Below are 115,343 nucleotides of genomic sequence, written 5' to 3'. Positions count from 1 at the left end.
AGCGTGTTTTTATCGCCAATGCCTGATAATTGCAACAGGTGAGGGGAGCCGATCGGCCCCGCACTTAAAATCACTTCGCGTTTAGCAAGCGCGGTTTGTACTTTGCCTTTAACTTTAAATTCAACGCCTTGTGCTTGTTTATTTTCAAGCAGTACGCGTTGAGCTTGCGCGCCAGTTATGATGGTTAAGTTGCTACGGCGTTTGATTGGGTCTAAGTAGGCTCGGCTCGCTGAGCAGCGACGGCCCCCTTTTACCGTCATATGCATGGGGCCAAAACCCTCTTGCTGAGCGGCATTATAGTCGTTGGTTTTGGTGTATCCGGCCTGTTGACCTGCTTCGATAAACGCGCGGTAGAGTGGGTTTTCCATCTCATTACCGTTGTTGACGCCTAGTGGGCCTTCAGAGCCACGATGTGCATTTTCACCCAAGTACCAAGATTCGGCTTTTTTGAAATACGGCAAGCACGACTGATAATCCCAACCTTGAGCACCATGTTGCTGCCACTCATCAAAGTCTTTTGCATGGCCACGCACATACACCATGCCATTGATAGACGACGAACCGCCTAACACTTTACCGCGCGGGCAATGCATTTTGCGATTATCAAGATATGGCTCAGGTTCGGTGTGAAACTGCCACGCGTACTTTTCGGTATTCATCGGAATAGATAACGCTGTAGGCATTTGAATAAAAATGCTTTTATCGCTGCCGCCTGTTTCTAACAGCAATACTTTATGTTGGCCGTTCTCAGTCAGTCGATTGGCCAACACGCAGCCTGCGGAGCCTGCACCGACGATGATGTAATCATATTTCTGTGTCATGCGTCCTCCAGTTAAAATGGGCTTTCAATTTTATTCATACCCACGTAAACCGACTTGGTTTGGGTGTATTGATCAAGCGTTTCAATGCCGTTTTCTCGACCAATACCTGAGTGCTTGTAACCGCCCACAGGCATTTCCGCAGGCGAGTTGCCATAAGCGTTGATCCAGCAAATGCCCGCTTGAATTTGGTGAATAACACGATGTGCACGTTGAATGTCTTTCGTGAATACGCCAGCAGCCAAACCAAGGTGGGTGTTGTTAGCTCGCTCTATAACTTCTTGCTCATCATCAAACACCAATACACTCATTACCGGACCAAAGATCTCTTCTTTGACTATGGTCATGTCGTCTGTGCAATCAACAAAAACGGTTGGTGCCACAAAGTAGCCATTAGGTGCTGATTCTGGGCTTAGTGCTTTACCGCCCGTTAATAATGTTGCGCCTTCGCTGATACCTTTATCGATGTAACCAAGCACCAGTTGCTGATGTGGTTTAGAGATAAGTGCCCCAAGGTTTACTTCAGGATCCATAGGGTCGCCAGCAATGATATTTTGCTCGGTGCGCGTTTTAAGTTCATTGATGAACTGCTCGTATACGTTGCGATGAACGTAGATGCGTGTGCAGTTTGTGCAAATTTCACCTTGAGTGTAAAAGTTGCCAAGCATCGCGGCGCTCACGGCTTCTGTGATATCAGCATCATCAAATACAATAAGTGGTGATTTACCACCTAATTCCATCGTGACTTCTTTTAACGTAGTGGCGGCACTGCTCATTACTTTTTTGCCAGTACCCACTTCACCCGTGAATGATACTTTCTCGATATCTGGGTGGCCTGTCAGCCATTGACCTACTTCTGCTGCGCCTTGTACCACGTTAAACACGCCTGCTGGTACACCTGCTTCAATAAATATTTCAGCCAGTTTGAGTGCGCCAAGCGGTGTTTCCTCAGAAGGCTTAAACAACAATACGTTGCCAGCTGCAAGGGCTGGGCCTGACTTCCAGCATGCAATTTGCAAAGGGTAGTTCCACGCGCCAATACCAGCACAAATACCCAGTGGCTCTTTGCGTGTGTAGTAAAAGTCACTGCCAACCATTTGTTGTTGGCCTACTTGTGCTGGCGCAAGACCTGCAAAGTACTCGATGACATCAGCACCGGTTTGCACATCAACGCATTCAGCTTCTTGCCACGGCTTACCTGTGTCGAGCACTTCAATTTTGGCCAGCTCATCGTTACGCGCTCTAAGTAGCTCAACGGCTTTTAATAAAATACGGCTACGCTCAATGGGTGTCATGGCTGACCAAGTGACAAAACCTTGCTTAGCGCTGTTGATTGCTGCTGTTTGAACGTGTTCATCAGCAACTTCAACGCGATAGATCACCTCATCCGTTGCTGGATTTTTCACTTCAAAACTTTCACCAGTTTGGTTTGGCATGTATTGGCCGTGAATAAAGTTTTGATAGACTGGGACGTTTTGCGTCATGGTTGTCATGTTAGGCTCCATACTGGCTGATCAATGTGTGAACATATGCTTTTGCTAGTTCTTCACTGTGTTTAAAATGGTCTTTATCCGATTGACTGAGTACGGCGCGCAGCCATAAACCATCAATCATAGCAGCACTGAGTTCGGCTGCACGTTTTGCGTCTTGCTTATGCATCAGTTGTCGGAATGAACTTGCAAGATTGCTATACAAACGTTTGCTATTTACATTCTGTAATCGGTGTAGCTCTGGGTCGTGCATTGACTGCGCCCAAAAGCTAAGCCATGTGCGGGTGGTATCTTTGCGTTGTTGTACCAAGGCAAAGTTGGCTTCTATGATGTACATCAGCCGTTGCTCGGGCGTTGTATTGGCATTGACCTTTGCTATCAGTTCAATTTTTAAATTCGATAAAAGATGTCGAACGGTCGCTTCAATTAAGCCTTGCTTACCACCAAAGTAATGGCTGATTATTCCCGAAGATAACCCCGCTTTTTTGCTAATGCTATTAATAGTTGTACCTTGTAAGCCAAGCTCGGCAACCGATTCTATGGTTGCTTTAATAAGTTGCTCGCGGCGAACAGGTTCCATTCCGACTTTAGGCATATTTTTATTAATTGAACGTTCAATAAAAATAAAGGTTAAAGAGTTAGAGAGGGGATTTCAATGTTGACATTTGCGTATGGCCCGTTCCCAACTGTATGTGGGTGTATTTAATTATTTGATTTATAATGTTTTATTTTAGTTTGAAAATAGTTGGAATATTTTTTGTGCAATCGGGCGTTGTGATGGGATTTTAGTCATGAATAGCTTAAATAAAGGACATAAAAAATTTTGAATGTTTTAAACCTTTTCAAAAAAGATTGCGACTAATGTTGTTTTTAAAACAATGAATAGTCTCAGGGAGCGTTATGCGCATTTTCATTTTTACCTCATTCATTTTCTCGGTATTACTTATGGGCCAAGCACAGGCGCAGCAGAGCAAAAAGGTACTTATTATTGCCTCTAATGTGCTGGATATGGGAGACCCTGAAGGGCATGATGCGAGAAATAACTTATGGGAAGTCGCACCGCCATATCATGTGTTTGTCAGCCATGGTTATGAGGTTGATTTTGCATCGCCTAAAGGGGGGCGGGTTGAGTTCATGATGGACCCGCTTGGGATCAGCAGTTACACCATAAAATATGAAGGCTTTTTGGATAAATCCAATCAGTCACTAAAGCCTGAGCAAATTAACCCAAGTGACTATTGGGCAATATATGTCGGCGGCGGTTACGGCCCTTTGTTTGATGTAGCCAGTTCAAAAGAACTACAAAATATCATTGCTAAAGTGTATCAAGCGGGTGGTGTTGTGGGCGGCAGCGGCCACGGACCGGGCGCATTTGCTAACGTAAAACTTAGTAATGGTCAGTATATGGTTGCAGGTAAACGCGTAGCGGGGTTCCCCAATTCTACCGAACGTGAAAAAAGCTGGGCAAAGCAAGGCACATTGCTACCATTTTTAGTGGAAGACCAACTCAACAAACGTGGTGCAAAAGCTCAAAACAAAGACACGTTACAAGACAAGCATGTTGTGGTGATTGAGGAGCGTATTGTCTCAACGATGTTTCTACCGTCTGCGGCAAATGTAGCTAAAGAAATGATTATCCTAAAACAGGCTGGTGAGGGGTAGTTCACTACACTGTGGAATATTGGCTATCGGAAATTTGGCAAGTGCCGCATTTTATGCGGCGCTTTTCTTAATGCAATTTCTGATTTTGTTTGCAATTGGCTTTTCAAAAAACTGATAAGACAAGTAAGCAACTAGGATACTTAGAAGTAAAGATAAAAGTAGCTTAAGCGCCGTTGAGAGTGGTAACTGATTAACCGCATTAATAATCGGCATATGCAGCAAATACAACGAGTAAGATATTTTACCAATAAAATCGCCTAATTTGTTCGCAAGGAAAATGTTGTTATCAGGTACCAAAAAAACCACACAGAAAAACACAGTACTCATCACTAGTAACACTTCATAACTCAACCACATTCTTTGTTTGGCGTCGGAGGTGATCGGGCTAAATTCAGGGTACAGCAAGGGGATTAAACATAAAACTAAGATAAACCCATGTTTTTTCATATAACTTGGGATAACCATGGATTTGTAATGCAGTCCAAAAATCACGCCAACAAAGAAGTACGGTAATGTTCTTAAGATGCTAAACAAGTTGTAGGGCACGCCATAAACATCGCCAAATATTTTTGGGAAATTGGTTAAAAACAACAGGATCATCGTGGCAACGATGGCAACATACACATAGCCAATACGGGTTTTAGCAAACGACCAAAAGAGTAGAAAAATAAAGTAAAACTGCACTTCGGGTGGGATGGACCACAGTACACTTTCGCCATACAAGAATAGTAAATGCCCTAATACGGCGTTGAAATCTTTTATACTGTATAAAATATCTAACTCAGCCAGCGTGGAGAGGTAAGAACCTAGCACAACAAGGAGATACAAAGGCAGCACTCGTCCAACCCTTGCTAGGATGTAGCGTTTTACGTTGTCACCGTTAAAAGACTCGCTCATGTAAAGGTGTGACATCAAAAAGCCGCTTAATAAAAAGAACAGCATAACGCCATAGGCACCTGAACCACCACCTAACGCGCCACCTAACCAGTTGGTGATATCACTAAAGTGAGTAAAAAAGACGATGAGTGCAGCCAGTGCTCTCAAGGTGTTGAGTTTTCTTATTTGCATAGCTTCTTTTACTTTAATTATTATTGGCTAATTGACTTAGTGCTGTGTAGTAACGTGATTTTTTTGGCCAGTTGTTTCACATCAACAATACAAGAGGCGCTATAATTGATTACAGAGAGTGAGTATCGTTGGCTGCCTTAACAAACTTTGCTGTTTGCTGCCAATGTTTGCCCACATAATCTGTCGTATTTTCGTTTCCTGTATTTATCCAAAACTTATCTCTGTTAAACATGTACTTAGGCTTATAACCTTGGGTTAATGATGTTAAAGGATAGTGTGTCCATGACTTATAAGCGCTTTTATCAGTGGCTTCGAGCAAGAACTGCCCTTGTTCGGTGATTGCAACAACCCAAGCATGCCCCGATGTCATGTGCTTACCGCCCACAACTCGAGCATCAATACCCTCTGATATTAACCAATCAGCGAGCAAAATAGCATGGTCTTCGCAATCTCCTCGCAAATTTACGTAGGCTTGGGCCGAGTTTTGCCAGATGTCCAATGCGCCATATTGTTCAGTGTCTGTTTGATAAACTTTTCTGTGTGCGAGAACATATAAAGGCAACCAGTTATTCTCAACTGCAAAAGGGCGAAATCCAACTAAGTAACTGTTTGCAAAATGGTGTTTATAGTCTCTACCCATAGCACTTAGAATATTTCTATTTTGATGTTCACTTGTTTTCGTCTTTTGTGCGCCCCAAAGTAGTAAGTAGGCAGCTCTGTCAGGGTTGGTAGCTTGTGAGCTTACTATGTCATTGATGTACTGCTCGCTTAGCATTTCATTCGATGGAAAAAGAACAGCGGTGCCCTTTTGCGTGGCATTGAGCATTAAATGGTGATCAACATTGTCAGCGGCTGTTTGCACTTTCAATGCTAAATCAGCATCTAGTGGACTAGGTTTCGACTGTTTTGGGTTAAAAATAGAAATAACTAAAACAGCTAAAAAAACCAGTAAAATAGAAAGTTTGTTCACTTAGGATTGAAGCCCAAAACAGATGATTAATGCGACAAAAATCATGATGGCAGAGCTAAAAATGGCAACCGCAATATTATTATTTTGTAGTTCTTTTTGAATGTCTACGTTCTTGAGTAGCTTTTTATCTATGACGATAAGAGCAAAAACAGCGACGAATAAAGAAATAACTGTATAGCTGAGGTTGATGAGTAAGTTGATAACACTCGCGTTAAGAAAGTTCCATTCCATATTAAATTACTTATTGATGATAATTTTCAAATGATAACTTGATTATCTGAAAATTTAAACAAAAGGTGCTGTGCTGGGGGGGGTTATTGGTGATGATTATGACCATCCAATTACTCTAGCAATTACTGAATAGTCATAATGCAGGTTATCTAATATTTCTTTAACAATACCCATAATTCGGATAAGAAGCTTCGATTATTAATGGCTTGTTCTTTTAATTTGGATAACTGTTCTTGCGTTAACCATATACCTCGCTTACTAACCGCATCGGGGTTTTTAAGTATAGATAAGTCGTCAGTTGGGTTCTGTTGTGTGAAAATGAAATCAGCAACGAGTCCTTTTTTTATTTGCCCTATTTTGTGGTCGAGTTTCATGGCTTTTGCGGGTGCATAGGTCGCGGCTTTTAAAACTTCAAAGTTGCTAAGTCCAGCCTGAGCTAATAATGCCATTTCTTGGTGTGTTGCGAGGCCATGTGGTGACCATAAAACACCCGCATCAGAGCCAACCAGCAGCTCAATGTCTAGCTCGTGCATTTGTTTTGTTATTTCAATCAGCTGATTGAGCGTTTTGCGATTATATGTTGCCATTTTGGGCGAAGCGTCTAACCACCTTTTTACTTGATCATTTTCTTCTGCATACGCCAATATGGGAGAAATGTAGTGTTTTGGTATGGTGTTTAAGAAGTCTGCTTTATCTTCACTAATTCTGGTGAGTTGCCAGAATATGTTTAAGGTAGGGGTGATAGGCACATTGAGTTGTTTCAATTCTAATAATACTTGGGTCAATTTTTGCTGATCAAATTGGTGATTGAGTGCACTTTGTAGTATTTCTTCCGTGTGCTCTAAAGATTGTAGGCCTTTTAAGTCACCCCAAGACATGTTGCCAGACAAGTTAGGCCCATGTTTAGCGACGGGCATATCGTACTCGTTGGCTGTGGCTATTAATGATGTAAGGGCTTTTTCATTTAAGCTGCCATAGGCTTTTATTAAGTCGTATCCTGCATTTTTTGCTTCAATAACATATAGGCGAGCTGCATTAGCACTTGCAGTAAAATGTGCAAGAGGGCCATTTTCAGAACCTGTCATAATTGGACTGCTCACAGTTGCGCTTGCACCTATCAACTTGCCCAAATTGACTTGGTCACGCCATATTAACTGCTCTGGTGCACCATTTAAAATGCGTACATGAGTTACGCCATGGGCTAAGTTACTCATCAAGGCGCTAGGATCATAAAAGTGGGTATGCATGTCAATGAGTCCTGGGGTAATGTATCCCCCTTGACCATCAATGACTTCGTAAGAGCTAGAGCTTGTACTTAACTCTCTGTCTATTAAGCTAATATTCCCATTTTTAACGAGAATATTCTGCTCCGTCAGAATAGACTCATGCACTGGGTCAACAATGTTCACATTCGTTAGGATAAAGTCGTTACTTTTTGGCGGTGCAAGTGGGGCATTACAGCCGTTGAGTAACAAAGCAAGTAAAATGCTCGCTAGGATCCAAAGTAGGTTAGCTGGGTTTAGGTTCGTCATATGTTCACTCAAATAAGTTGTTTGATTACCGCTTATTCTGAATTAACGAGCCTAGTTGGGCGTCCAAGTACAAGCATTTAGACGTACAAAATCATGTTTTTGATGAAGCTTTGAGCGTATTTTTGTACTCAGTTGGTGTCATACCTGTTTGTTTTTTAAAAGAATAATTAAATGAAGACTTTGCATTAAAGCCTGCCTCAATAGCAAGTGTAAGTAATGGCTCATTTGGCTTTTCTAACAGTGCATTCTTAATGTACTCAATGCGAAGCGAATTGATATAGTCATTAAAGCTTTGTTGTGTATTTAAATTGATTGCTCGAGAGATGTCACGTATCTGCAGGTTTGTAAGTTGAGCCAATTCAGCAATTGTTAGTCGGCTTTGCATATACCATGCGTTTTCCAGTACCTGTTTGTGTAAATGTTCAAAGATTGCTTGGAATGAGCCTGCCGTCTCTTTATTTTCCTCGTTGTGGGTTTGCGCCGCTATTGGTACCTGATTAAGCATACCGATCACAGCGTGATCTCGATTCAACTTTGCTGTTAGTAACATTAGCAGAAGTAAATTGATAGCTGTGCCAATACCTTGCCCAAGCACATTGAATTCGTGGGTTAAATAAGGCTGTGCATTAAGACGAACTAGATCCAGGGCATTATTAATTGACATAATGATGATAAGCCAGCCTAGCCAGCGTAGCGTAACTTCTTGAGCATCGGATCGATAATCTTGTAGTCGTCGGTTGAATTGATAAATATGATACAGCGCTAATCCAGCGTAAATAAAGCGCCATAATGTACCAACCAAAATAACTTGTTGAGTAAATTGAGTGAATGGCAACGCTAAAATCATAGGAGCAAGATGTAAGTACTCTACTTTATTAAGCTTACTTATCAGTGATTTAACCACCAAATACAGCATTGGGCCTAATCCAATCACAAAGATAGGGGTGACTAAATGGAGTGGCCGAGTGATATTAAGCTCTTCAAGTAAATTGAACGTTGCTGATGCGCAAATCAAGGCAAAAAAACCGCAAATAACTCGATAGCGAGGGTAGGCGCTTAAGATTAATATGCTCAAGGACGCAATGCCCAAACCAAAAGCTTGAAGTAAATTGACTGGGTTTGCTTCAAACATTTGGGTACCCTAATCGGTTCTTGATAATTAGAAGAATATCTAACATGGAATGCCTTTTTCATTAAAATAACTTTTTATTTCATCAAGGTGTGGCTTAAAGTTGCGCCATCGACCGATGGATTTACTATTGAGAGGTTCTCTGACTTGGACTTTACTGGCGGTTGAAACTGGAGCGCTATTTAAATGAAAGTCTAAGCAGGCTTGTTGCCAATTTAGGCCACAGTAGCTAAGTAAGTCTCTTACGTGGAGTTCTGGGTTGGCGACCAGAGATTCGTATTGAAGTAATTTAAAATGGTCACCGTGTAGTTTTTGCCAGTGCTGCATCAGTTTATAAAAACGGCCATAGAACTTGGCCGTGTCCATTAGATCAAGTGAGTAGCGGTAATAGGGGTTGTTGATAGTAAACAGTTGACGATAATTACCAACGCAAGTATCTAATGGGTTGCGTAACAAGCAGATGATTTTGGCATTTGGTAGGGCTTTGCGTATCAAATCAACATAAAAAAAGTTAAATGGTAATTTGTCTATAAAATGTGTGCGCTTACCCGTTACCACGCGAGTGGCATCAAGGTAGGCTTGTCCAAGTTGCTTGAAATCTAGTTGGTAGGCTGCATCAAGCGTTGGAAGGTCTAATACGTGTGGCGTATTCGTTTGCGTTAAGCGTTTAGTGCATATGCCCAAATCTTGTAATTCTCCTGCTGACATGACATCTGAATGGCTGGAGAGAATGCGTTCTACCAAGGTGGTGCCGGAGCGAGGCATGCCTAACACAAAAATAGGTTCGTTACTGTCGTGTCCAATGCTGAGCTGTGTGTGCTCTTCGCTCAGCTTTTTTATATGTTCAAACAGCTTAGTGGATGATTCATTATCGAAGCGGGCCTGTTTGAGTTTACTTTTCTTTGCTTTTTCCAACGCTTCAAAAGCTTGATCATATAGCTTTAAATCTTGGTATTCTTTTGCCAAAGCGTGACCAATGTGCAGTTGAGCATCTGGGTGTTCGATTTGTGAAAAGGCTTCACAGAGGCGCTCTATATGGTTGCTTTGTTGGGTCGCCTTGGTCAGATCCGACAATGCAAAATGTGCTTGGTGGTGTGTCGGGTTAATTTGTATCGCTTTTTCAAAGGCTTGAACAGCCTGAGTGAAGTCTCCTATAAATTTAGCGCACACACCGTAGTTGTAGTAAAACTGTGGGTTGGTTTGTGTGATTTCCAGTGCTTTTTTGTAAAAGCGCATGGCTTGTTCATGTAGACCAATATGGCTCATGGCAACACCTAGGGTATCAGCGCTAAGCGCGTTATCTACACGGGATATATCCACATTGATGGCAATGTTTTTTGCCTGTTCGAGTTGCCCATCCAGCGCATAACATTTTGCTAATTGTGCCAAGTATTCTACGTTGTGTGTCAATCCAAGCGCTTTTTCAATCAAGGCAATGGCTTTTTTGAGCTGCCCAACTTGTAGGTTGACCATGGCTAGCAAAAAATAGGCATCTGCATGGTGTGGATCAACTTGCACAATAGACACTAGGTATTGGTGTGCTTGTTGTATGTTGCCTTGGTTTAGTGCCTTGATGGCATGTTGATGTAGCTGGTTAATACTGAGCGTCATAAGTCATTATTCTTATTGAAAATAAAAAAGGCTCAAACTAGGTTTGAGCCTCTAGCGTAACGCTATCTTAGTTATAGTTCAAATTGGTAATCGAACTTCAGTCCAACGGTAAGTGGTCGGTTTAGATAGTGGCCATAGTTACGCTGGATCTCTTTCCCGTTTGCAGTGGTAATGTCAGCATTACTGCGTCTAACAGACGTAAATGCATATTTGTCGAACATATTATTGACGTATAAAGTGGCTGTCCATTGATCTGCGCTCAGCTTGGCAGAAATGTTACTGAGTGCGTAACCTGGTAGCGTTTCACCATTGTCATGAAGACCGACTTTTGAGATCACATCACTTTGTGCGGTTAATCCATAGTTGATGTCTAATAGTTTGTCTTCAAACACCTCTGTTTGGTAGTTTACCCCTAAGGAAAATTGCTGCTCTGGTGAACCGGGTAACCTATCGCCGTCCATTCCTCCATCTGTACCATCTGTGTTGAATAAGGTTGGCGCATCTTTGGTTAGCTCAACTTTGGTATAGGCGTAAGTAGCGTAGGCGGTTAAAGAATCAGTGAGCATAGCTCTAGTGGCAATTTCAATACCTTTCGCGTTTGCAGATCCTGCGTTGGTGGTGTACGGCAGCTGGCCTATTTCAGTTGCACCGCTTACCTGCGCATCTTCCCAGTCAACATTAAACAATGCAGCATTGAAGTGGAAACGGTTTTTAAGCCAAGTGCTCTTTAAACCTAATTCATAGTTGGTCGTGGTATCTGCTTTGTAAGTGCGCTCTTCGGGCTTTACGCAACCCGTTTGCTGATCTTCTGGAATTGGATCTGGGCATTCGGGGATCGCGTTGACCCCACCGATACGAAAGCCTTCACTCACTGTTGCGTAAGCCATGATGGTATCAGTGAACTGATAACTGGCATTAAATTTAAATAGGTTACCACTGTCGTCATCTGGTTTGCCTTTAAAATCAAATGATATGGCATCTTGCGCCGCACCATTGTATACGGTGTTGCTTAATGGAAAATCTACAGCAGATTGTGTGGTAATTTCATATTCGTAAAAACGAGCGCCCACAGTAACTGTGAGTTTGTCACTGACCTTGTAGCCCATTTCACCAAAGATGGCTTGTTCTGTAATTTCACTTCGGTCTATTGAGTAGTATTCCAAGCTGTCAGGGCGAACTTGCACACCACCAAAGTTTTCTACTGCAAACTGACTAAATCCGGGGGTGTATTCTTTACTGGATGCATCTGATTTTTGCTTATTATAAAAACCGCCCACAATCCAGTTCCAATCAGAATCGCCTTGTGATACTAAACGCAGCTCTTGGGTAAAGTTTTCTTCTTCTTCAATTTCACGGGTAAAAGAGGAGAACGAAGGAAACTCTTCATAGCCGTAATCAAGGCGGATCAATAAGTCAGTTTGGTCTCGTTGACCATCGGAATCAAATTCTGAATAGCCAGTTGCGGATACCAGTTCAGCAAAGCCTAAATCTGCTTTTACTTCTAAACTTAATAATGAGTCGGTTTTGTCTCTAGGCTCTTCGTAGCGGTATGCTGACTCGTATTTGCCAATTTGGGTATTTAAGCCATTGTTGGCGTTCAAAGCGCCATGATGCACAATAGAGCGGCCTTCGCTTTGTTGTTTTTGATAAAAATAGTTGATGGTGCCGTCAAGCCAGTCGTTAGGCATCCAGCGAAGTGAAATACGACCTGTTTTAGTGTATTCACCGTTGTTATCTTTTGCTTGACGTAAGTTCTTATCAACCTCGCTTTGATTTGACCAGTCTGGATCAGGCATTGAAACGCCGGCGTCACGTACAACATAGTTGTAATCAATAAATCCAGGATCTTTGTAAAGGTTAACGCTTGCACGTACTGCCAGCTCGTCTTCTATGATAGGGGTATTAAAAATAAAGCCAGATTCTCCGCCCAATGAGTCACTTTCACTGATCTGGAATACATCACCATAGACTTTACCTGTGGTTAGGTCTAATTCAGGGCTTTTAAGCATATAACGAATGGCACCACCTAAAGTACCTGCACCATATAGCGTGCCTTGTGGACCAATTAGCACTTCTACACGTTCAACGTCGGTTAAACGCATATCGATGGCAACGGGTATTTCGTTGATATAGGTTGCAACAGTACCTCCATCCGAAGAGGGACCTGATGAATTTGTATTCAACCCGCGCACTATGATGGGAGAGCCTGAGCGACCGCCTTGATCGGTGACGGTTAAACCGGGTACCCAACGTGCAACATCGGCCAACTCACCAATATTTTGATCTCGCATGATGTCACCATCCAGTGCTGTGATATTCAGCGGTGCCTCTTGCACCGAACCTGAGCGGCGCGTGGCTGTAATTTGTATGACTTCAAGCGACTTGTCTATTGCCTGTGTGTCATCTGCAAATGCTGATGTTGATGCGAATGACGCGCTTAGAGCGCTATAAACCGCCATAGAGAGTATGCTTGGCTTATACATTGTTTTAATCCCCGTTGTTTGTGTTGTTGCTTTTATGCTCAGTTAGAAAAGCATAAATCAGCATAGGCGACAAGCCTGTATAATATCTTTTATGAATATATATTCACATTATCAGAAAGGGTATGCATTCTAATCTGCGTTTTTTAAAAAATACAGCTAAATTTTGCATTTATATTTTTTCGAAAATATTTTTCGAGGTTGTTTGGATAAACAATGTTTTTGTTGGGTGAAAATACACGTTTTTTGCATTTTTTATCAAATTAAACCCGCTTTACAGGGTGGGCTTGCTGATTTTTTTGATGAGAAAATATAGAAAAGTAAAGCGAGTGCATTCGCTCACTTGTGTATTGATTGTGAGCCAAAGAAGGTGAACTTGCTGAGGGCACTGTGATGAGGTTGGACTACGGCCCTCATGCAGCTTTTATTATTATTGTCAGTGCGCAGCTATGAGTAAGGTCATATCCCAGCAAGTTCAAATAGGGGCCTAAGCCTTACAGTTGATGCTTTCCAACTTGCCATTGGTTATTAGCAAGGTATGTTTCGCCTGCATCAATCGCACCTGACTCTAATGTGGTCGCCATTGAATCATTCCAGCGATTTAGATAACCAAACAAGGAAATCACACCCAAGATCTCAACAATTTCGCCATCATTCCAATGTGCTTTTAGTTGTGCTTCGATATTAGCATCAACCGCATTTGGTACACTCGATGCGGCAAGCGCAAACTCAAAAGCGGCTTTTTCACCGTCGTTAAACAGGTCACTATCACGGAATTGCCAAATATGTTGCAGGCGTTCATCACTCCCACCATAACGCTTAGCGGCTAAAATAGTGTGGGCTTCACAGTAGCGACAACCCGTATTGGCACTCGTTATGTAACCAATTAAACGTTTAAGTTCACTAGTAACTCGGCCGTGATTTTCCATTACCGCTTTGTTGAGGTTAATAAATGCTTTAGCAATGTGAGGACGGATCTGCATTGTCAGTACGCTGTTTGGACAAAATCCGAGTGTTTCATTAAAAAATTTAGCTAACTCAGCGACTTCTGAGTTGGCATCTTGTGCTAGAGGGGTAACTAACGCCATAATGAGTTCCTGTTTAATTATTTTAGTGTTGCATCTGCAACATAATTTAAGCCGTTTTTTCCTGTGTGTCTACAAAAAATGAACATAATTATAAAAAAGGTGTGGTGATTATATGAGCAACAAAGCACGGCAAGCTGCGTTTAAACTTTCAGAGCATATGGATGAACCGTTTGATTTATATACTCATACTCCTTATCGCATTGCGGTGGCCAGTAACCTACTGGCACTTGATAGGGACGCGTATATTCGCAACTTAACAGGGCTTGAAACGCGTGAGATCCGAGTGCTGCTCAATGTTGGCTCATATGGTCCGATTAATGCTGCTGACATTGCTTATCAATCGCGCTTAGATCCCTATTCAGTGAATCGCGCAATTAATACATTACTCAAACTCAACCTTATCCACGCAGATCCAAGTAATGAAAAACAACGAAGTAAGCCTGTTGTACTAAGCGACGAGGGCAAACCTTTATATCAGCAGATCGTTGCGCATATGAAAAAGCGTGAGGCGCATGTGTTAGATGGGATCAGTGAAAAAGAAAAGGCACTATTGCTTGCGCTACTGGAAAAAATAGAGCTGCGCGCCGAAGCCGCTTTGGCAAAAAGTGCGGAAAACATCGAAGCGCAAGGTCAAAGTATTACGCGTGACCAAAAAGAGGTAATACGTTGGCACAAGCGCTCAAGTAAGTAATTTTAGATTTGGGCACGAGTGCTAAAACACAGTTTGCTGTAATTCGTTTACCCAAAGTTTGAGCGAATTGAGCTAGCGCATCGTGTCCATTCTATCTACAACAACAAGACGTTCTTTGATCAAACAAGTCTCTTGCGTATCTTCCAGCGTATCGATATATCGGCCGTTTATCAGCATAGTTGGCTTACTTTGATCGTTTTTATCACTCAGATATAGAACAAAGTGTGCCACGCTCGTCAGCGTATTATCAGTGTTTGGCGTGATTTGGCTGCTGGTAAGCATGTGTATGCTTTTTTTGGTTTTTAAAGCGTTTTCCACTCTTTTTGCAATTTGCTCGCTTGAACTCAATGCAATGTTTAACTTGGGTACTGAAAACGTAGCATCACGAGTGAACAGGGCTTGATAGTGTTCAACAGGACCTTTATCCCTCAGTTGAATATAGTCGTGCAATGTCTTATCACAACGTGCTATCGACTCAGCTGTGCTATGTGCAACTTGTGTCGAATTACAGGCGGTTAATGTAAACGCAGACAAAAGCAATAAAAAATAAGGTTTCATGATGGCTAGCTGTTAACGAAGTTTTACCTAGACTACTGTTCCTAAGTTGATAATTCAATTATATTTAGCGGCGAATAATTTGGTCGTGTATTTCAACACGACAAGAATGCAAGGACTAGAAAATGAAACAATTCGCACTGTTGCCACTGGCTTTATCATCAGTCATGTTGATGAACGGATGCCAATCTATCACTGAGCAAGCAACACAGGTTGATCAACCTCAACAAGCGATGCATGTAGCGGCGCCCATCGCTAAAAAGCTACCCCACACAACGCATATCCATGGCTATGAAATGATTGATAATTATCATTGGCTTAGAGATGACACACGCAGCAGTGCTCAAGTTCTAGCTCACTTAAACAAAGAAAATGCTTATGCAAAAGCGATGCTAGCCAATACCGAGCCTTTACAAGCGCAGCTGTTTGAAGAAATTAAGAGTAAAATTGCCAAGCAAGAGCGTTCGGTTCCGGTGCAAAAGGGTCGATACTATTACTATTCAAACATGGTGGGGGAGCAAGAATATCCTGCGCTTTATCGCAGCCTAGATGTGCAAGGTACTAATCCAGAGTTGCTGATTGACATGAATGTCAACGCGCAAGGTCACGATTACTATGCCATTAAAGAGACCCAGATCAGCCCTGACGATAATTTATTTGCTTATGCTGAAGACACCTTGAGTCGTCGTATTTATACCATCAAAGTTAAAAATCTGACCACAGGTAAATTGCTCGTTGATGAGATAGTGGGTGCAGAAGAGTATTTTGTGTGGGGGAACGACAATAAAACCATTTATTACGTTAAAAAAGATCCGGTTTCACTGCTAGGCACACAAGTATATCGTCATAGGCTAGGCACCCCTCAATCTGATGATGAACTGGTGTATGAGGAGAAAGACCACACCTATTACACTTATTTAGGTAAAAGCAAAGATGGAGAGGAAATTTTCATCCATCATTACAGTACTGAATCAAAAGGGGTTTCAGTGTTGTCGGCTAATGACAATAAATCAAAGCCAAAAAGACTCGTCACCCGTCAAAAAGGTTTAGAGTACTCAATTGCCAAGTTCAACAATTGGTATTACATCTATACCAACTTGAATGCAGTGAACTTCCAATTAATGAAGGCCAAAGTGTCAGAAGTCTCTGACATGAGTGCATGGCAAACGGTGATTGCTCATGACCCAAATGTAAAGTTGGAAGACTTCACTTTGTTTAATAAACACCTAGTCTACAAACGACGTGTACAGGGACAGTCAAAAATTACTATTCGTGCACTTGATACTCAGGCAGAACATGAGCTGACATTTAATGATGCGGGCTTTGAGGCAGAGCTAAAAGGCAACACTCAGCTTGATAAAGATAGTGTGCGCATTAGTTACACCAGCTTAACCACGCCAGAAACAGTGTATGAAGTTGATTTGAACAACTTCAACAAAGTCATCTTGAAGCAAGACAAGGTTTTGGGTGATTTTGATGCTGCTGATTATGCATCCGAGCGTATTTTTATCACAGCAAGAGACGGTAAAAAGGTGCCGGTATCTTTGGTTTATAAAAAATCAATGTTTAAAAAGGATGGCACTAACCCACTACTGCAATATGCGTATGGCTCGTATGGGGTGACAGTAGACCCTTATTTTTCAATTTCCCGTTTGAGTATGTTGGACAGAGGGTTTGTATTTGCTATCGCACATATCCGTGGTTCGCAAATGTTAGGCCGCCCATGGTATGAAGATGGGAAGAAACTTAATAAAAAGAATACCTTCAATGATTTTGTTGATGTAACTAAGGCGCTTGTTGCACAAGGTTATGGTGATGAAAAGCGCATTTATGCGCAAGGTGGCAGTGCCGGTGGGTTACTTATGGGGGCAGTCGTTAATCAGGCGCCAGAGCTATACCATGGTATCCATGCTGCTGTGCCGTTTGTCGACGTCATTAATACGATGTTAGATGAGTCATTGCCGCTCACCACAAATGAATATGACGAGTGGGGCAACCCAAACGATAAAACTTATTTTGATTATATGCGCTCGTATTCTCCGTATGAGCAAGTCAAAGCACAAGCTTATCCAAATATGTTGGTTACAACGGGGCTGCACGACTCTCAGGTACAGTATTTTGAACCAGCAAAATGGGTCGCCAAATTACGAGAGTTAAAAACCGATGATAATAAACTACTGTTTAAAGTAGATATGGAAGCCGGTCATGGCGGCGCATCGGGTCGATTTAACAAGATCAAAGATAGAGCTTTGAATTACGCTTTCTTTATTGAATTGGCCAACGGTCGTTTATAGGAATGATGCAAAAAAGCCCAGAAGTCTGGGCTTTTATCTAACTGACTTGAGTATGTTTTACTTTTTCTTCGGCTTTTTTGATTTTAGCATTCTAGATGCAAGTGCGCAGACGATGTAAATCAGCACAAGTGAATTACCTATCACTAACACCTCTTTATCCGTTGCAAACATCCAAAGCGCGGCCAAGACCACGAATGCAATCGTAAAATGCGACACTAAAGGATTAACTTTCTTACTTTTCATATTTACTACTTTGCCAAAGACATCGACCACGTTTTGTGCGATTATATCGTTCAAACTACAATCAAGCGAGAAAAGTTGTAGCAAACGCTAAAGGTGTAGGAAGAAGGTCGTGTTTTTGGTGCCCTGATCGAGCCTATTCAGCGGTTTTATACTTCTCGTTAGCCTTAAAAGCTTCGGCTTCATATGGCGACTGTGCATAACCATACTTTGCTAAATCAGCGATGTACTTTTTAGAAAACTCATAAAACGACGGTGCATTTTCAATTTGTTTAACGTGTACAAGCTCATGTGCCATTCTTGGTCTATCTAATTGATAGCCATGACGAACGTAAATAGAGTAACCAAAAACCTGCGCGTTATTAACAATGTTTTCTCCAATAAACCCTAAACGCTCACCCATTATTTTTAGTGCTTTATTTTCAAGAGGGTAAGGAACTTGGTCGGTATAAACCACCCTTACTTTTTCGGGGTGTGAAACACCGATTTCTTTAGCAAGTTGAAGCTCTTCTTGGCTGAGAGGTGCGCCTTTAGCTTGCCCTTTTTTATCAGTGTGCTCTGCCCATTGTGCATATTGGGGTAACAATTCCAAAAACTGGCTGACATCCGGTTGGTTTGCTGAAGCGGTGCAACTTAGACCCAGTACTGCAGCTAACAAGATACTTTTGTTAATCATAGGTTCCCTTATTTCTTATTTGAAACAGCAGTATATAGTATAAGCCCATAAATATTGAAAAAAAATCAATGAGAATGCCTTTACTTTGAGAGAAGTCTCCAACAGGTACAGCAATGGAGATTGGGGTAAAATGAAACAGTAGATAATCAGACTGAATAAAACGCACTGTTTGCAATAAAAAGTATCCTGCCATTGCTAAAAGAGCAAATCGGTTACGTCGCCACGTACCATATGCACCGTAAGCTGGTATCACAGAAAAAAGACAACCAAGTAACAATAGGTTTTGCACGTTAGAGTCAGCACTATTGGCCGTTAAAATAAACCCGATTACTGCGTAACACGCACATATAATACTTGCAATTTTATACTGCAAACCAGCTATTCCTCTATATGGCTTTTTGGGTCAATATTTTATGTCTGTTTGGGCTTATATCAAATTTTATTTTAGTTAATAAGATTAAAGTTTCAGAACATTCTGAAACTTTAATTGATCGGCGCTTGTTTTGAACATAAGATGTGCAGGGATCATATAAAAATAAAGAGAAAGGACGATGAATACATTAACAGCGGCACTTATCAGTATTACAGCCATGACGGCAACGGCATATGCAAACCAATCAGATCATCAACATGAATATCAATTTGTTGAAATTAATGGCAATAAGCTAGCCTATTCTTGTAAAGGCCAAGGAGATACCACAGCATTATTAATTGCGGGCATGGGACTCGACGCACACGAAACCTATAAAAACACTTTTCACCGAGCAGAACCAAAGGATTATCGTTTGTGTTTTTACGACAGGGCAGGCACAGGAAAAAGTAGTTTTGCTAAACCTCGCGTAAGGAACATTCTTGAGTTAACACAGGAGCTTGAAGCATTCACTAAAGCAACGAATATGGATCGTTTAGTATTAGTTCCTCATTCATTTGGCGGCTTTGTTGCAAGAGCGTATGCGCATCGCAACCCGACAAAAGTAAAAGGCATGGTGTTAATCGACATTGCTCATGAGTCTTGGTATCAAGATATGAAAAACAAGATGTCGAAGAAAGCTTGGGGTACCATGGAGTGGATCATCAATTGGGAGCGAGATACTCACTCATTGGAAGATTTTGAAGAAGCCTCTTCACATGCAGAATTATATAAAACGGATCGAGATATGCCCGTTACGGTATTGTCTCGTGGTATTCCTCATGTTGGAATAAGAACGACCGGTATGAGCTATGAAGACGTTGATATATATACACAAACATGGAATGACGCGCAGGGAAAAGTAAGGCAGATCAGCGATAATGTAACGCCCGTCACGATGAAGTATGCGTCTCATTTGTTCGATCAAACCGATCCATTTATTGCATTAAGTTACATTGATGAAATGGTCAAAAAAGTGCAGTAAAAGTAAAAAAGTAACGTATTGAAAAACCGCCATAATACCTGTTGGGTTGAATGGCGGTATTTGATGTTTGGTTTAATTTTTATCCGTACATCTAAAGTTTACGGTAACAACATATGGTGCACCCAGTGAATTCTGTGCTAAGGCGCCACCAATGGCAGCAACACCCGCAACGTCGTCAACGTAACCATCGCCTAATATCCACAACCATGTGCCAACTTCAGTAACGCCTTCTGCCGTATTTAGTTTACTCAGGTACTCTTGCTCTGGTTTTTCGCCTTGATAATCAACGTCTTCGTTGATGACATACATGTTCTTATCGCTTTGCTTACAGTAATCTTTTGCCTGATCTAACGCTTCTTTAATGCCAGAGCTACGATCAGTTGATTTGATAACGACATAATGCTGGTTATTTTCGCCAGGTCTTACATCATCATGATGTGCACAGGCGCATAATATGGCAGTGGTTGTCAGTGCAAGGAATAAATTTTTCATGGTGCTCTCTCAATTTGGTGACTTGGCTAAATTATTGCCATTTTGCTTTTTAGTTCCAGTAAGAAACTGTAAAAAACTGCACGCAGACACGTTACTTTTTTATACACACTGACGTTCGTTATTCCCTCAACTATGCTTAGAGCTACTCACGAATGAGTATCGACCGAAGTGAGGCATTGAGCAACAGCGGTGGTTGCTTAGCAGTTTCCCTTATGGGAATAACACATTGTAATTGAAAACTTTTTTACAGTAGTTATGCCTGTTTTGTTGAATCTAATGGTGTGAATAGTTAGGGTAGCAATGTTAGGGATGAGATTTTCTCGGTTGCAGCGTGTGACAATTTTAAAAAGTAATACGGATAGTTATGCATTTATCTTTTAGTCAGCTATATCATTTATCTAGTGGCAAACCGCGCTATCAATATGCGCTTGAGCACCTATACAAGCGGTTTTCGGCCAATCATTGTTTTATTGGTAAATTTGCTGATGATGGCCACTCGGTGAGCACATTGTCATATCTTAGAGATGGAATACTCATTCCCAATATTGTTTATCAGCTTGCGTGTACGCCATGTAAAGATGCAAAAAGCAAAGAAAGTGTTTGTGCTATAGAGGATAATTTGCAGGCTTTATATCCAGATGATGTTTTACTTACACAGCTAGGTGTAGTCAGTTATCTAGGTATCACTCTTCGAGCACCAGACAACCGGCCTGTTGGCATCATGGTTTGCATGTTTGAACAGCCAAGACAGATGGCTGATGAAGATAAAGCATGGTTCACCGAACTGAGTTATTTAGTGGCAATTGAGCTGAGTCATAATTTAGAAATGTCAGAAAAAGAGCATTTGCTGAAGCGCTTAGCCATGAGTGAACGTATCGCCAAAATTAGCTCATGGGTTTGGCATACTGATGAAGATCGACATTGGTTTAGTGATGAAATGGCTAGTTTACTCGGCATTGAGCTTACTTCACTGTCATTTGCAGGCTTTATTGCATGCTTAAAGCTAGAAGATGCACAGCAGCTTCAGCGTATGCTTGAAAATGTAAAAGCAGGTGATATGACGTCATTTAGCTTAAATGTGGCGCACAAATTTTGTGATTCGAATAAGGGGTTATTTCACATTATAGCCCGAGTGGAAAGCAGCCCAGAGAATCCAAAAAGCTTGGTTTTAAGAGCAACGGTTCAAGATGTGAGCTATGCGTCAGCCTTATTAAAGCAACTTGAACTTACGGATGTGGTTTTTAAAAACGCCTCAGAGGCCATTATGATAACCGATAGCCAAAATAGAGTGATGATGGTTAATCGGGCATTTGAACAACTTACAGGTTACTCAGGAGAAGAGTTACAAGGCGCTAACCCAAACGTTCTATCCTCTGGCAAGCAGGATAAACAGTTTTATAAACAGATGTGGCAGCAGTTGTTAGAGCAGGGGAGTTGGAAGGGTCAGATATACAACCGTAGGAAGAATGGTCAAATTTATCCAGAAGAGTTATCACTGAATGTTGTGCGAGATAAGCAAGGTAATATCTCTAACTTTGTGGCGATATTTCACGATATTAGTAAATGGAAACGTAATGAAGCTGAACTAACTTTTTATGCCAATCATGAAGTGCTTACAGGCTTGTTGAATCGCCGTAGCTTTATGATTGCTCTGGATAAAGAGTTAAATGACAAAATTAGTGGCTGTATTGGTAAGGCTTTGCTTTTTATTGGGCTAGACCGATTTAAAGAAGTGAATGATCTGTATGGCCCCGAAGCCGGAGACTATGTACTGGTTGAAGTGGCTGATCGTATTCAACGCGCTATAAAAGCGAAAGACATTGCATGCCGCTTTGGAGGGGACGAATTTGCGGTTCTAATGCATAATCAGGATGAAGAGCAGGCTTTAACGAGTGCAAGAGATATCAGTTCGCAATTAAGTGAGCCGTATGTATTTGATGAATTGACCATTGAGTTGACCGCGAGTGTTGGTGTAGCGTGTCTTGGCACTGACTCGATTAAACCTAGCGCTGACTGGGTGAGAGACGCGGCGCATGCAATGGGTAATGCCAAAAAATATAGGCAGGGTCATGTTGCACTTCACAGTGAGGTTTTGCAAAACGCACACCTGAATAAAATTAAACTCAGAGATAAGCTTAAAATGGCGCTGCGGGAGTCATCGCTTAAGGTGTATTATCAGCCGATCATTGATTTAAAAACCGGGCGTATCAAAAAGTTTGAAGCGCTCGTCAGATGGATTGATACGGACTTTGGTATGGTCTCCCCCTCTGCATTTATTCCTATTGCGGAAGAGTTTGGTCTAATAGACCTTATTGGTCAGCATGTGTTGGAAACCAGTTGTCGAGATCTCGCCTTATTACATGGTGCAGGGTTTGACCATATTAGCTTTTCCATTAATCGCTCGGTCAATGAGTTTAAACAATCAAATAGTCAGCTTACCTTGATCCCAGAAGCGATTGAGAAAGTGGGTTTACCTTTAGAAGCGGTAACAATCGAGGTGACCGAATCTGTCGCGGCAAATAAGTACACATGGCGTGTACTAGACCAGTTACGAATGAAAGGCGTACAAATTGCGCTTGATGACTTTTGTACCGGTTATTCATCACTCAGCAACTTAATTGAGAATCAGGTCGATTTTGTCAAAATAGACAAGTCGTTTGTGGATAGTTTAATTCACGAGCCCAACAAGCAAATACTCATAAAATGTTTGATTGATTTGAGCACCCAACTGGGCCTTGAAGTGATTGCTGAGGGGGTGGAGCATCTTGAGCAACTTAGCATGCTGGAGCAGTTTGGTTGTCACTTAATTCAAGGCTACTTGTACAGCTCTGCCAAACCGATAGATGAATGTTTAGCTATGCTCACGCAAGAGCAAACGAGCTTAATCAAAGCCGTTGATTTACTGAAGTGATAGCCTGAGTGAATAAGTATTAGTTTATTCAGTTGTACTAGCTCAACAACGCTGTTGGACGGCGCCTTGGGGTTAACCCACCTACTTTTGACGTAGGTCGGCATAAGTGGCGAAGCCACGCCATCCGACCATAATGATGAATTCACATAGGAACAGAATGATTTACAGGGTCAATTTTTCCGAGTGTAGCAATTTGTTATCTGTAACCAATCACATAACAAGCCTCGGAGCTCTGAATCTAGTCCTTCTTTCCAATTTCCTGCCGCATCCATCGCTACATAGACTACGCCGATAATATCGTTAGGGATCTCGATTGAGCCTTTAACGAGCGCAGCAACTCTTGAGCGAGCCAGTTTTGCTATAAGGTAGCTATCTGAACAGATTGAGCTGTTACTTAAGTAAGCCCAGCTCCAGCGTTTTTAAGATGGCTTGTGTTCTATCGCGTACTTGTAATTTACTGAGTATATTCGAGACGTGATTTCGCACGGTACCTTCGGCATTAAATACCGCAGAAGCGATTTCTTTGTTCGACTTTCCTGCTACCATTAGGGCTAAAATCTGCTTTTCTTTATCCGTTAAGTCAAACGGTTCGCTTTCAACAGGCTTTTGTTGTGCTTTTATTAGCTGTTGCGTTAACTCGCTTTGCAGCACAATTTCACCCGCATGTACGCGTTCAATGGATCTGACTAATTCTTCCAAAGACACGTCCTTGAGTAAGTAGCCGCGAGCGCCGGCTTCCATACCGCCTAGTAGCAAATCGTTTTCATCAAATGTGGTCAGGATCAGAAATTTAGCGTCACTGCTTTTGGCTTGCATTGCTTGTAGTACTTCAAGCCCTGAGCCATCGGGCATACGCATATCCAGCAAAATGACATCGGCATTAATTTGTGCGTCATTAAATTGCGCTAAAAAATGATTGCCACCCGTGGACTCGCCGGTGACACAAATATTATCCGTTAGGGTTAGCAAAGAGCGCATGCCTTGCCTGATCAGGCTTTGATCATCAACTAAATGTACATTTATTTTATTCATATGGAACTCGAATGGTCAGGGTTAATCCTTGCGGGGAGGGCGAAACAAGTAACGTCCCGCCTAATTGGTTGACTCGCTCTTGCATGCCAGTCAATCCGTTACCAAAGTTTAGTTTGTGGTTGAACATGCCATCATCGCTGATAACGAGTTCAAGTTGAGATTGCTCACGCTTTAGTGAAATAGTCACATTCTCAGCGGTATTTGCATGTTTAAGTGTATTGGTTATGGCTTCTTGGCAACATTTAAGTAAGCATTGTGCGGTATCTAATTGCACCTTGTCTAACTCATCGACGACATGTAAATGTACCTGAACGCGCGGAGTTTGCTGGGCAAGTTGTGTTAGGCACTCATTCAGATCAAAGCCCACACTTTCGCGCTTGTCGCTGACCACTTTACGAGTGGTTTGCAGCGCCGCTTTGGCTTGTTCATAGCAAGACTCTAACTGAGGTTGCTGCGCTTCAGTGCAGGTGCGCCGTGCGATATCTAGATTGATGATCAATGAGGTGAGGGCATGGCCCACCTCATCATGTAAATCTCTGGCAAGTCTTAAACGTTCACTTTGCGCGGAGGCTGTGCTCAGCAAGGTTTGCGTTGACTCTAATTTTGCGTTGGTCAGTGCCAATGCTTCTTTGGCTTCACGCTCGCTGACCATTCTTTGTGTAACAACGAGCGAGAAAAAGTGAAAAGCGATGAACATAGCGGCATCGCTAAACAACCAACCATGTTCCCAGTGGTTTGCTTGACTGAGTAAAAACAGACCGTGAATGGCAAAGATGTAGAGAAAACAAATATATTTCGGTACGTAAAACACCAGTATTGAGCACAGCATAACGCTATAAATGAGCGTGAGGCCCAGTGGAGAAACATAAAACAGAAGACCAACAATGCCAATGATACCGAGCAAAATGACATGACGAACCCGATAACCGTACGATTGGGATTCATTCACAACCAACAAAATCAGTCCGAGCAATAAAAAGTGCAGTAGGTACTCGCCATTGCTTGCCAATGGTGGGGTGATCCGCAACATGCTCGGTATTGCGACCGCAGCCCAGGTAATGAATACCGTGAGAAGCCAAGTTGGTTGATACTTAAACATTGATCCTGAAGCCTTTTTTCTTATCATCTTAACCAGCTTTCGTGGTGCTGAAAAGTACTAAATATGGGGTCATGACATTTGTCATGACAATAACGTGACAATCGTGACTGTGGCAATAATGCTTATTTTATTAATCTAAGGTCATTACTTTTGATTGAGGAAAGAGTCATGGAATATATTCATAAGTTTGCTGTGTATGCCCATATTATTTTAGGTTGTTTTTCGCTCGTGTTGTTTTGGGTCCCTGTAATGGTGAGTAAAGGGAGTAAGACACATAATCGGTTTGGACAGTATTACAACTGGTCTATGTACGGCGTGTCTATATTAGGCATCATCGCCTGTATACTGGTACTAATAGATCCAATGAGCGCCAAACCTAAAGAGTTCAGCGATGCAATTACTCAAGCAAGCTACATAAAACAAAGCCGTGTTTTCTCTTTGTTTTTATTAATGCTTTCTTTGTTGGTTTTAACTTCTATTTACCATGGCGAGCGCGTGCTTAAAGCGAAGGCTCGCAATGAGTTGCTAAGAACCCCGCTTCATTTAGGGTTACTTGCGTCATTAATAACCTCAGCCTTAATTGCTTTTGTGCTTGGTTTACAACACTCACAAACTTTGCTCATGGTTTTTGCCTGTGTATCAGTGTCTGTATCAATCAGTATGCTTCGCTATATTTTTAAATCTGAAGTAGCACCACGTGCATGGCTCATTGAGCATATGGGGGCAATGTTAGGGTCGGGCATTGGTGTTTATACGGCATTCTCAGCCGTGGGTGGAAGACATATCTTTAGCTATTTATTAGGTGAGCAAGCCATTTTTTTAAGCTGGATTATGCCTTCCGTGATTGGTGTAGTCGGCATATTGTGGTCAAAGCGTTACTTTAGCGACAAGTTTAAGGTTGAGGCAGCCTAAGAGTTAAAAATTGGCAGCGCGGACATTGTGCGCTGCCAGACGTTTTAGAGTAACGGTTTTAACACATCATATAATGCGTTGATGTGGTCATCTCTGGCATTTAAAGCAGCGATATAACGGTACTTTTCTCCACCAGCATGTTCAAAAATTTCGCGGTTTTCTACTTCTAACTCTTCCAGAGTTTCTAAGCAGTCGGCGCTAAACGCAGGGCTGATAATCGCAACATCTTTGATGCCCTGTGCCGGATAGCTTTCTAACGTGGCATCGGTGTACGGTTTTAACCACTCAGCTTTGCCGAAGCGACTTTGGAATGTTGTCTCAACCAATGAAGGATCTAATCCCAATTTTTCAACCACTAAGCGAGTTGTTTGTTGGCATAAGCAGTGATACGGATCACCATTGTCTAAAAACAGTTTTGGCATACCGTGATATGAAAACACCAGCTTTTGAGGCGTGCCATTGGCTTGCAAATCTTCGGCAATTGAATTTGCTAATGACTCAATGTACAAATCATTTTTGTGATAGCCGTTGATAAAGTGTAACTCTGGTACCCAACGCCACTTTTTAAGCACATCAGCTACGGCATCAAAGGTCGACCCTGTGGTTGGGCTAGAATATTGAGGGTATAAAGGCAGCACAATAATGCGTGTCAGCCCTTTGTCGCGTAGCGCTTCTAATCCAGCTTCAATTGATGGATTGCCATAGCGCATAGCCATCACAACCTCGGTGTTTTCGAAACCCTGTTTTTTAATCAGCGCGGCTAATTTATCGGTTTGTTGTTGCGAAATATCAACCAGTGGAGAACCTTGCTCTGTCCAAATGCTTTGATAAGCTTTAGCGGACTTTTTAGGTCGCACGCGCAAAATAATACCATGTAATATCATCAACCAAATTAGGCGCGGGATCTCAACAATACGAGGATCGGATAAGAATTCAGCGAGATATTTTCTCAGTGCTTTGGGGGTTGGGGCATCGGGGCTACCCAAATTGGTAACTAATATGCCAGTTTTTTGGTTAAATCGCCCATCATGGGGATTGTCGGTGATCGCTGAAAATCGTGACACACACGGCTCCTTTGATATCTGTTTGAATGCAAAGCATCTAGCTCTGGCCAATTTTACAAGATTATCAGTACGTTCGTCACGGTAAACTCGATCTGTTTGAAAGCCAATCTATAATTTAAATCACGTTACACTGATTAGAACGTTAATCATGGTGTGGTAATCGCATAGTGTGTTTCCAAAATGGGTTTGATGTGTATTGTTTTGACTCTTTTTTTGTGCAATTTAACAAAATATGATTGCATCAAGTGATCAGGAAGAGTAACGTTGCGGCCCATTTTTAACATTATGCGTCAAGTGCTTAAGAATCAAAAAAGGTATAAAGGTGTATGCGAGTTAACCAGCCAGTCACACTGCAGCAGAAACATTTTGCTCAAAATGTTAAGTTGATTTCTGTTACTGACCTACAAGGAAGAATCGTTGATTGCAATGATCATTTTGTTGCGATCAGTGGTTTCTCAAGAGAAGAGCTCATAGGGCAGCCACACAATATCGTGCGTCATCCAGATATGCCTGAACAAGCCTTTGCAACCATGTGGACACAACTAAAAGCGGGTAAACCGTGGATGGGGATTGTAAAAAACCGCTGTAAGAATGGCGATTTTTATTGGGTTGATGCTTATGTAACTCCCGTGACCGAAAAAGGCAAAGTGGTTGGCTATGAGTCAGTTAGACGTTGCCCTGATAAAGAAACCGTTGCACGTGCAGAGGCGCTTTATGGTCAGTTGAAAAATAACAAATCACACACTTTTAAGGTGCCTAAACTAAGAGTGATTTGGCCATTGGTGATGTTGTTTGTTGCCGTGCTACTTTGGGCATTTGTCTCGCAAATGGGTGCTTTTGTTTGGGTTATTTTGAATAGCATGGGAGTGTGTGCTTATAACTTGTGGCGTGATGGTGAGCAATTAAAGCGTTTAGAAAATAGTTTGTCTCATAGCTTTTGTGACGATGTAGCAAAACAAATTTACTCAACGTGGGATGGAACCATGGCGAGCATCCAAGTACGCCTTTTAAGTGAGCAAGCCCATCTTGATACGGTGATAACACGAATTGAACACTCAGCCAAGGATGTTACTTCAGGTGCGCATGAAGCATTAGAAAAAGCCGATGATAGCTATCAGCAGTTACAAAAACAGCAACTTGAAACCGAGCAAGTTGCCACCGCCATGAACGAAATGTCGACAACCATCAACGATGTATCTGGTAATGTTCAGGTGAGTGCAGAACATGCACAAAGTGCGTTGTCAATGGCCGATGAAAGTGCGCGTTTAGGTGAGCGAACTCGCCAAGCGATAGAGGCTCTAGGGCAGACAGTGCTAGAGATCCGAGATTCAGTTCTTGGTGTATCTAAGCAAACTTCACGAATTGCAGATGCAGCACAAATTATTGAGCAAATTGCAGAGCAAACCAATCTACTGGCTTTGAATGCGGCCATAGAAGCGGCTCGCGCAGGCGAGCAAGGGCGAGGCTTTGCAGTCGTTGCGGATGAAGTTCGCCATCTGGCTCAGCGCACACAGCAATCGACCCATGAAATCCACACGATTATTAGTGAGCTCAGTGATAGTACACAAAATGCTGTGAGCATTGCACAGCAAGGTGAGCAGGAGTCACTTTCTGGCATAGAGCAATTAGTACAAAGTACCGATATGCTGAATCAAATTCAGCAGGCGATAAGCCAAATTCATGATATGTCTATGCAAATTGCAGCTTCAGTGGAAGAACAAGCAGCGGTATCTGATGACATTAATCAACAGGTGGTGAATATCGCAAGCCTTGCCAATGACAGCTTAAACAGTGCAGATACGGTGAAGCAAGTGAGTGGCAACCTGACTTCTGTGGCAAGTGATATGTACGAACTAGTAGTGAGGTTCAAACGCTAAAGATGTTCTGATTGTTTTTAATCAAAAGCGCGTTTTTGATTAATTAATTAGCTCGCTTCTTAAATCTTGGTCGCTATTATTTAACCATGTGATTAAATAATAGCGACCTATATGACTTCCTCATCTACTAATAAAGTTGGCCGACCAACCAAGCATAACGACGAAGCTCGAAATGCGCTGATCAATGCAGCAAGATATAAATTCACCAAAAAGCCATACGATAAAGTCAGTATTCGCGAGCTTGCAGAGCACGCGGGCGTGAATTCTGCGCTGATCAAGTACTATTTCAATAATAAAGAAGGTTTGTATAAAGCAATGATCCTCGAAGTAACGGGGCAAGTGATGCGCAACATACAAATGCACTTGAATAGTAATGAGTTTACTTCTATCAGTGAGGTGTTTCGCAGCTTCACGAAAGTGATGAAATTGTCACCTGAGTTTCCGTTATTGATGCTCAAAGAAGTGATCCTAAACCAAGGCGTGTGTCGAGATTTTTTCTTAGAAAAATTAGGCCACTCTCATCTCAATGTGATCGATGCTGTGTATACACACTTCGCTAAGCAAGGAAAAATTAAACCCAATGTGGACCCCATTTTATTTCGTATCTCTTTGATGGGTATGATGATTTACCCTTGGTACATGAGAGAGCTGCTACACAAGATGGAAGGAGTAGAATTTGACGACGTGTTTTTAGAATCCTTGGTACAACATAATACGTTGTTGATGACTAATGGACTGTTTCAAGAAGCTCAGGAGAGCCATGATGATTGAGCGAATAGTCGATTGGTTTAAGGCAGGCCGAAAGCGAGGCTTAGTGCTACTCCCTGTATTGGGTGTGTTATTTCTTGTCGTTATGGTGAAACTAAAATCACCACCAGAAAAAAATAGCGCAGCTACTCAGGTGCCGCCTGTAAAAGTTGGCTTAGTGCAACAGCGCGAGTTACAGCATCAAGTGGTTGGCTATGGGCGCGCACAGGCCAAACAAACTTGGCGAGCTATTTCTGAGGTGGAAGGCCGTGTTATTTACAAACACCCCGATTTAGAAGTCGGGGCTATGCTCCCTGCTGGCACGGTGATGTTAAAAATTGACCCTGTTGATTATGAGCTTAAGCTCGCACAGGCGAAGTACGATTTGAACTCAGCGCAAGCGCAAGCAGATATGATCAAATTCAATCAAAAGAAAACCACGCAATCATTAGCGCTTGAATCGCAGCGTCTGAAAATCCTTGAGCAGGAGTTAAAGCGAAAAGTAGGCTTGCTTGGTAAAGGTTCTGTCTCCCAGTCTGCGGTTGACCAACAACGAAGCCAAGTATTTGCACAGCAGCAGAAAGTTCTGGAATTACAGACCAATGTGAATTTGATCCCATCAGATTTGGAAGTCGCGCAAGCGCGTGTTCAGGTACAATATGCACGCGTCCAAGAGGCGCAGCGACAGTTAGACAAAACCACCATTGTATTGCCACAAGATAGCCGTATTACGGCCGTTAATGTTGAAAATGAGCAAGTGATCACCATGCGTTCGACATTATTTGAGGCTCGCCACTTGGGGGACATGAAAGTAGACGCACAATTTAATTTGACGCAAGCTCGCGCGTTATTGCGTCAAGTTTGGGTGTCGCAAGATATTCATGATCAGGGTCTGCCTGATGTGAGGCGGTTGCCACTGAATGCTACATTACGTCACTACACCAGTGACACCTTAGAGCAGCCCGCACTCACTTGGCCTGCCAAAGTCACCCGTGTGTTACAAAACACTCAAGCCAGCAGCAACAGCCTACAGATGGTGCTTGAAACACATAATAAGTGGCAGGGTTTTAACCCCGTAGTGCAACCACCTTTGTTGGGGGATATGTTTGTTGAAGTCACGGTTCGAAGTCCTGCAAAAGCGTATTTGAGTGTGCCTCAAAATGCACTCAAAGATGGTTATGTGTTTATCGTAAGAGACAGCAAACTGGTTAAAAAACCTGTCAGTGTATTGTTTTCTGGCGATGGGTATGTCGCTTTAGATAGCGGTTTAGCAAATACCGTGTCTGAAGGGGATTGGGTGCTTGTTACAGAACTCATGCCGGCACTGGAAGGCATGTCAGTTCAGGTTATTGAGGGCAATGAATAATGATTGCTTTTTTTGCACGTCATCCTACAGCTGCTAACTTGTTGATGCTCATCATTTGTATTGCTGGCCTCACATCATTACCACAGTTGAAGCGCGAGACATTTCCCGAATTTAGCAGTGACAAAATTGCCGTTACCGTAGTTTACCCTGGTGCTGGACCGAGTGAAATAGAGCAAGCATTGTGTGTGGTGATGGAAGACGCAATTGATGGCTTAAATGGTATTGAAACGATGAGCTGTGAGTCGCGCGAGGGTGTGGCGACGATGACCATAGAAGCGCAAGAAAACTATGGTGTAGCGCTGTTACTGTCGGATGTTAAAACACAAATTGATGCAATCGATAATTTTCCACAACAGATTGAACCGCCCGTGGTAAAAGAGTTGGATAGAGATCAACATTTGATTTCTTTGGCGGTGTCAGCCGACTTGCCTGTACACGAATTGAAATTGTATGCAGAGCAGCTTAAAGCGCGTCTAAAACGCCAGCCTGGTATAGATATTGTTGATATTCAAGGTTTCTCTGATCAACAAGTCAAAATTGAGCTGTCGCTTTTTAAATTAAGAGAACATGGCTTAAGTGCCAACGATGTGGTTGCTTTGCTGCAAAAACAAAACGTAAAGCTACCTGCAGGCAACTTTAGTGATGGCAATAAGCTGATGCAGGTACGCTTTGATCAACAGCAACTCACGGCGAATAGCATTGCGATGCTGCCAATAAAAAGTTTAAGCAATGGTGAGCAAGTCTATCTAAAAGATATAGCGAGCGTTTCAGAAGGGTTTGAGTTAGATGAAGAGCAAGTTAACTTTGATGGTCAGCGAGTTGCCCTGCTAGATATTAAAAAAGCTAAGCGGCAAGATGCCATTAAACTGGTTGACCAAGTGACACAGTGGGTTGTAGAGGAACAACAAAAGGCCCCTCATGGCGTCACACTAACCTTAACGCAAGACACAGCCCAAATTGTCAGAGACCGCCTTAACATGCTACTTAATAACGGCTGGCAAGGTTTTGTTCTTGTCTTGTTGGTGATGTACTTATTCTTCTCATTTCGATATTCGTTTTGGGTATCGATGGGGCTACCTGTTTCATTCTTAGGCGCTTTTGCTCTCATGGCTTTGATGGGAGTCAGTATCAATATGATCTCCATGGTGGCGCTGTTAATGTCTATTGGTATTTTGATGGACGATGCCATAGTAATTGCCGAGAGTATCGCAGCTAAGGTAGAGCAAGGCGAAGATATTGATGGCGATGCGATAAAAGGGGTGTTAAAAGTTGCCCCCGGTGTATTTTCTTCCTTTTTGACCACCATAGTGGTGTTTATTGGTTTGGCATTTATCAGTGGTGATATTGGTAAAGTATTGAAGGATATACCTCTAGTGCTGATAGCAACGATTTTTGTCAGCGTGATAGAGGCTTTTTTCATTTTACCAAATCACTTGATCCATTCATTACATAAAGGGATTAAGGATGAGCAGTCACCATGGGCATTTAAGGCGCGTTTTACGCAAGCATTTGAGCACTTTCGCTCGCAGACATTAACAGCGTGGGTGTATTGGTGTGTAACAAAACGCTATTACTTTGTAGGTGGTGTGGTTGGGTTGTTTTTCATGTCAATTGCGTTGCTTGCAGGTGGCATTGTTAAATTCAAGGCTTTTCCTGTGCTAGAAGGAGATACCTTAGAAGTCAGGTTGTTATTGCCACCAAGTACCCCTTTTTCGATGACGAATGAGGTTGTTGAGCAGTACACTCAAGCATTAAACAAGGTGAATGCCCGTCTATCTGAGAATGAACATAGCTCTCTTGTTGAGCATGTTACAGTTCAGTACAACCGAAATTCAGATGCTTTTGAACAAGGTGAGCACTTGGCTACGGTTCGCGTTGATTTGTTAACTGCACAAAGTCGAAATACCAAAATGGCTGAACTGACTTCACAATGGCGAGACGAAGTTGGCGTGATCCCCGGTATTCAAGCAGTCTCTTTCAAAGAACCTGTTTTAGGGCCGGCAGGTCGGGCAATTGAAATTCGAGTGCATGGTAATGAACTTGATACTTTAATGCACGCGGCACATAAATTAAAAAGTGATTTATCCCGTTATGAAGGGGTATCTAACATCATGGATGATTTGCGGCTTGGTAAAAATGAATGGCGAGTACGTTTACAACCTGGTGCTTTAGCACAAGGGATTGACGGTTATGCATTAGCGAGCCAATTACGCAGCGCTCTTTTTGGTCAAATTGCTGGTGAAATTCAGCGTGATAACACCAGTATCGAGCTGTACGTAAAGCTGCACAAACAGGATAAAGACAGTTTTAGTAAGCTGCTTAACTACCCCGTTAAGTTAAACAATGGGACACAAGTACCGTTGGCCAGCATTGCTCAGCTGAGTGTTGAACAAAGTGTGACACGAATAAATCGTGTAGATGGCCTGCGTACCGTTACCATTACCGCAGATGTGGATGCGCTGAAGGCTAATACTAATGAGATCGTCAATGAAATAAAGGCGAACAGCATCTCACCGTTACTTACAGCGCATCCTAACTTGAGTGTTAGCTATGAAGGTGAAGTGAAAACCGGTGGCCAAACAGGTAAATCAATGGCGGGTAAATTTTTGCTAGGAATGGTTGGGATTTTTATTATCTTGAGTTTTCAGTTCCGCAGCTATTTTGAGCCAGTTATGGTGATGTTGGCAATCCCTCTTGCTTTAATTGGCGTTATTTGGGGGCATTTTATACTCGGCTATGACCTTTCCATGCCAAGCATGATTGGGTTTATTTCTCTTGCGGGCATTGTTGTCAATGACTCTATTTTATTGGTTGCTTTTATTAAATCTCGCGAATTAAATGAAGGATGTTTAGAGCGCTCTGCTGTGCTGGCAGCCAAAGCACGTTTTCGGGCTATCTTTATTACCTCAGCGACAACGATAGCGGGTACGCTACCATTGCTATTAGAAACGAGTTTGCAAGCACAGGTGGTTCAGCCTCTGGTGGTTAGTATGGTGTTTGGTATGGCATTGTCGACCATTCTTATAGTATTCGTGCTGCCTGCTATTTACGTGCTACTTGAGGACTTCAGCTTGACTTCGAAGCACCATTTGCGTGCGGATAAACCATTAACCTAAAAGGTGTTGGCTTGTTTTGCTCAAGTTGTTTTAGCTTGGCAATTGAGGCCGAGCTGAACACATGGCCTTTCGGTAATAACATAATGCCTTGATGGTTATGCACGGGTAACCCAAGCGTCATCCCTGGATTAAGTTGGTCGCAGTTCAAGATTTGCATTGAACCGGTCGCTTGGTGTTGTTTGCTTATCTTGTTGAAGCCTTTATCAAGCGCTGCCACGACATCTGGCGCATATAAATGGCCACTAAATGCTTTGATGTGAGATAGTGCGTCGAGTTGTTTTTGCTCTTCTGATTTGTTGCTCAAGTCAATGGATTGCCAAAAGTCACGCGCTACGCTCAATATTTGTGCGCAAATGGGAATCTCCTGCGCAGATAGACCCGTTGGTATACCCTCACCATTATATTTTTCAAATTGGTGATAAATACCTTCAGTTACTTCATTCAAATGTTGAGCGGGCATAAGCATTAACTGCGCGGTTGCTGGGTGGGTATAAAATAACTTTTTTTGCTGCTCGCTTAGTTGGTTTAAGGGCACGCTGTATAACTCAGGATCCATAGCCAGCAAGCCTACCTGTGCTAAAAATCCTGCCATCCCTGCGGTTTGTATTTGTTTTGCGTTAAGCGACATTTGCTTGGCGATGATACGGCATGTTTTAGCAATATTACTGGCTAATTTACCATCAAGATATGGGTTCGCATTAATAAAGTTATAAAGCAGTTCTACCGTGGCTTTGTGCTCACCTTGTTCATGTGCATGAGCTATTTCAAGCTTTTTAAGTACCTGGCGAATTTGTACAGTTCGCTTTTCTACCAGTTTTTCAAGAGAATGATTGAGCTCATTCAGTTCTTCATTTTGCTTCAATATGTGTGCTTGTAAAATAGTATTACGCCGTTTAAGGCGGTATTTTTCTATCGCAAGTGTAATGACATGAATAAGGTTGTCATTTTCCCAAGGCTTATTAACGTAAGCACATACGTGCGCATCGTTAATCGCACCAATGGCTGTTGTAGGGTCAACATAGGCGGTGAGTAATATCCGTTGTGAATCGGGCGCGAGCTTTTGTGCTTTAGTAAGAAACTCTAGGCCATTCATTTGTGGCATGCGCATATCGCTAATAATGACATCAAACTCGTTGTGTTCAAGTGCCTTTAAAGCCTCTTCACCCGTAGAGTAAGACTGAGTTTGAATATGGTGGTGCCGCAATAGACGAGTGAGTGAACGCAGTACACTGGGTTCATCATCTAAACACAGAACTTGATATGGCCGTGAATCTAACTTTTGTAACTCTACTATATCTTGCATAAAAAACAGTGTATTACCTAGGTGTATGTGAATAAATTTAGTCTACGCTATAAATATGCACAACCTTTAATGAGTAGCTTGACGACAATGGCATCACAGGATTTGATGATATTACTAATAGATGATGATGCCTTGATATTGAAGGCTTTATCGCGGTCTCTGCAACGTTTATATGCGCAGACGAATGTGGTGTGTTTGCAACAACCTGAACAGTTCGAGCAATGTATTAGAGAGCACGGGCAGCCGGACATCATTTTTTGTGATGTGCAAATGCCCACTATATCTGGGTTAAAAGTATTGGATAGTGCAAAAAATATTTGCCCATGCGCCACACGTTGTTTGTTAAGTGGTGATTATAATCGCGACTATCGCAGCCAAGTTGACAACACCATTCATTTTCATTTGGTAAAACCGTTTACGCAGGCGCACTTACAAGAAGTCGTATCCAACACATTAATCATAAAAAGCTTACCGTTAACAAATAAAGTTCATATCGAGCTCGGTCGGCTTGACGGTTTGCCTTGCTTGAGTTCAAGTGTGTCTCGACTAATGGAAATACTACATTCTAATTCTGCTGATATAGCTGAGTTAGCTACTTTGATTAGTCACGACGGTGTGTTGGCCAGCAAGCTTTTACAAATCGCTAATTCTGCATTCATGGGTTATCAAACTCATACACTTGATTTGAAAGAGGCCATAGTTCGGCTTGGGTTGGTTGAGTTAAAAGCTTTGGTAACTTGCTATGAACTTTCGCAACTATTTAACCATGCCGTCAGGCAAGAAGATATCGAAGCATTGATCACGAAGTCGCTAGATAAAGCAATGATGGCCAAATCGTTAACCAAGTACTTGAACTTAAAGACCGATTTTCAGCAAATACTTTTCGCTTGTTGTGTCTTAAGTGCGGTTGGCACGTTAACAAAATCCTGTATTGATACCAACGATACTATCTCGAGCTACACGCTTAGTGCATATTTGCTTGCGCTATGGGGGTTTGAATCGCGCCTTGTTCATGCACAGTTGATTGAGCATTTGGCAACAAGTGACGATGAACTTGTGCTGTTTCACGCTGTTATCGAACAGCTGAACTCTAGTGACTCATTCTCTTTGACATCGGAACTTGAACAAGCGCTGATGGAAACTGAGTATTATGAAAAGGTTTCTGACTGGTACAAAATCCAGTGGGAAGGTAAAGGAGAGTAAAATGAAAGGTATAATCTTTAGAGGTCTTGAAGAATTAGTAGTCAGTAACTATGGCATGCAAGCGTGGAATCATTTGCTTGCACAGCATGTTCCTGATAACCGTGTTTATGTCTCGGCTCAAAGCTACCCTGATGCTGAGCTGATCCATCTTGCTGAGCAAATATCGGTAGAGCTTGATATTCCAATGAATGAGTTACTAAAAGGGTTTGGTAAATTTTTATTTGGCTATTTAGGTCAATTTCATGGCGATTTAGTCAGCCAATTTGCTGACTTTAAAACCCTAATATTAGCCATTGATTCCGTTATTCATGTTGAGGTTGCTAAATTATATCACGAGCCTCATTTGCCCGTGATTGATTGCCGACAATTGTCAGAAAATCAGATCCTGATGAAATACAACTCTAAAAGGCAGTTGTGTATTTTTGCTGAAGGGTTGGCCTATGGCGCGGCTGGCCACTATGACGTTGATTTGAAGGTGACGCATCAGCATTGCGTGCACTCGGGCGACGCTGAGTGTGAGTTGCTGTTGGAATGGAGCTAGCTATGGACAAGTCGCAACAAGATTACATTCAGGCATATCAACGTGAGAGACAAGCTAGAGATGAGCTGGAAAAGCTCCTTGAAGAAAAAACCAGAGCACTATTTATCGCTAATCAAGAACTTGAAGAAAAAATAAAGTTACTACAAACACAGCAAGCGGTGTTAATGCAAACGGAGAAAATGGCCACTTTGGGGACGCTTTCTGCTGGAGTCGCTCATGAAATTAATAACCCGCTAGCCTATTCAACAAGCAATTTAGAAAGTTTAGCGTTTATTAAACCTATACTGAGTGAGTTACTAAGCGCGTCTAAAGCTTTTATTGATGGAGATATTAGCGCGGATGAGAGTCTAGAGATATTTAAAAGACTGAATCAACAGCAATCTTTCGAGTTTGTAGAGGCGGACATTGATGAGCTACTGGAAGATGCTCAGGAAGGTTTGAGGCGAATTGGTGCAACTGTGGCCAATTTATTGAGCTTTGCTCGACCAAAAAACAACCTCTTGGCGATGGGGGATATGGCAGAGTCAATCGAAAGCTCGTTGAAATTACTCAGCAATCAGTTGAAAAGTGTACACTTAATTTGCCACCTACAACCCATTCCACAAACTTACTGCAATGTAGCATCGTTAAATCAAGTGACGGTCAACTTGCTATTAAATGCCAAACAAGCGTGTGAAGGTTTAACGCGGCGTGCTGAAATTGTAATCGAACTCTATTCCAAGCATGATCAAATTATCTTAAGTATTGAAGATAATGGATGTGGCATGAATGATGACACGATCGCGCATATCTTCGAACCATTTTTTACTACCAAACCTGTTGGTCAAGGAACGGGAATGGGGATGGCGATGGTATATGGCATTGTCAATGAACATCAGGGACAGATCAAAATCAGCAGCTCACTGGGTAAGGGCACAAAAATCACTTGTGAGTTTCCTATCTCCACACCTGACAGTGAGCAATAAAGCTGCTCCTTCATAGGCAACCTCAGCTGCACATAAGCGAATTTGGTCAATAAAGCAATTTGGCTCTTACTAAGAGTGGGTTTCTTAACTTCAACTCATGTTTTGAATGGAGTTAATAATCTAAAATTTAACATCTAAGGTTGTGAGTAGCTATTTAACCTTACGTTTACGTAAACGTATCGTTTGTTTTATTTATACTAATTGAGAGCAAAAAAAAATAACATATATTTTTTAGGAATATATTGAATTTACCTGTTATAGGAATTAACGACCTTTAATTTGCTGTAAAGGATATTTTCCATGTGACAATTTGATTTCACAACTCCATGTTTTAAAAAATTAAATTTTTTATTTATTAATATCTTTATATGAATGCAATTCAACTTATTGCTGAAAATAATGAAATGAACTTGACTCAGTATAAAGGTTGTACCTATACGAACATATTACTACTTTTTGCTTGTGAGCCTGTTTGTGGTGTTTAAAAATTAAACGCATGACGATTGACGGCCAAAATTTATGTGTTAGCTTTAATGTTAATTTGTTAAACAAAGGTTACATGTAAAGGTTGGAGATAATTATGAGTTCACAAAAAATACTCAAGTCGGCGCTGAGATTAAGCGCCCTTAGTTTAGCTTTAATAGGTACGCAGTCTTTCGCTTATAACTGTGATGGTGTTCCTGAATGGAGTGCGGGAGGCACTTACACTGGCGGTACAAAAGTTCAACAAAACAAAGTTGCTTATGAGGCAAAGTGGTGGACGCAATCAGAACCAGAAAGCCATTCTGGTCCATGGCAAGAGTGGATTAAATTGGGTGATTGTGACAGCGTTGTCAGTAATAAGAATCCACAAATCAATCAATTAAGCCCTGTAGATAATTCTGAATTTAACGTAAATGACAGCGTTGCCATTGTTGCAAATGCAACGGATGAAGACGGTTCTGTGAGTAAAGTTGACTTTTACGTCAATGGCACTTTGTTAGCAACGGACACGTCAGGTACAGCGGATAACTTTGAGGCCGTTTGGCAAGCCGTTGAGGGTACACACACCATTTCTGTAGAAGCAACCGACAATGAAGGTGCGGTTTCGACCAAATTGAGCCATCAAGTCATTGTTAAGAGCGACACGCCAGTTAACAAAGCACCTGTTGCGGTGCTTAGTATTGTTTCAATGCCAGATCAGATCAAAGTGGGTTCAAGTGTTAAATTTGCACTGTCGGGTACTGATGAAGATGGTCAAGTTAATAAATTAAGTTTTGCGGTTAATGGTACTGAAGTTGTGGCAACAAACGGTAGTGCAACTGAGCATACATGGCAGGCGACTGAGCTTGGTCAGGTGGCCTTTACGTTGACTGTAACTGATAACGAGGGTGCGACTGGTCAAGTGAGTAAAACCGTCAGTGTTGTTGACCCAACCGCTGACCCTGATGCCTGTAAACCAGCAGGTCTATATCAAACACCGGGTGTAAATACACCTTACTGTACTATTTACGACGAAAATGGTCGTGAGTTAATGGGCCCAGATCATCCTCGCCGCGTAATAGGTTATTTCACAAGCTGGAGAAACGGTGCTAACGGTCAACCTAGCTATTTGGTTAATGACATTCCTTGGGACAAAATTACTCATATTAACTATGCGTTTGCACACGTTGATGCAAACAACAAGGTATCAATTGGTGATCCAAATGCTGCTGGTAACCCAGCAACAAACATGGAATGGCCGGGCGTTGTGGGGGCAGAGCTAGATCCAGCATTGCCGTACAAAGGCCACTTCAACCTTTTGAACAAATACAAGAAACAATATCCGGATGTTAAAACTCTGATTTCAGTCGGTGGCTGGGCTGAAACGGGTGGTTACTTTGGCTCAGACGGCAAACGCGTCAATAGCGGTGGTTTTTATACCATGACAACCAACGCGGATGGTTCTATCAACCATGCTGGTATTGATACTTTTGCCAAGAGTGCGGTTGAATTCATTAAGAAATATGGTTTTGACGGGGTCGATATCGATTACGAATACCCTTCTTCTATGGATGACAGTGGTCACCCAGATGATTTTCCAATTTCTAACGCTCGTCGTGCAGGCTTAAACGCTTCATACCAAGTACTGATGAAACGTTTGCGTGAAGAGTTAGACAAAGAAGGTGAAAAAGACGGCAAGCACTATATGTTGACCATTGCTTCTCCTTCATCGGGTTATTTATTACGTGGCATGGAAACATTCCAAGCAGCCAAGTACCTAGACTACGTGAATATTATGTCTTACGACTTACACGGTGCATGGAACTCACACGTTGGCCATAATGCTTCACTGTTTGATACGGGTGAAGACTCTGAATTAAAGGCTTGGAATGTGTATGGTACCAAAGAGTTTGAAGGCATAGGTTACCTAAATACTGATTGGGCCGTACGTTACTTTAGAGGTGCTGTATCGGCTGGGCGTATCAATATTGGTATTCCTTACTACACGCGTGGCTTCCAAAATGTACAAGGTGGTACAAATGGTCTTTGGGGACAAGCATCATTCCCAGACCAAACGAACTGTCCTCCTGGCACAGGTAAAGGTGAGAAGAACAAGTGTGGTAACGGTGCTGTAGGTATTGATAACTTATGGCATGACAAGAATGACGTTGGCTTAGAAGTGCCTGCCGGTTCAAACCCACTTTGGCATGCTAAGAACTTACAAAAAGGCGTTATGCCAAGTTATGCGCAAGCCTACGGTCTAGATCCAGAAAATGATCCTACGGACAAGTTAACAGGCACATATACTCGCCACTATGACTCAGTTGCTGTTGCACCGTGGCTGTGGAATAGCGAGAAAAAAGTATTCATCTCTATTGAGGATGAAGAGTCAATGGCAACCAAAGTTGATTACGTTATCAACAATGGACTTGGCGGTATTATGTTCTGGGAATTAGCGGGTGACTTTGACTATGACGCGGCGAAAGGTGAGTACTTTATGGGCTCTAGCTTAACGTCTTTGGCATACGACAAGTTCAATCAAAGTGGCGCACCGTACGATGTAAATCAGGGTAATAAAAACTTTGTATTACCTGCCTCTTCAGTAGATGTAAGTTTTGCTGCTAAAGACTTCCCATTGGGTGATGCAAACTATCCAATTAGCCCTACGTTCTCGTTTACCAACAACTCGCAAATTGATTTAACGGGAGCAAAAATCTCGTTTGATGTACCAGTATCGACTTCAGCCATTTTTAAGTCGAATTGGAATGCGCAAGAGAAGCTAGGTATGGCAGTTGACGTCAACGGCTCAAATGCCGCAGGTAATAACATTGGCGGGTTTGAAAATAACTTCCACCGCTTCTCCATTACACTTGTGAACTCGTGGGGTGGTACACCTAAGTCGTTTGCACCGGGTGAAACGGTTAATGCTCAAGTCATGTACTACATGCCTATTACAGGTCCTATCAACTTCATTGCTGAGAAAGACGGTCAGAAATATGCCTTTAAGTTTGAGTATCCAAAATTACCAGATGCGAAACCTGGTGATGGTGGTACAGATCCGGTTACTAAATGTAAAGGCGTTCCAATCGAGAACATCGTTGTCTACCCAACACTACCTCAAGGTACTCACGCGGCTGCGGGTGATTTAGTTCGCCAAGGTGACAAAATCTATGAAGCCAAATGGTGGACAAACAAAGCACCTGAAGGTAGCAGCGATTACCAAAAGGTGTGCACAGTTTCACAATAAGTCTAGGTAATTGATTGGGCAGTGCATGCTGCCCATGGCTAAGGATAGAGTTATGAATAATCAAAGATTAAAAACATCTTTATTAGTCGCGGGTGTGAGTGCCCTTGTCGCGAGCACGTTTAGTTTTAAAGCTTCTGCGCATGGTTTTATGGATTTTCCAAAAGCACGCCAGTCGATTTGTGAAGCGCAAGGTGGCTATTGGTGGCCTGAAGATGGCTCAAATATACCAAATCAAGCTTGTCGCGATGCCTTTTTAGAATCAGGGTATGTGCAGTTTATTCAAGAGCATGAATTTTCAGTTAATACTGCTAATTATAACGATCAAGCGGCTGTTGAGGCGAATGTACCGGATGGCAAGCTATGCTCAGCGGGTTCTAATGAAAAGCGTGGCATGAACTTACCTTCACCGCATTGGCAAAGCACCGAGGTGACGCCAAATGCACAAGATGAGTTGGCCATCCGTTTCAGAGCGACAACCCCTCACAACCCAAGCTTTTGGAAGTTCTATATTACAAAACCAAGCTTTGACCCAGCAGTTGATGAATTACGTTGGGAGGACCTTGAGTTAGTCACTGAACTTGGCAATGTGGACTTTGTTAAAGATCCCGATGGCAAACGTTACTATGACATGAAAATTTCAGTACCCCAAGACCGAGAAGGGCGTGCGATTTTATACACTCGTTGGCAGCGTATTGATGTGGTGGGTGAAGGTTTTTACAACTGTAGCGACATTACTGTAGTTCGTGATACTGGACCTATTACTTGGACCAGTGCAGGGTACTTTGTATCGCAAGGTCAACAAGCAAATGTAGGTGATACCGCTTGGGCACGAGTGTTTGATGCTACAGGTAAGGAACTAGTGAGTACCTCACTGAAAATCACTGACTTCAACCACGGAAATTGGGCAGAGCAACTTGCACAAATGCTAAACCTTGACCATGCAAGTACGGTTAAGATTGGTGTAAAACAAAGCGATGGTTCAATAGTATTTGATGCGCAGAACTTGCTATCAAATGAAGTTTTTGTAAGTAATGAAAATTACACTTACAACCTGACCATTCAACCAAAACCAGATAATACACCGCCGCAAATTCATCCGCCTGAGCCTTTAACCATGGATGAAGCGAGTACAGTAAGTTTACATGTACACGCGTTTGATGATGAACAGCAAGATCTTACATACCAATGGCAAGTGCCAAGTGAATTGGCATGGAGTGGAACGGGCGCAACCATCGAACTGAGAGCACCTGAAGTGTCTGAGGACAAGTTACTCAATATCCGTGTCACGGTCTCTGATGGCGAACTGAGCACGAGTGCCGACATTCCTGTGACGGTAAAAGATACAGATCAATCTAATTATCCCGCTTGGCAAGCAAGCGCGACCTATGTCGGTGGAAACAAAGTCTCTCATAAAGGTCAGGATTACGAAGCCAAATGGTGGACGCGCGGCGAAGAACCGGGCACCGCTCAAGTTTGGAAGAAATTATAAGTTCCTCATTATTCCGCTACGTTAAGCCGTAGTAGCGGTAACAATAATCATCCACCGTTATCGGCTGGATACAACATGTAAATAAGGTTGAGAAAGAAATGAAAATGAAGCATTTAACGGCTGCAATAAGCCTAGCAATGATCTCGGGTTCGGTTGTAGCTGCACCTTCTACACCAAGTTTAAGCTGGGAACCGCAGCAATACTCGTTCGTTGAAGTAAACCTAGATGGTAATGGCTCATACAAAGATTTAGTGAAAGCGAAAGAGCAAGTAAACATTAGCATCAAATGGAATGCTTGGAGCGGCACAGGTGGTGACGGTTACAAAGTGTACTTTGATGACATGATGGTTAATGAAGGAACACTACCTGCGGGCACTAAGAGTGGCACGATTGAGTTCCCTTATAGCAAATCTGGCCGTCATACTTTGTATGTTGAACTATGTGAAGGCCAAACATGTGCTCGCAGTGCAGGTAAAGCAATTGTTATCGCAGACACTGATGGCGGCCATTTAGAGCCTTTGGCGATGAATGTGAATCCAAACAACAAAGATTATGGTACTAATCCAAACTACGTAACAGGTGCTTATTTTGTGGAATGGGGGATTTATGGCCGTAATTTCGATGTCACTCAAATCCCTGCACAAAACTTATCACACTTGCTGTATGGCTTCATTCCAATTTGTGGTGCGAATGAGTCTTTAAAAGAAATTGAAAATGGCAACAGTTGGCGCGCACTACAAAAAGCGTGTGGCGGCTCTGCTGATTACGAAGTGGTGATCCATGACCCATGGGCTGCGATTCAAAAGGCGCTTCCAGGTGTGGATAGTAATGACCCAATTCGCGGTACCTATGCACAGTTAATGGCGTTGAAGCAACGTTACCCAGACTTGAAAATTTTACCTTCAGTAGGCGGTTGGACGCTATCAGACCCATTCCATGGTTTTACTACCAAAGCAAACCGTGACACATTTGTGGCGTCAATGAAGAAATTCCTAAAAACTTGGAAGTTCTACGATGGTGTTGATATTGATTGGGAATTCCCAGGTGGTGACGGCCCTAACGGTGACTTAGGCGACCCAGTAAACGATGGCCCAGCGTATGTTGCTTTGATGCAGGAGCTCCGCGCTATGCTAGATGAGCTTGAAGCAGAAACGGGTCGTACATACGAGCTGACTTCAGCAATTGGCTCTGGCTACGATAAAATTGAAGATGTTGATTACCAAGCGGCATCTCAATACATGGATTACATTTTTGCGATGACCTATGACTTCTATGGTGGTTGGAACAATGTAACAGGTCACCAAACTGCACTTTACTGTGGTTCTCATATCAGTACCGATGAATGTAATGGCACAGGTGTAGATGACAATGGTGAGCCGCGTAAGGGTCCAGCTTACAGTGCGCATAATGCAATTAAACTGTTGTTAGCTCAAGGTGTTGACTCTAAAAAGTTGGTCATGGGGGCGGCAATGTACGGTCGTGGTTGGGAAGGTGTTATGGAAGCTAACGCAACCATTCCTGGGAACCCAATGACAGCACCGGGTAACGGCAAATTTACTGGCACTAACGCACAAGGCGTTTGGGAGCCAGGCATCATGGACTATAAAGGCATTGTTGCTAACTTGTTAGGTCCAAACGGTACTGGTATCAACGGTTTTGAAGCCGGTTATGATGATCAAGCCGAAGCCGCATATGTTTGGAACCGCAGTAACGGTAAATTGCTCACTTATGATAACCCGCGTTCAGTGATGGCCAAGGGTGGCTATGTTAAAGCGAATGATCTCGGTGGTTTGTTTGCATGGGAAATTGATGCAGATAACGGTGATATTTTAAATGCAATACACGAAGGATTAGCCGGCTCTGTACCACCTAACCGCGCGCCAGTTGTCAGTGTGGATAGCCAAGTGTCAGTTTCAAACGGAGGTTCTACGACTGTAACTGCAACTGCAACTGATGCCGACCGTGATGCGTTGACGTATTCATGGACAGGCGATGCGGCGCTAACACTTGCGAATAGTAATAGTGCAAGTGTGAGCGTAACAGTGCCAACAGTCACAGCTGATACTAACTACACACTGACAGTAACGGTATCAGATGGCAAAGTGGACGTCTCTAAAGACGTCACAGTGAAGGTCACAACTGCAACAAATACAGCACCAGAGTTACAGCCGATTGCTGATGTGATGGTTGATGAAAATGCGCAAGTGAGCGTGAGTGCGGTTGCATCTGACGCTGATAATGACGCATTAACGTACACATGGAATGTACCTGCGGGGCTCACGCTTGTGGGTTCTGGTGCAAATGTAAGCTTGACAGCGGGTGAAGTATCACAAGATATGGCTTACACAGTATCTGTTTCTGTATCTGATGGTAAAGCATCTGTCTCTGAGTCTTTTAAAGTAACAGTGAAAGATGTCACTTCGCCAGTAGATGCATGGGACAGCAGTAAAGTATATTGGGGTGGCGACATCGTGTCACACCAAGGTAAACAATACCGTGCAAAATGGTGGACTCGTGGTGAAGAACCAGGAAAAGCACAGGTTTGGGAAGCGCTATAATTTTTTGTAGCTGCAACCTATGACTTGGTGACTCAAGGACGAGCCCAATAACAAATCAAAAAACGCCATCCAGTAGAACTGAATGGCGTTTTTTTCTTGTTGACTCGCAACGAGCATTTGACTTATTTGAGGTAAAGGTCACTTCTCGCAGGAGAATTGGCGTCATGGAAATGTATGAGCAGATATAATATGCTGACGGCAAATTTTATTATGCGGTTTGTATGTATTTATGCAGTCGATTAAGCAGCGCGTTGTTTATACATTTATTCTTTCTTTTGTTTTGTCTGTACTTATGACCTTATGGGTTACTTACCTGAACTTAGGGCTATCAAGCACATTCTTGTATTCATGGGGGAAAGCTTTTTTGTTGGCTTGGCCTGCTGCCGCATTGATCTCTTTTTTTGCAGCACCAATGGCGTTACAGCTCACTAATTATCTACTTTTAAGAGGAAAGTGAAGGTTCGTACTTTACTGAAAATCGCAATAAAATTGGTAATATTGAGGGATCACTCCATACTCTAATCAGAATATAAAATTTGAGATGTTGTACTAGTTTGTATTGCCGCATTTTATTTCTCCCTTTCATTTTTATAACATTCTTATCGCATGCTTGTGAGCGCACTTATAAAGTGGGTGTTGGAACAGCATGGCCGCCTTATGTTATGTATGAGGGTGAACACTATTTTGGACTGGATGTAGAAGCCACACAGCAAGTGTTTTCAGCTGCAGGTATGTGCATAAAGTATGTACGTTTGCCCTCTTCCGCGCGCGGCATTACAGAGTTGGAAAGAGGTTTTATCGACATATTGCCTTCTGCTAGTTATAACGACCAAAGGGCTGAAATTGCATTTTTTAGTGCAGTTTATCGCAATGAAAAAATGCGTTTGTTTACTCTTGATAAATTAGACTCAATTAATAGTTTGGCTCAGTTATTTGCGGCTGATTACCTATTTACTGCAAATCCGGGGGCATACTATGGGCAAGAGTTGTTAGAAATACTTCGTGTTGAAAAGTATCGCAATAACTACTTTGAAGTAGCTAGCTTGGAGCAACGTATGGAGTTGGTGCGTAGGGGACGGGTCGACTTTTTGATTGAGGATGAAGCCAGTGGGATTTACTACAAAAACCAGTTGGGCTATGAAACATTGCAAATACATCCATACGTTATTCATGATAACGGAATCCATTTTATGTTGAATAAAAACGCATTTAGCCTAGAGCAAGTGGCAAAAATAAACCAAGCTATTGCCCATACCTCCAACCTTGTTAAAAAAATTGAAGAAAAGTATTTGGGTAAGGCGGCACAAGACTAAATGAAGGGCAGCACCTTACCCTAATCGCGTTACCTCCAATTCTATTGCACCTCGGTTTAGTCCATAATCGCAAATAATATCGTTGGCAAACGGGGTAAACTCGCCATGTTGATTAATTTTGATATCTCCGCCGCCGTTAAGTGAAAAAGCGTGTTGGTCGTCGGCATTGATACAGCCAACTAACGAAAACCAAGGTCTGCCTGGCAAACGTTTGTAGGGCTCCATCATTTCCATCGGCAACTGCTTCACTCCAAGAGTTCTGTTGGCTCGCTGCCAACCACTGGCTGTCACTTTCTCTGCTTTGTCGTACCATACTTGATCGTCGATTGGGTTAATGCGATAGGTCGCGCCTTTTTCTAACCAGAGCCCTGTGTGATTGTATAGCTCGCAGGCAAATACTTTAACGCGTCGACGCTCACCCACTTGCAAAATATTGAGTTGTTGGGTGGGTAATTCTAAATGTGGGTTTAGACCTTTGCATAGTAAGGTTTCACCATTTGCGTACTCAAGTAGATGGTCTAGTCCCTTTAATGATTCTGGTCTGTAACTGCTGTTGTGATATATCCTTTTTGCAACACTGTGATGGATGACGGGCGGCTCATCACTTATTTGATTATCTTTCATCACGACACATAGGCGATTGGTTGCCTTGAAATTAATATTACTCCAAAAATAATCATGTTGGTGGCTAGGTGCAAGCGCATCCGGTGTAATAGCCAAGTCGTCTGCGTCAATGAGCAAAGCGCCATCATGTGGTAACAAGCTTGCGTAGCTAATTTGGTCGCGGGTAAGTAATTCAATGGAGATCGACAGAGTTTGCAGCCATTCGATTGCGTAACGAAGACAAATATCGGATAAACCACTACGGTAAAATCCGCCCCCGATATCTGAATGACTACCAGCAAACCACACTTCATGCACTTGTGGTGCTTGATTAAACAACGTAGCTTCAAACGCTCTGCGTTTGTCATCTAAACTGACACAATGTAGCGCTGCTTCTACATTATTCGCTACATCATGTTCTGAAAAAATAACATGCTCAGTGCCACAAGTCGCTTTGGTTATTTTACTAAAACCAATTGATGCTATGGTGTCGAATACACATAAATAAACACTGCTATTGATATGTTTTTCAAGGCATTTAGCAAATCTGCGCGCTAAAGCCGCACCGCGACTGAAACCAATTAACAGTACCTTATCATCTGCTTGGTAATGCGCTTCAAAGTCTTGCATAGCTTGTGACAAAATACTTCCCACATCACTACTTAGAGGTGCCAGTATTTGGTTTAAAACTTTTTTTACCGTACTGCCTTGGTTACCTATCCCGCTGTAGTAAAAACAGCGTTGATTGGCAAAGTGACTTTGTGCCTGAGGGTGAATGCGTCCGCCTAAAAACAAATGAAGTTTAAGCACATTACTTATTTCACAGTCTTCTTTAAATTGCTCGGCGCTGTATTGTTGTACATCCCTGGGTTCACTACCTGTGCCATCAAAGCTAAAAACCAAAAGTGACGATTCAGAAGGACTAGACATGGTTTTCTCCTTTTTGAGCAAGTAGGTAGTTGCTAATAACATATTTTTACTGCACGAATTGGGTTAATGCTAAACACAAAGTGTGATACTTTTAAGTCAAACATTCTTCCCATTGAGACCACACCATGGAGCATGGACAGCAGTTGCTAGAAAGCTTATCGCAACATTTTGGATTTGCCAGTTTTAGACCCGGACAAGCAGAAACTATTTCAGGACTTCTTGAAGGAAATTCATCACTGGCTATTTTCCCAACCGGATCGGGTAAGTCGTTGTGTTATCAATTAACTGCATTACATTTGCCTAATTTGACGCTGGTTGTTTCACCACTGTTGGCTTTGATGCAGGACCAAATCGCATTTTTGGCCGCTAAAGGTATCAATGCGGCGAGTTTAGATTCGAGCCAAACTCGAGAACAAAGCCAGGCCGTAATGCAAGGCGTAAGAAAAGGTGATGTGAAAATTCTAATGGTCTCGGTAGAGCGCTTTAAAAACGAACGTTTTAGAGAATTTATTAAGCAAGTACCGGTATCTATGCTGGTGGTTGATGAGGCGCATTGTATTTCTGAATGGGGCCATAACTTTAGGCCAGATTATTTAAAGTTACCGCAGTACCGACGTGAACTGAATATTCCACTGGCACTTTTGTTAACCGCGACTGCCACCAAAAAAGTCAAGATGGATATGGCTAAGCGATTTGACATTGAACAAAAAAACATAGTTCAAACTGGTTTCTACAGACCTAACTTAGACTTAGCCGTGTTAAGTGCACAAGAACAACAAAAGCTACCCATGCTTATTCAACAAATACGTTCTGATCAGGGAGCGGGTATAGTTTATGTGACCTTGCAACAACAGGCCGAACAGGTCGCAAAACAGTTACAAGCATCTGGGATCAAAGCTGCCGCTTATCATGCAGGGCTTGATGATGACCTACGTCGCCAGGTACAACAGCAGTTTATGAACAATCAATTGCAAGTAGTTGTGGCAACGATTGCATTTGGCATGGGCGTTGATAAGTCGGATATCCGCTTTGTTATTCACTATGATTTACCCAAATCCATAGAAAACTACAGTCAAGAAATAGGCCGAGCGGGGCGAGATGGTCAATATGCGCGATGTACAGTGCTTGCTAATCTAGACGGGGTGCCTACGGTCGAAAACTTTGTTTATGGTGATACGCCAGAGCGTGCCGGTATTGAAGCTGTTATTGTGCAGTGTTTGAGTGAACAAACAAACGGTAAGTGGGAAGTACAAGAGCTACCGTTATCTAAAAGCAGTAATATTCGTTTATTGGCTCTTAAAACCCTGTTAGTGCAGTTAGAGCTAGCAGGGGCACTGGAAGCTAAATATGCTTATTACGCAGACTTTAGATACAAGTTCATTACGGTACAAAACAAAGTGCTCAGCCAATTTGATGCGCAGAGACAGGCATTTTTACAGCAAGTGTTTGCGCATACACAATTTAAAAAGGTATGGGGCACTCTAGACATGCAGGCCCTTGTTAATTCAGGCTTTGAACGTGATCGTGTTGTTGCAGCACTGGACTATTTACATGAAAAAGGCCTGATCGAGCTGGAAAGTAAACGCATGGTACAAGTCTACGAAGTGAATGTCGCAAAGATGTCGCAAATAGGCTTGGTTGACACTCTTTATCACTATTTTAAAGAAAAAGAGCAAGCGGAGCTTAAGCGCATTGCTGCCATGATCCGTTTCTTTGAACTAGACCGCTGTTTAAGTGCTAATCTCGCCTTTTACTTTGACGATAAAAATGTGCCGAATGCGTGTGGTCATTGTAGTGTTTGCCGTGGTGATGTTGCTCAATTGTCAGTGAGTCAATCTATTGAAATTCCAGATGATGACACCTTACGCGACACTATTTTTGCTTTACAAAAACACCTTAGGCAAGGCAATGTTTCTGTAAGTAAAGATACTATAATTCGTTTTCTCACGGGGGTTACGACCCCATTCATCTCGCAATATAAACTAAAACAACTGCCAGGTTTTGGCTGTTGTGAAGGCGTGCGCTTTGCACAAGTGACTGACAAGGTAGAAAAACTGGGATTTTCTTAGCGTGCATGCTCATAGAAGGTTCAGGTGCGTGCCGCTATTTTGCTTCTTTTGTATTTAATGAGTGCTGATATGAAAAGATATTTTTCGTTTTTAATACTGTTTTTTAGTAGCCAATTGTTGGCGCAGCAAAATGTGTATACATTCGATGTGAGTGTTGCCAATGTACCACCCAACGCGTTTGAAAATGAAGCTCGACAATATCCAAAGTCGAGTGATTTTATATTGCAGGTTTATCACCCTATGAGTACTCAAGACGGTGAACGAGCCGCCTTGGTGACGGTAAAAAATATGGCCAGCGGTAAGCGTTTTTTTGAAGCGGATCATGTATTGGCGTTATTAGCCAATGGAGAGCGTGTCGCGCCGACGATGTTGAAACAAAAATATGCCTTAGACGGTGGAGAATCTTTGACGGTAACGCTCGAGTTTGGCAAACACGACTACCCCCTGATTAGTGTGTATACTTCTGAAAACTAAAAATAAGTGATAAACAGTGCATTCACATATAGCAAAATTAGCCAATAGTGCAGCAAAGAAAGAACGACTCATTATTGGCTTGATGAGCGGTACTTCATTGGACGGACTGGATGTTGCCTTATGCAGGATCTCAGGGAGTGGCCAGCAAACACAAGTGGATGTTTTGGCTTTTACGACTTGTGATTACCCGCAGAATATCAAGCACAAAATCTTAAACGTATTTGCTAAAGATAAGGTTGACCTAGAGTATCTCACCTTGCTAAACCCGTGGTTAGGCAACTATCACGGGCAGCTTATTAATCAGTGCTTAAAAGCATGGGAGGTGAACCCCGATGACGTTGATGTAATAGCCAGCCATGGGCAAACTATTTACCACTGCCCACATCATCAACATGCTTACAGCGAATTTGGTAATGGTACTTTGCAAATAGGTGATGCTGATCATATTGCCGTGACGACTGGGATCACAACGATAGCTGACTTTAGACAAAAGCATATTGCTGCTGGTGGAGAAGGTGCGCCGCTTGCTCGCTATGGTGATTATTATTACTTTGCAAGCAAGCATGAAAATCGTATTTTGCTAAATATGGGTGGTATTGCTAATTTCACTTATTTGCCCAAAAATTCAGAATTGGACGAGATTATTTGTTCCGATATTGGTCCTGGAAACACGATTATGGATGCGTACATGCGCAAACATTTTAATCAGCCTTTTGACAATGACGCGTTAGTTGCAAAAAAAGGCAATGTTAGTCAAGCACTCTTGGCTGCATTGCAAAGTGACCCATTTTTCGAAAGAGCTTTACCAAAAACAACCGGACCTGAGGTATTTAATTTATCTTTGCTAGAAGATGCGCAATTTAAATCAAAAACACGGTCATTAAGCCACGAAGATGTCATGGCAACGCTTAATGCTTTGTCGGCAAAGGAAATTGCTCATCATATAAATCAGTTAGCTGAGGGTGAAACTGTTGTGTATAGCAGTGGCGGTGGAGTGCATAACCCTTTGCTTATGACACAAGTGGCTAAGCTGCTAAATGACAATGTGACACTGCACAGTAGCGATACGCTTGGTATTCACCCCGATGCGAAAGAAGCGGTTTTGTTCGCTATGTTAGCCAATGAGTGCTTAAGTGGCACGGCAAGTAGTCGTCAAAGCTCACACGTGCCTCAAGTAACAATGGGGAAAGTAAGTTTTCCCGATTAGAAAATAGCAAGTAAAGACGCCATCAGGTTTGCGGTATGACGTTTAACGACAGATGCAATATGTGATGGCGATTCTTTAAGGTTGGGGAAATCATCATTTGCTTGAACACACTGAATGAAAGCATTGTATTCAACCGTATTTTTAACCATTCCATGACGACCCACTAGACTTAATTGCACAATATACTCGCCAGACTCACCTTCTCCTTGCATCAATAAGCTTGCATGGCCATTTTCAATCGTCTGCTTAGTCAAACTGACCTCGGCGTTGAAGCTGCTTGTGCGTCCAGTGACAGGTGTTGCGGATAAGGCAATGGTGTCACCGAGTTGTGCATCGAAAGGCAGTTCACATAAAAAAGGTGTACCTGTCGATGTGTGCTTTAGTTGTAAGGTATCGTACTGCAGCGCGTGTAAACAGGCCTGATCTTCGGCGTGTTCATCTAAAGCACGAGCTGAAAAACTGAGCAGTACTGGTGGTTGTGTCATTTTCAAATGGTTTGGTTAATTTTAAGTGGAGCGCATTATTAATGATCAAAATGACACTTTTATGACTTTGGAGAAATAAGCCACAAATTTGTAGCATTTTTTCATTGCTTGTTAATGATGTAGGGACTAAGTGGAGTCAAAACTCTATATTCATGTGTTGTGAATTTGGGTGTATACGAAATATTCAGTGAGCATCGTTGGAGATGTTGTGGCGCAATTAAAGATCCACCTGAATTTGTCCGTGCGCTTTTTGGGCATAGACTGTAAGCATGATTTGCATTAAGTTACCTCATTTGGATGTTGCTCGAGGTATTAAAATGAATATCACCTATTGCGAAGGGTCGATAGCAGACGTGCTGGACATTGATGCACAGGTGCCAGAATTTCACCAAAAGAATAATCTCGAAAAGATAACACAACGGCTTGCAGGTAAACGCTTTTTGGTTTTGGTGGCTTTTGACGGCGACAAAAAAGTGGGGTACAAACTAGGGTATCTAACTTCAGAATCAGAACTTTATAGTTGGTCTGGTGCAGTTCACCCTGACTATCGAGGTCAAGGCATTGCCAAAGCGCTCCTTAAACGTCAAGAAAAGTGGGCAGTTGATAACGATATTCATTCTATCAGTGTTAAGTCGATGAATCAGTTTCCAGCCATGCTACAACTGCTTATCTCCCAAGGTTATCAGATAGAAGGATATGAAGACAAAGGTACTCCTCAGCAAAGCAAAATATGCTTTGTGAAGCAACTAAACATTAGTCTTTGAAGCATTTATGAAGCAGCGAATGACCAAGATAAAACACTTAATCTTTGTATTTCTAAGCATCACTTCAACCTGCTCGGCCAGTGTGTTTGAGAAAATAGACTGTGAAGAACATAACCCATTACTCACGCCTTATAAAACTGAATTCAAAGGGAACGTTAGCAAAAAGACGCTAGATATTTCTCTTAAAGAGTTTTTTAACAAGCGTGAACAGGCTTATCCTGATACGCCAGCAATACACCGTCGTTGGATTTTGGAGGTTGTTGATAGAAGTACGGGCAAATTTAGCAAAACTCTACCCGTTCGCTCATATCAACAAGAAACCGACGAAGTTGTTATTGAAAAGCACATTATTCAACCTTCTTGGATTGTGACCTTAGGGGGCAATATTTTCATTGGCACAAATTTTGGTGAGTTTGGCGGAGAGTTGCTTAAAATTGACGAGCGTAACCATATAACTTTGTTAGACAACATGAATGTTGAAGACATTTATCAAATGCCATTTGGTGTTGTGGTTACGTCAGGTTTAGCGCATATGAGCTCCAATGAAGGGCGCGTTAGCTTGATTAATCCAAACGATAAAATTGAACCATTGTATGGTTTAATCGGAAAACCGCAGTCATCTTGGTTGTTGAGCAATGGTGACTTACTTATCAATAGTTATCCCAGTGGCTCGCAAGTTTTAACCAAACAAGGTCACCTAAAGCGTGTAGAGTGTATCGCCAATATACGTCGAAAACCCAATTAAGCGTATTTTTATAACGCGGTAAGTCGGGTTGTTTCTAGTCGGTTGGCGGCGCTGCGCGCCTTATGCCAATCTACGTCAAAAGGTCGATTTGTTAAGCCGAAGGCGCTACCCTATGGAGTGTAGATGCACGCGTTGAAGGCTCGTTTATGACATATATCCATCAGTCAGGTCTAAAAAGTCCTAATTAGCGACTCTGACAAATTAAGTTTATTCTATCACTCGCATTTTATATCAAGGACTAAAGATGTATCCCCCATTATTAAAAACAAGCAATGTCGTAATTCGAGCTTTTGAAGACAAGGATTTGCAGCGGTTCGCCGATTATCGCGCACAGGCCAGTGTGGCTAAATATCAGAACTGGAGTGACTATAGCTACCAAAATGCGCTAGAGCTGTTCGCGGGCATGGATTATTCTAGCTTTGGTACCGAAGGGCGTTGGTATCAATTAGCCATTGCGGATATTGAAACGGATAACTTAGTGGGGGATCTCGCTGTGCATTTTATTGATGATGCTCAAGTTGAAGTCGGTTTTACCGTTGACCCTGCATTTCAAGGCAAAGGCATTGCCACGCAAGCTATCCAGACCTTATTACACTACTTATTTTACGAACTTAAAAAGCACCGAGTTGTCGCGACTGCCGATGTGCGTAATGTAGCTTCTTATAAAACCTTGGAAAAATTAGACTTTCGCCGAGAAGCGCACTTTAAGAAAAATGTGTTTTTCAAAGGCGCTTGGGGTGATGAATACCAATACGCTTTATTATGCTCTGAATTTTGTAGATCTGAGTGTTAAAAGTTATAGAGTGAGACGAATAGCCTTTCAGTTTTTTACTGTCTGTTGCTAAATCAATATGAACATCATTACGTATAGTTAGCGGAAATTATTTATAAAGCATACGTTTGTCTATTTTAATTGTATAACTTATTCCTAATTGTTATATTGCGATCGCAGATTTATTTTTGGGTACAATCATTCGTTTTTTGTAACCGTAATTTATTTGCTCAGTAAAACTTAAGGATGAAGAAATGAAAAAACTACTTTTACCATTATTTATGGTCGCCGCCACCGCTTCTTTTAACAGCTCATCATCGGAGCAAGTGTCTGATTTTAGAATGCTAGATAAAAGCTCTCCGGTAAACCTTTATTTGGGAACGTCAAAGGTTAAGCTGGGGTTTAATTTACCATCAGGTCGCTTTGCGCCAATACTGGATACGCAAAACTTTACTCCAGAAGATGTATTAAGTTACAACGCAAGCACTGCAACTCATGTTTGCACACGAGATGGAAGTCAGCAGTTGTTGCAAATATACCTATTGCGAGTTGATAACCTAAAATGGGATGCATATTTTAGCCTAGATAATGAATTGGTGAATATTGAAGGGGGTGCACTGGGTGGCTCTGGCGTTACTAAAGCGTCTATTGAGTTTGATGCAAATGGGCAGTTTGTAAGGCAAATACCTTATCTATTAAATACCGTGATAACTTCACCTCAAAGACTTAAGCAAAAAATTGAATTTGACTTTTACAGTGGTGAAACAACCAGCTTTGATACGTACTTTGCTGTAAAAGAGTTAGGCGTTAACGGCTGTAGATAACATCTAGCCCTCTCATGAGTAGTCGTTGATGATGCACTCGTATTGTCACGATTACTCTTTAAACACTCGACCTTTGACCTCTCCCCTGTTCGGTGGTAGTTACCACAGTGCAATTTTAGCTATATTTCTATATTTTTTAATGTGCTGTTTGATCTAAACAAAAGACTTATGGTCTATTATGTTTGATTATGTATACTGTGCATAATCAAACATAATGGTGCATATCAGAGTGACACGTCATGAAAAAGATCAATTGGCATTTTCAACGTAAAGCGCTAGCAGAGTCATACTTACAAACGGTTTATCAAGGGGCTGTGAGCCGGATAGCTTTGCTCGATGTGCGCCGAACTGGAAAAACCACTTTTTTGCTTAAAGACTTGTACCCCATCGCAATCGATAATGGTTTTATTCCTGTTTACATCAACTTGTGGGGGGAGCCTGACAGCCCCACGTTAGCCATCACTCAGTCGCTGAGCAATACGCTCAGTGCATTAAATGAATCGGTTAAAGGGAGATTGAGTGATTTAGCGAAGAGTGAAATTAAAAAGCTCGAGGTGGGTAATAACGTATTTGGCAAGGCAACCATAGAATTTAGCGACAAAGATGCGCGCAAGCCCAGTGAGTCTGAGTTATTTAAAATTGGCCAATTGGTTGAAGCATTATTTAAAAAATGCGGTGACAAAGTCATTATTATTATTGATGAAATTCAGCACTTAGCGTCTTCAGACAAGTTTTTATCTGTGCAACATGCACTGCGTACCGCGTTAGATACATACAGTGATATTTGCGTGGTATTTGCTGGATCTAGCCGCTCTGGCGTCAATGCCATGTTTTCAGATAAAGACAAACCATTTTATGATTCAGCCTTTATGATCGATTTTCCTAGGCTCGACGAAGAGTTTATACGGCATTGTTGCAGAATATTGAAAAATCACTTCAATTTAGAGTATGACCCGTTGGCACTAAATGATTTTTATGAAGAAATTGACAAATCGCCTTTTTGGATGATGAAGCTCGTCACTTATCTTATGGCTAATCAGGCATCGCTCAAAGAAGGTACGGATTACATCAAAGCCTTGATGATCCAAGATGGAAATTTTGAAAATCTTAAAAAACGTCTCAGAGACATTGATATTGAAGTATTACGGCAAATAAAAAAAGGTAATAACGCGCTTTATAGTGCTCAGATGGTAGAGTATTTGGTCCAGTTAACAGGAAGGAAAGTTACGTCTTCCACGGTGCAAACTAGTGTAAAAAAACTGAAAACGATGACTGTGATCTCTCAGTATGGCGATAAATACTACATTGAATCTCCGGGTTTTATTAAATACATAGAAACTCAGATGATTGATTGAATGAGTACTTTGAAAACAAAAAAATAATTGCGTTAATTTCATTAAAAATTATTTGTAATGGGTACGGTGGTTTGTTATTTATGGTAAGTTGACTAACGAGCTTAGGCTCTCTTATTGATTGAACGTTATAGAAAAGCGGTAAATTTACAGTAAAACTGGATTTTGAGTGATGGATATAGATACACGTATAAAAAGGGCTGAGCGCGGGAATCGAAAACTATTTGGCGCAATGCATCACTTTGTTCTAGTTTTTGCATTTTTTACACTTGTGGTTGCTCTCATGGTATTTATTGATCCTATGATTGGCGTAGCGTGCTCGGGGTTTGTCGCATTCTTCCTGAATTACTACTACTCACAACACACATTTAAACAGCTCAATACGCGCATTAGTTTATTACAGAGAAAAGTTGAGCGCATGGGAAAATAAACGTTTGATTAAAACAACTCACTTTGGTTGTTTAAAATAAAATCAAACGTTTCCAACTCATATGGCGCTTCGCTTATGCCGACCTACCGGACTTAAAAACCACATTAAGCACATAAGTAAAAAACAACAAGGTGATTCACAGTGGCCATTTGCACCGAAAGTAGCTCAAACAAACCCAAATCAGTGACAGTTTATGTTGTGGATGCGTTTGTGCATCAAAGACAAGGCGGTAACCCAGCAGGCGTAGTGTTGGTGAGAGAACGAATAAGTGACCGTTCGATGCAAATGATTGCGCAGCAAATGGGGTTGTCGGAGACGGCCTTTGTATTCGATATAGATCATCAAGGTTACAGCGTTAGATTTTTTACGCCGACACAAGAGGTTGATTTTTGTGGTCATGCAACGCTTGCAGTAGCGCATCATTTGTATAGTACAAAACAGATCCAGGCTGGTACATACCTTCAACAAACTAAAGCTGGGACTGTGGCTGTCAAAGTTGAGTCGAGTGAGAAAATTACCATGCAGCAGAGAGCGCCGCAGTTTGGTCAAGAGTTTGTTGCCTGTGATGTTAGACCATTGTTTTTAACGCCAGATGTTGATTTTGTTGAGCAAAACTTGAAAATCCAAGTTGTTGATACCGGTTTGCCAGATCTACTACTGCCAGTGAAACGCGGTACATTGAACAACTTAACGATCAATCAACAAGCGATGTCCTCGTTTTGTCAGCAGCATGAGCTTGCGAGTATCCATGTCTTTGAACTGTGTGATGAACAAGACTGCCATGCTGCTCATACTAGAAATTTTGCGCCTCATTGGCAAATACCCGAAGAGAGTGCGACGGGCAGTGCCAGTGGCGCATTGGTCGCATATTTACATCGTTATACCAATTTAGTTCACGGCGAAGTTCAATTTTTACAAGGTGTGGCGATGGGCAGTCCCTCTTTGATTAGCGCTCATCTGCAGGATGATGAAAGCATGGGCCCATTAGTCGGCGGAATGGCAAAGCTAGTAAGCACTGAAAATATAACACTGGATTGTTAGTAACGCTTAGCTGCCATGATGCTGCTATACATCTTGAGCAGGGCAGCATCATGGTATTAAAACTTAGCTACTGGCTGGGGATGATTCATTGATGTCAGCTATTTCTGGTTCTTGAATATGTCCTTCAAGCCATCGATTCATCACAACACAAGCCGTCAGGTCGCCAGTAACGTTCAACACGGTTCTACACATATCTAAAATACGGTCTACGCCTAGGATCAGAGCAATGCCAGCAGCGGGTACCCCGAAGCTGGTTAAAATTGACGCTAATATCACAATGCCGACACCTGGCGTACTGGGAGAACCAATAGATGCACCAACAGTGGTTAAAATGAGTAAAACAATTTGGCTATCGGTGAGTGTGATCCCGAAAACCTGAGTGAGAAAAATAGCGGCTACGACTTGATAAAGGGCAGTCCCGTCCATGTTAATTGTGGCGCCCAATGGCACGATAAACTGAACAATAGGCTTCTTAACTTGAAGCTGATGTTCGGCGGTACGCATTGATAGCGGCATCACCGCAGCTGAGCTTGAAGTTGAAAATGCTAATAACTGAGCACTTTTAATTACTGATAGAAATCGTAACGGGTTGTGCTTGCCAATTAGCGTAGCCAGTAGCAGGTAGACGACGAGTAATAGTAACAGCCCTAAAATGACAGTCCCAACATAAGCGGATACGCCTACTAATGCATCAATACCAATACGAATGGTAATATCACATAACAAACCAAATACGGCAAAAGGGGCCAGCAACATTGCCCAGTTAACAACTTGTAATGATAACGACTGCGCTGCTTCAGTTAAATCAAGCAGTAGTACTTTTTGTTTAATGGTTAGGGCAGTCAGTGCAACACCAATGAACCCTGCATACATCACCACGGCGAACATATCTTTATTTAAAGTAGATTGGGTAATATTCTCGGGGATGATCGAAACAACTCTTTCGGGAATACTTTTAGGGGCAAGCTGTTGTGTAGCGACTTCTGTCGTTTGAGCATTTAGAGCAACTAACAATTGGCTATCAACGTAATTACCAGGCTTTATGAATGTTGCTACGACAAGGCCAATACAAACGGCGATAAATGTTGTTGTGACAAAGTAGGGAAAAATACGTAACCCCACTTTTTTTAAAAACTCGGTGTCTTTGTTACCAGCCACCCCTAAAATGATGGATGACATAACTAAAGGAATAACCACCATTTGAATAAGGGCAAGAAAAACCTTTCCTGGTAAGGCAACCCATTGAGCAATTTGGTTTGCACTACTTTCACTTATCAACGCTGCACCTTTAGGCGATAGCAACAGCCCGATAGAAACACCCAATATGAGGGCAATAACAATTTGCAGCCATAGCATCTTTTTTTGCAATAATTGGTGAACAGGGCTGGGAAGGTTCATGATTTTATCCTTACATGGTTTCGCGTAAATCATATCAATAACAAAATGTTAGTATCTTGACCAATATCAAAACTTCAGCGTTGGTGCTAAGTTTAGCGAACATCGCAGCCGATATATTTTCTTTTCGCACTTTACTCAAAAGTAAAATTTGCATTTACAGACTGTTAAATTAAAATTACCTTTCGAAGCTGTTCCTTAATTTTGTACAGTTGAGAATAAAAAGGATCATGGATGATTTTGTTTATTAAATCTGAGTATTCCAGACACTGTCATTCAGCCTTGCGTATTTATTTAAAAAACACATATCCATTCATTTAACTTTTAGGAGAATTTTCATGAAGTTTTGGGAAAAGGATTTTTTCCGAACATTTATAACTAGAGTGTTGTTTACAACCTTATTGAGTGCATGTGGTGGTAACAAAAGTTATACGGTCTCAGATGACCCTAAGCCAATTTTTAAGGGTAAAGATGCTATTGTTGTTGGTGCGGGGTTATCTGGATTAACCGCTGCTTATGAGCTTGAACAGCAAGGCTTTAGAGTCACAGTACTTGAAGCGCGTGATCGTATTGGTGGACGCGTTGCAACCTACGAAATGGGCAGTCAAACAGGTGAGGTTGGTGGGGAGTTTATTGATGGGGTTACTGTCCATAAAGAACTTCATCGCTACGCTAGTTTGTTTAATGTTGAACTTGCTGATACCGGATATTCAGGTGATATTGAAGCGGGGGCATACTACATTGACGGTCAGCTGGTGAGCTACAGTGATTTTGACAACAATTTTAATAGCGAAATTGTGACTGATGTGAACCGATTTTATGATGAGATGAGTCTCTTAGCTGCTGCTGTGTCAGATCCTGAACACCCAGCTAATTCAGAGTTAGCCAAACAGTATGACCAAATGAGTGTCAAAAGTTGGTTAGACGGATTACAACTTCACTCGCCAGCTTACCAACTGGCCGAGCAGTTTGTGCGTGGTGAATTTGACGAACCAAGTCAGTTATCACTGCTGCACTTGGCACAGTATGCCAAGGTTTATGAAAATGTCTCAGATGATGATATTGAATCGTTTCGTTTTTTGAAAGGCGGACGTGCAATGACCAAAGCTTTTGCTGATAACATTGATGGCGAGATTGTTTTAAACCAAGCTGTTACTGATATAACTCAGCAGGGGGGAAAAATTACTGTTACCACAATCACCATGCAACAATATACGTCTGATGTGATAGTAGTCACCGTCCCGCTTAAAGTCCTAGACAAAATCAATTTCTCTCCGGCTTTACCTGAAGTAATGACGGATGCTGCGGGTAAGATTAACTACGGAACTCACTCCAAGGTACTTCTTCGTTACAGCAAACGATTTTGGTTGGAGCAAAACCTAGGCGGGGATACCGTCGTTGCAAGCTTACCGACAGGCTGGACGTGGGAAACCACTGAGCGTCAAGGTGGTGAAGGTGGTATATTAATCGCTTATACTTCAGGTGATTTCAGCTCGATGCAAAAGCATTGGAGCGACCAGCAAATTATCGATACGCGTTTGGCTGAAATTGAGCTTATGTACCCAGGTTCGTCAGCCTACTTTGTCGAGGCAAAAGCACAAAACTGGCTTAATGAAGAATGGACGAAAGGTGGCTTTTTGGCTTATGGCACAGGCCAAGTTACAAAATATTGGGATTTGTTTAAGCAACCAACTGGGCGCATTTATTTTGCGGGTGAACATACCGACACGCTTTATTTAGGGTACATGGAAGGTGCTGTTAGAAGTGGTGTACGAGTTGCTCAACAGATCAGCGAGCTTGGTCTGTAAACTCAATTTTGGTAGGGTTTTCATTATTTAGGAAGCGCTACCATTTTACCAAGACTAAGATAAGCTTAAATGAGTTGCAGGAGAAACAGACTTAATTATGCGAAGAAGAAACCGCTTACTTGGTGTGTTGCTCATTATTCTACTTGGGCTCACGGTTGGCCTAATACTCTATCAAAATTCCCAAAAAGTGTGTTGTATTGATCAGACTCCTGTTGTTCGCCCACAAATGAATGTTGAGGTAAGTTCTGCGCTTGCGACAAGCAGAACAAACTATGTTCCCGCCCCCCATGAAGCAAGTCAGGTAAGTTGCCCGAAACTGAAACACGTCGAGCACTATCTGCAAAGATTGCAAGTAAGCTTTGTACAAGCCAAGGCCATAGGATGGTATTTTGACGGTACTGACAAAACCCAAATAGCTAGTACATTGGCTTCAATATATGGCTATAACAGAGCAATTGAGTGGGTAGAACAGGTCAATAGCCTGTCTCGTTATCACGAGTTGCATCATGAGCTTATTCGACAGTTGAATGCGCTGGAATATAATACTAAAAGAGAACCTGGCAAGATGTATCTACATAACCTAGCCAGTTATCGTGTCACGACTTACACACCTGACTTTGATGTACATAGTCAACTCAATTTATACCCGGACATCGAACAGGCGCTTTGGCAGGGGGAGTTTGAGCAAGCGTTGCAAAAAAGTGATGTTCAACGGGCGATGTTTGCAATTAGCCGGTTAAAAGAGCTGATTGACAACCCGATGTTTTTCCCACATCCACTTCGCAATTTGAACAATATGTTGTTAATTGGTGCACTGCCACCTGTGCAATCGGGTCAGCTATTGGCTGCTTTATTTGAATTAGCGCCTTTATATGTTGTGGGTGAAGTGTCTGTAAGTCCAATTGAACAGTCGTTGAAAGGGTTAGTCGCTGATAAAAGTGCACGTGAAGTAACGCGCGTCTATAAAACTCAGTTTAAACCCAATGCGCAAATTCAAGCACGCATTGAAAACATAAAAGCACAATACTTTGAGAAAAGTGATATACCACAGATGAGTGATTATTGTGATGATACACTCATCGATGACTCGCTGTTAATTAAAAAGGTTAAGTCATCTGAAGTTGATACAAAGCTCCCTTCAAATTGGTTAGCTATCAGTCGTTATTTATGTCCAGAGCGTGATTATATGTTTTCCCTTAATGCCCTCAATAGTGCGATGAGTAGGTATGGCGTGGAGCTAAACAGCTTAGAAAGCTATGACTCTATATGGCATCAAAAGGAAGCGCTAGCAAAGCTATTACCACACCTCGATGAGTATGAATCAACCATGCTTTACGAGCTTGTTTTTAGTCGTATTAAACCCAGCGTTGAACAAATACATGAGCTACAAACGCATGGACTTATCCCTGAAAATAGTGACTTTTACTCGCTGATATACCATCTGCCCCATGAGAAAAAGAAGCAACTTTTAAGCAAGTACTTGTACCAGTTAAAAAACACCAACGCTATGGGCTTTTCATTGATTGCACAGGTAATGGATAAAAGTTTACGAAGTGATGTTTATGATGATGAAACGATCCCATTTTTGATGTCTCAAGGGCTGGCGCTTAAAGGCCGTGATACAGATATTGACCCGCTTTGGTTTGCTTTATTTGTGATAAGTAATTATCGACAAGGGGATGCAATCCCAATCAATACCTTGAATAGTTTGATTGAGAATACACAGCTCAGCGATTTACACAGTAATATGCTATTTACGATAAAACGTAATGATAGGGTACTGTACGACAAGTTGATCAAACAATTACCCGCATTGACGTTACCAAAGCCAAGTCAGCTTATCGAAATAGAGTGCTTACGATAAGCTACCCTTTACAATTTGGGTTTATTTACACACTTCTTTTTCTTCAACTTCGTCTTTTGGTTGCTCGTTTTCTGCTTCATCTTCGATTTCGTCATTGAAAATATCAGTATTGATGATATGACCATCGACAATCAACATTTGTTCTTGCGCTGTTTTTTCTTCGATACGAGGGTCTAGCGTCGCTGCCAAGGGTGAGTTGGTAATATCTGAAGGGCTTGCCACGTAATCGCTGGGCTCTGGTTTTTCTGCTTTTTGTCTCGCATTGATATAAGTTAATAGCGAATACATGATGATGGTTAAAACCGCAAAAGAAGCATAAAGTGCGTGGTGGCCAAAAAAGGTCATTACTTGTGCTAAAAGCGCCGAACCAATACATGCACCCAACCCAAACGCTACGAGTAACGCTGAAGACACGCCCACTCTATGCTCATCGTCAACACGAGAATTAGCCAAGGCAGAAGACAGTGGATACAAGGTAAATGCAAAGAGCCCAAATATGAATGTCAGCACATAACTTAGCGGCGCTTGGGTTGGCAAGAAAAACAATGCCAGCGAAGTTAAGCCAATGATCACTGCATTTGAGCGCAGTAAAATACTACGGCGAATTTTGTCCGAAATAATCCCCATTGGCCATTGTGCAACGAGTCCGGCGAATATTGTTACAGACATATACATTGCAATTTCTGTCGCATCAAAGCCTGCTTTACTGGCAAATGTAGGAGCTAGACCATAAAAGCTGCCATTGATGATGCCTGCAAAATGCACTGCTGTGAGAGATTGAGGCACTTTTTTTACAAACTCAAACATACTCACTTGAATTGGCTTGAGAGGTTTAGGGTGGATCCGACGAGTTATTGAAATAGGCACTATGCCAATAGACACGGCAATACAAATGAGAAATAGTGGTGCATAGCCAAGCTCAGGAAAGTGAGAGAGTGTGTACTGACCTGCTACCATGCCCAGATACGAACTCAGCATATAAAAAGAGAAAACTCGGCCACGCTGCTCAGGCGCCGCTTGTTCATTTAACCAGCTTTCCAACACCATGTAATTACACATCATGCCAAGACCAACAATAAAGCGCAGCACAAGCCATAAATATATATTGTCGCTAACCCCATGCGTTGCAACACAGGCCGTGACGATTGCGGTACAAGCGCCAAAAGCACGAATATGGCCAACCGATTTGATAAGGTAATAACCTAATTTAGAGCCGCATAAAAGGCCTAGGTAATAACAAGAGGTTAGTAATCCTATCCAAAAAGTCGACACACTGTGCTGGCCTAAATACAGTGCTAAGTATGTGGTTAGAAGACCAGTCCCACCAACGAGAAAGAGATTAGTAAAATACAAAGATGGAAATGACTTCATAATGCTAGCCTAAAAAAGTGTGTTGAAGATAGCTTGCTAAGTTACTAATAGTAGTGATTAAAGCTAATAAAACCAAGCAAAAAGAAGCGAACTGTTCGCGAATATGTACGACGAAGGACATTGGCCACATTCGAGATAATAGCCGTATTTCTTGACTGTGCTCATGATGTTTAATGTTTCTTTATTACATAGAGAGAATGAGGGAATGAGAGTTATTGGGTAGTTTCGTTTATGTACAGCTAAGGTTAATTAATCATATCAATTAATCACATCAATTGAGCATGCTTTATATACCGCTTCAATCAACCGTTCTTTGACAATTGGTTTGCCAACCACATCATCCATGCCCACATCAAAGTACTTTTGTGCGTCGGTTTTCATTACATTAGCGGTAAGGGCAATTATGGGCGTTTTTTCTAATTGTTCCTGAACTTCAATTTTACGGATCTCTTGTGTGGCTGTATAACCATCCATTTTTGGCATTTGCACGTCCATTAATATCACGTCGTAGCGGTTATTCTTAAACATGTCTACTGCTTCCTCGCCATCACGTGCTAAGGCTATGTGTTTGACGAAACCTTCCAGCATTGAACGCGCGACAATCTGATTAACCGCATTGTCTTCCACAAGCAGTAAGGATATATCCAAACTGGATATTTCATCTTCAGGTTGAGTGTTAAGTTCCTCTTCCGCTTTACTTTTCACACTATAAATATCTTTCAATTCAATAAAGTTGCAGCTTTTTTGTTGTAGCAACAGTTCAATGAAATAATCTACTTTTAGGCTTTCGATTGGCTTTAATAAAAAGCCACTGACTTTCGCGTCATGGAGTATTTCCATCTCAACCTTTGCTGAAGACAGCAAAACGATTGGCATTGCTGGGTTATGTTGTTTGATTTTTTTACACAAGGATAAGCCATCATATTCGGGCATCATGTAGTCGAGAATAATGACGTCAAAATTGTGTTTATCAAACTCTGCAAATGCTAAGGTCGGATCACTCAAAGCGGTAACCTGTGCGCCTCTTTTTTGTAGTAACTGGGTATATATTTGCAAGTTAATCTCATTATCATCAACAAATAACACTGATGTGTTTGCTAAGTTAGGTAGCGCATTGTCTTCAAACTCTTTTTGACTTTGCTCACAGGCTTCGCCTTGTATATTGAAGGAAAATGTTGACCCTTCACCCTTGGTGCTTTTAACACTTATATCGCCACCGAGCATATTGGCGAGCTTTTTGGAAATCGCAAGGCCTAGGCCTGTGCCACCAAACTTTCTTGTTATTGAGTTGTCTTCTTGTGAAAACTTATCAAATATGGTCTCCAAAACGTCGGCTTCAATGCCTAAACCAGAGTCAGATACTGATATTTCAATATCAACATAACGCTCTTTTTTACTGTTTAAAAACGCTTGAATGGTAATGTTTCCGCTTTGCGTAAATTTGTAAGCGTTATTAGTGAGATTGCTGATGATTTGTCGTAACCTAACTGGGTCTGATTTAATGAAAGGTGGAATATCAGGGTCAATGCCTAATATGACTTCAATTTGTTTATCACTGGCTTTAATGGAGAGTAATTCGGCTATCTCTTCCAAAAGTGAGTATATATTGAAACCAATCACTTCCAGTTCGAGTTTGTCAGCTTCGATTTTAGAGAAGTCCAAGATGTCGTTCAAAATAGTCAGCAATGATTCCGAAGAGCTCTTAATGATATCACTATAGCGACTTTGTTCATCTGTTAATCCTGATTCAGCCAGCAGTCGATTAACGCCCATGATGCCATTCATTGGGGTTCTTATTTCGTGGCTCATATTAGCAAGAAATTCTGACTTCAATGCATTGGCTTTCTCTGCTTGGAGCTTAGCTTGTTCCAATTCGGTCGCGTATTTGCGTAGTCTCGCTTCTTCTTCTTTTCTATCGGTTATATCGTGAATCGTGCCCACAAATTGAATACCACTGGGGAGCAACATTTCGCTGATGCTCAAAATGATGGGCACTTCGTGACCATCCGCATGACAGGCTGTCACTTCTCTTGATTTACCCACTATTTTAGCTTCTCGGGTTTTCAAATATTGTTTGATATAGTCATCATGTTTTTCTCTGTGCTCTATGCTCGCAAGTATGGATATGTTTTTGCCGACCAACTCAGCTGGGTTATGGCCTAGCACATGTTGCACCGCTTCATTGGCGGATTGAATTGTGCCCTTGTCGTTGATCACTATCATAGGATCGATGGCGGCAGAGAAGATGGTTTTTAGTTCAATATCTGATTTAAGATGTTGTGCTTCATCTTGTTTGATTTGCCTTATTAAAATATAGGCGTAAAAAATTGCGCCAAGCACCATAAGGATAGCTAAGGCAGCAACAATGACTTCAAACGCTTTAAGTTGCTGGGCCATGTGCAGCTCAGACTCAAAGTCAGCAACTTGTAATGATCTTATTTGTTCTGAGAGAGTTGAAATATCTTTTGAAACAGCGGCATAGTGTCTGTCCATTGCTGACATATGCATGGCAGACTGGGTAGTATCCTTTGGGTCAAACTTAGAAAATACCAGTTGTACTTGTTCATCGAGTAATTCAAAATCTTCATATGCAGCATGAACAAAGCTTAACTGCTCGCTCGGGGTTTTCAGTAAATCACTCTGGCTAATGTGATGTTTCACTTTTTCTAGATGATGAATGAATTCCGATTTCGCTTTTTTGTAGGCAATTCGTTCTAAGTTTATTTGGAATGAATCAAATATGTTGTTGCCGGGCGCACTGGTCGCTAAAGCTTTTTGATTTAACTGCGCAATCAGTGATTTTAGATTGGCCCAGCGCTTGTTGGTTTCTACCGTGTCATGGTAAATGCCAATGATCTCTCTGTTAAGATATAAGCTGATTGACACAGTTAATATACTAAACAAAGCTAAGGCAAGGTAAACATAAAACCATTTGGGCTTTGCGGTGTTAAAAAATGCTTTATGAGTCATTAGAGTGGTGGCAGCATCCTGGCGAATGAGACAAATTTAAGTCTAATAGATATTCACTAAAATGCTAGGTGATGCACGGATATGCGCGGGCTGTGCGCCAGCGCAATCGATTTGCTAGAAATTAACTTGTCTTAAGTGGGTGTCTTCGACTTTTATATCCATAAACTTAGGTTGTTCAACACTGAAATCTCCGTTAAGAAGTGCCTCAATAATCTCTATGCGACTGAGTTTTGAATTGAATCCAAACTCCATGTTTTGATATTCCCAGCTTTCTTGTTCTTTGAAGAATAAGAGTATTTGCGCATAATCCGTTTCTTCAATAATAAATAAGTATTCGAACACGTCGTCATTGTTCAACTCTACGGGAATTAAATAAACCCCCTTGCTAGCGGCGATAGGCACAGGGTTTGACGTTGAATAAGCCTGCAAAGCTGAGCGTAAATCTTGCGGTATTTGTTCCGCCAGTAAGCCACCCTTAACAATGAGCGCATCCATGACATCGATTGCTGCAGAATCTGCAGTTTGATTTGCCAATGCGGCTTTAATCCTAACGCCTAGCTTTGGATTTGAGTCGCTATAATGTGCATCAATTTCATACAATGCTTCGCGTCCAGCTTTGCCTAAGTCGTTTGCAAAGTAATAGACATCAATGTCATCCACCTTGGTAGTGCCGTTGTGAATTCGCGCTAATTGGTTTTGTGCGCTGAGATGCTTAAAGTCCAAAAGAGGCGATTGGCTGACTAACAGGGCAGCAATGAGCAACAGCCCTAGTCGGGTATTAATTGGAGCAAGCGAGCGATACCAAGCAAGTTTGTTTTTTATGATACTGATGCTGTAACCGGTAACATAGAGCGTTAAAAACACCCACATAAACACTGCCCACAACCGACTTATACTCAAGCCATATTGCTCCACTCTAAGCCATAAGCCATAGCCGCTGATCCCCATATAAACAGGCAAAAGAGCGAGGCATATGATGAGTATTTGGTAGGCAAGCTTTGGCATTTTCGGTGCACAATCTCCTTGCTGGAACGCCAAATTAAGGGTAAATAACACTAAAGCCGTTAATACAAACACGAGATTACTGCCGCCGTTTTCCCACAGAGGATCAAGCCCTTGCACTGCAAGCGCAACAAGAAAGACCGTACTGAGTAGCACCAGCAGCGGTAATATTGCCAGTGATAATGTTTGGATCAAGTGATTTGCAGTATTGACGACCTTGTTGCTACTGCGCACTTTTAAAACGCCAATGGCATGGGCGAGTGATAGCGCGGGATAAACAAACCAAGGCTCGTAAAATATGTCTTTAAACAGCTCAATATTGATCAAGCCAAACAACTCGGCCCAAAGTACGATAACAAGCCAGACTACCAATGAAAATATGGTGGCTAAAAATAGGGTGATGATGAGACGACAGGTATTTTCAAATAACAACTCGTAACTTACGTGCCATTGTTCAGCTTGGTTACGCATGGAAGCGGCGAACACAAATACTTTGAAGGTGAGTAAGCTCATGATGGTCGCAAAACCAAATCCATGCATAGGCAAATCTGGGCGCTCTGGATAAAGCAGTTGGCTTCCAGTGTACATGCCTAGCAAGAATGCCACGACTGTATAAAGCATCGTGATCGTATAGAAGTTTCGTGGCGTTTCAATAGTGACACCATAAATCAAAATTGATGGTCCCGTTAACAATGCGGCGTAGCAGGCTAAGAGCCAAGCGGGCGAATTCGAGATAGGCCATTCGAAACTATGTGATTGGTGTAACAGCAGCAACCCTAAGCCTTGAAGTAATGCGACGAGTAATAGCCATTTTCCCTGGCTTTGATCAAAATCAGATGTCGTAGTATCCAAAGTGTCTTCCTTTAATATGAACTAAAAATACAATTTTATGCTGGTGTAGGTTAACACTAAATGAGCGAGGCTGCGTTGTCCCAACCGATTTACAAACAATAAATCTTTGTTCGTAAATCGGTGGGTTGTAACCTCTCTATTGCGAGCTACCAAAACGCTTATCCGCAACTGAGGTTAAGTACATTTTTGGAAATTAAGCCTAATCAATATGGAAGCGGCCAACGAGCTGATCCAACCCTTGGGCAAGCTCAACAAGTGCTTTTGCGCCATCTGATAAGCTATCTGATGCAAGACTGACTTGATCCACCGATTCTGTCAGGCCTGCAATTTGATCATGGGTTTGACTAGCCGAGTCACCTTGTTGCCTTGCATCATCTGCAATAGTAGCAACTAAGTTTTTGACTTTAGTTACGCTACACGCAATATCTTCAAACGCTTGGTGTGCTTCTTCAGATTGCGCAATGGCTTCACTTGAGGCGCTGACGCTTTCGGTCATTTTGCTTGAGACAGCTCGGGTTTGCTCAATCAATTTAGTGAGTACTTGTTCAATTTCTTGTGTGGCGTCATGTGAACGTTGAGCGAGGGTTCGAACTTCATCGGCTACCACTGCAAACCCCCGACCTTGCTCACCTGCTCGGGCAGCTTCTATGGCGGCGTTTAACGCGAGTAGGTTGGTTTGTTCTGCGATACCACGAATGACGCCGAGGATATTGGTAATGTTGTTACTTTCGGCTTCAAGCTGTGAAATTTCTGCCGCTGATGCATCCAACGAGGTGTTAAGCTGTGCTACTTGACTTACGGTATTGCTGATCAGCGTATTGCCAGAATGGGCATATTGGTCTGTTTGTTCTATTTCATCTAGCGAACTTTGACAGTTTTGACTTACATTTTGCGCCATATGATGCACTGATTCCGTATTTTGAGCCGCTTGTTGTGCGGTGCCTTGTTGGTTACGGCATTGACTTCGAATGTCATTAATTTGTGTCTCAAAATGTTGTGCAGAATTGTTGAGCGTATGTGCGTTTTGCTGAATATCTTTGACTAGACTATTGATTGAGTTTAAGAATTGGTTAAACCAGCTGGCAAGTTCACTGATCTCATCTTTACCTATCACTTCTAGACGTTTAGAAAGGTTGCCTTCACCTTGCGCGATATCGCGTAACCCTTCTGATACACGTTCAATTGGAAAAACAATTTTATTGGCAAGCACTACGGCAATCACGCCAAAAATAACGAGCATAACTAATGCAATGGCTGTGATGCTCCATGACATGCTATAGGCAGATTGCAAGATTTCGTCTTCATCAATCACGGCTACAAAGCGCCAGTCTAACTTTTTAGAATGATAAATTTTTGCATCCAGCGTTTTGTTTTTGGTTTCGACGGTTATGTAGGGCTTGTTACCGACATTGGCTATTTCCTGATATAAAGTGAGGTCTATGTCGTTAATGTTTTTAAAGTTATTCTCTGGGCGTTTTGGGTCGGCCAAAATCGTATTTTTGCCATCAAGCAAAATTAGGTAGCCTGTTTCACCAAATTTAATGTTGCTGACAATATCGGTCAGTGTAGACAGGGTTACATCAAGAGACTGTACGCCCACAAACTTTTCGCTACTATCAAAAATGCTGGTTGCCACAGACACCATGGCTTGCCCCGTAACGCCTTGATAAGGCTCTGTGATTATTACTTCGTTGCGAGATGATTTAGCTTTTTGATACCAAGGGCGCTTTCGTGGGTCGTAGTTACCCAAGGGTTCGGCTGGATATTGCACAAAACCGCCGGTTTCTGAGCCTAGATAAACAAACAAAAGCTCAGGGTGAGTTTGTCCAAATGAAGTATAAAGTTCAAAAATATAGCCCTCGGCAGGAGAGTTTTTTAGCGGCGTCATGGCCTTTTCAGCGCCAAAATATTGCGTAATGTTATCGGGCATATTTGATACGGCTTGGTGCTGTGCCAAAAACTTTGCGTTGTTTTTCATTTGCTCAAAAAACAACACAAACGTATTTTCAATTTGGCGTATTTCACTGTTTGAAAAGTCTAAAAAGCTTTTGAGAGATTCTTGCTTGGTTTTAGAAATACTAACCGTTGAAATTGCAAGGATGGGCACGATCACAGTGAGCAAAAAACTGATAATTAGTTTTTGGCGCATTCTCATAGGTTGCTCCTGTAGCTAGGCACTTGGCAGGCAAAGGTCAGTGAGTTGTTGTTATTGGTTTTGCCTACTAATGGTTGTCATTGATTGTATTCATTTGCTCCGAATGAGCATCCTTGGCGACTTTTAATGTTCGTTCACTTTTGCACGATGACAAACATTCAGTGCGGTGAATGGTATATAAATCCACAAACGCATTAGCCAAGTATAGTTACAATAATAATATACGCCTAGTTTCGCTATAGTTTCTAGCAACTTATTTGATGCTTTTTAAGTAGTTTATAAAAGTCTGATCGATTGCGTTGGGCAAGCTTCGCTGCTTCTGCAACATTACCTTGGCATAAAGACAGTACCTTTTGAATGTAGTCATATTCAAACTGCTTCTTTGCGTCATTGAGTCCTTGAAAGCTACTTTGCTTGAGCTCTGGGATCGTATTTTCAACAATGTCTTGAGTGATGAGCTTGCCTGAGCACAGTGCCACTGAATGCTCTATCACATTGTGCAGTTGTCGAACGTTACCCGGCCAGTCATAGCCGAGTAAACACGTCATAGCTTGGGGGCTTATCACCTTTTTATCTTCGCTAATGTGCTTAACAAAGCGATTTGCTAGCAATGGAATGTCTTCTGGTCTATCCGCAAGACTGGGTAAGTGCAATGAAACAACATTCAGCCGATAGTATAAATCTTCTCTAAACTCTTTATTTGCTACAGCCAATTTCAAATCCTTATGACTGGCAGAAAGTAAACGTATATCAACAGGTTGTTCGGTTTGACTACCCACCGGGCGCACGCTGCGCTCTTGTAATACACGAAGCAATTTAACTTGTAAGTCCATTGGCATATCGCCAATTTCGTCTAAAAATAGGGTACCTCCATGGGCGCTTTGCACCAAACCTTGCTTATCTTGAGTTGCCCCTGTAAATGCGCCTTTTTTGTGGCCAAATAGCTCTGACTCAAGTAAATGCGCAGGCACAGCACCACAGTTAATAGCCACAAATGGGCCATCACATTGGTTGCTTGCTCGGTGAATGGCTCTGGCTGTGACTTCTTTACCCGTGCCGCTGGCACCCTGTATTAAAATATTGGCCTGACTGGGGGCCAATGCTTGAATATGGCGTACTACTTGCGCCATGGCGGCACTTTGATAGATAAGACCATGGAAATAATGCTTGCTGATCGAGGCATCTCGCTGCTTGTGGTTTTGGATTGTACTTTCAATGGTTTCTAGCAGCGCTTTACTTTCTATTGGCTTACTTAAAAAGCTAACAAAGCCTTGTTGAACTGCTTCAACCGCATCGGGAATAGAGCCATGAGCCGTCATCATGATCACAGGCAGGCCAATATGGTTCTTTTTTATATTCTCGAATAATTCAAAACCATCCATATTTGCCATTCTCAAGTCGGTGATCACTAGATCAACGATGCTTTGTTGTAAAATTTTTAAAGCCTGCGTGCCACGGTGAGCGGTAAGCACAGCATAACCATTCGCCACTAGTCGCATACTTAATAGCTCAATTAATGACTCGTCATCATCAACGAGTAAAATAGTACTTTGGTTCATAGCTCGGCCCCCTCAATTTTTGTGTTTGTTGTTTGATTTAGTGGTGTTGATAATCTCTCTCGTTCGATGAGCGCGAGTTTATTTTTCAGATCTGTAATCGCTTTTTGTGTTTCTTCTAGCATCTTGCCCTGTGCTTGGTAGCGCTTGTTAAGGGCTAAGTTTGCCAGCTTTACTTCACGCAACGCTCTGGTTTGTTGATGCAACATGGAAAAATAGCTTAAGTAAGACTCCGGCCAATTGGTTTGCAGGTGTAGTGACGCGAGCATTTTTAGCTGATTAGTTGTAGAGCTGGTTTTGCAGAACTTAATAAAAAATACACTCAGGGTGTCATCAAACTTATAACCTAGTAGCGGTTGCTTTGCTGAACCTTCACAGGCGTGGTGATGGGCTGAAAGCAACACGCTTAAAGGGGCAAACTGAGCTTGCTTGTTGTTAGTTGGGCCGATAAAGGCGCGGTTGTTGTGAGTGCTATTAAATGACTGGCAACCACTTAACAAAAGAATGATTAAAAGCATCGTTGCATTACGCATAACTCTTCGCTCCGTCACATGGAAATTGAATACAAATATGCGCACCCTGACTTTCAAATTGCCATTCAATGGTACCGCTGAGTTGTTTGACGCATTGCGCGACTATTGCAAGGCCTAAGCCACTGCCTGAGTGCGAATGGCTGTGACTACCACGGTAAAATGGCTCCATCAATTTGTACTGCTCGGTTGCATCTATGCCCGGACCATCGTCGATAACATCAATTTGTATAGATTGCAGGTTTTTAGTCAATGTAACGCGCACTTGTGAAGCAGCGTACTGCAAGGCATTACCTATAAGTTGCGTTAGTATCAACTTCACGGGCAGATACGGCAAAGCATGTTGTCCTATGGTGTTTTGCCAGTCTACATGTATTTCTTGGCGGGTTTTGTGGTCGCTAAAGTGCTGCTCTATTTGTGTTTTGATATGTTCAAGATTCTGATACTGCTGCTCTAAAGGGTGGCTGGCAGCGCTATATTTCAACAAATCGTCTATTAAGTTGCCTAATCGTCCGAGCGCTTTTTCCATAATATTTACAATACGGTTTTGCGCAGGGCTGAGTGAGCCAAAGTCGTCACTTTTGAGTAGACTATTGCCTTCGGTCAATGAAGCCAAAGGGGTTTTTAATTCATGGCTTACGTGTCGCAAGAAGGTATCTTTTTGTTTATCACTTTTTTGCAATTGCTCTCGCAGCCAATCTAGTTTGTTACCCAGTGCCGATAGCTCTTCACTGCCGCCTAGCTTGATTGGCGTATCGAAATATCCGCCACCGAGTTGTTTTATTGCATGTTCAAGGGAAGATAGTTGCAAAGATACTCTGCGGATCATCAGTAAGCTCACTAATGCCAGCAAAGGCAACATGGCTAATAAACCAATTAAAAAGTGTTGGTTCAAATTGGTGAGCTTATCGGATCGTTGCTTTAAATTATTCGCTAGTTGCGTTTGAAGTGCTGGTTCAAGCTCAATTAACAGTGCGTTCACCGTGGCATAATCTAGATTTTTAACTGATGTTTTTGTAGTTAAATCGAGCAGCTGTTGCCATTTTGCAACAACTAAAGGGGATTGACTGGTTTTTTTCAAAATAAATATATTATTTTTTGTTTCAACCCACTTTTGCTCAATACTTTTTTGCAGTGCTGCATCTTCCAATAGCTCGTTATTCAACTGGGCTTTTTCCAATGCCAATACATCCGTTTTTAGCTGGTTAAATTTAAGTATAACTGACTGATTATTATTGTAAATTTCAAGGGTGTAATGTTGGTGGATAGTGAGGTTTTGGGTGTACCACAAAGATAGTATAACGATTGGTAAAGACGCCACTAACAACGCTAAGCGAGTTTGTTGACTCAAAGATTGAGAAAAAAAGCGGGCACTGGCTGGCTTCGTCCGAAAGATACGCGATGTTTGTCGCCAATTTAACCTGTTTATGCGCACGCGATATTGCTCCCAATTGTGATTGTTGCTCAATGGCAACAATGTATCTATATGATTTTTAGATATTTTTTATTTGTGCTTAGTTTTATGTTGCTATTTAGCAACATAAATACTTAATCCATCCTGAACTAAATTAAGGGAATGTGGTTAAATCTTTGATTATTATTGTATTTTTTGTTTTGGCACTAAAGTTGGAATAGTAAGACCACAGCACATCATCGCTTTGAAATCTTAAGTGATGTTTAAAACAAGCCAACGTTGCTAGTGAGTAGGCACTAGCGATGATTAACAAAAGGAATCGCACGATGAAAAATGTATTAATCACAGTATCAATGCTCACCATTTCTTCTGCCTCTGTAGTTGCTCAGGCAGGCAGCTCATTTTCGATGTTAGATGCCGATGCTGATGGCGCCATCAGTTTAAGCGAATCAAAGGCACTGCCAAGCTTAATGTCTCAATTTAAAGACCTAGATAAAAACGCTGACGGTGTTTTAAGCGCTGAAGAGTTTGCTGAGTTTAAGGCTAAGTAATTAGCAGCGAATTAAATAACCCAACATAGGTTGGGAGATATAAATACAAATAACTGGAGTACAACATGAAACTAACACACGTATTTGCACTGACGTTCGCCTCTCTTATGAGCGCATTTGCTTTGGCATCAAGCACCTCATTTGAGTCATTAGACGCAAATAACGATGGCGTCATAAGCCCGACTGAAGCGCAAGTTTCATCAGCGCTTGCAAGCCAGTTTAGAGAGCTAGATGCAAACAAAGACAACGAACTATCACCTGTAGAGTTCGCACATTTTAAACAGTAGGAGAATGAGCCATGAAAACACTAAACGTAACACTGACATCACTTGTATTACTCGCGAGTACTTCAGCAATGGCTGGCCAATTTAGCGACTTTGATAGTAACAAAGACGGCATGATCAGCAAAAGCGAAGCGGCAGCCTCAGAAAGCTTGATGGCCGTTTTTGATGAGCTTGATGCAAACAAAGATGGTGAGTTGTCGCCAGAAGAGTTTAACAAGTAATCCCTAGAGAGTCTTATCTCGTCCAAAGCCCAGCTCGTTCTGGGCTTTTTTTGTGGTGTGTACCAATTAGAATTTGCGACGATTCAACGAGAAGGTCACTTCAGCTTCACCCGTATTAAGGTTAAATGAATTTAGTTTGCCTGAACAAATCGCTTTATCGCGGTAAGAGCCACCTTCACTTTCTGCAATGACATTTTGTGGCAACATGTTACCACTTCTGTAATCTTTCATGACAACAAAGCGAAAATGACATTTAGGTCCAATTGAACTGGTGCCAAATCGGTACTCTAGGTCTACAAGACGCACAACGGTTGGGTAATTACTATAAACACTAAATCTGTCAGTGCCTTTACCTGCTACCTGGTTGAGTGGCTCTGGTGCGTAAGTAGATGCTTCTACGTCTTTATCAGTTAGATAGATTGTGTCACTGCTTGTATCATTTTTAATATTAACTTTAATGTTTGCCAATGCTGATTGACTTAATAACGCAGCGGATAATAACAAAATACCTTTTTTGAACATAAATAATTCCTTTAAGTTTTATCTGAATAATAACTGCCTGGTTCATAAGCAGTTACCATCGATAATATACCACTACGTTCCTGTTTTATAGAAATATCAGCGACGAGAAGATCTTCTTTCTTAATTACATTACCTAGCTGTCCAGATTTTAAACCAAGCTGTTTGCCAAGTTCTTCCATCTCTTTTTGCATTTGAGGGAGGATTTGGTTTTTAACTTTTTGTGCCGCTTGAGCGTATCGTTCGCGTTCTTCTGGTGTCGCGGCTGATTTAGACATCTGCTCATATTCCTGTATATCATTTTTGGCGCCATTAACATCACCAACTCGGCCGTTGTAGCCAAAGTAGATGTCCATAATGTTTCTAGATATCTGTTGCATGTTCTCCTCCTTGGACAACGAAATTAAATTAGAATAGCTAAAGCAATATTAATGCCTAGAAGATTTTTATGTTAGTCTTTTATTCTGTTGTTAAATGCGCATTAATTTTATTTTTTAATTAAATTGCAAATAACGGGAGAAATTAGTTTAAGTGTAGCTTATTGCCGGTGAGCTTATTCTATTTTATGTTTTATAAAAACAACAACGCAGCAAAACTTGCATGCGCGCAAGTTTTGCAGAGCCTGTGACTAATAAATTGTTAGCATTGGATTGTACACCAGACCCTTAAGGGCTTTGGACGACCACACTTCGCATTATTATCGAGTGTCTTTTTAAATCTCTATCGTGGATTTAGCTCAGGGATCTTTGGCTGACCGTGTTGTTGATTTGCTAGAAGGAAGGCTAGATAGGGGGGGCGAATTGGCAAGTTGTCTTATCCAAACCTCGTTGCACGTAAACTCACATTACTTGCTAGCACGTCTGCAATGGCAGGCCAATTTAGCGACGTTGATAGCAACCAAGATGGCATGATCAGCAAAAGTGAAGCAGCAGCTTCAGAAAGCTTGCTAGCCGTATTTGATGAGCTTGATGCAAACACAGACGGTGAGTTGTCACCAGAAGAGTTTAACAAGTAACCCCTACCCTAGGAATGTTATTACAGCCCACAAGCCCAGATCGCTCTGGGCTTCTTTGTGCTTCTTTTACTCCACAAACAAGTTGTAAATGATTAGATAATCTTAATCTAAAAGCTAAACTAAGCGGCAAATTGGCAAGAGACAGTGCCTAAACAGTTGCCTATCGCCTTCCTGATGGAGGTCAGGAGCGCCTAAACAAACGTACCACTTTTTGCTATTTCCGTACTTCTGAGGCATGTAAATGGAGTGAAAATAGTGACTTAAATTGGAATGCTAATTGCTGATTTAATGACGCTTAACACAGCAACCAGTTTAAGGATTAAATATGAATACTCAAGGGATCAGTAATTATAATCAGGTTTACCAAACGAATCAGAGTGTTAGCAAAGCACACTCTGGAATTAATCATGACAGCGGCAAGGTGCAAGGGCAGGAAATTGCCAAAGCACCAATGCATGCCGCCGGCAGAGAGTTTGATTTTTCGAATATGACGTTGCAAGAACAATCAAATGCCGCTCAGGCTTTGTATGATCAAGGTTATCTTACAATGGGTGAAATGGCCTTTATGACTGGCCGTTATGGTTTGATACAACATGATGGACAGCTCGGCGGTACTACACTTGTGCAAGCTAACAGTGAACGTTTCAATGTAATTGGCAAAATGAAAGAGGGGTTAGCTGATGTGAAGTCGCAAGGCCAAGCAACAGGCGATGTCATTAACAATTACAATACTTTGATCCGCAAGCTTGAAGTTTACCAATATGGCTTTAGTGCGAGCGCCTGATTAGATGCTCGTCTTCTTTATTGTATGGAGTTTAGATATTAGCGTTTTGCTCGTCGACGTTTTGTTAAATCCGTGATTTGGCCATTTACCGCCGTGGGTATCGCAGTTGCTAGAGCTTGATGAACCGCCAAATTGACTTTGCTGCGAGTATAAAAATGCGATCTACCCAGTACTTTGGTGTTTGTTTGCGTGACTAAGTCGGTAATTTGCCCATTTACTGAAGTTTGCGTAGCCATAATATAGTTCCTTTAAAATCGTGGACTAAAAGTATAGAAGAGGTTGCGCTACCCAGTGCTTACAACGTGTTACATCGGGTTTAGAACTAGCAGAAATTTGTTTGGCTGACATTCAGCTCTGCCGTATTTTATAGATTGGAAAAGCTGTAGGCGTCTTCAGATAACTTGATTTGGAAGAGTCATTTTAGGAAAGAAAAAAGCTTTGCATCAGCAAAGCCTTATTGAATGACCCAATTAGAAGCGGTAAGTGATATTTGCGCTTGCTTGAAATTGGCTGAGTGAATCGTTGTCGAAGTGCCAGCCACAGGTGTCTACCGTTTCTGGATCATTGTCACAGCTCACCGCCGACTTGTTTTTTACGATGGTCGCAACCCATCTTACCTCAGTGCCAACGCTAAAACCTGCACCCAACTGGTAATCAAGACCTGCGAACAAGCCCGTTGCAAAAAATGTATCTTCATCGACAAAGTTCGTGGTGATACGGTTTGCACCAAGCTGCGCGCCCACATAGGTGTACAGATTATCTGTTATAGGGCGGTAAACCGCACTTTGGAACAATAACAGCTCTGAATCGACTTTATGCTGCGGGCTATTTTCTAGCTCGCTTTCAAAGTAGCTGTAGTAAATACCGTATTTTGCACCATCGATATGCTTATCAACACTCACTGCAAAGTGCACGTCATCGGCCAGCTCATGCTTTTGACCTTTGCTGGTGGTGAGCTTTTGGCTGACAGTTTGCCCAGCGTACGCCGTAATACCAATATCCGCGAAGCTAGAGGCTGAAAAAAGCGCGGCAGTTACAACCACGCTTGAGAGTAATTTTTTCATGAGACTTCCTTTTAATGCGGCCAAAAAGCAGCCGCGATACCTGATTATGAGCTAAGCGCAATTCTACATTAAATATTAGATATATAAACCTTGTAGGCTGTCATATACTGATACTGTGAGAATTCAACATTGTAATTACTTGTGTTGCTAGATATACATAAAGGTTGATATCTATATAATTTCATTCAGCCCCCAAGAGAAGAGTAAACTAGTGATATGAAGGTAATGTAAATGATCCCTTTACTTGATGTTAGGTTCTCTAATCATTGGGAAAATTTCAGGAGAGCTTACTGATTTTAAAGAGCCTAGCTTTTTATACCCCAATCGCTCATAAAACGGTAAGTTTTTGAGGTTGGTAGACTCAAGGTATGTAGGTATATTCTGTGCGTCTGCTTTCGCTATTTGTGCGAGCATTAATTTAGTACCAATTCCTTTATCGCTGTGGATTGGGTCAGTTCCAATTAGGGGCAGATACCAAACAGGCTCTAAGGGGTGGAACTTTTCCATTTTTTCAAATAACTCGTAAACCTCTCCTTTCTTTTGCTCACATTGGACAGTGCTTTCTATAGAGTCTATTATTGCGTTTTCGTCGATATTCTGGCCTGGGGCAACCCATGCTGATACGCTCAAGTAGTCTCCGATCATGTATGCATTTTCTGTCTGGATTGACGTTTTTGCAAATGCACTCGCGAATATGGGGTAGCATTGTAGAAACTTTTGAACGTCAGGGTAGAGCCATCTCGAGATCGGGTCACTAATGAATGCAGTGGTGAGAACTTTAATCGCTTTACTTTCTGATATTTTATTTGTAATTTCTAGCATTATAATACTTTCCATAATCTATTGTTAATCGCTTCAGTTTGAAGGGTTTTTAACTCTGTTGGTGTCAAAGCTTCCCATAATTTACTGACCTCACGGTACCTATTATAATTTTCTTTGCAATCATCTGAGTGTTGTAAGGAAACTAATTTGTCAATGACTCTACTATTAGCTTCTGCACGTAAATCAATAATGTCAATTTTTGTGTGGTCTGTGAAACGAGTTTCCTGAACTGTCATATTTAATGGGAAATTATTAGAATAAATAGGTGACCAAATTAGAGGGCCAAAGGTTCCCCCTAGTAAAAGGTTCCCATGTGAATATATTACTCTAATGCTATGTCCAACCGGGCAATCTGAACTGTCGTCATTTTCATTTATCCAGTTTTGGTAATTTATTGAAATTGAGAAGCTGTCAGTTCTCAAAATAAATGTATAATAAAGTTCAGAAGATTTTATTACATTTTTTATTATTAAATTTTGTAAAGGTGTAATAAGAGAAAGAATGGAAAGTGCAGAATAAAGTGTTCGTCGATTTGCTGTTATTTCAATATTTTCAATGGTGCTCTGCTCTGCGATTTCTATTGTTTTGTTAATGAAGTCTCTTACCGGTTTTGTTTCTGAAAAGTGAGAGTTAAGAATGAACGGTATTCCAAAATTTTCTGATGCCGATATAACTTGAGTGATATCGTTGAAAGAAATTGGGTGTTCTATAATAACTTTTTTTCCAATTTCCATAAATTGATTTGCTAATATAGGGTTTGCTATAAGCGAAGTCGAAATTATTGCTAGATCAATCGCTTCGAAGTCAGAGTGCCAATCTGAATACAGTGGAACATTATTTTGAAGTGCGAGGTTTTTTGAGGTATCACTTCCTCGAGAAAATACGCCATATAAAGACCTTTCTTTATTTAAGTCTATGGCGTCAATGTAGACTCGACCATAATTAGAACCACATAATAATATTTTGTAGCTATTTTCTTTCATAAGTATAATTCAAGTGGGTTTAATTCTTGTTCATCCAATTTTTTTACCAACCAGTTCTGGGTTACAGGTACTTGATATAAACGTTTATTTGCATACCTTGGCCAGAAGTGGCATAAGCCAGGTGCTATGACCTTTAGTGTTTTTAATGGCGCAACAGGAGAACTGTAATCAACGACACAAACTTCAATGTCTCGTTTTGCTAGTTGCTCAACAATAGTGCTTATTGCACTTCGAATTTTGGGTTCATATTGTAATTTTTTTACTGGTTGAGTATTGTTTGCTGGGTACAAAAATGGGCTATGTTTAATTTTCTTAAAATCGAACGGCCCAGTAACTTTATCTTTTATTGTGATCAATTGATAAAGCTCGGTTAAACTTCTAGAAAGTGCAATTTTTTCTTCTAGATGGCACCCGAAGCCTAATAGGATCTCCTTAGTCTGCTTATGTTCAGCTACACCAACAATACAGTTTATTCCTATGTCGTTAGTCACATCTAATGCCCAATAGGACCATTCTTGCCCAATTACCTCTTCAAATATTTGTAATTCATCGGCATTTAGAATTTCCAAATTTACCGAAGGCCTCGGAATTTGGTTATACCACCAGATGGAAACCGCATCTCTTTCAACCAGTTCTAATAACCCTTGTAATACCGCTTCATCATGAGTGTAGCCAGATGCATTACCGTTATGGCAATACATGGAGTATTTTGCATCGTCGAATGGGGTATTCGCAAAGCAATAGGCGCTTGGGAAGTAAACACTTTCCTTGCTTGTAAGCGACCATCCTTTAGTCCAGTGTATAGACTCTCTATAATCATACTTCTCAACCCATTGTGGATTTCTTAGTGATTTAGAATCATACAATTCAAAGCAGCCATATTGAATTTGACTAAATTGAGATAGTTGTTGCGGCAGAAAAAACCGATATTCAAGCTGATCTGTCGTTGCATATAAAGTGCTGATAGATTTTCGGTATTGGCCTAATTTTCTCTCTAGAGCTTCTCCTAGAGCACTACACTTTGATTGTTGATTGGATAAGCCTTTACCTAAACCTAGTTCTACAAAACTATCAGAATCAATATGTTTTAAACCATATGGAGATTTAAAATATGCTGTTTGGTAGATGCTCAGAGCATCGTTTTCAACGACGCTGTCCAGCGTGCTTATCAAACCTATTATAGGGCTAACGAATGGTTCTATAAGTGAAATAGTCTCTTCGCGGCTAATTGTGCGATACCCGCCATCTTTATCCGCTATAGGTTCTGGGTTACAAGTCTCCTTATTGCTAGTCAATAAGGGTTGTATCGGGAAATGCTGACAACTTTCGTGTTGATTGAGTAAGTGTACAGACTCTTTCTTTTCTATCAGCTCAAATAAATAATTGAATTGTTTTTTACTTATTATCTCAGTCGCTTTGTTTATTATGCTGTCGATGTTTTTTTGGGCATAAAAAGTTGGCGGAGATGGTAAGCTTCCACATTTATCTAAAACCAATTGATATACGGGTTTGTTTTCTAACAAATAAGACTGTAAACAGTGAATGCAAGGTGAAACGTTATTTTCTTTATGAAGAAGAGGACCAACATATTGCCTTTCACCAAATGGTTTAATCAATAATACATCAGAGTTTGAACCTTCGATAACTTTCGGTAATTTAGGGTTGAGATAATCATCAACTATTATAATTGTGAGTTCATGCTCAAACAGCTCAGTGCTAAGAGCGTCAACAAGATACTTTATGAATAAAGCAGGAGCCAGTGAGGTTAACGTGATCATTTGCAATTTTGATGATACTTTATCTGTAACCAAAGTGGGCTCGGGCACTAAGTACGGCTCTATAATATCATTATAAGTGATTAAACCATCCGATTCTAACCTTTCAATTTCTCGAAGCTTTTTCATTTGCGAAATGAAGCAAGATTCATGAAATATGTAATCTGAAATCGTTTTGCCTTGTTGAATACAATCGTTAACTCGAGTGTAAGTTTCCCGCTGTAACTTTACAAAGTCATTCTCAGAAACGAAAAAAACGCCTAAGTTCTCGATATCATATATCGAGAACTTTTTACTCCAACTAAAACTTCTATTACGCATATTAAGAGCAAGTGAAAGGATATGCTGGCCCAGTAGCATTGTAGCGAGCAAGAGCCATTGTGACGTCGCCAACATCTCTTAAATCAGGAGAGTGAGGAACTTCAATTGTAGTTAAATTTAAAATTTCTGTGTTTTTACTAAAAATGTCTTTCCAATTTTTTGTATCAAAAAGTTGAGACTCTGGAGAAAGGATTCTGATATTGAAGACCCAAGGGCAATAGTAATCGAAATGTTCTTTAAAAATTGCTTTTATTTCAGAATCGTACTTTTTATTGAAGTGTGAAATTTCTTTTGAGTATTTTTTGTCTTTATTTCCTGTTAACTCATCTGCGTTTTCTAGAATATAGTTTAATTCATGGATGCTATTTAAATCTGATATGCCTAGATCTTGGAAAATAGTGGTTTCTGTAAATACTCTATTGGCATAATCAAGTTTGTTCTTTAGGTCTTTATTATCCCACAAAATTGCAATTAGCTTCATGATCACAGCACCAAAACCTAAAAATGCATCTTCTGAAAGCCCAAGATTGTAGCTATTGCCTGAAGGGTCTCGGTCTACGTCCATTGTATTGTAGTAATCTAATGTTGAATCACCAAAACGAAAATCTTCTAATTCTTCTAAGCGAATGTTATATTTTTCCACTTGAGGTCTATCATTATGCTCATTCAACAACTCTCTTGCTGATTTTGAATGGCCGAAGAAGCTTGGGAAATTTTGATAATACTGAGTTAGAACTTCAGCTTTAATGTATTCAAATTCAGCTTCGCTATTTATATCATTTTTAAAGTCTTCTTTACTTAAGCTGGTTGGAAGAGATAGGTACAAAGCCTCTGTGTTAGGCTTTGTCCACTGATTATCCCCGTAATAATTCCATCTTGCGGTTGGCTTAATTATTTGGATGCCAAAATTTGCAAAGTCGTTAGAGGCACCAAACTCTTGCAAGAAAAATTTCTGAAGATTTGATGGTGAAAGTAGCTCCAAAAATGGTCTTAGTAATCCATTGGCTTTTATGATCTTTATAACTTCTTCAAATGTGTTTGAATCAGATTTATGAACTATATCATTGACCTTTCTTATGTTATTAAGTGCCATATTTGGAGTGTTGTTGCTTTCAGGTATTATTTTTTCAAATACATCGCTAGGTGACTTTATTATATTTTCGCTATAATTTGTTTCGTTGTTCCATATTGATGAAATTGTTCTCATGAATAGTAATCTAAGGTTTATTATTTCATCATTTAAATCAAATTTTTTATTCATTTTTTATCCTTTTCAGTTCTCATATCTTCTATTGAAGATTTAAGTTCATCTAATTTGTTAAGGTAATATCTTTGCTCTAATCTTTTGCATTGAATAATGCAATCATTTATTATTTCCCTTGCCTTTTTAAAATCCTTTAATTTAATATGAGTTTTTGCATAATGTGATTGGTAATGATATGTAGAAAATAAGCTGTTATTATCGTATAGGGTTTTTAATGCACCATCCATATTGTCGAATTGAGATTTCGCCCAATCAAACTGCATTAAGGTGTATGCTTTATAAATAGGTAAGTTGTATTGTTCAAACACGTCCAAAAGATATATGCAATTTTTTTCCACCAACTCTGAATTGTCTAAATGTATATTTACCTCATTATCATACATTAAAGCTAATCCAATACTAGGAATATGATTGAGCTGCTTGGCTACTCTGACAGATTCAGAAGATAGTTTTTCTGCAAATTCCAGGTTTCCATTTAACGCGTGCGCTTGCGCAAGAAGTGATTTAGCGAAGATGTAGATATTGAATCCAAAAATTGACTCATGACCTTCCTGTGAGTGTGATTTTGATTCAAAGCTTTCAACGCACTCATTAATATGTTTTTCTACAACTTTTAAATAACCATTTCTTCCTCTTGAAAAATGATAAAATGCGGAAGCGCAATGAAAAGCTGCACGATTGATATCGTCTGCTTTATTTAAACTGTTTTTCATTTTTGCCAAAACTAACTCGGTTGCGTTGTAATTCGCCGATACTACATCGCTGACTATACGCCACCATAAAAACGTAGCCATTTCATCTAGTTGGTTATTTTCTTCTAAGAGTGTAATTAACTTTGTTAAGTAATCTATTAACTCAGTTGACGCCCAACCTTTATGGCTCATAAGAGAATTGATGAGTATCGTGTACGTTTTCTTTTGGTCGCAGAGACTAGTTTCTTTAGAAAAGTGCTCTTCAGCGGTTTTGGCTAGATGTATTGCTTCTTTCGATGCGAGTTTTATTTGCGATTCCTCTGCCGCAAGCAGGCTAAATTCAATGGTTTTCGTGCTATTACCTGCTCGAACGTAATGTGCCGCAACTAAGGAATAATCCGGATGTTTAGATTGAGTCGCTGATATGAGTGATTTAGCAACTGTTTCATGTAAATCTTTGGCAGCGTTAGTATCTAGCGAATCATAAGCCGCATCTCTCACCAGAGCGTGTTTAAAGATATAGCTATCGTTATCAACTCGGCGTTGGTGAATGATTAAGTCGTTGTCCATCAGCTCTTTTAAGTCGTTTTGAATTTGGTTTTCGCTGAGTGGTGAAGCGGCGACGAGTAGGTCGTATTCAAATTCACGGCCGATGGTGGCGGCAAGCTGTGCGGTTTCTTTGGCAAATTGCAGGCTGTCGAGTTTTTGCTGGAGTGATTCGCGCAAACTGCTGGGTACTTGATCGAGTTTATCTGGGTTCACAAAGTCAATGTTGTTAGCGCTGTCAGCGACTAGCCCTTTTTGTTTTAGCATGCCGACTAGCTCTTCGATAAACAGTGGAATGCCGTCGGTGCGGCTCACCAGTACGTCGAGTACATTACGCGATACGCTATGGCCGTCAAACAGTTTTACAATAAAGTCTTCCGTGGCTTGCTCGGTCAGCTTTTTCAGGTTCACTTCAAGCAGGGTTAAATCTTGAAGTTCTGTGGGGACGTTTTGGCGCGATGTGCTAAGCAAAACGTGGCCTTGTGTGAGCTTTTGTGCAAAGTGATGCAAGAATTCTAATGTTGAGCTGTCTGCCCAGTGAATGTCTTCCACAATGTAGAGCTTGTGATCACTGAGGCTATGTTGGTCAGTTAACAGCAAGGCACTTAAGCTTTCGAACAAGAGTTCTTTTTGTGCATCGGGCGCAAGTGCAGAGGGTTGTAGCTTGTCGCCTAGCTCTATATTCAACCAAACAAGCAAAATTGGCAGCGCTTGCTCAATGTTAGGCGCATTATTTTGTTTTTCTAGCAATTTGCTGAAAAGCGCAGAGGCTGAGTCCACATCTAAACTGGGTGTGTTATACAAATAACGGATCAGCGTTAAAATAGGGTAGAGCGCGTTGTTTTGGTGCTCAGGTAAACATTGTGCGACCAAATGTTGATATTGCGGCGCGTTGGCTCTGATCTCTTGCAGTAGTCGTGATTTACCAATGCCCGCTTCACCGTGAATATGGGCAATACGGGTTTGCTCATTCTGTTCATTAATAATGGAAAGTGTTTGCTCAAGCTCCGCATGTCGGCCAATCAGTTCGTGATGGTTGCGTGTTCCGCGCATAAAACCAAACGCTTCAACACGGCGCTCACCCATTAAGTTGAAAATGGTAACAGGTTCGAAAATCGGCCCTAACTGCACTTGCCCGTAGGTATTAAATTCTGAATAGGCATCTAAAATTGAGCGAGACTCAAATGTACATAAAATTTGCTTTTCACCAGCTTCACGAGATAGAGCAATGGCAATATTGGCGTTATGTCCTTCTGGTATCGCGTTGGCATAGGTAATAAATACCCCAGTGTGTATCCCAACATGTGCATTTATGGCAACGTTGTGCGCTTCTTGCATTAATGCGTTTCGTTTAGCTAATTCACCCACCATTTCAAGGGCTGTACGTGCGCATAAACGGGTGTCGTTGTCGCTGGCAACCGGGTAGCCAAAATAGAACAAGCAAGTATCGGCTAAGTTACCGACGTGATAGGCGCCGTAACGGGTTGCGATATCAATCAGGTGGTTGCGCTGCGATTTATAAACAGTATCGATAACATCGTAGTCTTTATCGTTGTTATTGAGTGCTTTTACACTCAACCTAACTGCTAAAACTGTCAGTTGCTTTCGCTCAGTGAGCGCAGTGTATTCAACTATGGCGCGATGGTTGGGATCATCATCACGGATCATTACTGTGGTGTCATCAAAACCATGCTTGGCGCTGGCGTCGGCCAGTACACCCACTAAATTTGAGACGTTGATGTTAGCAAGTTCCGAATAAACTTCTGCACCCGTCACCACGCGTTCGGTGGCATTTTTATGCAGCACTCGGCGTAATAATTCGGCAATTGGGTGGCCAAGTAATGCACTTGGAATTGGAATGTGCACGTCACTCAATTGTTTATGATAAATCGAGGCAATACTATTACCCGTTACCGCAGGTAGGCCGGTTAAACACTCTAAATACACCAAACCCCAAACATATAAATCAGATTTCGCAGACGCAGGTTCACCGCGCAATTGCTCCGGCGCACTGTACGATGGCGTACCTAAGGTTTCTTGGGTGAGCGTGAGCGTTTGATAGTCTACCGCGCGGGTATCTTGAGCCAGTGTACCAATACCAAAGTCTAAAATCTTGGCGTAGGTTTTAGCGCCCATTTTGGTCAGCATAATGTTCGCAGGCTTAATATCGCGGTGAATAATCCCTTTGCTATGGGCATGAATGAGTGCATCAAGCACTTGTAGCATCACATCAGTGGCAGTCACTGAGTCTAGCGCATGCTCTGTGGTGAGATGCTCACGCAGGGTAACACCTTCAACAAATTCAAATACGCCGTATAGAATGTCGTCGTTAACTTGTCCTCGATCGAGCAAGCGTACAATATGCGGGTGTTGTAACTGGCTGCTAAGCTCAGTTTCACGCTTAAAGCGTTCAATGTAGCGTTGTTTTTTTTGTTCTTCGCAATGTGGCTCTAATGCTAAAAACTTGATAGCAACCAATTGGTTAGTGTTTTTGTGTTTTGCTTTAAAAACTTTACCAAACCCACCTTCACCTATTTTGTGAATGAGTTCATAGTGTTCAGAGTTAAAGCTTTTAGTGATAAATTCATCTGAAAACTGAGTGAGCGACATAGCCAGATTGTTCCAATCATTATTCTTGTAACCAGTTCCTTTTTGATAACTTCCTAGTTACATTTTAGTTTTGTTTTTTATTTTAAAAGACAAGCCATTTCGCTCTTCCGTGCGCTTGTCGTTAACACTGATATTAACATCAACTTCAGATTATAGCCTACCTTATCGGTCACACTTTAGGGAACTTAAATTATTTTTTTATTAAATTTGGGGACGGCAAGTAAAAAATACTTGCCGTTTTGGGGGAGGTGGTTACTTAAGTTTGATATTGATTTTATCAATAGTTGCATGTGTTTTTGCGTATGCACGGCTACCTGATGCATAACGAGCATCAACGGTACCGTAACGTTTACGCTCAAATTCAAATTTTACGCTACAGTTGTAATTGCTGTTTAATTCAGGGTCATTGAATAGGCCAATTGCTTCAAAATCGATGGATTTTTGCCCGTCATCTTGAATATCACTAAATGTGTAGGCACTGGTGATCTCTTTATCACCTCGTTTACAAGTGCTCAAAAGCTGAAGATTTAAAGATTGATCACCTGAGATTTTTAGCGCTTTGGTCCAGTTCACTTCAACAATTTCATCGACTGAAAATGTTTGCTCTTTTTGTGGTGCCAACGTCATGATTGGCTCTGGTAATGTAACCGTACTCGTGAGTGTTACATTGTCTTTGGCGCGATAAAGCTTCACATCGTACTTAGTATCAGCTTGATAGTATGGAAAAGTAGCACGGTAGTCGATATCAAAAAAGTCGACGTCTTTATCCATGTCTTTGGTCATATTTGCTGAAATTGCACTATTTTTTGCCGTAACCGACAGTTTGTCACCCGATACAAGATTTAGGTTATTGCCGTTGCGGCTGCTCACGTTGAGTTCAGCAATTACGCGGCTATCAGTACCATCAGAAGTAACATAAATATCTGACCAAATTGCTTCTGTTTTTACTAAGTCGGAATTGGTTGTTTCTGATGAACAAGCACTGGCGAGAATACAGCACAGTGTGACTACTCCTAATTTAAATTGTTGCATGCGACATGCGTCCTTAAGATATATAAAAAAGATGGACGAATTTTACGCGTACCTATTAGGGATTTGTAGGCGATATAACAATTAAAAACAATTTAGTACAGATGTTAACAAGGTGTTTTTTAATCAACTGGTAGGGTTATTTGGTTGGGTTTTATTAAACAGTTTATTTCACCTAAATGTTTATTCAGCGTATGTAGCGCTAATTTGAGTTGCTCTTTGTTTAAGCCTTCGTGTGTGCAAAAAAGTTGCACAGTCAACGTAGAAGCCAGTTTTTTGATAGAAGCTTTATGACTTAAAAATTTGAGTTGCGGCAACTGACTTTTTAACTCTTCACAGGCATGTGTAAGCTGCGTGATCAGTTGTTTTTCGAGTCGCTTTTCCGTCTTCGTCATTATTTACTCGCTGCGTAAATCCAACAAGTTTTACCAGAAGCTAAATGAGCTTGAACACGTACATAGTCATCTACTTCGTAGTTATCGGCTTGCGTTAACTCGTCATCAGTCAAGAAAAAAACAGTCCCGTCAACACGGTCGCTTGCAACGCCTGTATGGTGTAAAATCGGGTGTATGTCTTTACCACTGCTCGCGATGACTTTTGGGTCGGTGATAGTCACTTCGCCCAATATATAACCCACCAGCGTGTCTTTTTCACCGTCTAATTGACGCCCAAAAGTGTCAACTTGTACTTGCGTTTGTTGCAAGGTGCCGTACGAAAAAAGTGCTTCCATAATTCTTACTAAGCTTATAAATGAGTGTGCAAACTAACAAAAGCCACTCATATATTCAAATATTTAAATGTTTTTCGGGCGGCCAACATCAGGCTTGCTGTAATCACACACGCCATGCGGGAAAATACGCTTTAAGTCATCAATGTTGTTGTCCGTGACTTTATCAGCATAAAGCCCCTGTTGCACGGCAGTTTCAATATCCATCAAGGCGCATTTAAATAGGTCGCCGGCCCAAGGTGCGCCGGCTTCTATGCGGCTGGTGCTATACATAGGAAAGCGTGATTGGCATGCACCATCCTTGTTGCTGTTCCATTGACCGTTAAATACGTCCGAACCTTTCGCATAGATGCTGCCATCTTCGTTGAAACAGGTATCTAACAATTCGCTAGGCTTGGCTGCTAAAATGCCCACAGAAGGCTGTTTTTTAATGTTGAGCAGCCATTTATCCATCATGGCAAAGGCCTGCGCTGTTGGGTCGTGATCTTTATGCGCTACCCAAATAATGTGATTTTGACTGTGCCCATTGGCTTTTTCTATGCGTAAACGGCTATAAAATGACGCCGACATATGATGCATATCAAGCTCATTCTCTAGGTAATGGCGCGCATCAATAATAGGTAAATCGACTTTACCAATAAAGACTTGGCCAGAGCGATACGCCGCTTCCATGGCTTCTAAATCGCCTTGATGCCTAGGTGCCACCCATTGTTCGGTCTCTGTGATGTTATCGCTTCCCCATAAAGACAGCCAAAGTGGCAACTGAGTACCGATGGGTGTCACAATATGCTCTTGGTGCATCTTGCTTTGCTGTTTCCATGCCCCAATATGTGCGTTGATATCTAAAAATTCGTCGAACGAAATTTGGTCGTTTAACAATGCGTGCAAGCCATATTGAACCCCGACGTTGTCCCACGTGCTTCTACCAAAGCCTTGTTCGTCTTTACCAAAAATATGCTGCATATCTTGCCAATAACTCCAATTGGTTTGTTCAACCACGGGGTCAGCAAAAAAGCTACGCAAAAAGCCTTGTCGCGGGTTGTTAATAAACGCAGATAAGCCAAAGTAACCATTTATGCATTCACTATTCCCCTTCGGGAATGAAGGTACGAACCCCGCCATAAGTTGGTTAATAGGCTGCAAAAAACCAGCGCGTTGTGGGAAATCGTTTATGGCATTCATACCTTCTATAAGCCTGCGTCGCTCCCAATCCCGCCAGGCTTTTTTGTTGTCGGCCCTAAACGTGAAGTAATTATTAAGTAAGTCACAATCTAATGCATATGTGGTTTGGGTGATCATATCTGGGTAGCTGTAAAGTGGGAGCAAACCGTCCAATATTCCAGTACTATTTTGTGCTATTAGGTACTGAGCCAAACCGCCACCAGAGCCTCCTATGCCCACAGTATAAAGCGGGTCGCCATATAAACTAGTAAATTGCTTTTTGACTCGCCGCGCAGTATCTTCAGCCAATAGCATGTTATAGGTATAACTGGTTTTGTTACCACTAGAACTGATCACCGCGTAGCCATCAAGTAGTTGTTGAGCTTGACGTTTCATCACCTTCCAGGCGGTTTGTCTGCCTTGGCGATAACCAATGCCTGACCCTCCATTAAATTGATAAATCAAGCGCTTATTCCATTGTGATTGTGCTAGTCGGTCATCAATTTCTGAAGGGTGAATAGGCATGATCAAGGTATAGATAAAGCGGTTAATGGTGCCTCTTTCTACCCTAAATAACGGGCCTTTGTGGGTTAAAGCCTGTTGTTTGGTGAGCTGCTCAGGGCGAGTCAAGTCGGTAATGGTGTAGTACTCGAGTTGTGTTTTGACGCCGCAATCTTTTGAATAACCAATCACGTTACCTTGTTCATTTGTAACCGGCACGCCCAAACCTTGTTGATTATCTACCTCAGGTTGGCCAAGGTTTGAGTCGAGCGTCATACAAAAAAATGGGTATTGATTCGGGCCTGAATATAAGTTGGTGGCAGGCCCAATTTCACCCATTGGAATAGGAAAAGGGTAGGTTTCGTCGGGGCGTTTAACTTGGGAAATATGGGGATGAAAGCTGAGCAATGTATTGGGCGCTGCAGAGGCAATCGCCTTTACCTGTCTATGCTCGTATTCATCTGGGTAGAGTAGTGGCCAAGCAATTGATATAGCGAGAGTAAAAGCTATAAAGCAAGCAACAAACAATATAAGGTACTTTTTCATACACCACCTACCACATGACACCTGTTACTTTAAGTTTAGGGCAGCAAAAATAAGGGCGTTGTTATTACTTTGTGAAATACAGGTAAGCTAATGAGGTATTAAAAAATTTAACAGCTAGACGAAATTAAAATTGTCGATAATGAGCAGGCAATCGCAACATCTTTGATGATTTGTTTACTTTTTTCGGTATGTTTAAAATGATAAAAATGGCCAATAGACTCAGTGACAAATAGTGCTTCAGTTTTTCGCAAATAGCGTGGTTATTTGCAATATCAAAAAAAGAATATGTACCACTTTTCAAGCCTGCGGTACATATTCAAATGCGATTTATCAATAAATGTAACCTTATTAATTGCCAGAGGTTACAACTGCTGAATATGTCCAGGTGCCACCCCATGGTACATTTTGAGGTGCCGTCGTATAATTTAGTGTACCATTCCAGTTTTCATTCACATCATCGAAATCAAGAAACCAATGGCCATCATTTCTTTGATAAATAGAGTAGCCCGAATTATTTGTGTATACGGGTTTTCCATCATAGGCGGTCGTTAAGTTGTAAACCCCGTCTGATATATCTGGATAATGCGCACCACTCATATGAATTTGTTGTGGCCAACCTGTAAATACAGGAGGAACTGATTCTGAAAACTCAGCTAAAACGTTCCACATTTTAGTTATTTCTTGGGCGCTTAAATGTTCTGGCGCCATAACCTCTGAATATGTATCCAAAAATCGTTCTGCACTTGCTTCAGATGAATCATCGTGTTTAACTCTGTATCTATCCCATGACACTCGCAAAGACTGTAGTGTTGAGTATTCACGCAGCGCACTGTCTTGCGCAGATAGGAAGTCTGCGATTGAGTCTAAGTTTGTTGCAAAGTTATAGTTAAACTTAGGGTGAACATCAGATAGCTCAGCGAGTGCTTCAACGAGCCTTTTAAAGCGGTCCATCTCTTGCAGCATGTTAGCATCTAACTGGGCTTTTCTAGCAACGACTTCATTGTGGTAAGTTTGGCTTTTATTAATACTCTGCCTTAACTTATCAATGTGTTCATCTAATGCCGAAGCTTCGCGCGCGCCATCAATGGCGCCAAAGATAGCGTCTATTCCCACTGCTGCAAATATACCAATGCCTGTAGAGGCAAGGGTCGACGTTGTGGCGCTTTCTACAGCAACTTCAGCGGCTACTTCGCTCACTTCTATGCCTACTGTTTCCGTGGTCAACTCCACGCCAACCTCAGCCCCTGCAGTAGCAGCCGTGACACCTGCATCCACTCCGACTTCTGTCATTTCTTCTGCTGCTACTTCGGCAGCTTCTTCACCAGCTTGAAAAATACCTTTATACGCCATTTTACCAAAGTTAATAATGACGCCACCAACTTGTACACCCACAACTAACTCACTAATCGCTTGGCCGACTAGCAACGCTTGATGGATCGTGTCTCCCGTACCATCAGGAAATTCAGTTTCTACTTTATACTGACTCCATTGTTCTTCATTCATTTTGGTTGTGGCATAGACACCCAGTAATACCTGATTTGATGCCAGTGCATCTCTGTATTTATCAAGCTCCTTATTAAATACGATAGATTGGTCTTGGATGTCCATCTGTAAGTCGACGGCGCTTTTGTGCAAATTTTGGATTTCTTTCTTTTTGTGATCTAGATGGTAAATCCAATTATCCCACGGTAACAATCCTGCATTTACGGGCGATGACAGTGTTACTGCGAGGAAGCATGCGGATAGAGAAAATGTTCCAAATTTATAACTTTTTTGCATTGTTTTCAGTCCTTGTGATTGAATTTTTAGTTAACATTAAGTGAATATATTGGTGCATTTAGTTAATAAAATGGACTGTATCAGTGTTTTTTTAGTTCTTCAATAGGGTACGAGGTATTTATTTTGGGGATTTTTTGGGTGATTTTATTGAAATGAAGTTTTTAACGCGTCGATTATGAATAAAATAATTGCAATTTATGCAATTTGTGCAATTCATGAGCTTCAGGAGCTGGCACTGAACGTTGTAACCCTGTATCTAGCGCACTGAGTACAGCTGATAAATTATTGCTGCCATCAAAGATTGTTTTAGACTACATATACAAGCTAACTAATAGCATGTGGCATGATTGATATGAAATTACGATGTAACTAATTGAAAGGGACGATGCTAAATATCGCCCCCTCTTTGTTATTCAGATAATGCTAAAAATAGACTATCGAAATAACTGTCGTTATCTGTACCATGATTGCGCTTACCCGTTAAGATAAACTCAATAAACGCGGTATTTGCAGGTAATGTTAACTGGTCAGATACCGCTTGCCATTGGGCATTTTGATGTGACAAGGTGTCGCTTTGTGATATTTGCACACCCTGCTCATCCAGAATTAACAACTGGATGGATGGTGTATCGTTACCGCTGTAGTTACGCAGCATACCACCAAACGTTGCCACTACATTCCCCTCACTGATTTTGCTTATGCTTTGCACATTCACTTTTTGCGATACGCTGGTGAGCGCAGTTTCACCTTGGCAGATACCACCCACGGCAAAGAATTTACTTCCTTCAAACGGGCTAACAGAGTCACATTGACCTGCACCTAGAGACTCAATTGGACCGTTACCGCTCCAACCATCGGTGCCTGTTTCAGCATTTGGGTTTTGTAATAGATTACTTAGTGGCATGACATCTTGTGTAATGTGATCAACTGGGGCACCAGTTGGGCCTCTATCTGTGATTGCTGGGCAGTTTGCTGCTTGTGTTTCAACTTTTAAGCTCAGTGAGTCAAAGTAACTATCGTTGTCGGTGCCCCCTTTACGCGTGCCCGTGATCACAAAATCAATGTATCGTGTTTGCACGGGAATAACGGTATTGTTTGCAAATTCGCGCCATGAGGAGTTGGCACCGCTCAACTGAGCGCTTTTAGCTAAGGTATTGAGCTGTACATCTTTAAACTCTAGATGAATGGTGGGGATGTCGCTGCCATTAAAATTGCGCATAAACCCACTTGCATGTGCTTTTAATCCTCCTTGGTCAATGAGTGGCGCATACTGTGCAACATCGACGCGTTGATAGGCACTACCAAATACTTGCTCATTGGCGCATACGCCGCCGAGTGCAAAAAAGCGACTGCCACTATATGGCGATACTGCATCACATTGACCGTCGGTTAAGCTTTCAATGGGGCCGTTGCCTTGCCATCCATCAGTGCCTAGCTCTGCACTGGCGTTGTTGAGCAGGTTGTTACTCAAAGGCACGGAGCTGGTGGTTGAAAACGCGACAGGGTGTGACCATTCACTCCAAGCTAGCGCACGGTCGCGCATTCTTACGCGCACGCAATAATTTTGATCCGCTTGTAGATTTTCTAACAGGGTGCGATTGGCCGCCTTATCAGCTCGCGTATCTTGGCCATTCCATAAGTTTTGATGTTGATACCATTGATCAAAAACGGGGGCTGAAAAGTCAGCACATTGTGTGCTTACCTGCCAATGTGCTGCACCGAATAGATCTAGGTCGGCATCGGCAAATAGCGTTGCAGCAGCATTGTTACAGCTGGTGGCGATTTCCCCTGCTTGTGGCCACAGTATTTCAGGTGTATACGGTGAAGTGTTATTGAGCTTGATCTTTAATGTATCGCGTACCACGTTGTTTAAAGGCGTGTTTTCATCGCCTAAAGAAACCCGCTTAATTTCGAAAGAAGGGTCGTCGCCTGCTTGAACGTCAACGACTACAAAGCCGTATTCATCTTGGCTTACTGAAAACTCGGTGTAGTCAGCTTGTGCATATTCGCCAAAGTAATCTAAGTTACCGCCTGCTGAGGCCACATTCACCATGGCATGTTTGTGATCGCGGCTAGTACCACGAGAATAGGCATGGGTATGACCAAAAAAGTGAATACTGGGCTTGTTACACGATGTTGAAAACTGCTCTAGCTTGGCAACAATTTTACCACTGTAGTCGGTTTCGCCCGCTAACCACATTTCTGACTTGTGGGGGTGGTGCATTTGCGCAAACACAAAGTCGATATTGTTATTGTTGCAGGCTTGTGTCAGCACGTCATCAAGCCAGTCAAGTTGCGCGTCAATTCGATAGCTGGTGTTTGTGTCCAGTGATACAACGCGAATGTTTGAATGATCTTGATACCACCAGTGCTCAAGGTAATTTGGTGTGCCATTTTCAGGTAGCTTGAAATAGTTGAAGAAGTAGTTTGAGTCATTCTCATGGTTACCCGGCGCCGGATAGGTCGGTACATGGCGAGCCAATGGCGCAATCGGGGAGAAAAAGGTATTGCGCCAGCTACTGTAATGATTTCCGTTGTCGACCAAGTCACCTGGGATCAAGGTCATATTTAAGCCATCGTGTAGGCTGACGCCAAGCGTGTTTTCTACGTAAGGAATAACCCCTGAACTCACCACGTCACGAAACTTATTCGGGTTTGATGCATCTTGCTGCATATCACTCATAGCCAAAATACGTGACGGTGATTCTTGCGATACAAGCGGGGGTGTTTTGAAGCTATAAATTGCACTCACGGCGTCGTCGGTTTTTACGCGATAGTAATATACCGTGTCCGGGTTTAAGCCTGTTAGTTGCACTTCATGCACTCGGCTAAGCAAATACCCTTTTTTACTTTGCCCTGTACTTTGTTGACCAAGCGACTGGGTTGAACCCCATTCAACAATGCTTTGTTCGCCACCGCTGGTTTCCCAATTAATCCACATACTTGTCGGGGTGGCTGATTGTAAATAGGGGCTAACGTGAAAAGAATGAGCACTTGAATAGTGCGAGTTAAACAAAGTTGCCGCAGACACGCCCGCGACGAATAACGCATACTTCATAAGTTTTCCTTGGTAAGTAAAAAGTGCAGTAGCATCCCTGCCTCAAATGAAGGTATAAAGTATCCAAGGTGAATTTTATGTTACTCACTTTGTGGTTTAATTGAGTAATAGAGGCGCAAATTTAAGGTATGAAAAGACACAATGCTGAGCGTGAACTTGTTTTGCTGGTAACTATTGTAACTGTTTTCCTTTAAGGTACGAATTGTTTAAGGTATAAAAAGCTAGGTTATAAACGAAGTTAATTCTCTAGAGTATAAGACTAACAAGTAGTTTAAGCCGAATTTGTAATTATGAGCTCGGTTGTGTTTTACATATTAGTAAACAACTATTTGCCTCTTGATAAGGCAATTAATTGCCTTTAAAGGACTGAACTAGACAAAGAAATGAAAACGATTTTTGAACACACCCAATCAAATGTGTTGGTGATCCCACAAGCTTTGTATGCTATGAAAGATGTGACAGTGCTTTGTCAGCATCGCAACTCAGGCATTTTTTACAAGAGTCTAGAGGAGGACTTAGTAGACATTGAGTTTTATACAAATATACCTTGTTTCATCTTTGTCGAAAATGGGCGAGAGGTGATCACAAACAGCAACAACAATACGGTCGAGCTGTGTGCGGGATCTGCCATATTTCTTGCTCAAGGGTTAAATCTTCACTCAGATTTTGTCAAAGAAGCGGAATCTCTCAAAGCTTATCTTGTGTTTTTTGATGATGATGTTGTCAATGACTATTTAAGTAAAGTTAAAGGGAATTTGGTCAATCATGAGAGTGATGAGACATTTTTCATACTGAAAAGTGGCGATGAATTTTCAACCTTTTTTAACTCAATTCGAGTTGATATAAAAGACCATGCTTACTTGAATATTAAGCTCCAAGAGTTGCTTCACCTTATCGCTTGGAAAGATGAACAGCATATATTTAACTCTTTGCTGGCCGCAAGGAAAAGAGTTCCTCCAAAACAAAACCTTGCTCGTATACTTGAAACATTTGACGTGCTTCACTTAACTGTTAGCGATTTAGCGCATCTTTCTGGAAGGAGCCTTTCAAGCTTGCATCGTGACTTTAAGGAAAGCTATGAGGCCACACCAAAAAAATGGTTACAAGATAAAAAGCTATCGAAGGCTAAAGACCTATTATTAGATCAGGAGCTTACAGTAACTGAAGTAGCAATCACTATGGGTTATGAAAATGTGTCGGCCTTTATCAAGGCATTTAAGCTTAAATATGGTTTAACACCAAAACAAATAAAACAGCATGAATGACCGAAAATCGTTATTTTTGACAGTCTTTGGGTAGTTTGTCTGTGGTTACTTGGCTAGTCTGAGTTCCAGTTTTTATACCCAAAGGAGAAAAGAAATGAGTGTTAGAGTCACCGTAAACTGTCAAGTAAAACGAGGTCAATTTAACGCCCTACTGCCATTTTTAGAAGACAATTTACCCAGAGTTAGAGGATTTAAAGGGAATGTGCGGGTTACCGTCTTATATGACGAAAAGAATAATGAAATGCTTTTGGATGAACAGTGGTTAACGAAAGAGGGCCATCAGGCATATTTGAGCTTAATAGATGGGAATGGAGTAATGGCTGAACTTGCCTCATTTCTCTGTGCACCGCCTATTATCAAATATTATGACAAGGTCGAAATTTAACAATCAGAGCAAACGTGAAATGCGCTTTTGAATAAAGTGTTGTATTTGAGAAAATTTTCGCCGTGCTCTTGGTTAAACAGTGAGTACGGCGTTTTGTCTATAAGGGGGTGAAGTGATTTTTGACTGGACAGTCATTCAACTTAGTCATTCAACTTAGTCATTCAACTTAGTCATTCAACTTAGTCATTCAACTTACTCAGGTTATGTTGAAATTGCTATATGTTACGCAAAAAGGAGCCAAGCTATGAGGCTTGCGGCAATACAGTAGTAAAGCATAGGCCATAGTGTGTAGCGAATAATTTCTCCCTCCTTACCATTTAGGCCAACCACGCTCGCTGCTGCAACCACATTGACAACCGCTATCATATTACCCGCGTTGGCTCCAAGTATTTGTAGTGCCAGAACTAGTTGCTCGTCTAGCGTGGCTTGTGCTGCCAGAGTTTGTTGAAAAGTAGCAAACATTAAATTTGAGAAGGTGGCAGAGCCTGCAACAAAAGCGCCGAGCGACCCAACAAAAGGCGCAACAAACAGCCAAATATCACCCAGATGCGCAGAAACAAACTCAGCTATCGCTATTGGCATGGCCGGTAAATCGGCAGTATTGATGTCGGAACGTAAGAAGATGCGAACCATAGGCACAGCGGTACACAATGCGATAAATGCGGGAAATAACATAAGTGCACTGTTTTTGACTGACAGTGTGAGTTGATGCAGTTGGCCGCGTTGTAGCCAAATTGCGATGACAGCAGTTAAAACAAATATCGTACCGGGAACATATAATGGTGTAATAGTGACAGAAATGTTGGACTGTAAGATATGTTGCCACTCGATACTAATACTCTCTAGGAGTTGTTTGAGCGGCAGTTCAGGTAAGCGGGTGAGTACTAGCAGTGCCGCAACTAACATATAGGGCATCCAAGCTCTCAACAGGCTTAACTGCGAAAGAGCAATTTCGCGTTCTGCATGGCTACTCACTTTATTACATGGAGGGAGTAAAAAACCTTTTTTCGCAAGCGGGCAGACAATGAGTAAGCCTGCCATACCACCCAAAACAGAGGGGAACTCTGGGCCAAATAACCAAGCAACACAATAAGCTGGTAATGTGAACGCCAATGCGCTGAAGATAGCGAAAGGTGCAATAGCAAAACCGTGTCGCCAGCTTGTTTGTTCATTAAAGAATCGACTGTACAGTAAGACCATGAGTAATGGCAAAAAAGCAGCAACGAAAATATCAATGCTAATTGCAGTGAGTGCAATTTGATTTAATGACTCTTCGGTGATGTTGACTGCACCTTGCCCAATTCCAACAATAACAGGTGTGCCAACGGCACCAAATGATACGGCACAAGAATCAGCTATTAACGCAAGCACAACAGCAGCTAAGGGCGAAAACCCAAGTGCAACTAGCAAAGGTGCTGCAATGGCTGCCGGGGTGCCGAAGCCTGCGGCACCTTCCAAAAAGCTACCAAAAAGCCAAGCAACAATAATGAGCTGGACGCGTTTGTCAGGAGTTACTTGCGAAAACCCTTGCTTAATGACGCTAATACCCCCTGTTTGTTGGAGTACTTTAAGTAGTAACACCGCACCAAATACAATCCACAAAATAGTGAGCGCAATAATCACGCCTTCTATCGAAGCCGCCGCAATTTGCTCTAAAGGCACATGCCAAAATTGATAGGCGGTAACGGCACTTAAAATGAAACTCAGAGGCATAGCGAGTTTTGCAGGCAACCTAAAGAACACCAATAATACAAATACACTGAGAATGGGAACGAGCGTAGTGAGTAGTTGCAGTGAAGTCATAAAGTATCAGCAATCCGTTACATTATGTTTCAAGGTTACCATGGGTATTACATGCTGAATATTTGAATTAGATAGATGTGTTTGATGCGTTGCAAAATTGGTAATGCATTAAATATCTACTTGTAAATACAGACCGCGGCTATTTGAAGCTTAGGTTTAAATGGTTAACGCCTTTTTACTTGCAAAAAGAGCAATGAAGAAGGCAGGCTAAGCGCACCAATTCTTCATGGATTATGTTTCTGGATGGAATATATGGATTTAATTTACGTAGCTATTTTTTCCGCTATTTTTTTGGCTGTTTTTATCTTTGCTTACCAACAAATACAGTCAAGTAGACGCTCAACGTTTATTGCTAATTATAATTTCCCCGAATCTATAAAAAATAAGGTGAGTAAAACCTACCCCCATCTAGGTGCAACAGAGTTGGAGCAAGTTATTAAAGGTTTGAGGGACTACTTTCATTTAAACTCGTTGTCAAAAAAGCAAATGGTTGCAATGCCATCTCAAGTGGTTGATGTCGCTTGGCACGAGTTTATTCTTTTTACCAAGGAGTATTCGTTATTTTGTTCACGAGCATTTGGCCACTTTTTGCACCATACGCCCGCAGAGGCTATGAAATCAACTAACAAGGCTCAATCTAGTATTAAGAAAACATGGCGAATTTCATGTTTTAGAGAACAAATAAACCCGCATGCTCCAAAGCGGTTGCCTTTTATTTTTTCTTTAGATGCCAAATTAAAGATTGAAGATGGTTTTCATTACGAACTAGATTGTATGAAATCAATGACCTCAAAAGAAAAGGCGCGAACCTCTGGTAATGTGCATTGTGGTAGTCATATTGGGTGTGCTTCAGGATGTGCTGGGGGAACTGGGATTGGTGGCTATGGCGATGACGGCGGAGCGGGCGGCTGTACAGGAAGTGGGGGATGTGGTGGTGGTGATTAAAACTCGCTGTGGTATGGGTTTTTCTTGGTAAATAAAAATATGGCGATTTTAAGGTGAAATTTTTGCGTAAAATTGAGCGTTTTTAGCCGAGTATTTTTAAACTCGACTAAAGACAACACAAGGGGTGTTTATTGGCATTTGTTTGCTAAAACGTCAGCTTCAGTTAGATTGAGCTTAGTGCGAGAAATTACCACTTTTTTATCAGCCGAATTAATTGTTAGGCCACCACCGCCAACGGTAATATTACCGCCATATATGATGTATGTGAGTTGATTGTTGTCGTCAATTTCAAAAGCGAGGCTTGGATTTGCATCTTTTAAATTAAAATGGCGTGTGTTTTCATCAAACTCAAAGCGTAAACCATTAAATTGGCTATTTGGAGTTGTTGCAGACGGCTTATCATAACAAGCTTTGTTTTGTCCGAGAGTATCATTTAAGTCATCAAACACTTTGTATTGACCATCTGTTGTAATTAAAACAATGGCCTTGTTGTCACGATAACTCGCATCGTATACACCTGTAATTGCAGCAAACAGGTTGTTATTCTGCGTGGGTGCTGTTGGCGTAGTGGTTGATGTTTGTTGTTCAGAAACATTCGTCTCCGGTAAATTGGAATTAGCACCAGATCCACCTCCACATGCACTAACGAACAAAGACACAGTGAGTGTGAGAATAATATTTTTCATAGGACTATATATCGCGTAACTCAAAAAGGGACGGAATGATATACAGTTATTGCTATTTATGCAGCTATAATGTTGGCAAGCGCATCTACAGTTTCGGTATTTCAAGGCTAATCTCGTTATTGATAAGTGAGTTAACGTGTTAATGTTTAGATTAATCAGTAGTAAGTTTGCGACATTGCTTGGATGAAAAAACTGTTCAAGTTTTGTGTTTTTGAGTGAAGGGTTGGTTGTTATACCGATGAAAGATATTTTAAATAAAGGATTAGCCTCTCTAAAATCAGTGTCATTTAAACTGTCTGATGAGATTTCAGCTGGATACACATTTGTTAGAGAGAAAGTTGATGGACTGCCCATTTTTATGTCATGTGAAAGGTCGGGGAAAGCGAGCCAAACATCATATGATGAAAAGCACTATTTTGTGATCCCATTTCATCTGTCTGAATACAAGTTCGCATTGCATACAATGCGATGTTTGCCGGATGGGGTGCCTGAAGTAAACGATTTACCAAAAAGGCGTGTATTTCATTTTGCCAATGAACATGCTGAAGGCCAACTCAGAGAGTATATGTTAAGGAGTGTTGGTGAAATAGTACGTGAACAGAATAGAGGTAAATTCAATACGCTTGAATCATTGGCCAATGAAATAGACTCTTTAGATAAAAAACTCACCTATGGAATGATTTTTGTTGGCGGACTAGCTGCTTTGGTTAATCCAGCTCTGGGTGCTGGCATTGCAGCAAAAGCGGTATTACCTAGCCTGACTGGGCTTGTTAACAAATATGGATTACGACCAACAGGTGAAAAGCTGGCAGAACGTCAAATTGATAAAGCAATAAAAGAAGCCCAGAGTGATGTGATTAAACAGTTTGAGGAATCAAGTGCGCTTCAACTAATTAATCCAATTTTACAGGAGTTAGAGTTGGCGCTGCGCACAACTGAAAGCGAGCATGATCCTTTGATAGGTTTTAACTTAGCAGATGGTTCTTTACCTGAATTAAATGGCGAGAAATGGCGAGAGTTAACACAAAGGGCAATTTGCCATGTTTACAGGGAAGCCTTTGATGACCCTTTGTTGCACAAACAAGCCGGTCTTGGCCCAGAAGATATACGGTGGTTGAAAGTTATGTTCGAGGGAACACATCACAACTAGGATAAAATGGATTGCTTGCAATACTTCGTCCACAAGCATATTCATACGTATCGAAAGATACCAAAATGGTGGCGAGTTGATACCAACAACTAACATTGTACTTTCTTGAGGTCGAAAACAGCGCAGTTGTGTTTCGCTCAAAGTGGTTTAAATTAGAGGGCAACGTTACCTATATTTGCGCTGGGCATTCGCTACAAACCAAGGAATGAATATGAGAAAGTTAATACTTGTTTTTTTGGCGCTGTGTTTATCTGGTTGTGCCAATATCCCGCTTTCAACCATATTAGAGTATCGCAACTTTAACGAGCAAAGTTTCGCGGCTATAGACCCATCTGTAATTCGTTCAAAAATACTTCTATCTAAGCCTTACGCATTGGATTTAGAAAAAATTAAGCTGTCAATTGGTATAGAAGACGAGCAGCGGATGAGGAGCTTCACCTTTCCACTTGTTCTTGAAAACGAAAGTAAACTTGCAGCGCAACAAGGTTTCTTTTCATTACAGCCTGCAAGAACGCAATACACGTTCAGGCTATCTGATATTGCCATTCAAAACTTTGTGCAAGCGCAAAAACTATTTTCTAACGGCATCAAGAGACAGGCATCTTTTTCAGTTGGCGCGGGTTTCAAAGAGCCGCCAAAAGCAGCTGGTTTTGCCTATATTTCAGTTTTACTCAAGCTGCGCAGTGGACAAAGTTTTTTTTCGTTGATTGATAATGCCGAACTAGATTTAAGTAAAGGCAGCTAGTTACCATGTTAAGTTATTGCATGATGTTTGTGTTTTGAACGGAAAATGTTTAGATAGTGTGTATTTTACATTTTTATAAAATGTCATTATAAATTAACGAATCATGAATGGTACTAAGCATAGAATAGGGTGAGTCCATTTAACTAAAAAGATAAGGAAACGTATGAAAAAGCTCACTCTTTTATCTACCTTACTGTTTGCATTTGGCGCACATGCCACAAGCGTAGATAGAGGCAAAATTACCGAAATTTATACTGATAATGTAGGCCATGTAGGCATTAAAATTAACACTGGCTTTGTTAATGCAGAGCAAAATGGCGAGTGTGTAGGTTATAATGGCTGGGTTGGGCTATATGATCCACACCCAAATTTACTGAGCACGATATATCAGGCTCATAAAACGAATGCAGACGTTATGGTTGTTACTGAGGGGTGTGAAGGTCCAACATGGATTAAACTCCGTTCTATTTTTCTTAAAACACCTGCTAACTAGGCTGTTGTAAAATTATTCAGTTGATTAAAATAGCAGAGTATATTCTTTGCTATTTTTCTTAACAGCTTCATTATTTCATTTTGATTGGTGGGCGCAGTTTTCTTTGAAAGACAAACCTCTGAAAGACAAACACATTCTTTCGTTTGTTATCTAGGGTTGTTGTTTGCGATATTGTCTACGCCATGCACCTGGGGTCAAATGATGGGCCTTTCTAAATTGGCGAATAAAATGGGTGACATCAGTCCAGCCAAGATGACTAGCTATGTTTTCTATAGTGTCATCAGTGGTTTGAAGCCTATCAGTGGCTACTTTGAGGCGGTGTTTTATTATCCATTGTCCCACCGTAAACCCTGTTGACTCTTTCATTTTTGTCGTTAGGTGTGCTGGGCTAAGGTGCACGGCTTGTGCAACGTCTTTTAAACTAATGCCTTCACAGCAATGACGCTCAATAAACTGCATGGCTTTATTCACTCTAGTCTGTTGTCCTAAGTGTGTTTTGTTAAGGTTAAATGTTGCAGTGGCTTCACTCATGATCAGGTTGATTAAACTGCTCAGCACAATGTCAGTGTTGGATGTTTGGCTTACACGTTCAATTTCTTTAAATAGAGTAATGAGGTAGGGCAATCGCGTAGTGTCTACTTGAACGATAGGTAAAGCGCCTTGTCTTATTTTCCGAAACGGTAAAAATAACGTACTGAGTTCGCCTTGTTGTTCATTGGCAATACTAAAACTAAGCCAATGAACCGACATTGCTTTGCCTTTAAGTAGTGCATGTGGAAAACCTGATGGCACCAAGGTGAGTGTGCCTGGCGTGATTTGAATATTGCTATTGCCTTTTAATGTTACATAACCTCGCAGCATTAAAGTTATAACGTATTCTTCATGTGCATGATGTGCTTCACTGTCTAGTTCATCAACTTCTAGATATCCCGCGTTTACGTTTAAATATTGAGTCAAAATAACATACTAAAAATAAGCCGATTTAATACAAAGATTAGCACTAAAAAGCTTTCTTTAACTAGGTGAAAATAGTCCTATATTAACGAAAGAGGACTAATGTGATGAGTCATTGGAATAAAGAGCAGGCGCTGACATACGATCAACAATGGGGAGAGCTGGCTTTTCACCGCCAAATACCTACTTTGGCGAGGGTGTCGGAAAATCAGACCATTGTTGAGATTGGGTGTGGGGGAGGTTATTTAAGTTTGTGTTTGGCACAGGCAGCTGATGGAGTCTCGGTGCTGGCTTTGGACCCAACTGAGCAAATGATAGCACTGGCTAATCAACGCAGGCTGCAAGCAGGGTTGAGCGCACAGCAAGTCGAGTTCTTGCAATCGGGGGCAGAAGCGTTAAATGTTGCTCATTCATCTGTCGATTTGGTTATAGCGGCTTTTTCTCTGCATCATTGGAATGATGCTGACTTAGCAATGTCGCTTATTTTCAATAGCTTAAAACCAGGAGCAAGAATTTGGTTATGTGAAGATATGAATACGCCGAATGAGGGGGCGCTTGAGGTAAATAAAAACTTAAAAGCTTACGCGGGCATTCAGCAACTGCTAGAAAAGTTTACTTTTAGTCGTATTGAAAAGCGTATGTACACGACATCAGAAGGCGAGTTTTTAATCGTTGAAGCGGTTAAGCCCATGTAATGCCTGCGAGTTACATACGTGATGTATTGCTTAGGGTTTTCCAGGTAACAGAATAGTGTTACCTTTATGAAAAATAAAAGTTTATGTTAGGAGTGCTATGCACTCTTTCTATCGATATTGAGCCAATAGCGGATTCATATTGGCTGGACAGTTATTCAACTTATCTGATCAGGTACGTTCTTTTACACAGGGAGTTAGGTGTTGTTTGAGTTTATTGCTAAATTTTCAGGGGTTTTCGCAACCATTTGGATCACCTTGGGTGTATACATAGCGGCAAAGTTTTACCCTAATTATGATCATGTAAATCAATTTTGTAGTGAATTGGCGGCGGCGGGCAGCCCAACCGAGAAAATATCCCCACTCATAAATAACTATCCTTTGGGCTTTATATTCTGCCTCTTTGGCTGGACAGTCATTCAACTGAATAACTCAAATATCGCGCTCATGGTCGCAGGTGGTTTGATCATTACCCATGGTGTGGGGACTTGGCTTGCTGGCTACTTCCCGATGGATAAAGACCCCTATACGCAATCACCTACAATGCATTGTCAAGTCCATTCTTGGTCCGGTTTTGTGATGTTATTGTCACTGTTAATTGCCCCTGGAGTTGTTGCTTTGAGCCCCGAATCAATCTATGTGCCTTTTTGGTTTAGAGTCGCTTCAATCGTGACGGTTGTGGTGGCTATTTACTATCTTGCAAAGCTAGCTAACGCTTTTAAAAGAAAACAGCGGGCGGGCTTGTATCAACGTATTTCTTATTGGGTTCAATTAATATGGTTAAGTATTTTTTCATTAATAATTGGGTTGGTAGGTGCAAGTTAGCTCACTATAGCAAGGGGATTTGTGCGTATTGTTAAACTGAGTATCCTAGTTTGTTTAATCGCGTTTTTGGTTGCCTTTTTGTTTTTTAAAAAGGAAGCTATTGCCTGCGAAGTGGCCCCTTTTAGTCATTTTGAGCAGATACAGCCAAATGTATATGTTGACTCAAGCCTAACAAATACACAACGTACTTCGTTGATCAACAAAATTAATCACGCTTATCAACGAGTACATCATGTTTATGGCGAAACGAGTTCTCCCTCTCGCATTATTGCGACGAACGATACAGAGTATAAGAGATTTGGCCTCAATCTGACGGGGATGCAGAACTCTGGCTTTTTCACCGAGTGCATTTTCTTGGGCCCAAAAGGGATGAATGTGGATGTGATTGCCCATGAGCTAGTGCATGCAGAAGTCAGATATAGAACAAATCTGTTTGTTGAATACACGCAACTGCCCGCTTGGTTTATTGAAGGTACGGGAATTAAAGTCGATTATCGAGCGCCTTTTTTAATCGAGAATATCGAAGTGTCACACGAAGAAGTGGCGCAGATCAAATCGGTGTTTTTTCTGCGTGACTTTTCTAACACCAGTATTCGATCGTATCAAGCAGCAAGAGTTGCTATAGAGGCGCTAGACCCAAAAACGCTTTACTCTGGTTTGGCGCGTTTAAACAATGGTGAAAAATTTGAAGACGTTTTTGGGCTACCGTCTAACGAGTTTCGGCTAAAGTAAGCTGAATATAGGATTAGAATGTGAGCATAGAGCAGGATATTTTAAGATGGGATGGTAAGTCGTCATCGGACATTGCCAGCATCTACAGTCGTTATTGTAATGATGATGCATTGCCTAGCATGCTTGTTGCACTATCCCAAAAACCGACACTGTTAAAAGGCACAACTTGGCTAATAAAGCGTTATTTGGAAGACGGCAAGACATTGGCGCTGAGTGATGTTGCAGTGTTATTTCAACAGCTCCCTGAAATACGGCATTGGGAAGCAAAACTGCATATTTTACAATCGTTACCCTTTTTGACGATAGGGAAATCCGAGCAAAGCGTCGTTGAGTCATTCATTCGAACATGCATTACCGATAACAACAAGTTTGTGAGAGCGTGGGCTTATAGCGGTTTGTATGAGTTGGCTTGCCAGTATCCTGAATATAAACCTGAAGTCGTGCAATTTTTTGAAATGGCTCTCGCAGATGAAGCTGCATCAGTAAAAGCAAGAATTCGAAAAATTATCAAAGCGGGCTTTTAGCGAACAACATGTATCATTTTAATCATATATGTTGTTCGCTCAGAGCGTTGGTAAACAGAGTAAGGAAATCGATTTATGTTGTTATTAAAACCCAACTGCGAATGTTGCGATAAAGACTTAAAACCAGACTCAACAGAAGCGATGATCTGCAGTTATGAATGCACATTTTGTGTTGCTTGTGTCGATACCATTTTGCACAATGTGTGTCCCAATTGCGGCGGCGGGTTTGCTTTGAGGCCAGTTAGACCTAAGGTTGCCAGGCGAGCGGGAGTCAGTCTTAAACATCAACCCGAATCAACAGACAGAGTAAACACCAAATATTCGCGAGAAGAAATAAATGCTTTTTCAACTGAGTTTAAGCATATCAAACCTGAAGAAAGATAAAATAAACCTACCGTAACGGCATTCTTTACATGGTTATGCACACCGCTCGAAGGAATCTACATAATAAGTATGCTTCTGAAATTAGTCGGATCGTCTTCTGATATCACTCGGTCACTTCATACAAATGAGGTACATTTACTCTCAATAGATTACGTGAGAAAATAGGTACAAATTACCCGTTTGATGAGTAGTTTTTTACTTTTAGGGTATTAATCATTTCTACGGCACTAATTTTCAAGGCACTAATTCTCAAGGCACGAGAAGGTGCACGCTACATTCAAAAATAGGAATAAATGAAAAACACGACACTTGCAGCAGCCTTACTATCGTTTTCTGCTTTTACTCACGCTCACTCAAATATAGTCACTGAATTATTAATGGGCCAATCTCACAATAGGCTTGAAATAATTGATAATGATGACTTGGCACGAGATCATAACACTTCATTCAATGCATACTCTTACGGTTTGAGGTTGGGGTGGACATTGACCGACAGTGTCAGTATTGAACTGTCTACGCATCACTCTAAAGAAGCGACGTTTGAACACACTATTTCAGTCCATCAATCAGACCCTTTTTCACTTCCAGGCCGTTTCCCTGAAGGGGAACTTAAGACTTATCAGTTCAAGTCTGCCGTCGAGTTGCAATCACTCAGGCTAGGCGTCAAAGGTAAAATGGCATTGTTGCCTAGTCTGTCTGCCACTGGACGCTTGGGTATCGCACAGTGGAAATATAACAGTGCGACCCCTGCGAAAATTACAGATATATCAGAATCTAATCGTGATGATGGAGCCCGTGGCTATGATGGTTATGCAGCTTTGGGGCTCGAGTATAAAGTCACTGACAACTGGCATGTAGGCATTGAGTACTCACTGCTTTTAATCAATGAGTCAAAAGCTTATAAGTATTCAGCAGGCTCAACTTATAAGCACAATGTACATGATTTATCTGCAGTGGTGGGGTGGACGTTCTAATCGTTCTTATTACCTGCCAGCGTTTCAAACGCAACTTTGAGTGACAGCATTGTTTAATGCCGTCTATGCAAGCTGTCACTTTACCACTTAACTTACTTGTGCGTAGTAAAGCGCCTTGTGGTTTAAATACTGGGCCCAAACGTTTTCCATTTGCTGTTGATATTGCTTGGCGGTTTGGGTGCTTTTTAGGCCGTTTTGGATCAGTAAGTCGCACAGTTGCATGGCGCTGGCCATGGCGTTAAACATGCCTTGTGATGAGAGTGGGTCAAAGCTCATGGCGGCATCACCAATGGCAAACCACTGCGGGCCATAAAAACGCTCCAGCCGTGACGTATTGGCGGCAACGATGCCGTGCAGTTGTGCACTATTGGGGATCAACTGCGCTATTAAAGTGCCAAAGCCGTTCACTTGTTTAGCTTGTTCTAAAAACCAATCTATTTCTTGGCTGTCGCGCTTTTGTATGTGTTCAGGGTCGAGTTGCCACGAGATAACGCGTGTTTGCATGCCTTGCTTGGTTGGCTTGCTTTTGTAAGGGACGGGCGCACTGTACCACCAGCCGTTGTCTTTATCGCTACTAACTTTACTACTACTAATAATGGCCATGTTTTTGGATAGCTTAAATTGCCCGGTCAGCCAAATAGACATGAGTTTGTCCAGCTGCTTTCTTTTTACTTTTTGCTTGCGGGCAAATACACAGTGCCGGCCGCTGGCATCAATAACCATATCGGCGCTTAATCGTTTAAACTGTGCCTGTTCAAGTTCTAAGTGCCACTTTTGGCCGCTAAATTCACACTCACTGAGCTTGGCAGGCCATAGGCATTGCACGCCTTGTAAGTGTGCTTGTTCACGCAGTTGCTGTTCAAAATAGGGTCTGTCTAAATGCCACCCTAATCCGTCGGGGTTACTTAAGTTATCCATCAAGGTTGGCTGTGTGCTGCCCCAGTACGAAAGCATTCCTTGGCCCACAAGGTGCGCGCCTTCATCTAACAAGTGCTCAATTTCAAGTAGTTTTAAAATACGCCGAGCGGCAGGGGGTAAGCATTCGCCCACTTTTTCAGGTGGCTTTGCTTGCGAGTCAATCAGTGTGACATGATAATGCTTTGCCAAGGCAAGGGCTGCGATGCAGCCCCCGATCCCAGCGCCGATGATCACCACTTGCGTTTGCTCGGCGTGCATACCTTTAGTCCTCGTAGCGGTTAGCTTTGTCGGTACGGCTCAAGTCTGTGCGGCTTCGCGTGCTATCAAGATCGGCACGTTTTTGCAATTTGAGCGGCGCATTGTCGGTATGGCTTGGTGGTGTCATACCCACCTGCATGGTGGTTGGAAAGCCCGTTACCCCCTTTTCAGTTTGTTCAAGCACAATAGCAAGCTGGCCAAACCCGGTCACCATCGAGTTAATTTGTGCTTCATAGTCAGTTGAAGGACCAATTGGTAAATCGTCTAGCCAAAACTCACGCTCATTGAAAGCGGCTTGGCGCTGCTCGGGAGAGTTCGTTTCGTTAATAACGATTTTGTAGTTTTCTTGGTTCAACATGTTGTTTGGCACGCGTGCAGGCCAAAAAGTGGGTAAATAAGGGTCGTATGCTGCGTTGTAACCATCGCGACAACTTGCTGTGTCGGTTTGCCATGGAATAGCCATCCAACGGGTGATCCCACCGGCGACTTGACCACTTAACAATGGACCGTCTGGTTGACGGGTAATTTCAGGGGTCATGACTGGGCCATAGTTGATACCGTGGGTTGGCGCGGTGTTATCAGCATGATGTAAACGATAGGCTTCGCTGTACATGCCCGCTGTACGCATGGGCCAAGTCATCTCGCAACCTGGGTGAAATGCATCCGCTAAACAAAACTCCATGGCCGCTCGGGTCAGCATGTCAGGCTGCTCGCTCACTGGCACATCGCTAATTTTTTCAGGTGCTTTGTAAGTTGGGCTGTAGTCGGCAATAAAATCACCCTCAACCCATTGGGCTAGCGCATTGAGCTGTAATCGAGTCAGTGATGAAAATTGTCTTGGTGAGTTGTTGGCGTTGATGCTCATAGCATCGCCATATATCCATGGCCATTGCTGAGCTGAAAGTGAACTGGGCTCTGGGTTCCAAGCTGTCACATTGCTTGGATCACCATCCACTGAGAACTCGGTGTCTAAACGCCTAAAGTTGTGGTACAGCGTGCGGCGTCGTTCTTGCCAAATGGGCGATGGATCAGAGAGTTTTTTAAGCCATTGCTCGCTGGTAAAATCAAATGGGCTATCCCAGCCAAAGCCAGCGACAAATCCTGCATTTACCCATTGTAAATCGGTCATACGTTGGAAAATGGGCAAAATATCATGGGTAAAAGACGGTTTACCCGGCTTTGGTAGCATACCTGCCGTCACGGCCACATCACGCATTAAGTCCCACATGGTGCGTACTGACTTTTGCTGTGGTGCATAATCCGGTGGCGCGCAAATAACCCAAGCGGGTTTCACTGGCAGGTCTTGGTCATTAAACTTAACTTGTGCGTTGATTGGGCCGTCGGAGGTATCATCATACCACCCTTCGTTGTTACCAAAAGTTACCGCTGGCTCACCTTTTAAGTTTTCAGACTTACCGTGCCCGCCTAGCATCATTAAGCGGCCTTGGTTGTCGGTGCGCATTTCACCTAAATATACTTCTTTACCTTCAAACTTGCCGACAAACTTAGTGTTGCATCCATCTTGGCTAATACCGCTCAGTTGATGCTCACCGCCGTCAATGAGTAGCGTGCTTCTGTCTGGTGTTTTTTTATTACGCAGGTACGAAGGCGGTGCCTTAGCGGCTTCGGGAATATCCAGCGCCAGCTGAAACTCATACCAAGAGGCTTTTTGGTTGGCCAGTCGTGCTTGCCAAGTGATGGTGGCGTTGTCTGTCGTAAGTTCTTGTACCACTTGCCCTTGGCTATTTAATCCGTATACGCGAAATAACGCGGCTTGGCGCTTAATTGCGCCTGTGCTATCACGATAAAAGTCTTCGCTTTGTGCTGGTGGGTTGTTCACCTCTGGGCCAATAAAATAGCCTTGTTCACTGTTACCCACACGCATCACGCCAATGGGTGGATAAATCGCAGCACTTACAATGGTTGTATCTGAAACTGTTTGAGTCATTTCCAATATTCCTTGACTTTAACTTGCTTATATTCGCCCACTTAACGCTCTATGAGCGTGGCAAAAACAGCAAAATTGGATGGGGCGAGCATTGATGCTCGACGAATAAGTGTATGCACTATCTTAAAAATCGCCAATTACGCGGGGTTACATTTGTGGAGGTTTTGGAGGGGGTTGAAGTGGGGAGTAACTAGCTTGGAGGTTGATTTTCCAAGGGGATGATTGCGAGCAAAGGTACGTACTTGTCTTATACGGTGTGTTGATTTTCTGTAATAAAAGTTAATGTTTTGTCGTGGTAAGGTGTGGTGAAAAGAGCATTAACGAGAATCCAAGCTAGCCGATTAAATGCATTTGCTTGTTCGTGTAGCAAGTATTTATAAATGGAGAATATTATGTGTAAGAGTCAAGAAACAAGCGGTTCTTTGAGAGAAGAGCAAGAAAAGAGCGTTTTAAAGTTATTAAGTGATGATCTTGCTAGCCATCGGGAGCATGTGGATAAACTTTATTCTAGGGCATTAACGTTATTTGTTTTAGTTATTTTAGCTTTAGGTGCTATGTTTGCAGCGGGTACACAATTTTTAGTTGGCAATAAATTGGATGCAGAAAGGTTCGAATATACATATGGGGTTAAGAAAGAAATATCAACAATAGTAGACAAAGTTACAAAAAGTTATGTAAATGAAACGAGAGAAAAAATTAAAAAACAGGCTGAGGTTATTTTGCAAACTGAGATTGATAAGGCCAGTAATGGGTTAGATGCTAAATTCAGAAACAAACTTCAAGAATCTATAGATAAGGGGATTAGAAACCTCCAAGAAAGTAAAGAGCTTGAGAGAATTCTTAAATCTACATTAGAACAGCCCCGCAACTGGAAACAAATTCAAGTTAATGGAGTCTGCTTTGAACCTAAAAGAGCTGTCAGATGTGCTGTAGAGTTTGGTAGTGTTGCGCAAGATAATTTTATCTTAATTGAAGGGCAAGGCAGTTGTAAAAGTCATGGATACTTTCCTTCTAGAGAAACACTAATATTGGCTGAAGCACCGTGTTCTAAAATTGGTAAAGGATAATGCACGAGGGCGCTCAGAATTCTGTGTCAGCCTAAAAAATTAAATATCTAGTGCGCCATCCAGCCGACCTTCGAAGTGGATGGCGAACTGCGACAGTGCCAAGT

97 protein-coding genes (1 of these 97 running past the window's edge) are annotated in these 115,343 nt (G+C 41.7%); 47 read left to right on the top strand and 50 right to left on the bottom strand.

Annotated elements, in window-relative coordinates; genetic code table 11:
• The 3 genes in view from betA to betI are tightly spaced (at most 11 nt apart) and all read right to left on the bottom strand, a layout consistent with a single transcriptional unit that may run on beyond the window.
• Window positions 1-821: the 5' portion of a choline dehydrogenase gene (gene betA, locus ACW689_RS04460; protein WP_476288726.1), read on the bottom strand. 847 nt of this gene lie to the left of the window's left edge; the window shows 821 of its 1,668 coding nt (coding positions 1-821); its start codon is at window positions 819-821; its stop codon lies beyond the left edge, outside the window.
• Between the two features lie 11 nt (window positions 822-832).
• Window positions 833-2,323, bottom strand: coding sequence for a betaine-aldehyde dehydrogenase (gene betB, locus ACW689_RS04455; protein ID WP_476288724.1), 1,491 nt, complete (start codon window positions 2,321-2,323; stop codon window positions 833-835).
• The gene (gene betI, locus ACW689_RS04450; protein WP_476288722.1) at window positions 2,313-2,903 is read right to left on the bottom strand and encodes a transcriptional regulator BetI; all 591 of its coding nucleotides are present in this window, start codon (window positions 2,901-2,903) and stop codon (window positions 2,313-2,315) included. Before betI ends, betB begins: the two co-directional genes overlap by 11 nt.
• Window positions 2,904-3,208: 305 nt before the next feature.
• Here betI and ACW689_RS04445 point away from each other — a divergent pair, with 305 nt between their 5' ends.
• Window positions 3,209-3,970, top strand: a complete 762-nt coding sequence (locus tag ACW689_RS04445) for a type 1 glutamine amidotransferase domain-containing protein (RefSeq protein WP_476288720.1) — start codon at window positions 3,209-3,211, stop codon at window positions 3,968-3,970.
• 51 nt (window positions 3,971-4,021) lie between these two features.
• Here the strand turns inward: ACW689_RS04445 and ACW689_RS04440 are convergent, their stop codons facing one another.
• The 8 genes from ACW689_RS04440 to ACW689_RS04405 all read right to left on the bottom strand — a co-directional run bounded on the left by ACW689_RS04440 (window position 4,022) and on the right by ACW689_RS04405 (window position 14,079).
• Window positions 4,022-5,038 carry an acyltransferase family protein gene (locus tag ACW689_RS04440; protein ID WP_476288718.1) on the bottom strand — a complete coding sequence of 339 codons (1,017 nt, stop codon included), beginning with the start codon at window positions 5,036-5,038 and terminating at the stop codon, window positions 4,022-4,024.
• A 109-nt stretch (window positions 5,039-5,147) separates the two neighbouring features.
• Window positions 5,148-6,008, bottom strand: coding sequence for a transglutaminase-like cysteine peptidase (locus ACW689_RS04435; RefSeq protein ID WP_476288716.1), 861 nt, complete (start codon window positions 6,006-6,008; stop codon window positions 5,148-5,150).
• Complete coding sequence (locus ACW689_RS04430) at window positions 6,009-6,239, bottom strand: DUF350 domain-containing protein (protein ID WP_476288714.1); 231 nt, start codon at window positions 6,237-6,239, stop codon at window positions 6,009-6,011.
• 149 nt (window positions 6,240-6,388) lie between these two features.
• Window positions 6,389-7,771: an amidohydrolase family protein gene (locus tag ACW689_RS04425; RefSeq protein ID WP_476288712.1), complete on the bottom strand. Its 1,383-nt coding sequence runs from the start codon at window positions 7,769-7,771 to the stop codon at window positions 6,389-6,391.
• Between the two features lie 91 nt (window positions 7,772-7,862).
• Window positions 7,863-8,903 (bottom strand): helix-turn-helix domain-containing protein, encoded by a 1,041-nt coding sequence (locus ACW689_RS04420; RefSeq protein WP_476288710.1) that lies wholly within the window; start codon window positions 8,901-8,903, stop codon window positions 7,863-7,865.
• Window positions 8,904-8,942: 39 nt separating this feature from the next.
• Window positions 8,943-10,511 (bottom strand): tetratricopeptide repeat-containing sulfotransferase family protein, encoded by a 1,569-nt coding sequence (locus ACW689_RS04415; protein ID WP_476288708.1) that lies wholly within the window; start codon window positions 10,509-10,511, stop codon window positions 8,943-8,945.
• Between the two features lie 71 nt (window positions 10,512-10,582).
• Window positions 10,583-12,994, bottom strand: a complete 2,412-nt coding sequence (locus ACW689_RS04410) for a TonB-dependent receptor (protein WP_476288706.1) — start codon at window positions 12,992-12,994, stop codon at window positions 10,583-10,585.
• A 491-nt stretch (window positions 12,995-13,485) separates the two neighbouring features.
• On the bottom strand, window positions 13,486-14,079 hold the full coding sequence (locus ACW689_RS04405; RefSeq protein ID WP_476288704.1) for a carboxymuconolactone decarboxylase family protein: 594 nt from the start codon (window positions 14,077-14,079) through the stop codon (window positions 13,486-13,488).
• Window positions 14,080-14,191: 112 nt separating this feature from the next.
• Here ACW689_RS04405 and ACW689_RS04400 point away from each other — a divergent pair, with 112 nt between their 5' ends.
• Entirely contained in the window at window positions 14,192-14,770 is a 579-nt protein-coding gene (locus ACW689_RS04400) for a MarR family transcriptional regulator (RefSeq protein WP_476288702.1), read from the top strand.
• Window positions 14,771-14,842: 72 nt separating this feature from the next.
• Here the strand turns inward: ACW689_RS04400 and ACW689_RS04395 are convergent, their stop codons facing one another.
• Entirely contained in the window at window positions 14,843-15,328 is a 486-nt protein-coding gene (locus ACW689_RS04395) for a nuclear transport factor 2 family protein (RefSeq protein ID WP_476288700.1), read from the bottom strand.
• Between the two features lie 122 nt (window positions 15,329-15,450).
• Here ACW689_RS04395 and ACW689_RS04390 point away from each other — a divergent pair, with 122 nt between their 5' ends.
• A complete protein-coding gene (locus tag ACW689_RS04390) occupies window positions 15,451-17,619 on the top strand; it encodes a S9 family peptidase (protein WP_476288698.1) in 2,169 nt (722 codons plus the stop codon).
• A gap of 57 nt (window positions 17,620-17,676) precedes the next feature.
• Here the strand turns inward: ACW689_RS04390 and ACW689_RS04385 are convergent, their stop codons facing one another.
• From ACW689_RS04385 to ACW689_RS04375, 3 genes are all read right to left on the bottom strand, one after another.
• A complete protein-coding gene (locus tag ACW689_RS04385) occupies window positions 17,677-17,862 on the bottom strand; it encodes a hypothetical protein (RefSeq protein WP_476288696.1) in 186 nt (61 codons plus the stop codon).
• 133 nt (window positions 17,863-17,995) lie between these two features.
• Complete coding sequence (locus ACW689_RS04380) at window positions 17,996-18,535, bottom strand: hypothetical protein (protein ID WP_476288694.1); 540 nt, start codon at window positions 18,533-18,535, stop codon at window positions 17,996-17,998.
• The gene (locus ACW689_RS04375; RefSeq protein WP_476288692.1) at window positions 18,528-18,908 is read right to left on the bottom strand and encodes a hypothetical protein; all 381 of its coding nucleotides are present in this window, start codon (window positions 18,906-18,908) and stop codon (window positions 18,528-18,530) included. The genes ACW689_RS04380 and ACW689_RS04375 overlap by 8 nt, the downstream gene beginning before the upstream one ends.
• A 178-nt stretch (window positions 18,909-19,086) precedes the next feature.
• Between ACW689_RS04375 and ACW689_RS04370 the strand changes: the two genes are divergently transcribed.
• Window positions 19,087-19,929, top strand: coding sequence for an alpha/beta fold hydrolase (locus ACW689_RS04370; RefSeq protein ID WP_476288690.1), 843 nt, complete (start codon window positions 19,087-19,089; stop codon window positions 19,927-19,929).
• A 72-nt stretch (window positions 19,930-20,001) separates the two neighbouring features.
• On the opposite strand, the gene ACW689_RS04365 is transcribed toward ACW689_RS04370, so the two are convergent.
• On the bottom strand, window positions 20,002-20,421 hold the full coding sequence (locus ACW689_RS04365; RefSeq protein WP_476288688.1) for a hypothetical protein: 420 nt from the start codon (window positions 20,419-20,421) through the stop codon (window positions 20,002-20,004).
• A 364-nt stretch (window positions 20,422-20,785) separates the two neighbouring features.
• On the opposite strand from ACW689_RS04365, the gene ACW689_RS04360 reads away from it, so the two are divergent.
• A complete protein-coding gene (locus ACW689_RS04360; RefSeq protein WP_476288686.1) occupies window positions 20,786-23,332 on the top strand; it encodes a bifunctional diguanylate cyclase/phosphodiesterase in 2,547 nt (848 codons plus the stop codon).
• 390 nt (window positions 23,333-23,722) lie between these two features.
• Here ACW689_RS04360 and ACW689_RS04355 read toward each other — a convergent pair whose 3' ends face one another.
• Together ACW689_RS04355 and ACW689_RS04350 are read right to left on the bottom strand one after the other, a co-directional pair.
• Window positions 23,723-24,364 carry a response regulator gene (locus ACW689_RS04355; protein ID WP_476288685.1) on the bottom strand — a complete coding sequence of 214 codons (642 nt, stop codon included), beginning with the start codon at window positions 24,362-24,364 and terminating at the stop codon, window positions 23,723-23,725.
• Window positions 24,357-25,463: a sensor histidine kinase gene (locus tag ACW689_RS04350; RefSeq protein WP_476288684.1), complete on the bottom strand. Its 1,107-nt coding sequence runs from the start codon at window positions 25,461-25,463 to the stop codon at window positions 24,357-24,359. The genes ACW689_RS04355 and ACW689_RS04350 overlap by 8 nt, the downstream gene beginning before the upstream one ends.
• A gap of 168 nt (window positions 25,464-25,631) precedes the next feature.
• On the opposite strand from ACW689_RS04350, the gene ACW689_RS04345 reads away from it, so the two are divergent.
• A complete protein-coding gene (locus ACW689_RS04345; RefSeq protein WP_476288683.1) occupies window positions 25,632-26,375 on the top strand; it encodes a hypothetical protein in 744 nt (247 codons plus the stop codon).
• A 44-nt stretch (window positions 26,376-26,419) separates the two neighbouring features.
• Here ACW689_RS04345 and hemH read toward each other — a convergent pair whose 3' ends face one another.
• Entirely contained in the window at window positions 26,420-27,439 is a 1,020-nt protein-coding gene (gene hemH, locus ACW689_RS04340; RefSeq protein ID WP_476288682.1) for a ferrochelatase, read from the bottom strand.
• 326 nt (window positions 27,440-27,765) lie between these two features.
• Here hemH and ACW689_RS04335 point away from each other — a divergent pair, with 326 nt between their 5' ends.
• From ACW689_RS04335 to ACW689_RS04320, 4 genes are all read left to right on the top strand, one after another.
• Window positions 27,766-29,316 carry a methyl-accepting chemotaxis protein gene (locus ACW689_RS04335; RefSeq protein ID WP_476288681.1) on the top strand — a complete coding sequence of 517 codons (1,551 nt, stop codon included), beginning with the start codon at window positions 27,766-27,768 and terminating at the stop codon, window positions 29,314-29,316.
• Window positions 29,317-29,427: 111 nt separating this feature from the next.
• Complete coding sequence (locus tag ACW689_RS04330) at window positions 29,428-30,087, top strand: TetR/AcrR family transcriptional regulator (RefSeq protein WP_476288680.1); 660 nt, start codon at window positions 29,428-29,430, stop codon at window positions 30,085-30,087.
• Window positions 30,077-31,429, top strand: coding sequence for an efflux RND transporter periplasmic adaptor subunit (locus tag ACW689_RS04325; RefSeq protein WP_476288679.1), 1,353 nt, complete (start codon window positions 30,077-30,079; stop codon window positions 31,427-31,429). Before ACW689_RS04330 ends, ACW689_RS04325 begins: the two co-directional genes overlap by 11 nt.
• Window positions 31,429-34,545, top strand: a complete 3,117-nt coding sequence (locus ACW689_RS04320) for an efflux RND transporter permease subunit (protein ID WP_476288678.1) — start codon at window positions 31,429-31,431, stop codon at window positions 34,543-34,545. Before ACW689_RS04325 ends, ACW689_RS04320 begins: the two co-directional genes overlap by 1 nt.
• Here the strand turns inward: ACW689_RS04320 and nosR are convergent.
• Window positions 34,496-35,848 carry a response regulator c-di-GMP phosphodiesterase, NosR family gene (nosR, locus tag ACW689_RS04315; protein WP_476288677.1) on the bottom strand — a complete coding sequence of 451 codons (1,353 nt, stop codon included), beginning with the start codon at window positions 35,846-35,848 and terminating at the stop codon, window positions 34,496-34,498. The genes ACW689_RS04320 and nosR overlap by 50 nt on opposite strands.
• A gap of 27 nt (window positions 35,849-35,875) precedes the next feature.
• Here nosR and ACW689_RS04310 point away from each other — a divergent pair, with 27 nt between their 5' ends.
• The 8 genes from ACW689_RS04310 (at window position 35,876) to ACW689_RS04275 (ending at window position 47,626) form a co-directional block, all read left to right on the top strand.
• A complete protein-coding gene (locus ACW689_RS04310; protein WP_476288676.1) occupies window positions 35,876-37,051 on the top strand; it encodes an HDOD domain-containing protein in 1,176 nt (391 codons plus the stop codon).
• 1 nt (window position 37,052) lies between these two features.
• Window positions 37,053-37,592 (top strand): heme NO-binding domain-containing protein, encoded by a 540-nt coding sequence (locus ACW689_RS04305; RefSeq protein WP_476288675.1) that lies wholly within the window; start codon window positions 37,053-37,055, stop codon window positions 37,590-37,592.
• A gap of 2 nt (window positions 37,593-37,594) precedes the next feature.
• Window positions 37,595-38,557 carry a sensor histidine kinase gene (locus ACW689_RS04300; protein WP_476288674.1) on the top strand — a complete coding sequence of 321 codons (963 nt, stop codon included), beginning with the start codon at window positions 37,595-37,597 and terminating at the stop codon, window positions 38,555-38,557.
• Window positions 38,558-39,137: 580 nt separating this feature from the next.
• Window positions 39,138-42,266: a glycosyl hydrolase family 18 protein gene (locus ACW689_RS04295; RefSeq protein WP_476288673.1), complete on the top strand. Its 3,129-nt coding sequence runs from the start codon at window positions 39,138-39,140 to the stop codon at window positions 42,264-42,266.
• Between the two features lie 52 nt (window positions 42,267-42,318).
• A complete protein-coding gene (locus ACW689_RS04290; RefSeq protein ID WP_476288672.1) occupies window positions 42,319-43,755 on the top strand; it encodes a lytic polysaccharide monooxygenase in 1,437 nt (478 codons plus the stop codon).
• Between the two features lie 98 nt (window positions 43,756-43,853).
• Window positions 43,854-46,313, top strand: a complete 2,460-nt coding sequence (locus tag ACW689_RS04285) for a glycosyl hydrolase family 18 protein (protein WP_476288671.1) — start codon at window positions 43,854-43,856, stop codon at window positions 46,311-46,313.
• Between the two features lie 229 nt (window positions 46,314-46,542).
• The gene (locus ACW689_RS04280; RefSeq protein WP_476288670.1) at window positions 46,543-46,770 is read left to right on the top strand and encodes a DUF2798 domain-containing protein; all 228 of its coding nucleotides are present in this window, start codon (window positions 46,543-46,545) and stop codon (window positions 46,768-46,770) included.
• Window positions 46,771-46,942: 172 nt separating this feature from the next.
• Window positions 46,943-47,626 (top strand): substrate-binding periplasmic protein, encoded by a 684-nt coding sequence (locus ACW689_RS04275; RefSeq protein ID WP_476288669.1) that lies wholly within the window; start codon window positions 46,943-46,945, stop codon window positions 47,624-47,626.
• Window positions 47,627-47,641: 15 nt separating this feature from the next.
• On the opposite strand, the gene ACW689_RS04270 is transcribed toward ACW689_RS04275, so the two are convergent.
• Window positions 47,642-49,159, bottom strand: coding sequence for a phospholipase effector Tle1 domain-containing protein (locus ACW689_RS04270; RefSeq protein WP_476288668.1), 1,518 nt, complete (start codon window positions 49,157-49,159; stop codon window positions 47,642-47,644).
• 125 nt (window positions 49,160-49,284) lie between these two features.
• On the opposite strand from ACW689_RS04270, the gene ACW689_RS04265 reads away from it, so the two are divergent.
• The 3 genes from ACW689_RS04265 (at window position 49,285) to ACW689_RS04255 (ending at window position 52,909) form a co-directional block, all read left to right on the top strand.
• The gene (locus ACW689_RS04265) at window positions 49,285-51,228 is read left to right on the top strand and encodes a RecQ family ATP-dependent DNA helicase (protein WP_476288667.1); all 1,944 of its coding nucleotides are present in this window, start codon (window positions 49,285-49,287) and stop codon (window positions 51,226-51,228) included.
• 69 nt (window positions 51,229-51,297) lie between these two features.
• Window positions 51,298-51,702: a hypothetical protein gene (locus ACW689_RS04260; protein ID WP_476288666.1), complete on the top strand. Its 405-nt coding sequence runs from the start codon at window positions 51,298-51,300 to the stop codon at window positions 51,700-51,702.
• Window positions 51,703-51,718: 16 nt separating this feature from the next.
• Window positions 51,719-52,909 carry an anhydro-N-acetylmuramic acid kinase gene (locus tag ACW689_RS04255; protein WP_476288665.1) on the top strand — a complete coding sequence of 397 codons (1,191 nt, stop codon included), beginning with the start codon at window positions 51,719-51,721 and terminating at the stop codon, window positions 52,907-52,909.
• Here ACW689_RS04255 and ACW689_RS04250 read toward each other — a convergent pair.
• Window positions 52,906-53,394 carry a hypothetical protein gene (locus ACW689_RS04250; RefSeq protein WP_476288664.1) on the bottom strand — a complete coding sequence of 163 codons (489 nt, stop codon included), beginning with the start codon at window positions 53,392-53,394 and terminating at the stop codon, window positions 52,906-52,908. The genes ACW689_RS04255 and ACW689_RS04250 overlap by 4 nt on opposite strands.
• A gap of 317 nt (window positions 53,395-53,711) precedes the next feature.
• On the opposite strand from ACW689_RS04250, the gene ACW689_RS04245 reads away from it, so the two are divergent.
• From ACW689_RS04245 to ACW689_RS04220, 6 genes are all read left to right on the top strand, one after another.
• A complete protein-coding gene (locus ACW689_RS04245) occupies window positions 53,712-54,158 on the top strand; it encodes an N-acetyltransferase family protein (RefSeq protein WP_476288663.1) in 447 nt (148 codons plus the stop codon).
• Window positions 54,159-54,177: 19 nt separating this feature from the next.
• Window positions 54,178-54,903 (top strand): hypothetical protein, encoded by a 726-nt coding sequence (locus ACW689_RS04240; protein ID WP_476288662.1) that lies wholly within the window; start codon window positions 54,178-54,180, stop codon window positions 54,901-54,903.
• A gap of 244 nt (window positions 54,904-55,147) precedes the next feature.
• Window positions 55,148-55,696, top strand: a complete 549-nt coding sequence (locus ACW689_RS04235; protein ID WP_476288661.1) for a GNAT family N-acetyltransferase — start codon at window positions 55,148-55,150, stop codon at window positions 55,694-55,696.
• Between the two features lie 233 nt (window positions 55,697-55,929).
• Window positions 55,930-56,499 carry a flagellar basal body FlgE domain-containing protein gene (locus tag ACW689_RS04230; protein WP_476288660.1) on the top strand — a complete coding sequence of 190 codons (570 nt, stop codon included), beginning with the start codon at window positions 55,930-55,932 and terminating at the stop codon, window positions 56,497-56,499.
• 239 nt (window positions 56,500-56,738) lie between these two features.
• Complete coding sequence (locus ACW689_RS04225) at window positions 56,739-57,854, top strand: ATP-binding protein (protein ID WP_476288659.1); 1,116 nt, start codon at window positions 56,739-56,741, stop codon at window positions 57,852-57,854.
• A gap of 568 nt (window positions 57,855-58,422) precedes the next feature.
• The gene (locus ACW689_RS04220) at window positions 58,423-59,322 is read left to right on the top strand and encodes a PhzF family phenazine biosynthesis protein (RefSeq protein ID WP_476288658.1); all 900 of its coding nucleotides are present in this window, start codon (window positions 58,423-58,425) and stop codon (window positions 59,320-59,322) included.
• Window positions 59,323-59,385: 63 nt separating this feature from the next.
• On the opposite strand, the gene ACW689_RS04215 is transcribed toward ACW689_RS04220, so the two are convergent.
• Entirely contained in the window at window positions 59,386-60,720 is a 1,335-nt protein-coding gene (locus tag ACW689_RS04215; protein WP_476288657.1) for a dicarboxylate/amino acid:cation symporter, read from the bottom strand.
• A gap of 335 nt (window positions 60,721-61,055) precedes the next feature.
• On the opposite strand from ACW689_RS04215, the gene ACW689_RS04210 reads away from it, so the two are divergent.
• Both ACW689_RS04210 and ACW689_RS04205 read left to right on the top strand, forming a co-directional pair.
• Entirely contained in the window at window positions 61,056-62,525 is a 1,470-nt protein-coding gene (locus ACW689_RS04210) for a flavin monoamine oxidase family protein (RefSeq protein WP_476288656.1), read from the top strand.
• A gap of 97 nt (window positions 62,526-62,622) precedes the next feature.
• Window positions 62,623-64,389 (top strand): hypothetical protein, encoded by a 1,767-nt coding sequence (locus ACW689_RS04205; protein ID WP_476288655.1) that lies wholly within the window; start codon window positions 62,623-62,625, stop codon window positions 64,387-64,389.
• A 21-nt stretch (window positions 64,390-64,410) separates the two neighbouring features.
• On the opposite strand, the gene ACW689_RS04200 is transcribed toward ACW689_RS04205, so the two are convergent.
• The 7 genes from ACW689_RS04200 to ACW689_RS04170 all read right to left on the bottom strand — a co-directional run bounded on the left by ACW689_RS04200 (window position 64,411) and on the right by ACW689_RS04170 (window position 76,260).
• Window positions 64,411-65,760, bottom strand: a complete 1,350-nt coding sequence (locus tag ACW689_RS04200) for an MFS transporter (protein ID WP_476288654.1) — start codon at window positions 65,758-65,760, stop codon at window positions 64,411-64,413.
• Window positions 65,761-66,018: 258 nt separating this feature from the next.
• Window positions 66,019-68,646 (bottom strand): hybrid sensor histidine kinase/response regulator, encoded by a 2,628-nt coding sequence (locus tag ACW689_RS04195; RefSeq protein ID WP_476288653.1) that lies wholly within the window; start codon window positions 68,644-68,646, stop codon window positions 66,019-66,021.
• Window positions 68,647-68,844: 198 nt separating this feature from the next.
• Window positions 68,845-70,584 (bottom strand): DUF4153 domain-containing protein, encoded by a 1,740-nt coding sequence (locus ACW689_RS04190; RefSeq protein WP_476288652.1) that lies wholly within the window; start codon window positions 70,582-70,584, stop codon window positions 68,845-68,847.
• 199 nt (window positions 70,585-70,783) lie between these two features.
• The gene (locus ACW689_RS04185; RefSeq protein ID WP_476288651.1) at window positions 70,784-72,739 is read right to left on the bottom strand and encodes a methyl-accepting chemotaxis protein; all 1,956 of its coding nucleotides are present in this window, start codon (window positions 72,737-72,739) and stop codon (window positions 70,784-70,786) included.
• A gap of 245 nt (window positions 72,740-72,984) precedes the next feature.
• On the bottom strand, window positions 72,985-74,298 hold the full coding sequence (locus ACW689_RS04180; protein ID WP_476288650.1) for a sigma-54-dependent transcriptional regulator: 1,314 nt from the start codon (window positions 74,296-74,298) through the stop codon (window positions 72,985-72,987).
• Window positions 74,295-74,828 carry a hypothetical protein gene (locus ACW689_RS04175; RefSeq protein WP_476288649.1) on the bottom strand — a complete coding sequence of 178 codons (534 nt, stop codon included), beginning with the start codon at window positions 74,826-74,828 and terminating at the stop codon, window positions 74,295-74,297. Before ACW689_RS04175 ends, ACW689_RS04180 begins: the two co-directional genes overlap by 4 nt.
• Entirely contained in the window at window positions 74,821-76,260 is a 1,440-nt protein-coding gene (locus ACW689_RS04170; RefSeq protein WP_476288648.1) for a sensor histidine kinase, read from the bottom strand. The genes ACW689_RS04175 and ACW689_RS04170 overlap by 8 nt, the downstream gene beginning before the upstream one ends.
• 305 nt (window positions 76,261-76,565) lie before the next feature.
• On the opposite strand from ACW689_RS04170, the gene ACW689_RS04165 reads away from it, so the two are divergent.
• From ACW689_RS04165 to ACW689_RS04155, 3 genes are all read left to right on the top strand, one after another.
• Window positions 76,566-76,790: an EF-hand domain-containing protein gene (locus ACW689_RS04165; protein ID WP_476288647.1), complete on the top strand. Its 225-nt coding sequence runs from the start codon at window positions 76,566-76,568 to the stop codon at window positions 76,788-76,790.
• 65 nt (window positions 76,791-76,855) lie between these two features.
• Window positions 76,856-77,077, top strand: coding sequence for an EF-hand domain-containing protein (locus ACW689_RS04160; protein WP_476288646.1), 222 nt, complete (start codon window positions 76,856-76,858; stop codon window positions 77,075-77,077).
• An 11-nt stretch (window positions 77,078-77,088) separates the two neighbouring features.
• Window positions 77,089-77,295, top strand: a complete 207-nt coding sequence (locus ACW689_RS04155) for an EF-hand domain-containing protein (protein WP_476288645.1) — start codon at window positions 77,089-77,091, stop codon at window positions 77,293-77,295.
• A gap of 66 nt (window positions 77,296-77,361) precedes the next feature.
• Here ACW689_RS04155 and ACW689_RS04150 read toward each other — a convergent pair whose 3' ends face one another.
• Complete coding sequence (locus ACW689_RS04150) at window positions 77,362-77,817, bottom strand: hypothetical protein (protein WP_476288644.1); 456 nt, start codon at window positions 77,815-77,817, stop codon at window positions 77,362-77,364.
• Between the two features lie 11 nt (window positions 77,818-77,828).
• The gene (locus tag ACW689_RS04145) at window positions 77,829-78,194 is read right to left on the bottom strand and encodes a hypothetical protein (protein ID WP_476288643.1); all 366 of its coding nucleotides are present in this window, start codon (window positions 78,192-78,194) and stop codon (window positions 77,829-77,831) included.
• 428 nt (window positions 78,195-78,622) lie between these two features.
• On the opposite strand from ACW689_RS04145, the gene ACW689_RS04140 reads away from it, so the two are divergent.
• Together ACW689_RS04140 and ACW689_RS04135 are read left to right on the top strand one after the other, a co-directional pair.
• Window positions 78,623-78,829 carry an EF-hand domain-containing protein gene (locus tag ACW689_RS04140; protein ID WP_476288642.1) on the top strand — a complete coding sequence of 69 codons (207 nt, stop codon included), beginning with the start codon at window positions 78,623-78,625 and terminating at the stop codon, window positions 78,827-78,829.
• Between the two features lie 325 nt (window positions 78,830-79,154).
• Window positions 79,155-79,613: a hypothetical protein gene (locus ACW689_RS04135; RefSeq protein WP_476288641.1), complete on the top strand. Its 459-nt coding sequence runs from the start codon at window positions 79,155-79,157 to the stop codon at window positions 79,611-79,613.
• A 38-nt stretch (window positions 79,614-79,651) separates the two neighbouring features.
• Here the strand turns inward: ACW689_RS04135 and ACW689_RS04130 are convergent, their stop codons facing one another.
• From ACW689_RS04130 to ACW689_RS04070, 13 genes are all read right to left on the bottom strand, one after another.
• Complete coding sequence (locus tag ACW689_RS04130) at window positions 79,652-79,849, bottom strand: RebB family R body protein (RefSeq protein ID WP_476288640.1); 198 nt, start codon at window positions 79,847-79,849, stop codon at window positions 79,652-79,654.
• Window positions 79,850-80,083: 234 nt separating this feature from the next.
• Window positions 80,084-80,677: a hypothetical protein gene (locus ACW689_RS04125; RefSeq protein WP_476288639.1), complete on the bottom strand. Its 594-nt coding sequence runs from the start codon at window positions 80,675-80,677 to the stop codon at window positions 80,084-80,086.
• 240 nt (window positions 80,678-80,917) lie between these two features.
• Window positions 80,918-81,499 carry a GNAT family N-acetyltransferase gene (locus ACW689_RS04120; protein WP_476288638.1) on the bottom strand — a complete coding sequence of 194 codons (582 nt, stop codon included), beginning with the start codon at window positions 81,497-81,499 and terminating at the stop codon, window positions 80,918-80,920.
• Window positions 81,499-82,482: a Gfo/Idh/MocA family oxidoreductase gene (locus ACW689_RS04115; protein WP_476288637.1), complete on the bottom strand. Its 984-nt coding sequence runs from the start codon at window positions 82,480-82,482 to the stop codon at window positions 81,499-81,501. Before ACW689_RS04115 ends, ACW689_RS04120 begins: the two co-directional genes overlap by 1 nt.
• Entirely contained in the window at window positions 82,479-84,617 is a 2,139-nt protein-coding gene (locus ACW689_RS04110; protein WP_476288636.1) for a YcaO-like family protein, read from the bottom strand. The genes ACW689_RS04115 and ACW689_RS04110 overlap by 4 nt, the downstream gene beginning before the upstream one ends.
• Window positions 84,580-85,839 carry a hypothetical protein gene (locus ACW689_RS04105; protein ID WP_476288635.1) on the bottom strand — a complete coding sequence of 420 codons (1,260 nt, stop codon included), beginning with the start codon at window positions 85,837-85,839 and terminating at the stop codon, window positions 84,580-84,582. Before ACW689_RS04105 ends, ACW689_RS04110 begins: the two co-directional genes overlap by 38 nt.
• Entirely contained in the window at window positions 85,836-89,690 is a 3,855-nt protein-coding gene (locus ACW689_RS04100; RefSeq protein WP_476288634.1) for a TOMM system kinase/cyclase fusion protein, read from the bottom strand. Before ACW689_RS04100 ends, ACW689_RS04105 begins: the two co-directional genes overlap by 4 nt.
• A 252-nt stretch (window positions 89,691-89,942) precedes the next feature.
• Window positions 89,943-90,722 (bottom strand): hypothetical protein, encoded by a 780-nt coding sequence (locus ACW689_RS04095; protein WP_476288633.1) that lies wholly within the window; start codon window positions 90,720-90,722, stop codon window positions 89,943-89,945.
• Window positions 90,723-90,841: 119 nt separating this feature from the next.
• A complete protein-coding gene (locus ACW689_RS04090; protein ID WP_476288632.1) occupies window positions 90,842-91,114 on the bottom strand; it encodes a hypothetical protein in 273 nt (90 codons plus the stop codon).
• A complete protein-coding gene (locus ACW689_RS04085; protein WP_476288631.1) occupies window positions 91,114-91,449 on the bottom strand; it encodes a gamma-glutamylcyclotransferase family protein in 336 nt (111 codons plus the stop codon). The genes ACW689_RS04090 and ACW689_RS04085 overlap by 1 nt, the downstream gene beginning before the upstream one ends.
• 63 nt (window positions 91,450-91,512) lie before the next feature.
• A complete protein-coding gene (locus tag ACW689_RS04080; RefSeq protein ID WP_476288630.1) occupies window positions 91,513-93,654 on the bottom strand; it encodes a DUF6351 family protein in 2,142 nt (713 codons plus the stop codon).
• A gap of 348 nt (window positions 93,655-94,002) precedes the next feature.
• The gene (locus ACW689_RS04075) at window positions 94,003-95,433 is read right to left on the bottom strand and encodes a hypothetical protein (protein ID WP_476288629.1); all 1,431 of its coding nucleotides are present in this window, start codon (window positions 95,431-95,433) and stop codon (window positions 94,003-94,005) included.
• Window positions 95,434-95,842: 409 nt separating this feature from the next.
• Window positions 95,843-98,491, bottom strand: a complete 2,649-nt coding sequence (locus ACW689_RS04070) for a purple acid phosphatase family protein (protein ID WP_476288628.1) — start codon at window positions 98,489-98,491, stop codon at window positions 95,843-95,845.
• A 383-nt stretch (window positions 98,492-98,874) separates the two neighbouring features.
• Between ACW689_RS04070 and ACW689_RS04065 the strand changes: the two genes are divergently transcribed.
• Together ACW689_RS04065 and ACW689_RS04060 are read left to right on the top strand one after the other, a co-directional pair.
• Entirely contained in the window at window positions 98,875-99,756 is an 882-nt protein-coding gene (locus ACW689_RS04065) for a helix-turn-helix domain-containing protein (protein ID WP_476288627.1), read from the top strand.
• A gap of 94 nt (window positions 99,757-99,850) precedes the next feature.
• A complete protein-coding gene (locus tag ACW689_RS04060; protein ID WP_476288626.1) occupies window positions 99,851-100,141 on the top strand; it encodes a putative quinol monooxygenase in 291 nt (96 codons plus the stop codon).
• 222 nt (window positions 100,142-100,363) lie between these two features.
• Here ACW689_RS04060 and ACW689_RS04055 read toward each other — a convergent pair whose 3' ends face one another.
• The gene (locus tag ACW689_RS04055; RefSeq protein ID WP_476288625.1) at window positions 100,364-101,944 is read right to left on the bottom strand and encodes an L-lactate permease; all 1,581 of its coding nucleotides are present in this window, start codon (window positions 101,942-101,944) and stop codon (window positions 100,364-100,366) included.
• 243 nt (window positions 101,945-102,187) lie between these two features.
• Here ACW689_RS04055 and ACW689_RS04050 point away from each other — a divergent pair, with 243 nt between their 5' ends.
• Complete coding sequence (locus tag ACW689_RS04050) at window positions 102,188-102,889, top strand: glycine-rich domain-containing protein (RefSeq protein WP_476288624.1); 702 nt, start codon at window positions 102,188-102,190, stop codon at window positions 102,887-102,889.
• A 128-nt stretch (window positions 102,890-103,017) separates the two neighbouring features.
• On the opposite strand, the gene ACW689_RS04045 is transcribed toward ACW689_RS04050, so the two are convergent.
• A complete protein-coding gene (locus ACW689_RS04045) occupies window positions 103,018-103,575 on the bottom strand; it encodes a hypothetical protein (protein WP_476288623.1) in 558 nt (185 codons plus the stop codon).
• A 238-nt stretch (window positions 103,576-103,813) separates the two neighbouring features.
• On the opposite strand from ACW689_RS04045, the gene ACW689_RS04040 reads away from it, so the two are divergent.
• The 3 genes from ACW689_RS04040 to ACW689_RS04030 all read left to right on the top strand — a co-directional run bounded on the left by ACW689_RS04040 (window position 103,814) and on the right by ACW689_RS04030 (window position 105,963).
• Window positions 103,814-104,725 (top strand): hypothetical protein, encoded by a 912-nt coding sequence (locus ACW689_RS04040; protein ID WP_476288622.1) that lies wholly within the window; start codon window positions 103,814-103,816, stop codon window positions 104,723-104,725.
• A gap of 211 nt (window positions 104,726-104,936) precedes the next feature.
• Window positions 104,937-105,470: a hypothetical protein gene (locus ACW689_RS04035; protein ID WP_476288621.1), complete on the top strand. Its 534-nt coding sequence runs from the start codon at window positions 104,937-104,939 to the stop codon at window positions 105,468-105,470.
• 163 nt (window positions 105,471-105,633) lie between these two features.
• A complete protein-coding gene (locus ACW689_RS04030) occupies window positions 105,634-105,963 on the top strand; it encodes a hypothetical protein (RefSeq protein WP_476288620.1) in 330 nt (109 codons plus the stop codon).
• Window positions 105,964-106,113: 150 nt separating this feature from the next.
• Here ACW689_RS04030 and ACW689_RS04025 read toward each other — a convergent pair whose 3' ends face one another.
• Window positions 106,114-106,920, bottom strand: coding sequence for a helix-turn-helix domain-containing protein (locus ACW689_RS04025; protein ID WP_476288619.1), 807 nt, complete (start codon window positions 106,918-106,920; stop codon window positions 106,114-106,116).
• A gap of 104 nt (window positions 106,921-107,024) precedes the next feature.
• On the opposite strand from ACW689_RS04025, the gene ACW689_RS04020 reads away from it, so the two are divergent.
• The 6 genes from ACW689_RS04020 (at window position 107,025) to ACW689_RS03995 (ending at window position 111,048) form a co-directional block, all read left to right on the top strand.
• A complete protein-coding gene (locus tag ACW689_RS04020) occupies window positions 107,025-107,612 on the top strand; it encodes a class I SAM-dependent methyltransferase (protein ID WP_476288618.1) in 588 nt (195 codons plus the stop codon).
• Between the two features lie 201 nt (window positions 107,613-107,813).
• Window positions 107,814-108,434, top strand: a complete 621-nt coding sequence (locus ACW689_RS04015; protein ID WP_476288995.1) for a DUF998 domain-containing protein — start codon at window positions 107,814-107,816, stop codon at window positions 108,432-108,434.
• A gap of 21 nt (window positions 108,435-108,455) precedes the next feature.
• Window positions 108,456-109,166 carry a hypothetical protein gene (locus ACW689_RS04010; RefSeq protein ID WP_476288617.1) on the top strand — a complete coding sequence of 237 codons (711 nt, stop codon included), beginning with the start codon at window positions 108,456-108,458 and terminating at the stop codon, window positions 109,164-109,166.
• 20 nt (window positions 109,167-109,186) lie between these two features.
• Window positions 109,187-109,690: a hypothetical protein gene (locus ACW689_RS04005; protein WP_476288616.1), complete on the top strand. Its 504-nt coding sequence runs from the start codon at window positions 109,187-109,189 to the stop codon at window positions 109,688-109,690.
• A 75-nt stretch (window positions 109,691-109,765) separates the two neighbouring features.
• Window positions 109,766-110,074 (top strand): DUF1272 domain-containing protein, encoded by a 309-nt coding sequence (locus ACW689_RS04000; protein WP_476288615.1) that lies wholly within the window; start codon window positions 109,766-109,768, stop codon window positions 110,072-110,074.
• A 293-nt stretch (window positions 110,075-110,367) separates the two neighbouring features.
• Window positions 110,368-111,048: an outer membrane beta-barrel protein gene (locus ACW689_RS03995; RefSeq protein ID WP_476288614.1), complete on the top strand. Its 681-nt coding sequence runs from the start codon at window positions 110,368-110,370 to the stop codon at window positions 111,046-111,048.
• A gap of 87 nt (window positions 111,049-111,135) precedes the next feature.
• Here the strand turns inward: ACW689_RS03995 and ACW689_RS03990 are convergent, their stop codons facing one another.
• The gene (locus ACW689_RS03990) at window positions 111,136-112,224 is read right to left on the bottom strand and encodes an NAD(P)/FAD-dependent oxidoreductase (protein WP_476288613.1); all 1,089 of its coding nucleotides are present in this window, start codon (window positions 112,222-112,224) and stop codon (window positions 111,136-111,138) included.
• A gap of 4 nt (window positions 112,225-112,228) precedes the next feature.
• Complete coding sequence (locus tag ACW689_RS03985) at window positions 112,229-114,172, bottom strand: LodA/GoxA family CTQ-dependent oxidase (protein WP_476288612.1); 1,944 nt, start codon at window positions 114,170-114,172, stop codon at window positions 112,229-112,231.
• Window positions 114,173-114,564: 392 nt separating this feature from the next.
• Here ACW689_RS03985 and ACW689_RS03980 point away from each other — a divergent pair, with 392 nt between their 5' ends.
• Window positions 114,565-115,239, top strand: coding sequence for a hypothetical protein (locus ACW689_RS03980; RefSeq protein WP_476288611.1), 675 nt, complete (start codon window positions 114,565-114,567; stop codon window positions 115,237-115,239).
• Window positions 115,240-115,343: the final 104 nt, after the last annotated feature.

The organism is Pseudoalteromonas sp. ABE4_541 (assembly GCF_056312285.1).
This window is presented reverse-complemented; position numbering and strand designations above follow the sequence as displayed.

Excerpts from the sequence above, each read along its gene's own strand:
- betB (WP_476288724.1), bottom strand. The coding sequence starts at position 2,323 with ATGGAGCCTAACATGACAACCATGACGCAAAACGTCCCAGTCTATCAA.
- betI (WP_476288722.1), bottom strand. The coding sequence starts at position 2,903 with ATGCCTAAAGTCGGAATGGAACCTGTTCGCCGCGAGCAACTTATTAAA.
- ACW689_RS04445 (WP_476288720.1), top strand. The coding sequence starts at position 3,209 with ATGCGCATTTTCATTTTTACCTCATTCATTTTCTCGGTATTACTTATG.
- ACW689_RS04440 (WP_476288718.1), bottom strand. The coding sequence starts at position 5,038 with ATGCAAATAAGAAAACTCAACACCTTGAGAGCACTGGCTGCACTCATC.
- ACW689_RS04430 (WP_476288714.1), bottom strand. The coding sequence starts at position 6,239 with ATGGAATGGAACTTTCTTAACGCGAGTGTTATCAACTTACTCATCAAC.
- ACW689_RS04425 (WP_476288712.1), bottom strand. The coding sequence starts at position 7,771 with ATGACGAACCTAAACCCAGCTAACCTACTTTGGATCCTAGCGAGCATT.
- ACW689_RS04420 (WP_476288710.1), bottom strand. The coding sequence starts at position 8,903 with ATGTTTGAAGCAAACCCAGTCAATTTACTTCAAGCTTTTGGTTTGGGC.
- ACW689_RS04415 (WP_476288708.1), bottom strand. The coding sequence starts at position 10,511 with ATGACGCTCAGTATTAACCAGCTACATCAACATGCCATCAAGGCACTA.
- ACW689_RS04410 (WP_476288706.1), bottom strand. The coding sequence starts at position 12,994 with ATGTATAAGCCAAGCATACTCTCTATGGCGGTTTATAGCGCTCTAAGC.
- ACW689_RS04405 (WP_476288704.1), bottom strand. The coding sequence starts at position 14,079 with ATGGCGTTAGTTACCCCTCTAGCACAAGATGCCAACTCAGAAGTCGCT.
- ACW689_RS04400 (WP_476288702.1), top strand. The coding sequence starts at position 14,192 with ATGAGCAACAAAGCACGGCAAGCTGCGTTTAAACTTTCAGAGCATATG.
- ACW689_RS04395 (WP_476288700.1), bottom strand. The coding sequence starts at position 15,328 with ATGAAACCTTATTTTTTATTGCTTTTGTCTGCGTTTACATTAACCGCC.
- ACW689_RS04390 (WP_476288698.1), top strand. The coding sequence starts at position 15,451 with ATGAAACAATTCGCACTGTTGCCACTGGCTTTATCATCAGTCATGTTG.
- ACW689_RS04385 (WP_476288696.1), bottom strand. The coding sequence starts at position 17,862 with ATGAAAAGTAAGAAAGTTAATCCTTTAGTGTCGCATTTTACGATTGCA.
- ACW689_RS04380 (WP_476288694.1), bottom strand. The coding sequence starts at position 18,535 with ATGATTAACAAAAGTATCTTGTTAGCTGCAGTACTGGGTCTAAGTTGC.
- ACW689_RS04370 (WP_476288690.1), top strand. The coding sequence starts at position 19,087 with ATGAATACATTAACAGCGGCACTTATCAGTATTACAGCCATGACGGCA.
- ACW689_RS04365 (WP_476288688.1), bottom strand. The coding sequence starts at position 20,421 with ATGAAAAATTTATTCCTTGCACTGACAACCACTGCCATATTATGCGCC.
- ACW689_RS04360 (WP_476288686.1), top strand. The coding sequence starts at position 20,786 with ATGCATTTATCTTTTAGTCAGCTATATCATTTATCTAGTGGCAAACCG.
- ACW689_RS04355 (WP_476288685.1), bottom strand. The coding sequence starts at position 24,364 with ATGAATAAAATAAATGTACATTTAGTTGATGATCAAAGCCTGATCAGG.
- ACW689_RS04350 (WP_476288684.1), bottom strand. The coding sequence starts at position 25,463 with ATGTTTAAGTATCAACCAACTTGGCTTCTCACGGTATTCATTACCTGG.
- ACW689_RS04345 (WP_476288683.1), top strand. The coding sequence starts at position 25,632 with ATGGAATATATTCATAAGTTTGCTGTGTATGCCCATATTATTTTAGGT.
- ACW689_RS04335 (WP_476288681.1), top strand. The coding sequence starts at position 27,766 with ATGCGAGTTAACCAGCCAGTCACACTGCAGCAGAAACATTTTGCTCAA.
- ACW689_RS04330 (WP_476288680.1), top strand. The coding sequence starts at position 29,428 with ATGACTTCCTCATCTACTAATAAAGTTGGCCGACCAACCAAGCATAAC.
- ACW689_RS04325 (WP_476288679.1), top strand. The coding sequence starts at position 30,077 with ATGATGATTGAGCGAATAGTCGATTGGTTTAAGGCAGGCCGAAAGCGA.
- ACW689_RS04320 (WP_476288678.1), top strand. The coding sequence starts at position 31,429 with ATGATTGCTTTTTTTGCACGTCATCCTACAGCTGCTAACTTGTTGATG.
- nosR (WP_476288677.1), bottom strand. The coding sequence starts at position 35,848 with ATGCAAGATATAGTAGAGTTACAAAAGTTAGATTCACGGCCATATCAA.
- ACW689_RS04305 (WP_476288675.1), top strand. The coding sequence starts at position 37,053 with ATGAAAGGTATAATCTTTAGAGGTCTTGAAGAATTAGTAGTCAGTAAC.
- ACW689_RS04300 (WP_476288674.1), top strand. The coding sequence starts at position 37,595 with ATGGACAAGTCGCAACAAGATTACATTCAGGCATATCAACGTGAGAGA.
- ACW689_RS04295 (WP_476288673.1), top strand. The coding sequence starts at position 39,138 with ATGAGTTCACAAAAAATACTCAAGTCGGCGCTGAGATTAAGCGCCCTT.
- ACW689_RS04290 (WP_476288672.1), top strand. The coding sequence starts at position 42,319 with ATGAATAATCAAAGATTAAAAACATCTTTATTAGTCGCGGGTGTGAGT.
- ACW689_RS04285 (WP_476288671.1), top strand. The coding sequence starts at position 43,854 with ATGAAAATGAAGCATTTAACGGCTGCAATAAGCCTAGCAATGATCTCG.
- ACW689_RS04280 (WP_476288670.1), top strand. The coding sequence starts at position 46,543 with ATGCAGTCGATTAAGCAGCGCGTTGTTTATACATTTATTCTTTCTTTT.
- ACW689_RS04270 (WP_476288668.1), bottom strand. The coding sequence starts at position 49,159 with ATGTCTAGTCCTTCTGAATCGTCACTTTTGGTTTTTAGCTTTGATGGC.
- ACW689_RS04265 (WP_476288667.1), top strand. The coding sequence starts at position 49,285 with ATGGAGCATGGACAGCAGTTGCTAGAAAGCTTATCGCAACATTTTGGA.
- ACW689_RS04260 (WP_476288666.1), top strand. The coding sequence starts at position 51,298 with ATGAAAAGATATTTTTCGTTTTTAATACTGTTTTTTAGTAGCCAATTG.
- ACW689_RS04250 (WP_476288664.1), bottom strand. The coding sequence starts at position 53,394 with ATGACACAACCACCAGTACTGCTCAGTTTTTCAGCTCGTGCTTTAGAT.
- ACW689_RS04245 (WP_476288663.1), top strand. The coding sequence starts at position 53,712 with ATGAATATCACCTATTGCGAAGGGTCGATAGCAGACGTGCTGGACATT.
- ACW689_RS04240 (WP_476288662.1), top strand. The coding sequence starts at position 54,178 with ATGACCAAGATAAAACACTTAATCTTTGTATTTCTAAGCATCACTTCA.
- ACW689_RS04235 (WP_476288661.1), top strand. The coding sequence starts at position 55,148 with ATGTATCCCCCATTATTAAAAACAAGCAATGTCGTAATTCGAGCTTTT.
- ACW689_RS04230 (WP_476288660.1), top strand. The coding sequence starts at position 55,930 with ATGAAAAAACTACTTTTACCATTATTTATGGTCGCCGCCACCGCTTCT.
- ACW689_RS04225 (WP_476288659.1), top strand. The coding sequence starts at position 56,739 with ATGAAAAAGATCAATTGGCATTTTCAACGTAAAGCGCTAGCAGAGTCA.
- ACW689_RS04215 (WP_476288657.1), bottom strand. The coding sequence starts at position 60,720 with ATGAACCTTCCCAGCCCTGTTCACCAATTATTGCAAAAAAAGATGCTA.
- ACW689_RS04210 (WP_476288656.1), top strand. The coding sequence starts at position 61,056 with ATGAAGTTTTGGGAAAAGGATTTTTTCCGAACATTTATAACTAGAGTG.
- ACW689_RS04205 (WP_476288655.1), top strand. The coding sequence starts at position 62,623 with ATGCGAAGAAGAAACCGCTTACTTGGTGTGTTGCTCATTATTCTACTT.
- ACW689_RS04200 (WP_476288654.1), bottom strand. The coding sequence starts at position 65,760 with ATGAAGTCATTTCCATCTTTGTATTTTACTAATCTCTTTCTCGTTGGT.
- ACW689_RS04185 (WP_476288651.1), bottom strand. The coding sequence starts at position 72,739 with ATGAGAATGCGCCAAAAACTAATTATCAGTTTTTTGCTCACTGTGATC.
- ACW689_RS04180 (WP_476288650.1), bottom strand. The coding sequence starts at position 74,298 with ATGAACCAAAGTACTATTTTACTCGTTGATGATGACGAGTCATTAATT.
- ACW689_RS04175 (WP_476288649.1), bottom strand. The coding sequence starts at position 74,828 with ATGCGTAATGCAACGATGCTTTTAATCATTCTTTTGTTAAGTGGTTGC.
- ACW689_RS04165 (WP_476288647.1), top strand. The coding sequence starts at position 76,566 with ATGAAAAATGTATTAATCACAGTATCAATGCTCACCATTTCTTCTGCC.
- ACW689_RS04160 (WP_476288646.1), top strand. The coding sequence starts at position 76,856 with ATGAAACTAACACACGTATTTGCACTGACGTTCGCCTCTCTTATGAGC.
- ACW689_RS04155 (WP_476288645.1), top strand. The coding sequence starts at position 77,089 with ATGAAAACACTAAACGTAACACTGACATCACTTGTATTACTCGCGAGT.
- ACW689_RS04150 (WP_476288644.1), bottom strand. The coding sequence starts at position 77,817 with ATGTTCAAAAAAGGTATTTTGTTATTATCCGCTGCGTTATTAAGTCAA.
- ACW689_RS04145 (WP_476288643.1), bottom strand. The coding sequence starts at position 78,194 with ATGCAACAGATATCTAGAAACATTATGGACATCTACTTTGGCTACAAC.
- ACW689_RS04135 (WP_476288641.1), top strand. The coding sequence starts at position 79,155 with ATGAATACTCAAGGGATCAGTAATTATAATCAGGTTTACCAAACGAAT.
- ACW689_RS04130 (WP_476288640.1), bottom strand. The coding sequence starts at position 79,849 with ATGGCTACGCAAACTTCAGTAAATGGGCAAATTACCGACTTAGTCACG.
- ACW689_RS04125 (WP_476288639.1), bottom strand. The coding sequence starts at position 80,677 with ATGAAAAAATTACTCTCAAGCGTGGTTGTAACTGCCGCGCTTTTTTCA.
- ACW689_RS04120 (WP_476288638.1), bottom strand. The coding sequence starts at position 81,499 with ATGCTAGAAATTACAAATAAAATATCAGAAAGTAAAGCGATTAAAGTT.
- ACW689_RS04115 (WP_476288637.1), bottom strand. The coding sequence starts at position 82,482 with ATGAAAGAAAATAGCTACAAAATATTATTATGTGGTTCTAATTATGGT.
- ACW689_RS04110 (WP_476288636.1), bottom strand. The coding sequence starts at position 84,617 with ATGCTACTGGGCCAGCATATCCTTTCACTTGCTCTTAATATGCGTAAT.
- ACW689_RS04105 (WP_476288635.1), bottom strand. The coding sequence starts at position 85,839 with ATGAATAAAAAATTTGATTTAAATGATGAAATAATAAACCTTAGATTA.
- ACW689_RS04100 (WP_476288634.1), bottom strand. The coding sequence starts at position 89,690 with ATGTCGCTCACTCAGTTTTCAGATGAATTTATCACTAAAAGCTTTAAC.
- ACW689_RS04095 (WP_476288633.1), bottom strand. The coding sequence starts at position 90,722 with ATGCAACAATTTAAATTAGGAGTAGTCACACTGTGCTGTATTCTCGCC.
- ACW689_RS04090 (WP_476288632.1), bottom strand. The coding sequence starts at position 91,114 with ATGACGAAGACGGAAAAGCGACTCGAAAAACAACTGATCACGCAGCTT.
- ACW689_RS04085 (WP_476288631.1), bottom strand. The coding sequence starts at position 91,449 with ATGGAAGCACTTTTTTCGTACGGCACCTTGCAACAAACGCAAGTACAA.
- ACW689_RS04080 (WP_476288630.1), bottom strand. The coding sequence starts at position 93,654 with ATGAAAAAGTACCTTATATTGTTTGTTGCTTGCTTTATAGCTTTTACT.
- ACW689_RS04075 (WP_476288629.1), bottom strand. The coding sequence starts at position 95,433 with ATGCAAAAAAGTTATAAATTTGGAACATTTTCTCTATCCGCATGCTTC.
- ACW689_RS04070 (WP_476288628.1), bottom strand. The coding sequence starts at position 98,491 with ATGAAGTATGCGTTATTCGTCGCGGGCGTGTCTGCGGCAACTTTGTTT.
- ACW689_RS04065 (WP_476288627.1), top strand. The coding sequence starts at position 98,875 with ATGAAAACGATTTTTGAACACACCCAATCAAATGTGTTGGTGATCCCA.
- ACW689_RS04060 (WP_476288626.1), top strand. The coding sequence starts at position 99,851 with ATGAGTGTTAGAGTCACCGTAAACTGTCAAGTAAAACGAGGTCAATTT.
- ACW689_RS04055 (WP_476288625.1), bottom strand. The coding sequence starts at position 101,944 with ATGACTTCACTGCAACTACTCACTACGCTCGTTCCCATTCTCAGTGTA.
- ACW689_RS04050 (WP_476288624.1), top strand. The coding sequence starts at position 102,188 with ATGGAATATATGGATTTAATTTACGTAGCTATTTTTTCCGCTATTTTT.
- ACW689_RS04045 (WP_476288623.1), bottom strand. The coding sequence starts at position 103,575 with ATGAAAAATATTATTCTCACACTCACTGTGTCTTTGTTCGTTAGTGCA.
- ACW689_RS04040 (WP_476288622.1), top strand. The coding sequence starts at position 103,814 with ATGAAAGATATTTTAAATAAAGGATTAGCCTCTCTAAAATCAGTGTCA.
- ACW689_RS04035 (WP_476288621.1), top strand. The coding sequence starts at position 104,937 with ATGAGAAAGTTAATACTTGTTTTTTTGGCGCTGTGTTTATCTGGTTGT.
- ACW689_RS04030 (WP_476288620.1), top strand. The coding sequence starts at position 105,634 with ATGAAAAAGCTCACTCTTTTATCTACCTTACTGTTTGCATTTGGCGCA.
- ACW689_RS04020 (WP_476288618.1), top strand. The coding sequence starts at position 107,025 with ATGAGTCATTGGAATAAAGAGCAGGCGCTGACATACGATCAACAATGG.
- ACW689_RS04000 (WP_476288615.1), top strand. The coding sequence starts at position 109,766 with ATGTTGTTATTAAAACCCAACTGCGAATGTTGCGATAAAGACTTAAAA.
- ACW689_RS03995 (WP_476288614.1), top strand. The coding sequence starts at position 110,368 with ATGAAAAACACGACACTTGCAGCAGCCTTACTATCGTTTTCTGCTTTT.
- ACW689_RS03990 (WP_476288613.1), bottom strand. The coding sequence starts at position 112,224 with ATGCACGCCGAGCAAACGCAAGTGGTGATCATCGGCGCTGGGATCGGG.
- ACW689_RS03985 (WP_476288612.1), bottom strand. The coding sequence starts at position 114,172 with ATGACTCAAACAGTTTCAGATACAACCATTGTAAGTGCTGCGATTTAT.
- ACW689_RS03980 (WP_476288611.1), top strand. The coding sequence starts at position 114,565 with ATGTGTAAGAGTCAAGAAACAAGCGGTTCTTTGAGAGAAGAGCAAGAA.